Here is a 115,343-nt window from a genome sequence, read left to right on the forward strand (position 1 = left end):
GACGTTTACGTCAGGAACAATATCTCACCTGACATAAATGTCAGGCTACAACGACACACACCACCTCTGCAGCCCTTTATTTTACTGAACCTTTACAGTTAAAGGGCTGCTATTTAGCCTTCTGGGTGCCATAATACAAATGTCATATCCAAGGAGGCAAACTATGAAAAAATTGATACTAACAACAGCTCTACTCGCAAGCGGCTCGCTTATGTTTTCAGCAGCCAGCAAAGCTGATGATCTAAACTATGTTAGCGGCGGCTTCTCCGATTTCTACGATTCCGATTTTTACGTAGAAGGCTCCAAAACTATCGCCCCAAACTGGGTGGGTGAAGTACAGTTACAAGATATGGGTGACTACTCACTTCGTGCTGGTGCTAAATACTTCATGGACATGGGCGCAGGCAAGCAATTCAATACTTTCCTGAAAGCCGGTGTTAGCCACTATGACTTTGGCAACTACGACGACACCAGCGCTTATGCCGGTATCGGTACCATGACTAAGTTAAGCCAGCAGACCACAGCTATTGTGGATGCCGGTTATGACTGGGGCTTAGACGGCTTTGCATCAGTTGGCGCGCGCTTACGCTACGCCTTCACTGAGCAATTCTCTGCTGACGCCGGTTTCCGCGGAAACTTCAACAGCATCGACAACGAAGTGCATTTAGGCGTGACTTACCACTTCTAAAGGTTGGTACACGTATTCGGGTATCTCACCTGATGTGAACATCAGGCTACAAGGATTTCGTAGCCTGACATTTATGTCAGGTGGGGTCTTTATTCCCACTCGATGGTGGCAGGTGGTTTACCTGAAATATCGTAGGTGACACGGGAAATGCCGTTCACTTCATTGATAATCCGGTTTGATACCTTTTCTAGCAACTCATACGGCAAATGTGCCCAGCGCGCGGTCATGAAGTCGATAGTTTCTACGGCGCGTATGGCAATAACCCAGTCGTACTTACGCTGATCACCCATAACACCAACAGAACGTACCGGCAGGAATACCGCAAAGGCCTGACTGACTTTGTTGTACCAGTCCGCATTGTGCAGCTCTTCAATGAAAATCGCATCGGCACGGCGCAGTAAATCACAGTACTCTTTCTTAATTTCACCCAATACACGAACACCCAAACCAGGCCCCGGGAACGGATGACGGTACAGCATGTTGTAAGGCAAGCCTAACTCAAGCCCAATTTTACGCACTTCGTCTTTAAACAACTCGCGTAGTGGCTCAACCAAACCTAACTTCATGTCTTCCGGCAAACCGCCTACGTTGTGGTGCGATTTAATAACATGCGCTTTACCGGTTTTAGAACCCGCAGACTCAATTACGTCAGGGTAAATAGTGCCCTGCGCCAGCCAGTCTACTTCGGTCAGCTTACCGGCTTCTTCATCAAAAATTTCAATGAAGGTGTTACCAATAATTTTGCGCTTCTTCTCCGGGTCGTTCTCACCTTTCAACGCATCTAAAAAGCGGTCTTCTGCACGTATTGGCAAAATGTTCAGACCATAGTGGTCGCCGAACATTTCCATTACCTGCTCTGCTTCGTTCAGACGCAGCAAACCGTTGTCGACAAATACGCAGGTTAGTTGCTCGCCAATAGCGCGGTGCAGCAGCATAGCCGTTACCGACGAATCAACACCGCCAGACAAACCAAGAATAACCTTGTCACTACCTACCTGTTCACGGATACGCTCAATAGCGTCATCGATGATTTTTGCCGGTGTCCATTGCTTCTCACAGCCACAGATATCGCTGACAAAATGCTCCAGCATACGCATGCCCTGACGCGTATGAGTCACTTCCGGGTGGAACTGCACACCATAAAACTGGCGTTCTTCATCAGCCATGGCAGCATACGGGCAATAAGAGGTTTTCGCTACGGTGTGGAAGCCTTCCGGAATCATTTCCACTTTGTCACCGTGGCTCATCCAAACATCCAGTAATGGTGCACCAGACTCAGACACAGCGTCTTCAATAGCTTTAAACAGAGGGCTTTGCTCTACCAGTTCAATTTGCGCGTAACCGAATTCACGCTCCAGCGAGCATTGCACCGAGCCACCCAGCTGGTGTGCCATAGTCTGCATGCCATAGCAAATACCAAACACCGGAACACCGGCGTTAAATACGTATTCAGGCGCACGCGGTGAACCTTCTTCAGCTACGCTTTCCGGGCCACCGGATAAAATAATGCCTTTAGGCGCAAATTCACGGATGTCGGCTTCATCAACATCCCAGGCCCAAAGCTCACAATAAACGCCAATTTCGCGAATACGGCGGGCAATCAGTTGAGTGTACTGAGAACCAAAATCTAAAATCAATATTCGGTGGTCGTGGATATCTCTAGTCATTAGTCATCCTGTTAGTAGCCTGACATTGATGTCAGGCGCTATCTCGTTCCTGACGTAAACGTCAGGCTACGTCAATCAAATTATGAACTGCGGTAATTCGGTGCTTCTTTGGTAATGTGCACATCGTGTACGTGTGATTCGCCCATGCCGGCTGCAGTTACTTTTACAAACTGCGGCTTAGTGCGCATGTCATCAATTGTCGGACAACCGGTTAAGCCCATAGCTGAACGCAGGCCGCCCATTTGCTGATGAATAATCGCAGAAATTGGTCCTTTGTAAGCTATACGCCCTTCAATTCCCTCAGGTACCAGCTTATCGGCTTCATCGCTCTTCTGGAAGTAACGGTCAGACGAACCATTACGCTGGTTCATAGCACCCAGGCTACCCATACCACGGTATGATTTGTAATAACGTCCCTGGTAAAGCTCAACTTCACCCGGCGACTCTTCCGTACCGGCCAGCATGCTGCCCACCATCACACAATGCGCGCCGGCAGCCAGAGCTTTAGCAATATCGCCTGAGAAGCGAATACCGCCGTCAGCAATAATCGGAACACCCGAGCCTTTAATGGCATCTACGGCATCGCTAATAGCGCTAATCTGCGGCACACCACAACCCGTAACAATACGCGTAGTACAAATTGAGCCCGGACCAATACCAACTTTAACCGCATCAACGCCCGCTTCAACCAGCGCCTTAGCGCCAGCGGCCGTTGCTACGTTACCGGCAATAATTTGTAATTCCGGGTAGTCTTTACGAGTTTGCTTAACGCGGTCTAAAACGCCCTGAGAGTGCCCGTGCGAAGTATCAATAAGCAATACATCAACGCCCGCCTCAACCAGTAATTGAATACGTTCTTCTGTGCCCGCGCCAACACCGACAGCAGCACCAACACGCAATGAGCCCAGTTCATCTTTACAAGCGTTCGGTTTGTTTTCCGCTTTTTCAAAGTCTTTCAGGGTGATCATACCCTTCAACTTGTGCGCGTCATCCACAACCAGAATTTTTTCAATACGGTGTTTGTGCATAAGCTGAAGAATTTCTTCGCTTTTTGCCGTTTCGTGCACAGTGACCAGGCGATCATTGCCGGTCATTACGTGGCGAATTTCTTTGCTGTCGTCGTCTTCAAAACGCGTATCCCGACCGGTAACAATACCAACCAAGTCGCCATTACCTTCAACCACAGGAAAACCCTGAAAGCCATGCTCGGCAGTCAGCTTTTTAATTTCACCAATGGTGGTAGTAGGTCTTACGGTAACCGGGTCAGAGACCATGCCACTTTCGTATTTTTTAACTTTACGAACGTGCGCGGCTTGTTGCTCTGCGGTCATATTTTTGTGGATAAATCCGAGCCCGCCTTCCTGCGCCAGCGCAATTGCCAGTGCCGATTCAGTAACGGTATCCATCGCAGCTGAAACCAAAGGAATATTTAAAGAAATTCCACGCGTTAATTGCGTGCGTAAATCAGCGGTATGGGGGAGAACTTCGGAATGACCGGGAACGAGCAAAACGTCGTCAAAGGTCAAGGCTTCTTGGGCAATTCGCAGCATGTGCAACACTCCGTGACTGGATTCATGTTGCGGGTGGATTTTACCCGTTTAGTGCGTGGAATGCAAGTAGCCTGACTACGTTGATTTCGTAGCCTGACGTTTACGTCAGGAAAGATATCTCACCTGACATGAATGTCAGGCTACATACCACTGACTGATGAAAGTAATCGCTCAGAACCAGGAACCACCACACTATCAAAGTATTCTTTTTTCACCCCCATAGCTTCTGCTTCTTTTCTATAGGTATCATGATTATTCAGAAGGTTCTGAAGTGCCCGCCTTAAGCTGTTATTTACGGCATCAATTCCATAATGGGTGTGAGCTTCCGCGTACGCCTCGGGTGGTATCTCCCCCCAGTTTTCAAACATAACAATCAAATCAAATATGTCTTTATAAGGTTTCTGCATCCACCTATCAGCATTTGCCAGAAGCTTGGTGATAAAACATGAAGTACGGTCAATAAAAGGCACATTAAATAAATCTGCTTCATTCCCTTTTTCTAACGCATAGTTATCAAAAGCTACGAACTCAAGCTTAATTCTCACACCATCAACATCCAGAAAGGTGCGCACACCATATCTATCAAACGAAATATCGCGAGAATAAATAAAATCCTCTTTTACCAGCTCACCTAGCGTTCTATTAGTTACCTGTTCTCTTACCGCTCGAAATGATTTTTTGTCTCTACAAAGAAAATCGATATCAACAGACTCACGATACTCGCCAAGCTCAAGAGCAATGCGAGTGCCACCGCCAAAAAGAATTGAGTGTTCCGTTAAGTAATGGCTATTAAAATTAACCAGGCAACGCTGAATTAACTGGTGGTGTTTACGCTGGTAAGTGCTCATAAATTTTTACGCTGCACTTGGGAGAAAACCGCCTGCATCTTTTGCCAATTTATCAATTAGCTGACGCTCGCGCTTAAGCAATTGCCTTTCTTCGACAAAACGCCAGCGAGTTTCATAAATATCCAATGCTTCTTTAGGCGTTAAGTATTTCGTATTGGTATCCCACAGAAGCTTGTCGAGCTCTGGATAATAAGCACGATCAATCTTGTCCATCAAGCCTCCGCTTACTCTTAAATATTGATACTAGTTAGTCTAATTAAGTGATTAGTATTTGTCCACTAGGGTATCCAGCACACACCGCCTTTTAACTGGGGTTCAGGCTCGGGAATAAACTGACAAGTAGAATAGCCTGTTTGAGCATCTTTTTCGGCCTTCTTATTGTAGCGATGCACAGCATCCAGCAGTTCTCTCTCATCGGTAATGGTTTCACTACTGTACACCACATAACTCGCTGGCCCACCACATGCCTTTTTACCTATTGGCAGTACCTTACAGCTATCTATACTTTGCGCTTCCGGTTTACCAATAAGTTCTGTAATATCGGCCATAGTAACCGGAGTATCTGTTGCTGACTGAGCGGTGCTGCAACCCGCCAATAGCGCAGCTGTTGCAAAAGCTAAAAGTAGTTTCATGTGTTTCACCTATAGGTTCCTTTCAATCTGCTCAAGCCGCTCAGCTAACCAGACTTTAATAATAGATTGTCTTGTTACTCCAATGCGGGCAGCCTCTTCATCTAAAGAGTCTAGCATCCATTCAGGAAAATCCACATTCACTCGCTTTTGTTTGCGCATGGGTCTTTTCGCCTTTTCCAGCTCAAGCTCATCCATAACGTCTTCATCTGAATCAAACTTTTTGTCAAATTCACTCGCTTTCATAAAGCTTCACCTCACTATGCCTAGAGCGTCTGACAGAAATAATTCTGATTGCTCTTGTTCGATAAGTAATCACAGCTGACCAATGCTTTCCTTTGTACTTAGCTATAACTAAATAACGCTTTTCATCTTCAGTTTTAGCCGGAATTTCAATTAACTCCGGGTCATTCCAAAGAGATTGAGCAGAGTAAAAATCAATTCCATGCTTTTGCATGTTTGATAAACTCTTTGCTCCATCAAACTCGAAAACCAACATTAAATATATACCATTTATGAATAAAAATTAAACTTAAATGGTATTAAAACGTCATTACTAAATCACCCGACGAAAGCGTATTTAGTCATGAGATATTACATCAACGACAGAAACATAAAATCACCGATACCGATTAATTTATATTGAAAAACACTAAAAACGACATACAGTCACTTTATTCGGTGAATAAAAGGAGATGGTATGCCTTGTATCTACACAAGCGAAATCTTATAACAAAAACCTAACGTAACAAGCATTCAAAAAACACAATCTATCTGCTGGCAGCCCCCAAAATCATGCGCTAAAGTGAAGCTACATACACTTTTGTAAAAAGTGTTTTAGCAACAATAAGAGGTAGTACCATGCGTTTTAAACAGTCCCTTTTAGTCTTAGCAATATCCGGCGCGCTCACGGCGTGTGGCGGAAGCTCAAGCGACTCTACCAACGACAATACAAGCGGCGAAAACAACAACGGCGACACATCAACCACAACAACGACCGTTGTCAGCGAAGGTGTGATCACTGGCTTTGGCAGTGTGTATGTCAATGGCCAGCGATACGGCTCTGACAATGCCACTATCGCGGTCGGTAACTCGCCAGCAGCCGATGAAGCGCAACTAAGAGTGGGCATGGTAGTCACTGTCGCCGCTTCTGCATCCGATGACGGCAACGACCCGGAGGCAGAGCAAATCACTTATGAAGAAAGCCTGCAAGGCCCGGTTGCCTTCATTGACAGAGAAGCAGAGCAAATTGAGGTACTGGGTCAAACGGTTATTTATGATGAGTTAACTGAGTTTGAAGAAGCCGATATTAACACTTTAACCATTGGCGATTTTGTCGAAATAAGCGGCTACGTCAATGAAGACGGTGCGTTTTACGCTACCCTGGTTGAGCTGGAAAACGATGAAACGGAAATTAAGCTCAAAGGCAACGTTGCCAATTTAAACACAGACACTGAAACGTTTACGCTGGGTGAGTTAACCATTAACTATTCTGCAGCAGAATTTGACGATATGAACGCCGACGACCTTGCTGACGGACTGTTCGTGAAAGTCGAAGGCGAAGCTTACGATAATGAGTCCATGACCCTCACGGCAGATGAGGTCGAGAACAAAGAGCAGAATGGCCTCGACGAAGACACCGATGAAATCACCATTGCCGGTATCGTTAAAAACTATGACGCCGATGCCGGAACGTTCTCAGTAAATCAATACGACTTCGTCTTGGGTGAAAGCACTGAGTTTGAAGACGGCACTGCCGATACCTTAGCCAACGGTATTATCGTAAAAGTCGAAGCCGAGTTTGACGGTGAGCAGTTGGTTGCCGATGAGATAGAGTTCAAGGCCCGGAACGCGCGCAGTAAAGTCGAAGGTCAAGTAACAGACATTGACAGTGAAGCCATGACGTTTGTGCTTAATGGGACAACCTTTAGTATCACACCAGAGACCCAGTATGAGGATGAATCGGACTTAGACGAGCGCCGCTTCACATTTGAAAACATTGCTGCTAACGACTGGCTGAAGGTCGTCTCGCGTCAGAACCAAGAAGGCGATACGGTTGCACTGAAAGTAAAACGCATTGACGAAGATGACCGCGACGGCGAAGTGAAAGGCCGCGTGACGGATGTTACGACCGACGGTATGCGTGTCGCAAATGTCGCCGTACGTTTTGCCGACAACGTAGAATTTGAAGACGATGACGGCACAATTTCTATTGATGACTTTATTGCATTAGTCGAAAGCCGTAATGCGGTTATTGTGGAAGCCGAACGTGAATACGTTAACGGCTCGCTACTGGCCACTGAAGTTGAGATTGAAAACGTTAGCGGAGAGGATGACGATAGTGACGATGAACGTCCTGGCAATACAGGCAAAGCAGAATTTGAGGGCGCCGTAGAATCTATTGAAGGTGAGTTTGTTTTTGTGAACGGCAAAAAGCTTCGCTTTGCTGAAGACGCAGAGCTTGAATTCAACGATGGAAAAGTCGACGTCGCAACATTTATCGCAGCCCTTGAAGTCGGCACGGTTATTGAAATAGAAGGCCGCTGGGTTGAACAAAGCTACATCCTAGTAGAAGAAGCCGAAATCGAAAACGACAACGGCGAAGAATAATACCCTTCCAGTTACGCTTGGTTCAGTGGCTAAACCGCCACTGAACCAAGTTGCGCTTTAAACATTAAAAGCACTTTGCATGGTCAACTGCTCTGCTCGCCTTATTCCCCTTAAAATTATCCAAGATCCAAAAAAACCTCTGTGTTAACATTTAAATAATATATGCTTCATAAGTAATCTAGGTATTTAGTTAATTTCAGCGCATTCTGTAGGTTTCATGTCTAAATTGAGAAGAAACAGTTGTTATTTGATCGTCAATAACGACGGTCGCGTCATAGGTCAGTGCAACGGTAACCATGTTGATGGAACGCCGCCTGAACGCGTAACTGCTTACAGTAAACATACCCATGAAGCTGTTTCCTGGGATACTCTCATTCAAGACAAAAACGCTCCCGTTGAAGTTTATATAAACGCATTAGATAAACAGTTTGATGTAACCGCGACACCAATGACTATTGAAGGTATTCCATGCTGCCTGGTCGAATTTCTCAGTAATGACCCACACGGTTCTTGTTACTTATCATTGCCAAGCTCTCATCGACTCAATAGCATTATCGAAAGCACTGATGCTGGCACTTGGGAATGGAACGTACAAACTGATGAACTCATTATTAATGAGCGATGGGCGTCTATGGTCGGCTACACCATCGAGGAACTTAAACCAATCAGTACTAAAACCTGGCTCAGTATCCTCCATAAAGCTGACCATGAAAAGTTTCAGCGAGTTTTCCAGTCGCATGTTCTTGGCAAAACATCTTTTTACAGCGCAGATTTAAGACTAAAGCATAAACAAGGGCATGAGGTATGGATCAGGGATCACGGCAAAATTGTTACGCGCACTGAAGAAGGTGAGCCAGAGTGGTTCTCCGGAACGCATATTGATATTACAGAACTAAAACAGTTAGAGCGTGAACTTAAAAGCAGCCAAAAAACACTTCAAACTGCACAAGAAATAGCTCAGCTGGGCTATTGGTCTTTCACACTATCGGATAACTCATTGACCTGGTCACCCATTATTTTCAATATGCTTGGCCTCAGCCCTAAAACAACAGCAGCATCCCTGTCCTTGTTCAAAGAGCTGTTACACCCTGATGATGAGAATCTTTTTGAGGACAGCCGAGAGCGTTTATTTAATTCAAAAGTCTTCGATAAGACTCACCGTATCCGACACTCAGACGGACACTACTTATGGGTTCATATATATGCTCAATGGCAGCAAGATGGAGAGGTATTAGTTGGGACCATACATGACATTACCCAACAAAAAGAGCTGGAGCTAGAACTACTTAATCAATCACGTATTGACTCGTTAACGGGCCTAGCCAACCGGCGCTATTTTATTGAGCAAATTGAGCGCGCAATTACACGCTCAAAAAGAACATCAAGCCAGCTTTCTCTGCTGGTCATCGACGTTGACCTTTTCAAAAAGATAAATGACAGATTCGGTCACAGTACAGGCGACCGCGTCTTAGAGAAGTTGGCAAAAATTATGAGCGAAAGAGTTAGGAGCTCTGATCTTGTCGCCCGTATTGGTGGTGAAGAGTTTGCTGTCATGTTGCCAGATACCACTATTAATGACGCATTCAAACTCGCTGAAGAATTGAAAGAAGCCGTTAACTCTCAACCTATACAACTTAAAGACAATCAACTTTCTCTTTCTGTCACTATTGGAGTCAGCAGCCTATCTGACGAAAACTCAAACTGGTCCTCGCTCTATGGCGAAGCCGATAATGCCATGTATCAAGGCAAAAAAGACGGCCGAAACCGTGTTTTTATCACTAAGTAGTAGCGTTTTCCCAATAAAAGAGTGTTACTTTTAAATCGCGCAAACCCCGAGATCTGTCAGACGCTGGGTGCCATTGGGCTTTAGTGAAAAAGAGATATTCTCAGTTTTAGAATGGGATATATCGACGTACTATGATGAGTACGGAGAGGCCACCAATGGCGGGTATTACATTCTGCCTCGTTTCAACCACTACCAGCTGGCAGAGCGCCCTGAGTCTGAACCTTATGAGCCTCAGTCTGCAACAAAGTCTCAGTTAGAAAAGGTGGATGTCTCTAACACAGATAAATCAAGCAACTTGGGTTACACCATTGTGGATCCTCAGGCGGCAGCAACATCGACAAGCAAGCATTAATACTGCGTTGTGAATGACATAAATGTCAGGTCAGATCCGGCCCTGACGTTCACGTCAGGCTACCTCACCGGGCAATAAAATGCGGGTTCAAATAGTCTTCTTTTTGGTTATACAGCAGCGGGGCACCGGCAACGGTTGTAACTTCTCCGCCCGCTGCACCTAGTACCGCATGGGCTGCGGCGGTATCCCACTCACTTGTAGGTCCTAAGCGCGGATAAATGTCGGCTTTGCCTTCTGCTACCAGGCAAAATTTTAGCGAACTGCCTACTCCCAGCATCTCATACGGTTTGTCTAAAGCATCCAGCCAGTCGGTAGTTTCCTGCGACGGATGTGAACGCGAGCCTACTACGCGCAAGGTTTCCGACTTCCTCGAGGCAACGGAAATAACTTTGTCGTTTAAGAACGCTCCGCGGTCACGCTCGCCGGTGTACATAGCATTCAGAGCCGGAGCATACACCACTCCTAAAATGGGCACGCCCTTTTCTATCAAAGCAATGTTCACGGTAAACTCGTCGTTGCGCTTAATAAACTCTTTGGTGCCGTCAAGCGGGTCGACTAACCAATAGCGACACCAGTGCTTACGCTGCGCCCAGCTAATATTCGATGACTCTTCTGAAATAACCGGATACTGAATATCCAGAGCGCGCAAACCATCACAAATGATATTATGCGCGGCTAAGTCTGCTTTTGTCAGCGGGCTGTCGTCGGCTTTTTTCTGCACATCAAAGTCATCGCTTCGGTAAATGTCCATAATGGCAGCGCCAGCCTCGCGGGCTATTTCCTTTACTTCTTTAAGCATGAATCATTCCGTTAAGTCACGTCTGTAATGAAAATGGGTTGAGAAATTGAAGAGCTCAGAAATCATCATCAACGGCCTTTTGCGGTTTACGCGCTCTTTGCGGCAGCAGAGCAAGTTTCTCCTCGGTACGCTTAATGTTATTCGCTAATTTTGGAGAAGACAGTTCTGCATTGAATAGCGGCACACCGACAATACTGGCCACCTCGAATACGGCACCTATTTCACACTTAGGATCAGCCTTTTCAATACGCTGAAGCATACTTCTTGAAATACCTGCGCGCTCTGCAACTTCCTGAGTACTAAGCTTGCGCTCAATGCGCGCAGCACGAATAAGCCCAGACAGTAGAGTCAGGGCTTCTTTGGTGTATTGTGAGTAGGTACGTACTATAGATTTTGGCATGCAATTGATTTATATATAAACCATTAAACTGCTTAATGAGTTACTTATAAATCAATTTAGTTTGCAGCCGCGAGTTTGTCAAATGTTTTGCGGGCTTATCTCTTCGTAGCCTGATATTCATGTCAGTCTACATCGAAAACAAAAAAACCGCATTCAGGCAAAACCCGAATGCGGTTTTCACTTAATCATACTACAACTTAAAGTGTATGAGGCTTACGAAGGTTTTCCACAATCTCAACTTTAATGCTGTTAACACCGCTTACACTGCGTAACTCATCACGCAGTTTTAACATATTGGTGCCGTCAGGCGCTTTAAGCATAGCCAGGTTTAAACGTGAATAAACACGCTCAACCGTCAAACCAAATTGAGACGCTAAAGCATCAGCGTCAACATCACTAGCTAGAACAGTAATAATTCCTGATACATATGCCTTCTCACCAGTAATGCGGTTAATCATTTCAGTTCCGGCTAACAACACATTATCTTCATCTCCCGAAAGCTTTGCAGACTCAGGTAGCTTAGTGAAACTGTATTGCTGATAATCGCGCTTTGCATCCATTTGAGGTAATTGCTTTTTAGCCGGTTGTTGTTTTTTCATCGGCTCAGGAATTTCCTGTGCCGTGGCCGATACAGCAACTACGCCACTGACGGCCACCGCTAATAGTGCTTTTGTTAAATTCATATCACTTTGCTCCTATTAATGACCGAACGCACGAACGCTAACGGTTTCTAAAACTGAAGGTACTGAGTTGTTTGATACCGGTAGGCCACTAAGGTTCAAGTCTTCACCATTAGTATCAACGAAACGTACCGTCCATTCACCCGCGAGACTTTCACCATAAAAGGCATTTGCCAGAAATACAGTATCTTCAAGAATATATGGGCTACATTGGCCATTAGCACCAGCTAAAATTTCCTGACGACCCGACAGTAGCTGAGTAGTTGTACCCGCCGGAGAAGTTACTTCAATAGCTAAATCTGAACCTGCAGTACTGTAAAAAGAACAACCAGACCCATCAAAGTCTACGTTGCTAACCGTTAACGAGAACTGTAAGCCTTCTAGCGTCATGTCATCTTCGACAGTGAAACTATAACTGGCTCCATCAGCATCGTTATCAGGAATATCAATCGCTGTTTCTGGTGAGACATTCATCCAGTCAGTTTCAATTAGCTCAGCCATTGAACCGGCTTCCATTTCTTTTGCCATTGCGACAGCTGCACCTGCATTAACACGGCCAAAACCGTATTTCAGGTTAAACGGATAACCAGCCGAGTTTTCAATCCAGCCAGGGTCTGCAACAAACTCACCGCCGTTAACTTCAATAACAACAGCTTCGTCTTCTACGTCTACTTGGTCAGCAGTATTTGCCATAATATGGCGAATTTCTCGCGCGCTCAGCGCAGGGTTTGCAGAGCCAATTAAAGCAACTACACCCGTCGTGTTAGGAGCCGCAGACGAGGTTCCATTAAAGGTACTAGTAAAGTTACACGACGGATTCTCCTCGTGACCCGGGGCATTAAAGTTGCTGAACGCTTCAAAATACCCAGGAGCTCCCGCTTGAGCATCAATTGCATCCTGATACGGGAAGCTACTATACCCCTGTAAACAAGTTGACTGGTCAGTTGTGACCATAGCCGGAGCAAATTCACCATATTCACCCGCTGGCGCAGAAATAAACGTATTAGCTCCCGCAGTTGAATAACTTGTGTGGTTACCATCAGAATTCACAGCTGCAACAGTTGTGGTATAGAAGTTAGCATTTGAAGGATCCATATTACCATTTAAGCAAGTAAGACCCGTGCTGATAGCACCATTTACAGCACATAATCCCCAAACACCACCGTCAAAGGAGTTGCCAGCCGACTTCACGTTAATAGCGCCAAGGCCATTACGTAACGCAGTCGCTGCGTACTTTTCAAACACTTCGTCCGTTGGAGATGTGTAATAAACATAAGGAGCTGAGTAACCGTAGCTGCGGTTATAAGCTATGATAGGATCGCTTTCAGAAACGCCGCTGCCTGGCAAACCATGGATTAAAGCTGAGTTCAGCTCGTTCTGATCAACATTTCCACCCAGGTAGTTAGCTCCGAACACTTGAGCCTGCGGAGCTACGCCGCGTCCACCCAGGCCATTTCCAGCAACGGCTGCAATCAAGCCCGCAACAGAGGTACCGTGATCACCGGTGTTGCTCAACGTATTAGTAGGATCCATTTTATTAGTTGCATCAGGATCAAAGTTTAATGACATATTTGGCGCAATATTGTCACGCAAATCCGGGTGCTGAATTTCCAAACCAGAATCAGCTACACCAACAATCATTCCCTGACCAAAAGCACCTTGCGCATAAGCTTCAATAACGTTCATGTCTTCGCCGGGAACATAAATGCTTTCATCAAAAAATTGGGCTAGCGCATCTTCTTCTGTCCAACCAAAATTGTTTACTAAGAAGTCCAATGCCGCCTGTGTTTGAGTGTAAGTTTTCTGACCGGTGTTATTTAAATGCCACTGCTGGTAAGCCAGCGGATCACTTTTAATAGTCGAGCTTTCAACCGTCACCGTTTCAGTGGTGCTTAATTCGCCGTCACTAACCGTAATTTCAATTGTCGCGGTTTCAGCACGCAACGGAATATACGTGAACTCCCCTTCACCATTAATTTCCACATTGCCTGGCGCAGTTCCGTCTTCAGGAGCCACAACCGATGCAGAATAAGTAACATCACTACCGTTAGGATCGGTAGCAGTTACTTGACCTGTCATAGGTTCCCACTGAGTTCCTTCTGCAGCAACTTCGACTGCCGAAACCGTTGGTGCGTAATTATCATCGTCACTGCCACCGCAGGCTGCTAACCCCATGACAACAGCAGCTGATAATGCCGTTAGTTTAAATTGTTTTATTGGCATTTTTACCTCGTTATTGTTGTTCCCCTTAAAGGAACGACACTATAACGAGACTGTTGTAATTTTGTAAATAAAAAATGTAACAAACCTTTAACGGAAACTTAATTTCAAAACAACAATCAGGCTACATAATCAAATCACCGCATACGCTGAATGATGGCGTCGGTACTCTCGTCAAAGGACTCGTCGCTTTCGCCGTCCAGTACGCGCAGTACGTCCATGGCAATTTTCTTGCCCTTTTCCACGCCGGGCTGGTCAAAGCTGTTCAGGCCCCAAATAACGCCCTGGGTAAACACTTTGTGCTCATAGGCGGCTATTAAGGCGCCAAAGCTCTCGGGGGTCAGTTCGTCCATTATCAGCAGGTTAGACGGGTGCCTGCCCGGATAATGGTCACTGGGTGAACCGGCATTCTCGCTGCCGTCCCACATTAAACGCCGGTGCGCCAGACAGTTGGCTACAGCCAAACGCTGCTGCTCTGCAAGACCACTGCGGGTAGCTTCCGAAAAGCCCGGGGCTTCGCGTTTAAGCACGGTGACAAAGTCCGCAGTAAACTGATCATAACCCTGATGCAAATGCTGGAAAAACGCGTGCTGTCCGTTAGGTCCAAAACCGCCCCAAATAATAGGGCCAGTGGGGTAATCAATGGCCTCATTCTCGGCAGTGTACTGCTTACCATTGCTTTCCATATCCAGCTGTTGCAGGTAGTTAGGTAACATACGTAAGCGACCGTCGTAAGGCAAAATGGCTAAGTTATTAATGCCCAGTTGCTCGCGGTTATACACCCCATACAAAGCCAGTAATACCGGCAAATTTTCTTTCAACGGCGCGCCTAAAAAGTGTTCGTCCATGGTTTTTGCGCCTTCCAGCATGCGCTCAAAAGGTCTAATGCCAGTGGTTAACGCTATGCTCAAACCTAACGCCGACCACAACGAAAAACGCCCACCTACGCCTTCGCCAAAGGTAAACTGCTGAGCCGGTGGTATACCGTAATCCGTCATTCCCTGTACATTGGCCGACACGCCTATAACGTGGTTTGCCAGCCATTGCTCCTGAGTTAACTGAGGCTCTACCCATTTTCGTACTGTGTCCACATTAGCAAAAGTGTCTACCGTGCCAAACGACTTAGACGAAACAATAAATACGGTAGTTTCAGGATCAACAATAGGCAACACGGCATACAGCTGGCCGCCATCCATAGAGGACACAAAATGCACCTGCAAATCGTGCACTGCGGCGTCATCCGCAAATTCACGCAAGGCAAAAGCGCCCATCTGCGGCCCCAGGTCAGAGCCACCCACGCCAATGTTCACTACGTCGGTAATGGGTTTTCCGGTGCTGCCTAACCAACGGCCGGAACGCAGCTTTTGCACGGTATCCACAAAGCGGGTTTTGCGGTTACTTTGTTTTGCCACCGCGTGCACGGAACGGCTGAGTACATGAGTGACCGGGCGGTCTTCGCTTATATTGCGGTATTCGCCGCGGCACAGTTGCTGGCGGTGTTCATCGAAGTGTTCAGGTAGGCGTTTGCCGGCCGTTTCAAGCAGTTCGTCCACTGAAAGTTTTTGGTAGCTGGTATCTAAAGCTAAGTAAGGTCCGTTTTTAATCATTATTTCGTCCTTTTATACGTCAGGCAACATCGGTTTCGTCTTCACTACAGGTGCGGTGTTTATTCCAAATAACATCACAAATCTGGTTGTCAGCTGGTGCGTAGCCGGTTGGGGCGTCCAGCAATAATTGACGCAGCTCGTCTATCGCAAACCGCTGACAGGCGTCATCCAACAGTCCCAGCAGTTTCTCCATTTCGTCCCAACTTAGCGACTGCTCATTGGCACGCAATATACGCGAGTGGTCACTGGCTTCCACATTGTCGCCAATTAGCAGTTCTTCGTATAGCTTTTCACCCGGGCGCAAACCACTAAACTCTATGGCAATGTCACCATGCGGGTTCTTCTCGGTACGCTCTTCGAGGCCAGACAAGCGGATCATTTTACGAGCTAAATCGACAATTTTAACCGAGTCACCCATATCCAGCACAAACACCGAGCCGGAATGTCCCATGGTGCCAGCCTGTATCACGAGCTGCGCAGCCTCGGGTATGGTCATAAAAAAGCGGGTAATATCGGGGTGCGTTACGGTGACCGGCCCGCCGTGTTCAATTTGCTCTTTAAACAACGGCACCACGGAGCCCGACGAGCCCAATACATTACCAAAACGCACCATAGAAAAGCGCGTTTCGCGTTGGCGTTGTGCCAGCCCCTGCAATACTAATTCTGACAAGCGCTTGGTGGTACCCATGACATTAGTGGGCCGCACGGCTTTGTCAGTGGAAATTAACACAAACTGCTTAACACCGGCAGAAATAGCGGCTTCCGCTGTATGCCAGGTGCCAAACACATTGTTGCGCACGCCCTCAACCATATTGTATTCAACTAGAGGTACATGCTTATAAGCCGCGGCGTGGTATACGGTGTCCACAGCAAAAGCTCTCAACACAGTTTCAATACGATTCCGCCGCTGAACCGTACCTATAACCGGAATAATCTCAGCGCCAATGCCCTGCTGCTGACAAATTTGTGTTAACTCGCGCTCAATGGCGTATAAAGCAAATTCCGACAACTCATACAGCACCAACGCTTTAGGCCGCTGTTTCAGTATTTGGCGGCACAATTCAGATCCAATAGAGCCACCCGCCCCCGTTACCAACACGGTTTGCCCGGTAATATGCTTTTCCATTAACTGTGGCGCAGGAGTCACCGGGTCACGCCCTAACAAGTCTTCTACGCGCACGTCCTGTAGCTGGTCAATCGACAAGTCGCCATTCACCATATCGGCCATGCCGGGTACGGTTTGTACTTTTACCGGCAGGGCTTCCAAAGCATCCAGAATTTGACGGCGCCGCGAGCGCAGCGTGCTGGGCAAAGCCAACAAAATACGTTGAATATCCAGTTCTCTAGCCTTATCCTCAATATTGCCCGCAGCTAATACGGGCATGCCCAGTACCGAAGTCCCCTGCAACTTCTTGTCATCATCCACAAACAATACGGGATGAAACTCACTGCCGTTGATCAACGCCTGCGCTAACTGTCGACCCGCCGAACCCGCACCATAAATAATCACCCGCTCCTTTTCCCGGCTCATCGCCCGCTGATACCCCTCGCGTACCACCAGACGACTACCGCCAGTTAATAACAAGGTAATGAGCACGTAATTCACAACCGTCGATACCGGTAAAGCAATACCCATCAATAAGGCACCGATCATCAGCACCGCACCGCTGAATATAACCGTCAAAAAGACCAGGCTCAGTATTTTAAAACCAACATAACGAACTACGGCCCGATACAGCCCAAAGCGGATAAAGGCCAGTAAGGTAATGGCTAACACAATACCGCCGAGGATCACCCACTGCGACCAACGTAGCGGCATAACGGCATCAAAGTTCAATAAATAAGCAGTAACCATGGCAATGCTGATTGATACCACATCAACCACCAGACCAATGCCCCGCTTCACATTGCGGGGCAGCTGCATTAACAGTTTTAGCGCCTTCAAAAAATACTCCCTTCTTTTAAAAGCTCGAAAAAATTAAACCACATTAACGATTATAGAACGGCGACCGGTCATCCGTATAATCATACAAGCGAGTTCTTCGGTGCAACTGCTGTCCGCCATTACGCGACAGCGGTACCCAGCTAAAGCCAATGCGTTGCCGCGTGTGGCGTACGCTCATTAAGTCAAACGGAATGCTAATGAAAAAGCCCTTAGTAAAACTGCCCTCCCCATATTCTTCCGCCGAAACATTAGTAAAGGCCGCGTAAGCACCAGCAATAACGCCACTGTCAAAGCGTTTCTGCAACGTCACATTAACGCCTTTGTCACCCGCCAGGAATTGGCCCGCATCCAACTGCAATAAAGTATCTGACAACCACGGCATTTGATAATAAGCACTAACAAAGCCAGTCGTCACTTCATAATCTAAGAAGCCGGTACCACCTGTAAAGTTCCGCTGGCGTACTCGGTTAATATGCGCCCCAAAAGCCCATGGGCTGTCTATAGGCCGGTACAATATCTCAGCCCCGGCACCACCAAACATCCGCTCAAGGTACCCTGCGTACGCCATGGCGAACCAGTCCTGACCGAGCCGTTTATGGTAAGTCACCTGCGCAGAATCTAGCCACACGTCATTCTTAATATAGCGTCTTACCTGAGTACGCACTTCTGGCAACTCAGAAGGCCCACCACCTAAAAAGTTGAATTCATCGTAGTTGTTGGCCAGGTTAAAACCCGTTTCGGCAAACACTTCAATATTCTCTGTAAGCCAACGACTACCAAATGCAAACACACCCAGCTGATAGGTCTGGAAGTTTTCCGGGCTACCAAAGTCCTGCTGGAAAAAAGGCTTCAACCCGTAACGGTTAGCAAACTTGTAGTCAGGGTTCAGCTTCCAGTCATCGCTGTCTTTACCCGGTGTTTCGTCAGGGTAAATACGTGTAAATAACTCTTCGGTTCCATCAACGCTTTTACCCGGGTCTTCATTACGAATGCGGCGTTTAAATTCCTCGGCATTAACCTGAGTATTCACACTAGGGTCAAACAGTACCTGATCAACCATATTATAAGTTTTTACTGATTCAGGAAGCTCTGCCGCCATAATACGGGCAGCGCGGTCATAGGCTTCATCACTGTTACGAAAACGACGATGATAAGCATACATAGTTACTTCTTCATCTGTTGTTGCCGCAAAACGAGCGCCACCAAAAGCGCCCTGCTTAGTCATTTCGCCGCGCATAGCTGCCCAGTCAACGTCATCCAGATTGTTCGCTTTCGGTTTCTGAGGCGGGGTTTTAGGCGGCGTGGTTTTCACCTGGTTCAACTCGTTAAAGTTAGTACGCAGGCTAAAATTAAACATTAGCGTATCGCCACGCTCATAACTTAACTGTACATCGAAGTAATCGGTTACCTGATAGTTCGCTCCAAAGTTCCAGCGGCTGTCTACAACGATAGGCACGCCAGCCTGGTCACGGCTGTAATCGTTACCTTCGTACTCGGCCTTTAAGGTTAATGGCTCCCAGGGGGTTTGGTACTCTATACCACCAAACAAAGCCATAGATCCGGTAAACCACTGGTCATATTCCAGTTCACCGCCCTTTCCACTAAAACCTGTCTTTCTGGTACAGTATTCGTCCGACACTTCACAAAAAGGGTTAGACACATCATCGTATGTGCCTAAACGTCCAAACCCGACCCCTAAGCTAATATCGACTGGGCCAAAACGTTTGCTCCCTACAATATATTCGGCATCAAAAAGCCCGGTGCCGGCTAAATCTCTTAAGCCCACGCTCACTTCAGGTAACCAATAACTTTCCTGCCATAAGCGGGCTTTTACATCAAAGCCTTTGTCCGTCAATATTGAGTCGCCACTAAAGTCTGGCACATCACTATATAAACGGTTAGGAAAACGGGTATAAAACGCAGTGGTCTCAAGCCAGGGCAACAACTGCAAATTCACCGAGTAACGGCGATACTCTTCCATATCGGAGTAACTAATGGCTAATTCACCCTCTTTAGCCATACGAGCCGTAGGATTTTGCATTAAACCTACCGAGCCATAATTATTATAACTAGGCGACAAATCCTGACGCGACCAGTGCCGTTCTGGTGTAGGCTCTGAACTTACTTTGTATGAAGGCATATTAGTTGTGGAACGAACCGACTCATCCGCAACAAAGTGCTGCAACAAATCACGAATATCGGTATTCAGACTCTTAAATTTAGGCGGTAATTGGTTGGGTTCAAAACCTAACCACAAAATATTACCAGGTAACAGCTCTGTCGCATCCTGCTGAAAGTAACTCCAGTTGCTCTCCAGCTCACCTGCAACCGATACTTTTAGCGCCTGAGTTTTATTGTGCGCTGCAAGCAACGCCGAATTGTTCTCAATACTATGTATCCAGTTAGCCACGGTTTTACCCGAGTGAAACTTATATTGTCCGGGCTCTGCAAAAAGGCCATAGGCATAAATCACTTCGGGCCTGTCGGACACCACCAGTTGATACTGGCCTTCAGGCAGCAATGGGTTATTTGCCAAACGTTGCCGCGCCTGCTCTATGCTAACAGCACCGGTTAGTTGTTTACCTAACCGCCAACGTTTTATTTGGTTAGCAACTAAAGCAACGGCATCTGCTTTATCAGTTTCTCTGCGGCCGCGCCAATAATCTTCAAGTTCAGCCAAATTGCCAAGTACGGCACGTTTTTGTGCATCTATCTGGCTCTGATCATCCACTTTTATTAAGCGAGCTGTCGGCCAATAAATATTTTCTAACAAGCCCTGCTCTTGCATTGCAGACAACGCCTGCTGCAAACGAACCGGGCCTTCAAAGGTAATTTTTTGCGTTTTAGCGGTTACCGGCATAGCCACCATTACAAGCGCAGCCAGGGTAAAAGAAAGTAACACTGTTTTTTTCATGAACGGGCTCATTTCGCTACTTTATTAGAATAATCACGACCTATCCAGGTCACTTGAGTTAATGTCAACGTCACTTCACCAGGAAACAACTGCTGCTCGCTTTTCACCACATGCCCATCGCTTTCAACCCAAAAGCGGTTAATAAAGGTTTCTCCGGTTAATTTAAAGCGCCCTTTCTCTTCTATTAAAGTGACATCAACTTCACCAAAGGGCAGATCCAGAGTTTGCTCTTCCTGTACATAGAACTGTGAATTTACCGTGCGGCTTAAGGTTTGCTCTTCGAATTGGTAATCGTAGTCACGCTGCCAGCTCGTTTTGCATTTCGCTGGTTGGGTAATAATGCACTGCAATGGATCCTGGCTTAAATTGGAAGTGGCCAGTAAGTTCTGGCGTAAGTCCTGAGTTCTTATAACGCGGCCATTGCGTATTACCAGCGTTTCCTTTTCAGCGGTTACAAAATGTCTTTCACCGGGGTTATCAATAAAGCCCAGCACAATAAGTGTACGCGGAAATCCTTCCCATTGGGCGTACATAGCTGTATAGGGAAAGTCCTTTATTTCTTCAGGAGTGAGTTCGGCGTCTTGTTGCTCTTTAAAGGCGTACTCAACTGTTTCACGAACTTCGTCCGTAACTGCGGTGCAGCCAGAAACAATAACGGCCCAAAAAGTGAGTAAGCAATAGCGAATTAACATGAATGAATCTCTTATTCCAACAAAGTAAACAGCACCATATAACGAACAAAAAAATACCGCCCGAACGGCGGTATTTTATCACAAACTTTTATAAGCCAGGCAAGCGAAGCGCTTCACTAACCGACTCTATGCTATTAACACTTACTGTACTGGAACAGTAATTGTGTAAGTGTTAGTACCAGTACCAGTTACAGTTACAGTGGTCTCTGGGTTCTCGTCACAGTCCGGACCAGTACATCCGTCATCAATAATTGGACTAGAAGAGCTGTCAGAAACCGCGGCTACAGTTGCTGCTGCTGCAACACCTGCAAAAACCAATGCCTGAGTAGATAAACCACCAATACCGGCAGTTGAAGCAGAGGCGCCAGCTGTACCGGTTGATCCTTCTTCCTGTGCCATTGCCGGCGCGGCCGCTAAGCCTAACGCAGCAACAGTTGCTAATGCTAAAGTTTTCATAATATTCACCTCACTCCAGAGATATAGATACATGTATCGCTGTGACTGAAAACACTCCAGTTAACAGCAACTTTAATAGTATGCCGCACCGCATTAAATTGCAAACTAGATTTACAGTCGTTTTCACTTACAATCCATTAATCGCCGCGATTGCAATCGCCGAATTATAGATGATACCGGTAACCTGAGACCAAAGCTCAAGATCATCTGTATAGGTGGTATCCATTGGCACAATAATAGTATCGCCCGGGCCTAATTGCGAATTCCCGCTAAAGCTGAACCAACTGCTGCCGTCATTGTATGGCTCTATTGCACCGTTGGCTTTCACAATATAAATACGCTCTTCGTCGGCTTTTTCTTTGATACCACCACTTTGCTGAATATACTCGCCCACGGTAAGCTCCGGGTCAAAACGATATGAAGTTGCCATTTGCACTTCACCCATAATGCTAACCGAATCAGTGTTAGAGGGTACATGCAGCGTATCCCCGTCTTTTAACTGCACATCATTAGCACCATTGCTACTGAGTAACTTGGGCAAGTCCATAATCAGCCGGCCAACCGGCTTTGCCGATAACAAGTCAGACAAAAGCGTTCGCATTTCACTGTAAGACACACGGCTGTCACCGGTTCCTGTCATCATATTACCGGCTACTTCCTTTTGTAGTTCTTGAGCCAATATACGCTTGCGTTCTTCTTCCCGCTTTCGAAGTTCTTGACGAGTAAAAATGGCGCCGTCTATAAAGGCATGCTCGGTAAAGCCACCGGCACGCTCAATTAGCTGCGTTAACGTTTCACCACGCTTAATGGCGTAAGTACCGGGGAACCGGACTTCACCACGCAACGTCACCTCATAAGTATTTTGCCATTCAGGGATACTCAATATGTTCAGCCTGTCACGGCCCTGAATTGGTACATCAGTTTCACCATTCAGTACATCTTTCAACGCTACCGTTAAATACTCGGTTTGACCCGAGCCATCACCAAAGCTGAATCGAGTCACCTCGGCACGAGCCAGATACGCGGAATCTTTCACACCACCTCCGGCTTCTAAAAGCCGACTAACACTGGCATTCTCAACTAACGGATAGACGCCCGGATAATTCACTTCTCCGGCGACATAAACCAAAGGAGCACTTGCAGAAGTCGAACTTTGCTGCCGAAGACGAAGCATAATTGGCTCTAAAAGCTTCTCTCGGGAGTACGCCGCTAAATTCGCTTCTGATATCTTAGTGTCATCCCTATCGGGCTTACCAAAAAGAGCCGTGGCTTCTTTTACTTCACCGGTATCCGGTGTTTTTACATTAGCACTTTTCAGCTTTTGCTCTTCAATGGCCCTCTCCCGTTTGCTCATTGCAAAACGAGAAAGTTGCTGTGCTTCTTCTTGTTTCGTCTGATAGCGGCTAAAAATAACAATCTGATCGCGTTCATGCAGAACAAGATTTTCTTCTGCATCCCCACTTATCGCTTCAGCTACGTTAAATTGATAAAGGCTAATGTCCCTTTTCGGTCCGGTTTCTCGTACCACTAAACCGTAGTCTAAATCAGCCTGGTCGAGCAGTGCGTAGCGACTATCACGCAAAACATCGTTTATGCGTAAGCCTTCTTCCCACTCATAATAACCTGGTCGCGACACCGCCCCAACAAGCAATAAACTGTTATCAAGTGAATCCGATACTTGTCTTAAAGTCAGCACATCACCGCCTTTAAGGGGCTGACTCAATTGCTTATCAGAGGTTAAGTCAATCGATTTGATTAGACGTTTACCATTAGTAATTCGTTGTAACTGCGCAACAGACAAATACGCATCTTCCCCAGCTCCGCCAGAAAAACGCAAAGCATCATGTATTGTTTCGTCACCTTTTAACTCATATAAAGCTGGCCGCTTTACTTCTCCTTTCACCGTCACCATCTCGCCCCGGGGTGGAATGAAGACCACATCGCCGCTTTGTAACAAAGTATCGCCCGACGCATCGCCCTCTAGAAGTAGATTGTATAAATCAAATTCAGTAATCACTTCACCCGCTCGCATTAATCGAATAGATCGTAATGAAGCAATATCAGACACACCACCAGCAACATAAAGTGCTTGACTGATTGTCGATAATGAACTGACCGTATAGGAACCAGGCTTATACGCTTCGCCCGCTATGAACACCTGAATCGATCGCAAACTACCCATCGAGACGGCAACATTAATTCCAATCATGCGCTCTTTTACCTGACTCTGAATCAACTCCTTCATTAAACTGTAATTCAGTCCGTTTAATGTCAGTTCTCCAACACCAGGCAAAAATACTTTCCCTTCACGATCAATTGTTAGCTCATAGCTCCGACTTTCCTTACCAAAAAGCTGTACTTTTACGGTATCTCCCACTCCCATAATATAATTTGAAGGAACGGGTGCATACGAGGTAGGCGCAAAGGTTTGAGGCTCCCCGGCGAACAAATCATAACCAAAAGGCTTAGGTTCCTCTTTTCTTTTAGTCCTCTCCCGTGCCTGCTCCTCGTTACTTTCTGAACCGTTACTGTTTTGGCGCGGAGTGACTACCGGCTCTTGTTCACTTTGCTGTGACGAACTCGATGAACTATTAGTCGAACCATTCAACAGGCCAGGGTCAACACCATACTGACGTGCCAAAGCTTCTTGCTGGGCCCGGGGGAGCTTTTTAAATTGCTCTATTTGGCTCTGACTTGGCATAGACTGCGCGCTAGCCGAATTCATTACTCCAAAAGTTGAAGCAACCAATAGCAGCACCGCACAGTATAATGCCGAACCAGACAAGAAAGATTTCAACGAGACCAAAGTATTTCCCCTTTATGCGTTTTTTTAAACACTTCAATAATCGCAGCATTTTATAAGTTAACTAACAAAAAAGCTACGGTAGTCTTTTACAATAAGACGTTAAAGCTTGTCCTCCAGAGACGATAGAGTTACCGGTCGCAACTCTGTTACATATTGTGTTCCACAACTCTCTTAATATTCATTGCATTAACCGCTCAAAGGCACTCCCATCATTCCGTACAGCATCCACCACGTAAGGCGCATAGACATCATAAAGCATGCGAGTTGAACTGTGTCCTAACAGTCTGGAAACAAACAGCGGGTTTTCATGAGCCGCCAGATGCAATACTGCGGCTGTATGCCTAGTGACATAGGGCGTCCTTGGAGCAATGCCTATTTTTTCAAGTGTCGGGTACCATACTTTATTGGACACTTCATACATTGTTACTGGCTTACCTCCTTGGGAATTGAAAACAAAATTCCCTTTTGAGGCTCTACTATTCATTGTTCGTTTAAGAGCCGCGGCAACGGTTGGCGTCATTACAATGTCTCGGCGGGACTTTGGTGTTTTTACGTCAGTTAACCGGCCCCGCACATAATTGAACCGAATGTGAATCAACTGATGGTCAAAGTCGATATTTTCCAGCTGCAACCCATGGATTTCACAGCTTCGCATTCCTGTATGAAAACGAACCAAAAAATAGTCGTGCCAATTTTGGGGGACTGCGCTCAAAAACGACTTTACTTGTTGTTGGGTCATTGGCCGCGGATCGCTTGGCTCCTCTCTCAGCGGCTTAAGTTTTTTTAGCGGATACTCGAAGTCCCATTCTTCAGATGCCAGGTAGAGTAAACTGATCAGTGGGACAAGAATGATATTTATTCGTTTATTAGACAAACACCGGCCACCTTCATTATTAACACGCTCACACAACTTACTTCTAAACCGCTGTACCTGAGCTAACGTAATATCACTGACAATGGTGTTACCGAATTCCGGTAAAAGATAGCGGGATAACGTTGACTCCAAGCTTTCACAGTAACTGACTTTCCACTCGTGACGCTTTCGCTCGAACCACTGCTGCGCGTAATCAGAAAATAATGGCGCCACCTGATCGGGTTGTTTTGCGCGTCTCAGTCGTGCGTATTTTTCTAACTTCTTTGACTCAGGGAAGTGCTCTGCATAATCAAAAACTCCCAAGGCCAACTCCGCATTCATCTGTTTTACGTGCTTTTCCAGCTTTTTCTGATTCGCAGGCGTTGCGAGCAGTCGTGATGACTCTCTAAATCGCGTGCCAAAGCAGCAAATATCATATTCAAGAATATTGTCATGCCGTGTGCGCAAGTGAATCATAGCTAAGCTTCCTTCAACCTATTAACGAACACTGTATATTTATACAGCATTCTAAAGAAAGGTCAAATTTCGAACAAAGCCTTATCAAACCATTGGCCACGTAGATTGTTTATCGACGTCTGTCGAGGAGCTCCGTGATCAGAGCGAAGCGATGTCGCTGGGTCGTTCACTAGTTGAGCTCATTAAGAGTCACCGCTCAGTCGCGCATCTAACAACACTGTGTTTTTTGACTGCTTCGATGAAAACTCTATCGTGATCGCCTCTCTTTCTTTCTCGAAGGTCATTAACAGATCCTCGTCGGCAAATAATTCGGTTGCTCGAAACATCAACGCGCGACTGACTTGTATCGTTTCATGAGTAAATGCGGCAGCATCATCAACTTTCAATGCGACCCGGTGAGCTGCATAGCGAGATTTGTTTGCTAACGATACTTCCAGTACCGGCTCTCCAGTTAACCTCAAATTCAATGGGTACTTTTGAGAAGCAACATCAATTTCTTTTAAGGCATGAATTAACTTGTTCGCCATTACCACGATCTTACCGTCTTGCTTTAAAAGCCTCAGCGGTGTTAATTTCCTATCTGCCTCCCCCAAATCAATCCTAAACTCCATTGAGTCTGAATAGACGACAATCTGCGAGCGAGAGAAGCGGATACCACTATTTCTCTGACGAGCAACAATCGACAGCGCATGATTCAGAAGGCCAAGTTTATCCCGCTTCACCGTAAGCCGGAGTGGCTCTTTACTGACATTGCCGTGCGACTCAGCAGCAAATGCGCGTGCGAGCACTTGAAACTCTTTTCCTTTGATGAGCAACGCTATCCCTCGCGGAAACAAAGATATATTACCGACGACAGAATTTCCGCTGGTAGAATGGCGCGTTAATTTTAACGTTCGCTCGAACAACATAATGTCTTTGTGCTCAATCTGATAAGAGAACTGATATTCATCTCTCAGCCCGACTGCTTCCATCCGCTCGTTACGCTCAATCACCTGAGCCCTCATACGATAAACGACCTGCTCACTATGCATGGTTTCATCTTCAAAAAGCCCCCGTTGCATGAGCGTTTCTGACAAATGAGTTGCACCAGAGAGCACCAGCTGCTGATTTTCTAAGTCAACCTCGAGCTCTAGATACGGTAGCTTCTTTAGCTGTGCGCTAAAGCGCTGCATGGCTGCCAAATCGATTTTAAGTAATGCGCTCTTTGCTTCCTCTTTGTAAAGAATGGTGCGCTTAACTTCAGAGAAACCTTTTTTCAATCCGGGAGGCGTAGCGATAGCAAGACAATTCTGCAAAAGGTCGACTTCCATGACGGCCGAATGGTCGACGTCAACATTGTTTCTCGTTTTTTCAGAGAGCTTCATCATAAGCTCTATTGATTGCACTAAGTTATCGTTGTGTATCGTTAACTTCATTTCTTCGTCTCTTCATCAACTTGTCGAAACGCCGCATAGAGCTCTAAAGAGCATAAGAGGTTCGGTAGTTTATCCCATAGCGGCCAGCGTAAACGGTACGGTTTTATCCGCATTTCAACTCGTGACGCCTCCTTCTTTTGCTCTGTTTCTTTGATCCTGACTTGATAATCAACTCTTTCAATAAGTGATCTCCACGAGCCATCATCACAATTCAGCTCCATGATGCAATCCCCTAAGCCCAAGATTCTAAATGCACGAAGTATCTGCTCAGCATCGCGCTTATTGCTGACCGTCTCTTTTTTTAAACACCTTTTCAACGTGCTGATTGCATTTTGCTCAACCGACAGCCAACGCTGCGCTGTCATTCGCTCTTGAAAACGGATCCAGGTCGGGAAAGCTCTCGGCGATAATTGCTGTAAAAACTGTACATTGGGAAGCTCAGTTAACCCTTCGAAATAGCGTTGTACGTGCTTACTTATGGATAAATGACTTAAGGGGCGATACTGGTAATCATAAAGCGCATCAATGAAGTCACTGAACGTGATAACCGTATCAACAGTCTGAACTGACCGTTGTACCTGCGTCGTGAGTTTTCTCGCATCCGCTAACCCAAAAATCGCTGTTTTGAATAGCGCTTTTTCTTTGTTGTTACTCGTAAACACGCGTTTGATCGTCTCGAAGCGCGCGTTCGTCTGCGGCAACAGATTATGCAATACGCTTTTGTTAAGCGGTGAGGCGCGCATAGAGCTTAATTCAAATGTCACCAGGTCAAAAAAGTGGAGGTAGCTTGCTGCTGAGGTTGCTGGCGTCGCGTGACCTAACATCATCGCTAAAAAGTCAAGGATTGGAAAATAACTATTAAGCGCTCTCCCTTCCGCTGACAAAGCCTGCTTGATACGCTCTAACTGCTTAGAGGAGAAAAGTTCGTGCGGCTCTATGGCTTGAGTCCCATTCAGGCTCTTTTGTGCTAAAAAATATTCAGCAACGTTAGCCTGGATGGACGGAAACGCACCTTGCGCTAAAACAAGCAATAAATTATTCGCTGCGCAGTGACGTAGCGAATGAACAACCAGATCGGGGATCTGAGTTTGCTCACGCAAAAGCGCGATAAAATCGCGCTCATGGACTTGCACGGCGTTCGAATCAAACAGTCGCTCATGGGTTTTAGAGCGCGTCTCAATGTAATTCAAAAGCGACAGATACAACGAGTTTGGCAGTAACGCTAGAGGCAATTTACGTGGCGCATTGGTCGTTTTTCGACCGGCAAACTTTGTCACATAAAGCACATCGCTCTCGACATTGATATCATCAACGGCAAGCAGTAACGCTTCGTTGCGCCGTAAACCACAGTAATAACAAAGTTGCATCATTAAAACAGTTTGTTCACGCGCGCTTGAGCGCATCGCAAGAAACGCATGACAAGTCGAGTCAAATAGTTGCGCAGGAATGAAGTGTGCTCTGACACTCTCTATCGTTACGCCGGCGAGCTCAAGCTCATCAAAGTCATACAATCGAAGCTCTGATATTTCATGAACGTACTGCAAAAATCGCAGCACCGTGCTCTGCTTATCAGCACCTTCAAGATCAGAAATCGAATCACCTAAACGATGCGTGAGCTCATAGAGCGCATCAACGCTCGATTGCGCATCAGCTAACAAATCCTCATCGCTCAATGTTTCAACCAAAAACACGCTGAGTGTCGACAGGTAGCTTCGTATCGAGCTTGCTTTTAGTCGCTTTTTGCTCGCGCTGCCATGCAGGAGCAAATCAGCGCAAAAAAGTGCCAATAATTGCGCTAATATCGATGGCGCCTGCTCCGCATCTTCACCCAATGTGTTGAAAAGCAGTCGCTCTATCTCAGAGCGCGCCCTCTTGAGCGCTTTGGCGCTTCTGCCAGGTATGTACACTTGCTCTTCATACGTGGATAAAATGCGACGCAGTGCATCAATCAACTGCCTATCGACATTCCCGGCGCGGTGCTCCGGCGAAAATGCAAGTCTCAGCCCGGAATCAACACCAAATGTTTTTTTATCGGATGTGTCACCCGTCAATGCCGCAATCGCTGTCTTGCGTTGCCGCTTACGCTTGACATGATGCGTTTGAGCCCCGCGTTCACTCGGGCCAATTTGACCTGACAGCGCCAATATTAATGACTCGTCAGACAATACTGTTGTAACTGTCGATAGCGAGGTTGCAACAAGCGGTGTTGTCTGAAAGTTAAGTGCCAATAGCGCATTATCAACCGACAGCGCGGTAGAAGCCATCGCCGGCTCTGTCGCCCTTATCTTCTGCCACCACTGCTCAAATGCCTTGTTTAAAAATTGCTTTTTTGAAGCCTTAATCGACTGCGCTTGGCGTAGGTGCAACAAACTTTCTGCGTCTAACCATACCCGCTGACGTCGCGGCGCTTCTATGAGTACTGATGCTCTGTTTAAATCGCTGAAGCACAATAAATCGCTCTGCTTAGCCTCAAGCACCAACGCTAACGTCTTGCTATCGCTGATGTGCGAGCGTTTGGCAATGGATAAGGCGTGTAACAAATAGCGCTGGGGGTCGCTAAATTGATGAAACACTGATGAGACGATTGCGTCGTCAAGCTTTCGCTCGAGCAATGATTGGAGCAAAAAGACAGGGTTATGCTCATTAATGAGCGTTTCTCGTTGCTTTAAGGGTCGAAACTCAACAGGCTGAATTAACACCTGATGTTCGCTTTTAAAGTGATAAAGCGCACGCATACTCAGCCACAGCGCTTCAAGCAACTCGTGAGTATTGGCATATTGATAGACACTCAGTGCGCGGCGTTGTAGATAGTTTTCCGCAACTTGTTTACTTGCGTTAAGCGCGTCGCGGCAATGCTTATTTAATACCGCAAACACAACGTCGACTTCGTTGCGCACTAGCTTATGCGAGCTGCTTAGCGCACTGGCGATATTTGTTTGAGTAAAATCGTTCATAACGCACTTTCCAACCGATTTATTAGATCGAGAACGCTTGCGTCGTTTGCTGTTATGCGCTCATTGTCCGGTTGCATACGCGCCCTTTGCTGCGCGGCAATGTGGCGGATATCAAACAGACTGTAATTCGACAACAAACCGGCGCCAGAGCGCGAATGATTCATAAAGCCATTGAGCGAGGTTTGAGAAAAGTCATCGAGCGATGCATTAAGAAACGCGTTCGCCGCAACATGGCGAAACGCCTGCGCCGATAGCTCATCATCAATAAGCGTTTTAATTTGTGCATCAACGCGCGTTTTTGACAAATGCTGCCAGCGGCATGTGCCTGACTTGTCAACCGACAATAACATTACTAAAGCCGGTGGCCGCTGTATCGCCAGGCGAGCAGACAGCGCGTCGCACAATGTGCTGGTCGAACAAAGTAACTGACACAACGCATTGGTTAATACAATAAGGCGTCGCTCATCTTTATGATGAGCTCGCTTATCCCGAACGCTTAATAACCCACTGTTTTTGTCAAAATGGCGATGCGCCGGAAAAGGTTTTGATACGGGTCTTAGCGCAACACGGGTTGCTATACGCATATAACAATAAAGCGCAACATTATTGAATGCTTCGATAATCGCTTTATCATCGATTTGCTGTGCCAGTGTGTTAATTAACTGCTCGTATAAAAGTGTTAACGCGTCATCTTTTATCGAGCGATCGGAGCCTTGTCGTTCGTTATCGGCAAAGTCAGACAAACCTGAGTCAGATTTATTTTCGTGTGTATCCTTGCTATCAATACGTATACCTACGTTGTCGACAAAATTATCCCAAGCGCTTAACAGCGTTACCTCGAGCTCCTCGTTCGTCACGTTGATATAGTGACTTTGCACCGTACTCTGATTTTTTAAGAAGTTAAGAAACGTTTCGGGGGCTTGCTCTCGTGCAAACTGAAAAAATGTTGTTTCAAATGCGCGTCGGGTGACGCCTCTTTTTTTCAGTCCGGTCTCGTTAAGTACATGATTAATGAAACGGCGATAACCTTTTTCATCGACTAACAGTACGTTACTAAGCACCGCGTCGTTACGCTCGGTTGAGTTGCTTTTATTTCGCAGCACGATATTTAATAAGCTACCAAGAGGGTTTGGCAGCTTTACCTTTAAATTTTTACAGCTCTCTTCGTATAGATAATCATCAGCGGGGAGGCTCGTGTCAATGAGCGTGGCAGGCAATATCAGCTGCGCAAATATATGCTTTCGCGCTCTGTCGAAATCGTAACGCAGCACCTTCACGTCATGCGCATCAGCATGCTTTTTACTCGAGCTTCTCCCACTGACGTTTTGCAAATAAAACGCATCGACATCCGATAACGTCAACATTTTGAGCATGAGGCGCAAAAGAATACTTGCTAATTCCGCATCCACGTCTTCCAGTTCACCGGAAACAAAACTTTGACTGATGTATTCTAGCGCTGTGCGCAGCTCGCCAACGGTTGCGCTCGAAAACGAGAAAGGAAGTGCTAATTCATGCTTTCTCAGCGCATTGCTAATAGCCGACTGTTGAGCCTGATAAGACCGCTTTCGTTGTGATTGCGTGCGCTCAAGATGCGGCGTCACTTGAGTAAAGCGCCCGACTTCCTCACCCGCTTGGTTTGTCGTTTGCATTAACGCAATATCAGCCTCATCCATGCGGACCTCTGCGAAGGTATGCTTGTTCGTCGTATCGATGATGCTATTCTTACGAAGCGCGGCTAAATCGATCCGCCGCTGCTGTGGCGGCTGAAAATAGCGCGCTGCTTTGTTTAACGTTTTATTGTTATTTCTTAACGCAACTTGACGTAGGTCGCGGCGCAGTTCGGACAATGTACTATCGAGTGCAAATTGTGCCGTGATACCTCGCGCTTTTAACTCATCAACACGACAGCATTCAGACGAGTCGACTTTTAAAAACGCATTATAAAACTGCAAACATGCCGCGTAGTCGTTAAAGCCGCGCGCACTGCATAAATGCGCGAGTAAGATATAAAGAAGCTCTGAGCGTTGTGACTCAGCGTATTGCTCCGACGCATCAGGCAATAACGACATCGTCGAGAAAAACGGATGCTCCTGCAGCTGCGAGTGCAAGTCTTTGCGTCGGATGTTTTGCATAACAGCGCTCGTTCGTTTCTCTGCATCGAGTCGGCCAATAAATACGCGATAACGATTCATCTGGTATGCGCTTAAACTTAAATTGACGTCGATAAAATAGCGACAGAAGAGGCCTAGTTTTGCGGCGTGCTCGCCGATACTGTCGGCAGGGTAGTGAAAGTGCGCAATCATCTCCTCAAGCAGGCTATCGTCGACATTACTCATCATCAAACAACTCACTGCCAAAGATTTCGTTTGCCTCAAGTGCGTTTTTTAAACTTGCTCGCGGCGGCCTCGCCTGATTTTTCGATACCGTCAGTTTTCCGCCTTGGAATCGCATCTTTTTAATTGCTGTCGTTATCGCGTCAGTACTTACTCCAAATACATAAGACAAGCGATTAAGACGGAGTAAGGCCGCTACTTTAAATTGCTTAACTCCAAACTTCTGATGAGCATAAAGTTCGAATGCGTTTGTGACACTTAGATGTTGCGTGATCGTGCTATCAATCAGGACTGTGTGAAGTTCGTGCTCGTCATCAAAGTTAAGGAGCGCAAATGTCAGCTTTAAGTCCTGAAAGCGCCGACTGAGCTCGCGAAGTAACAAGGCCTCATCGAGCGCAATATATCTCGTATCTAACTTCGCAACTCGCACGCAATACAGTGACTTACAAATGCGCTCTAATAAGTCACGCTCAACAATTTCGTCAATAAAGCGACTAACGCGAGCGACGGCTTCTAAATTAAATTTTCGTGCGTCAAATGTTATCTCACTCAACTTCAAGCGTTTTTGTCTCATAGCAACCGTTTTTTTAACTGCATTTGAAACGAGCTTATCGCTTTTTTGAGCTTTTTGAAGTCCGTAGGTCTGGCTAAATTAGCCGACCTAGTACCGGCTTTCAAAAACGGTATCGTGCAGCGTATATAACAAAATATTTTTTATAAAAACCGATGGTAAGCGCTCACTTTTAACACCTCCCCCTAATTTTATAAGGGTTATTTAAAATTATTGCTTTTTTAAATGATTACTTAGACTGACTCTCCGAAAGTAACATTTTGTTACAAACTTCTTCGAAAAAAGTTTTTCTACGCTCAAATACCGTCAGGATTTGTCCATAGAACGCCATTGATCTGTAAGAAAGTAACTCCAACCACACAACCGGCCAAAATAATTGCCTCTGAGAGGGTTAAAGGCTTCGGGCATCACTGTCTACGAAGCCCTCCGAAGACTGAGAGCCCCTATCTGGCCTGATGGGCTTTTCTTTCGTACCTTTGGTCAGAAGCTTACCCGTAAGTGCGTTAACGTATGAATCACGTCTGGGAGTTATTCTCTGACGCACCGAGTCGATTGATACCCCAGATACCGATACCAAAAAAGATTATTAATCCAACAATTAGCATCAACAGTAGCCATAATTGTCCAGTTGTCATAGCACGTAACCCTTTTAAAAATAGTCTCTCGATGAGAAGATTTTCTGAAGATTTAACTCTAATCATAACGCCTTAATCAGGATTTTTGCTAAAAATTTAAAGACGCATCATACTAGTCAATATCAGCATCGCTGATGACTATTCGCTATTAATGAGGTAATTAAAAAAAATAACGCTCGATAATCCGTTGCCTAGAAAAGGGGCGCAGGGAATGAATGAGACAACGGCAGAAAAATTAAAGCCTTCACACAAAGAGTCGGAGCTTTTGCTTGGGCTCAATGAATATACCAGTCAGGCGCAAGAGCTAGCCGAGCCAATTCTTTAAACAGAAGGAGTGTCGAATGAACCGTCAGACCCCAAATAGTGAACAAAAAACGAAAGACGATAAGCCGGGACATGTCAACAAGTACAGCCTTGACGAGTTATTATCAAAAAGCCCGGCTGGCAGTTTCAAACTCAACTCTAAAGATAAGCAGTGGTTAAGTGGCCCGATTGTTGATGACAATAACGTAAGCTGAGATAAATAGTTCTGCTGATAATGAGTAGAAGTGGTATCGAGTGTGTTTGCTGTTTAGTCGCAGCACTGAGTAAAACGACTTAACCGACTGCATCAAGAACGCGTGTCTTAATCCTTGCTTTTCCGACTTCCCGGAAAAACGAAAAGTGTTAGTGCAACCGCGACTACCAAGACAAATGGTGCGGCACCGACAAAAATCGCTTCGAGCGTATTCATTTTTGCTTCCTCAAGCACAACAACCGATTTAAGTAGTTTAGCGCAAGATTTCCGAATGTGTAAAAGCTTTTTGCCTTGGTCATGAACACTCCTTATCGGCATATTAGCCTCGTTTTAGATGTGTCCGTAAAATCTGGGTAGAACCCGAGCAGACCGATTAGTTAATTATGCGGTAAGACACTGATTTGGTATTCAGTAAACATCATTGGATAACACGACATTTATGCGATAGTATTAGAAGGTATTACCTTTTAATACTTAGGTAGGTTAAAAATGGCAACATCCGTAAAACTGAATGATGATATGAAAAAACGCGTACAGCATTTGGCAGATGTTCGTCATCGTTCAGCACATTGGATCATGCGTCAGGCGATCCAGGATTATGTTGAACGAGAAGAAAAACGAGAAGCTTTTAAGCAAGACGCACTTCGTGCCTGGGAAGATTATCAGCGTAATGGCTTGCATTTGACGCAAACGGAAACCGATGAATGGTTGTCCATACTTGAATCGGGTGACGATGCCGAACTGCCAACGTGTCACACGTGATCTGGTCTCCGGCCGCCTTAGCAGACGTTCAACGTCTACATGATTTTTTGCGAGATAACGATCCGATAGTGGCTCGCGAGGCCGTCAAAAGCATTCGTAAGAACGCCCATATTTTGGCTTACCAACCTGAGATTGGCCGTCCGCTGGATGATATGCCTATTGAATTTAGAGAGTGGCTCATTGATTTTGGCCAGAGCGGTTATGTCGCACTGTACCGTTACGATGGTATTAAAACGATTATTCTTGCAGTTCGACATCAGAAAGAAGTTGGTTATTCGTAAGTCTCCAGCGGTTTTTGATTCCGGCTCATTTGTCGGTTCACACCAAGCGAAAGCCTGAAAGTTTGGGTTGTTGACACCATTGCTCAGAGAACTTAAATGAAGCCGCTAATTGAAAAGTAAAATCCCTATCGTTCAATTTTAATGCGTAATGCTGGCCGCATTCTGAACAAACTCCTGTGGATTTTTCAAACTGACGGTATATTTAGCAGTTCCATTAACCTGTTTGAGTATCCAGGTAACGACGGATTTCATACAAACCAAGCAAATTTCCCGAAAGCATGATCGCTTTCGGAGAGTTTTCTCTAAAAGCCCGGTTTGGCTTGTTCAACCATTCCAGTCTATGTTCGTCTTGATGCAATAAAATACGTAATGCTTTGTGAATGCCGAGGATAAGCGATACACGAGTACGCCGATCAGTGGTCAGTTTATTACGCATACTGCCATTTTTCATCCGACGAAACGTTGCGACTGGAATGTCGCCCAAGATCAGCGCTTTCTCTGCGTCGGTAAAGCCCCATAACTTCAATATACGGACAGCAATATTAAAAGCCACCTGATCGTCTTCAACTTTTTTTCCCTCATGAGCCGCCCGAAACAGAGTCGGGTCAAACGTTAGTGCTTGAGCATTTGTAGATAACTCTGTCATAAATTGCGCCTGTGTATCCGGAGCTTTTGGATAATTAATATCGGTAAATAACTTCTGCTCACACATAGCTAAGCGTATCAGCATTCGCTCTCTAGCCCTAATGCGAGCATATATGAACGTACGAGAAACGAAAACCCGCTAGCATTGTTTTCCCCTTCAGTGGGAGCATTCACAGTTAACCTTCTCCCCGCGCTGAAGCGCGGGGATTCCACAGAGGTATTATAGTCCTTAGACCCGGGCAGCTAATTCACTACCTTTTCTCCTACAAGACGATCCAGCCTGACCACGTGGATGTTCCTGGCCGCGTTCGTATCCCAACACTCATGCGTGAAACCACACGCATCGCAGGTGCATCCGCTTACTCCAATCCCGTCCATATCTTCGGACTGCTGTTATAGATAGTTCTAGAGCTCGAACCGATTTTTTTGGGGAGGGAATTTTTCGTGCTCAGCTTTAGCATCAACGACAACATTGAAGTACCTGTGATCCCTTGCATCTCCATTGAACGCGGCACTTCAGAATGTATACTGTGATAAATCGTAACTGTCCCAGACGTTGAAATACAGACCATTGTGGAACACAAAGTCCATTCTTCCATTTTACCTGCCTGATATTAATCAGTACCCAGCCGAGCGAGCGTCGCACGTCACCTGAAAATTTAACCGAGCCAACACCAAAATCTCCCATAGCTGGGCCACTTTGACCACGAAGCCGACTTAAGTGGCCCAGTTTTGGGATAAATTACACTGACCAAAGCCGCTCCAAGACCCAACCTCCCATAGCTGGGCCACTTTGACAACGAAACCGGCTTAAGTGGCCCTGCTTTGGGATAAATTACACCGACCAAAGCCGATCCAATGCCAAAACCTCCCATAGCTGGGCCACTTTGACAACGAAACCGGCTTAAGTGGCCCAGTTTTGGGATAAATTAGACCTATCAAATCCGATCAAATGCCAAAACCTCCCATAGCTGGGCCGCTTTGACCACGAAGCCGACTTAAGTGGCCCAGTTTTGGGATAAATTAGACCTATCAAAGCCGATCCAATGCCCAAAACCCCATAACTTCGACAAAATGAGAAAAGAACTGGCGTAGTCTGTGATACTTGGAAAGTCCAAATCACTAACTTATCGAGTATCGGTAAGGTAGTCCATAACCCCCCTCTTTCTCAACGCTAGTAGCAACCGTTCAAGAATGTAAAAACCGTTGCATTTCTCGCTCAAAGTTACCAGAAGCCATATAGGATAGTAGTTGCCGAAGCTCGCTTTGTATGCGTGAGCTCCAGTGTTCCAAACGGTGTCTTGAATGTTCCACTTCTGCCCGTCATCATTAACGTGGCATAATCAAACATCTGCTGACTAATCACACCGTATTTGCTGAGAACAGGCTCTAAACTTAAGTAATTAATACTCGACAGCTATTTGTAAATTTATGCCATCCTCTCTATCGTGACCGCATAGTCCTCAACAACTTTTAGTTGCTGTTCTGCCAGGCTTTTAAAGTGGCGACTAATAACACGGCTTCCCATCACACGGGACCAAAAGTCATGTGCCGCTGCATAGGCGGTTTCCCAACAAATCTGTGGGACATTCGGGTGAAAACGTATGTTAAACGGCTCCGATGGTAAATCACCTGCACTGGTCGGAGCGTAATGCATTGGCAGCATGTCATAAACCGGAGCTAACTCATAAGGTCGCCCACCCAAATTAAGTGCGGAAACGTTACCTAAATGCATGTCGGAATTTGCGATAAGTTGCCCAAAAGCCCAGGCAACCTTGCATCGCGTCACCGCTTCTTCGGTGATAACACCTTGCTGATTCAAAGCGTCTGCAATTTCAGGCCAATGCCCATTAGCCTGCCCCACAAACTCTAAATCCAAACTCGCAAAGGATATCACGCCAACTCGCCCCCCTTGTGGAGTTCGGTCAAACCGCTGAGAAGCAAGCAACGTTCTTCCATCAATATTGAAAGTGCGATTATGAGCAGCAACATCGGAAATTACGGCATTAAGCGCTGCAGCTGATAGTGCTTCTGAGTTAAGTAAATCAGCCCACCGATTCGCGACTGAATCAACCTCAGTTTGCATCACCCTTCCAGAGAATTTAACGATACATTCTCCCTCATCAAGGGTTGCAATGAATTTAGGCTGTTCACCTTTAGCCGATGAATCAAAATGCTCACCGCGGGCTATGGCATCAGCCTTGATGCCTGCTTGCTCATCGTTAATCGCAGTTTCCTGTGGAGTCTCTAACCATCGGGAGTATGCCACATCGCCCACTAAGAGATTACCAACATGGTCTTGCGGAAACTTCGCCAGAACCGCAAGTGTCGTATCTTCCGACCATTTATTAGGATCAGAATCCAGCCGCTCGCCTTGACTCCTAAGCTGTTTAGCAAAGGAGCGTCCCAGAAATCCTTGCGGTCTCATATCGGACAACCACCATGGCAAAGACTCATAGAACTTCCACTCTGACAAAACCTTGCTGTTATCGTTATCCGAACGAAAATATTCCACCAAATAACTATCATCCGGATATACGATATGTAGCAGCGCTATTTTCTCCGCCTTTCCATTATCATTAACACGATAAATTGGCAGTACAGATTGTCCCGGAAGCATAGGCAAGGTGCGTCGCAGTAGCCAGCGAGTAGCACGGCCTTCGCCTGCTTTTATCACCACTTGTGAACCCAACCGACTCAGCCGCCGCGTAACCGTTGTTGCATCAACCCGCAAACCACGAGCAAGCTCAGCCGCCGACATCGGTCCAGACTTCAATGATAAAATTATGTTATCGGCAACCTCAGTCATGGATTAAATAGCTCTCGTTATTACTAAAAAACAGTAAAAAAATCGAATTCCGCATAGATAATGCAGGCATAAAAATAACTATAAGACACTGTTATTCACTAATTATTTAATAAAAACTACAAGTTTTCGCAGGCTTTTATGCATTGATTTATAATGTTCGTTTAATTGTTATAGCAGATGCCAGTAGATTTGTCAGTAGGCATTTGGATTGTCTTCTTTGAAATTAGCTAAGTTAAATTGAATCACCTCTCTCTTCGAGCCATCACAAGCGAATACAACTATCTTTTTATGATTATAAATTAATCGAAAAAAACATTTCTTAGTAGTTTATTCACGATGCTTTTCCTTAAAAAACAACAGCTTGACGAAGAAAAGCAATATCGATAGACTCAATCGTGAGCTCAAAAGCTGATTAAATTTTCAGCAAAATAGAGCTCAACCCCAGTTACAAAAATGAAAAAAGGACTCACAAAATGTTCATTGCAGTGCATAAAACATGGCAAATTAACGATGCGTTCACGACTGCGTTCGATGATAAAGATCTCATGCGCTTTAACTTTGTCGAACTCACCGTTAACGCAGAAAGGTTTATTGTTGAACTAACCTTTCAGGAAAAAGATACGGATTCTGATGACGAGTACACAGTTACAAATGTAAGCGTCGCATAAACCACACAACCGGCCAAGATAATTGTCGCTGAGATGATTTCGGTGCCACCCGATCACGCGTTTCGGTTTAATCCGGTCACCGATTTCGGTCTATCCGAACAGCCTGTGGTGGGTCAGTTTTATTGACCGTTTTTGTCGGCGTTGATGTTCCAGGCCAGCAGCGAGTCGAGGTCATCATCGTTATTGAGCAACGCCAGTTGCTCGAACAACATCATGAGATAGTCGACCGGCATCAGGCCGTTGGCCTTGGCGGTTTCGACCATGCTGTACAAGATGGCGCTGGCCTGAGCGCCGCCGCGTGAGTTTGAGAACAGCCAGGCTTTACGGCCGATAACGAAAGGTTTTATTGCGCGCTCGGCACGGTTGTTATCGATATTAACGTGGCCGTCATGCAGGTAAACCTGCAGCTTGTCCCATTGTTTGAGCGTGTAATGGATGGCTTTGCCCAGCAGTGACTGCGGGTTGACCTGCAGCGCCGACTTATCCAGCCAGGTTTTTAGCTTGTCCATAACAGGCTGTGCTAAGGCGTCACGTTTTTCCTGCTTTTGCGCCGGGCCGTCGTCTTTGATTTTCTGCTCAATGCCGTACAGCTTCTGGATAAAGCTCAGCGCCTGGTCGGCTTTACCGCTTTTGCCTTTGCCCTGTACGGTTTTGGCCTCAATGAACTTACGACGGGCATGCGCCCAGCAGCCGGCCAGCTGTGAACGGGTTTGCTCATAGCCCTGATAGCCATCCACCTGCAGTGGACCGCAATAGTCGGCTAAAAACGCAGCGGGATGGGCGCCACCGCGCCCGTCCTGATAATCATAAAGCACGATGTTCGGTGATTTATCCGGCCTCGGTTTATCGGTGCCACAGCCGTAAACCCACATGTAGCATTTGGATTTATCCACATCGAGCACGTTTAAGGTCGTCTCGTCAGCCCAGAGTGCGGGTTGTTTCAACAGGATGTCGCGCATGCGCTGATAAAGCGGCCGCAGTTTCTCGCTGATGGTCAACATCCAGCGACTCATGGTTTGACGGCTCAGCTCAATACCGTATTGTTTAAACATCGCTTCCTGACGATACAGCGGTAACCCGAACTGGAACTTGGCGCTGATGATTTGTGCCAGCAAGCTCGGCGTTGCGATGCTCTTGGGCAGTATGCTCGGTTTAACCGGTGCGATTTTGACAGCGGTTTGGGTGCCGTGCTTTTCGCACGCGCGGCAGCTGTATTTCGGACGTACATGACGCAGCACTTTAATGCTTGCCGGAATAAACTCCAGCTCTTCGCTGGTTTCCTCGCCCATGCGGTGCAAGTCATGACTACAGCAGTCGCAGACTTTGTCTTCGTCTGCGATATCGTGCAGCACCTCTTCGCGCGGCAATGATTCATCAATGCGCGGACGGCGAGGTTTCTGACGAGTGTAAGTAATGGTCTGGCTTTGGTCTTCGGCGACTTCGTCAGTCGTCGCTTCAAGAGCGTCTTCCAGCTCATTAAACAACTCGCCCTGACCGGGCAGTCCTTCGCTGCTGGCACCGAAGCGTTTTTGCAACGACAGTTGCCATTGCTCCATCATATAACGGATTTTCTGTTGCCAACGTTGCTCTTCCAGAGCCATTTCTGTCTGGAGTTTTTCGCGTTCCGATTGCAACTCGAGAACCATTTTTTGCAGGCTCTCAACATCATCCGGGAGTTGTTTAATATCGCTCGTTTTCATGGGGGTTATTATACCCCAAAAGCGCTGGTGAAGCCTCTGTTTTAGCGGATTTACTTAGACCAATTCGTGATCGCAAAACGGTTTTTATGCAGGATCCTTATAAGCCGTTTTCGATCAGGTTGTGGCACTAAAATGCAATGGCTGATGGCCTTTCATCAGCGTGATATCCAGGCCCTCGAGCAGCCACTGCCATTGCTGTGCGCTTAAATTAAGGACATCGCTTTTTACCTTGCGCGGCCATTTAAACTTATTCTTTTCCAGGCGTTTATACCAAAGACAAAAACCGGTTTTGTCCCAGTAAAGCGCCCGGACTTTATCGCGCTGACGGTTGCAGAACACAAAAACAGCGCCGCTGAACGGCGAGCGGTCCATCTCGGCTTCGACAATGGCGCTGAGGCCATTGATGCTCTTGCGAAAGTCGACCGGCTGCTTATACAAATAAATCGCCGGCGGCTCGACGAACATCTTCATACGCTGAGGGCTTTGACCAGCTCGGCCACCCAGCGGGGCGATACCGACATCGGTAATACTAACTGCGCATCGCCGACGCGAACCTGCATGGCCGCCGCGGATGCCGGCGACGACTCAGTCGCCACCCTTGCAAAACCGGTACTCTCGGTTTCTTGCTGCAACTGACGGCGGCGCTGACTAAAGTAGTCCGGATTAATACCCCGAGCTTCACAAAACGCCTTGCGGCTTAGACCGCTTTTCTCAAACTCATTAATTAGCGCCTGCCACTGCGCTTTAGAGCGGTATGCTCGACTCATAAATCACCTCGTTGATTAGAACGTGGCGATAAATTAGGCTATCTGCAACGTGGTGGCTAGGCGTGGTTTATGTGACGTTTACTTACAAATCAGTACTTAGCTGCTACCTGGCGGGAAGCCGTTGAACTTACTAAAGTGGAAGGTGTTTTAAAAAATAGGATATCGATCATCATTCCGCGTTTCGCAAATCGTAAAGAATGTGATAAATACGCGATTCAGGATATTGACGAGATTTTTCGTGTAGAAAACACCGAAGAAAACGGTGACTTCGGTATTCTATTTCGACTTGCTGACCAGAGCGAATATTTTACTCATATTTCCTCAGACGATAAAAAATATACAATTAAAGACTGCGTGTATAGCAATAAAGAGTCGTAACTGACGCTAAAACACCAAGTTCAGTACGGATCTTCGAAACGTCAAAAGCCAGGTGTCAGCTTAGTTTGTTGTTAATGACCATTGACAAGTTTGTAATCCCCTCAAAAAACGCATCATTTATAATGCTGACATTACTAAGTGGTGAGTTATACTGCCTATAACTGTATTAACTTACCACTTAAGTATGAAGCAAGCACCAAGAGAGACGGTGACTTCGGTATTCTATTTCGAACAACCGAAAAAACTGAATTCCTGAACTTGAAATTTACCCCAAAAATTGTGATCACTTTGGTGTGATGGGAATAACTCTCCCAAACTTACCCCACTAATTGTGCAGAAAAAGCCTTTTTTAACGATTTTTCACTGAGCTGATCACAAAATTTGGGGTAAAACAAAGCTTTCAAGCTTAGAGTCGTACAATTATTCATCACCCATCTCAATTTGTGGGGAATCGGGGAGCTTCTTTATGGGGCATTTATTAGTTTTGCACAATTTCTGGGGTAAACGCCATTCTCTCATCCGCTGATCATTTATTCAGCGGCATTTATGTGATCCGCATGTTGGTACATAGCGGTTATCATCATTACCTGCGGGCTTTTTGTCATCTTTTATCCCAAAAATTGTGATCACTTTGGTGAGATAGAGCTAACTTTCCCAAAGTTACCCCAAGAATTGTGCAGAAAAAGCCTTTTTTAACGTTTTTTCAATGAGCTGTTCACAAAATTTGGGGTAAAACAGAGCTTTCACGCTTAGAGTCGTACAATTATTCATCACCAATCACAATTTGTGGGGAATTGGGGGGCTTCTTTATAGGGCATTTATTAGTTTTGCACAATTTCTGGGGTAAACGCCATTCTCTCTCAGCCACTGATCGCTTATTCAGCGGCATTTATGTACCCGCATGTTGACGCATAGCAGTGATCGCGAGTACCTGCAGGCTTTTTGTCATCATTTACCCCAAAAATTGAGCAAAAAAGCATTAAAGTTTGTTTTAGTAACCCAGCCAACCCGATGCTACAGCTTGCTACGGCAAAGGAGCGAACCTGCTCTTTAAGGTCAATTAGCTCCTTGATGCGTCCAGATAACGACGGATCTCATACAGACCAACGAGCGAGCCTGAGAGCATGACATCTTTCGGTGAGTTCTCCCCAAAAGCTCGGTTGCAATTTTTGATCCATTCCTGTTTATACGCGTCCTGCAAGAATAAAATTCGCAACGCCTCATGAATACCGAGGATCAATGAAACACGCGTGCGACGGTCTGTTGTCAGCTTGGATCGCATCCTGCCACTTTTCATCCGACGAAAGGTTGCGATGGGAATATCCCCCAACACAACGGCTTTCTCTGCGTCCGAAAATTCCCAAAAGTCCAGTATACGAACGGCAATGTTGAAAGCCACTTGGTCTTTTTCCACGGTTTTCCCTTCGTGGTTTTCCCGAAACTGCGCAGGATCAAACGTTAATGCTTGTGCGTGCATGACTCAACGCCTCTATCAAATGACAGTTAGAGTTTAACGCTATCAAATGATACTGCAAGTGCTCGTTATTTATTTTTCGATTTCGATACCGCCATGGTTAGCACTCTTTTTTGTGTAGTCCAATGTAGTTGATTGCTAAAGGATAAACCGGAGCCGCGCATGGTTGTGTCCTTAAAATCTGGATAAAGCCCTACGCCTGCCTTTAGGTCTACAAATTATTACTTAAAAAGTAACTTTATGTAGACCTATGACTAAGTCTGATAAGCTATTAAACGCATTGGCGAAAGCGGTTAGTGTCGGCGGTGGCGTTCACAGTGCAAATGAGCTTGCTTTTATGTTGGGCGTGCCTTGTGACCCTGCTTTTAGAAAGTTCCTCGCTGATAGCGTAAAGAAGGGCTTGCTAAGACGCGTCGTAAAAGGCTTTTATGAAAATACGATCACACCGCCAGAGCCAGAAACAGCCATTTGGTGTTCGGGCGATATCGCGCAAATAACTGCGAACGGTGTTTCGTGCTATGCCGAGTTGGCGGCTGATAGCCCGGATACTGTGACCCTGTTGGTGTAACACATGAATATCCGCTAGTGACTCCTGATTTAACATTGCATCTCAACCGCCGTTCTTTTTTCAGACCAGGCGGTCATTGTGCCTCAGGTGGGTCAATTTTAAATTGCCGTTAGTGGGTCAGTTTTACATTGCCGGTGACAATCATTCCCGTAGCGTTTGATTTTAGATGAGGCAACCGAGCTTGCTAGGTTTGACTTTTAGTGAGTCAATGCGTCTGAACTATTAATTTAACGAGTTAAAAAGTCCGCACGCATAGTAAATAAATGTTATTTTTATTTATCGCACCTATTAACAGGTGCTATTATTGAAACCTGTTTTTGGCTAGGTGATCGCTATGCAAGTGAAATTCTCCGAGGATGTCATTCCTATATCAGACCTGAAGATTAATCCAGGAAAGGTAGTTGGTCGAGCAAAGGATACGCATCGTCCAATCCTGCTTACTAGTCGTGGCCGCGGCATGGCTGTTGTCCAGGGGCTTGAAGATTACGAGAAAACCGCAGAAGAATTGCGATTTGTAAAGGCGGTGGCCCTGGGGCTTATGGATGTTCGTGAGGGCAATACTGTATCGCTGGAGGACGCCAAGGCAACGCTGGGCATCAAGTAGATGGAGTTAGGCATCGCGCAGTCAGCCCTAGAGGACTTGCAGACTATTCAGGAGTTTTACAGAGAGCAGGATGTGCCGCATATCGGTGATGAATTCGTCGCTGCTATCCTAGAGCATTGTGGAATGCTTCAAATCCACCCTGATGCTGGCCGAGTTGTTCCTGAATTCAATCTGGAGAATATTCGTGAGTTGATCCACGCGCCTTTTCTTCTTGTCTACCTTAGGCAAGCAACAGAAGTTGTGCTCATTCGAGTCTGGCGTAGTGAGAGACAACTTGAATTAACGGAGACTGAAACTTGACCTCCTCACCGTCGTGAACGACGGTTATCCCCAAGAGCTATTACAGTTCATGGCGATTTACAGCCTAAAATCTTCATGCAGTTTCGACCAATGATGTCTCAGTACTTGCTTGTGCTCTCGATGCATCGGCAACTCAGTTAATAATTTAGGCCAAACAGTCCGGGCTTTCTCTAAAGTATCCGTGAGGTGTACTTTGACAGCTTGCCACGGAAAGCCAACACGATTAGCCCAAATTTCGAACGATGCCATGCTCACGTCATACCAATTTTTGTTTTTGGCCATATTTAACGCGAATTCCTTCTCGCCTTTGACGTAAGGTATTGTTGAAACTATATCATAGGCAGGAGATAACATGGGCCGCTGAGGGTTGGAATATATCACCGACCAGTTCTTAAGGTGTGCATCACCATTGGCAAGTAATATATTCACAAGTATGCGCCTAGCCAGTTGCTGGACGTCTTTTAAGGCTTGATGGCTGTAGGAATAGAGCGCATCCGCAATCTGTTCATAGTTGTACTTTTCATATTTTGCATAGGAGTATACTTGGAATATTTGAGCGAAATCTTCAGTGTGCACTCGTTTCCCATTGTCCCTATCAAATCGCTTGATTGCGTATGCGTATTGTTCGTTCGGCAATTGAATATTCGGTAGATTATCCAGATTAGATAATTCAACCAATTTTATCTCTGGAATATCAACGCCTGCAGCCTCTGCAAGACGCATAGCCGAGAACTCATTAAAAGGCACAAACTGATGCACAGTGGATGGTGTTTTAATGATCCAGCTGTCATCATTGGCATCAGTGCCGATATTGAATCTGCCATCTTTGTTGCGAACTGAAGAGAATTTCATTTGTACGCCGGCAAGGGAAAACTTGTTTTGTTGGGTGGCGACATCAATTTGTATAGCTTCAACTTGTTCACGATGATCAAGCGCCCAAACTGGGAGCTGACCTGCAATTATCGGAGATGCAATAAGACTTCCCGGCAAACTCCGGCCCATATGCGCCATTAGCGGGAATTCATTGTCCTCATGCACTTTAAGCGACTGTGCCATCCAGTGTCTTAATGCCCCTTCGGGCAGAAGATTGGATAATACCGGCGGCAAACGTTGCGAACTGATAACTGGTTTACCAAGAGCCTGTTCATTCACCAATTGGGACATCGTAAATGTGTTGCGTTTCTTTGCAGGCAACGCCACATAATCAGGCGAAAAGACTAAAATGTTCTTACCGCCCGAATAATGAGATATGACACCAATTTCTTGGTTATTAATACTGAGACTGAGGCCTTCGACGTGCTCTATGCGTTTCGTCTTCATCTTACCTAGTCCTCGAGATGCTTGTGTCTGCTAGCCCAAATACTCTCTGTCTCTGAGTTTGCTGGAGTTGTACTTTTACCATCAACATCTGACGGATCTACAACCGCGAGTTCCAAATCTAAGCCAGCAAGAATGCGCAATAGCGTTGAGACTTTTAAATCCTGCCCAGACTCCACCCGTTGATACTGTTGCTGCGACATTCCTATAAGCATGCGCATGTCTTTTTGTGACAACTTTCTTTTCTTGCGCTCTCTAACTAATCGTTCGCTCAGTTCATTTAATGTCTTCATAACACAATCCAAAAATTGTTTTCATTATTTAATACAACTTATACGCTGTATAGAAACAAAAAACAATCATTTTGTTGTTATTTAGATTTAACACAACTCTGGTGATGTATTTAGCAGCAATTACGGTGGCCGGTCCGGCCAAGATAATTGTCGCTAAGATGATTTCGGTTTAATCCGATCACCGCTTTCGGTCTACCCGAACAATTCTTGGCGGGTCAATTTTGTCACTGTGACTACTCACCGCACTGCCGCGACCCATGTATTAATACGAAAGGACCGATTTGTAGATAAGCGGAACGATGCTCTCTTTGGATTTCCCAGACTTTACTAGACACTTTTAACTCTTTAAAAACCCGGTAGCCTTATACGCTCGCTTTGCGGCGTTAGTCGTCCTCGTTGTCCGGTTCGTCTCCGTATAAGGCCTCGAGCTTTTTTGACAGCACCAACAGGGCGCTCGTTTCAGCTAACGCTTTAGTCTTTGCGACGAACCTCGGCCTTAAGCTTTTTAATTTCTTTGGTCGTTTTTTTGCGCTCCTGCTTGACCTGCCGCTCACTGTCAGCAGTGCGACCAAAGCCCTGCAGGCAATCCGTACGCCACTGTTTGACCTGCTCGGTAAATAAGCCTTTTTCACGACAATACGCCGACAGCTCAGCTTCAGATAAGCCGGCGGTTTCGATAACGATGGCCAACTTGTCTTCAGCGGACCATTGGTCAGCCTGTTTTTGATGTCCGGGCCGACGCCGAAATCAATGTGCGGATGATACCGAAATGCTTGTCCGGCTTAGGCCGAAATCACTGCCCGGATGACCCCGAAATGCGCACTTTACTACCCCTTGTAATAATCACTAGTGAGTTCATCAGTCTATATTTGAAATTGCTTGAGAGAAAATTGCTTCAAGCAGAGACAGATCACAATTAACGCCCGCAACATTTGCATCTATCCAGTGGTCCTGCGATATATTAGGCCAAGACAGGTCGTAGCCCAATACGAATAGCATTTCCTCAAAAAAGAGCCGCTGGACTCGACCATTTCCTTCTCTAAAAGGATGAAGCAAATTAATCTCACAGAATAAGTCAGCAACACCAATTATTAACTCTTTTTCTGTTTGCAAGTGTTCGAGTGAAGGAACTTTTTCAAGTAGTTTGTTCGACTCTGGTTCAATACGTGGCCATGTGCAGAATCGCGTCGTACCTTTTGAAATATCAACATCTCTCAATTCGCCCGCCCATTCGTAAACGTCTTGAAATAGGTGATGGTGTAGCTGCTTAAGGTGAGGTAACGTGAAATCGGAGAGTGTTAGGTGTGGCGCAATATAATCCTTGGCGCGAGCGGCACTGAATGAGGCTTCAGCTTCTTCTAGCTCGCTTGGCTCTCGAATATCAAGAAGGTTCTTGAGAACATCTGAGTTGGGGTAACAATATCTGTCTTGAGCTACCCCGTACTTATCTCGCATACTTTTGCTTTAATTCAGCAACAGTCAGATGCCTATTCGCTTCTTTAAGTTTCAACCCTTCGTAGCTTAGGCTTGTCTCGAAGTTTTTCATATTCGGCGTGAACCGAGCCTTACGAGTTTTGCTCGTCTTTAAAATAGCATTTGTCATGGATTGTACCCTCCTAACACTATAAATCTTACCATACCAGACAAAAAATAGCCATGTGGACTCGCGTGAACGATCGCTTATTGCCTACGAGCTCCATGGGCATTGAGATGTATAATCTGGTTATAACGCTTTATAATGATGACACTCTTTCACGAGGTGGCTCGGACGGAGATCAACGTCCGACTCTACGCACATTTACTCTTGAAAACCCTTGTTTTCAAGAGTTAAAACCAAACCAGCCTAAAAAGCCACAAGATAGATTCGCCCCCCTGCTTCTCGATGAGCGTGAGCCGTTATTTTTGAGCTTGCGTTACAAAAGACATTATGATTAATTGCGTATCCAAAGTTCAATAAAAAGGATATTTTCATGCAAGGGACTGGAAGCCAACGAGAAAAGGCAATCGAACTTTCCTCCCCTAGCGCTATTTACGACGCTATTAGTCAACAACTGACAAAAGTGATCGATTCAACTTCAGCTGATTCCAGCGCTCCTGAGCTTAAAGAAGTAAGCCAAAAGACACGCTCACAGCTTCAAGAACTTCAGCAATCACTTCAAAACCAGCTCTCTGAGTTACAAAGTAATGCCGAATGGGATACATTTACCATCGCTTTTTATGGAGAAACCGGCGCAGGAAAATCAACTCTCATCGAAACGTTGAGGATTTTATTAGATGAGCCGACAAAAAAAGCGACTCAAAAGGTGTTTAAAGCCTCTTACAGTGGCTATGTGGATGCGCAATCCGCCCTCACTCATTTACAGCAAAGTATTGAAGAGAGCACCCTCAAAATGAATGAGCTAGAGGAGCAGCTCAAGGCAATTGACGATAACCATGAAAAGAGCCGACGTGAGTTAGAAGCAGAGTATCAGGAAATTGAGGCGTCTCTCCAGTCAGAGCTTGAAAAGCTCGGCACATCACTCGAGTCTAAAGAGCAGGTAGTTCGCGAACTGTCACAAAAAGAGCAACAGCTCACATCAGCCATTCACAATAAGAGGCAACAAACGTCACTTTGGCAAAAGCTTATACTTTTATTCAAAAAGCTACCTGAAGAAGTGGAGCTGATGTCGCTTCAAAATAAACTGACCGAGACAACTCAACAAGTCGACGCGACCCGTCAACAGTTTAACGCGCAGCAATCAAAGAATGAGCACATTCAACAGGAGCGCGCTAAGAAACTTGACGGTTTACAACGTAAAACAAGAGACGCTAAAAGTGAGTTACTTAGCCAAAAAGCGGCTATAGAAGCTCAACAACGAGCTTTTTTCGATGAAGAGCAGCAACTCGAAGCGTCTCTTGAAGAAAAACACGCCGAATTGGTCAATTCCGCTGACGGGGAGATCATCGGAAATGGACAACCTGACTTTACAAAGCAAACGCAACGCTATGACTTCACCGTCAATGGACAACCTTTCGCGTTATTGGATGTGCCTGGTATCGAGGGTAAAGAAGGACAAGTGGTTCATGAAATAGAAAAAGCGGTGCAAACCGCGCATGCCGTATTTTACGTCACCAATAAGCCAGCTCCTCCTCAAACAGGGGACAATGAACGAAAAGGCACACTTGAAAAGATCAAACTGCACTTAGGAGCGCAAACAGAAGTCTGGACAATCTTTAACAAGAAAGTCACGAACCCGAAATACACACTCAAGAACCGACCACTTTTGTCAGATGATGAGAAAGCCAGTCTCCTTACACTTGAAGACACCATGCGTGAGCACTTGGGCTCTCATTTCCAAAGCGCAATCTCACTATCTGCATTACCTGCGTTTCTTGCATCGACAGATTGCCTGGAGCCCAACTCTGAAAATGAGAAGCGCCGAGAAAAGTGTCTACAAGCGTTTTCTGAAAGTGAGCTTATTGACGCATCAAAAATTCATGCCTTTATCGATAAATTAAAGCTTGAGCTTCTGCCTAACAGCCAAGCGAAAATTCAGCAGTCCAATTTCTACAAAGCTAAATTAGCGGTAGATAACACGACTGATGCACTGGATGTATTATCAGATACGTTCAGCACGCTTACCGATGAACTTAACAGCACTCAAAACAGCTCCCAACATCAATTAAAAACAAGCTTCTCTGCGTTGCAAAAACGTCTTCATTCACGCGGTGAATCAATGCTACAGCGGTTTTCACGACGTGCTCGCCAGTCGACCTATGAAGCCATCGAGAAAGACATTAGTAATGACGCTTTTAAGCAGGCATTAAAAACAGCAATAAAAACGGAACAAGATGTTTTAAATCAAAAGCTCCCCGACGCAATGGAGCATGAAATAAAGCGCTTCCAAGAGGATGTCGCTGATATTCTTAAGCGATTTGAAGAGCAGACACAGGAGCTGAGCAATATTTCAGAGCAGCTTAGCTCGTCAAAACTGGACGAGAAACTGAACCTAAAAATTAAAATAGATAACGGTATCAATGTGACCGGTTTAGTTGCTTCAGTTATTGGTGGTCTTGTATCAGCCCCTTTCACCGGAGGGGCTGGCCTTTACTTCGTTATTGCTTCTGCCGCCGGAGTCGTCGTATCGGTCGCTAAAGCCGTAGCCAGCTTTTTCAGCAGTAGCTACAAGATGTCTCAGCAAAGGAAATCTACTGACGAAAACTTACATAAAGTCATGGACCAACTTAAGCAGAGCCTGACGGAAAACTTAGATAACGCCATTCCTGAAATGAAAAGCATAGTGGAAGATCTCGACAAAGCCCTGGAAAACCCAACAAAACAGGCAAAGAGACGTCATCAGATGATTCAGCAAGCCAGTGTCAGACTAAAAACATTGTCTAACCAAGTTAACGCATTAGGAGTTATGTAATGGAAAGTACTCTCAACAGTTTTAAAGAGCAGCAATCAAAAACGCTGAGCTTGCTTGCAAGGCTTGAGACTTTTTTAAGAGAAGGCGGTGATGTTGGTATTGATATTGACCCAGCACTTATCGACAAAGTAAACCAGGCCTCAAAAAATTTGAATGACGAAAAACTCAAGGTTGCCCTAGTCGGAGGTTTTTCAGAAGGGAAAACGTCAATTGCAGCTGCCTGGATGGAAAAACTCGATAAATCCAGTATGAAAATCAGTCATCAAGAGTCATCGAATGAAGTCAAAGTCTATGACATCGGTGAAGAATTTGTACTGGTTGATACCCCGGGATTGTTTGGGTTCAAAGAGCAAGAGAACTCAGATACTCAGCAAATAGAGAAGTACAAAGACATCACTAAAAAACACGTGAGTGACGCTCACTTAGTCTTGTATGTAATGAACTCCACGAACCCGATAAAAGATAGCCATAAAGACGACTTGCATTGGTTATTTCAATCACTCGATATTTTACCGAGAACGGTGTTTGTATTGAGTCAGTTTGACGAAGTTGCCGATATTGAAGACGAAGAGGACTATCAAAATAACCTTCACATCAAGCAGGAAAACGTTACCACTCGATTACAGGACATATTGTCTTTAACAGAAGCAGAGGCGAGTCAACTATCAATCGTGGCGGTTGCCGCAAACCCATTTGATCTCGGTGTTGAACATTGGTTACAGAACAGCGGCGAGTTTAAAAAGCTCTCTCACATCGAATTACTTCAGCAAGCAACCAATGAAAAAATTAAAAACAATGGCGGTTATGAGTCATTAGCTCTTGATATGCAAACCAGCGTTGTCCGTGATGTTTTGCATAAACAACTGCCTGAAGCAATTGAAGCAGACCAAACCATTTCAGAAGAAGTTGAGAAGTTACAGCAGTTACACAGTCGTCTACGCGGCCAGTTAACAGATACTAACGATGAAATTGAGCAAACACGGATCAACCTACGCGAGTTTATCAGCAACTACTTTTCTGATCTTATTTTGCAAGCTCAAGGTTGTAGCTTAGAAACGATCAATGAGTTTATTCAGCGTGAATTTGGTGACGAAGGCATTATCATCGAAACGAACTTACGCAATGAATTCAGTCGTCAAATGGGGCCTATTAATCTCCAATTAGAAAAGATGCAGAGCAGCTTTGATAATGAACTCAGTCATTTCGATAAAACCTTACGCTCGATGGGAAAGTCAGGTATTAACCAAGCCGCTAAAAGCAATATAATAAATAATAAAACAATTTTAGCGGCACGTGATGGTGTGGTCAGCGTTGCCAAAACGCTTGGGGTCGACATCGCTAAATATCTAAAATTTAAGCCCTATGGAGCGGATAAGCTGGCGAAAGGCGCTAACGGTGCTTTAGCATTGTTAGGTTTAGCAATTGAAGCATGGGACTCATACGACAGGTACCAGCGTGAAGAAAAGTTTAATAATTCTATCGGGGAGTTAGTTGAAGGGTTTGAGAAGCAACGGAGAGAACTACTTGAGCTTATCAATTCGGATGACTTTAAAGCGCAGTTCTTTGGAAATTATCAGGCACTGATAATTCAAATTGAAGAGCTTAGTGTTCAATTAGAAAAAACACGTGAGCAGCAACAGCGATTCCATGACTGGCGAGCAGAAGCCGAATCGATTGCTAGTCAACTGCCTACGCAAAACGCTAACGAACAGTTAAATGCCTAGTATGAAAATAAACGTCAATAACCAACGCTTCTCGGTGAGTCGCTACTAGAGAGACTAATTTGCGGGGAAAAGTCATTTAAAGCAAGGTGATAAGCACGCTGATCATTTAGTGAGCTAGGATCAGTAGCTGCCTTGCATTAATTTCTGCGGTAAAATATTTGACTGATAAAGGGTCTAGAAATGAATTGCAAGAGCCGGAACGTTTCAGAAGTTTCTCAACGAGAGAGACAGGGTTTAACCACTTGTAAGGCGTTCCTTCTTGGCTGCCGAAGTATAAGTTATAGCCGTCGATGTATACTCGCGTACGCAATACTGTCATCCCTGAAATGAAAAAACCGACCTAAGGCCGGTTTTCCCGCCCATATCCAGGGATCTGTATGTCGACGCGCGTGGATAATGGGTAAGTTGTTTTCCTATTCTAATGTTTACAAACGGATTTCACCAGAAAAGGAGTAAAACCAAAACTTGAACTCACTAGCCCATCTCTTAAACCCGAAACTCATCCGGCAGCGGTACGGCTTTTCGTGCTTTCATGTCAAACAGCACTGAGGTCGCCACGTTCTCCGCCGCAACCTCACCGGTGTCACTTAAGTACATGATTTGGCGATAGCGAATCGACTTATTGCCCAGCTTCTCCACCTCGCAATCAATATGCACCAAAGTGCCTACAGGCACCTCGGCGACATAATCAATTTCATGACGCACATCTGCCCAGCCAAGGTGTTGCTTGCGCGCCTCTGCAGCGTTATGTCCAAGGTGGCGCATAAAATGTTGCATGGCATCATCGAACATCCCGACATAGTGCCGGGTGTTCAAATGGCCCATTTCATCGCACAACCAAGGATGCACAACCCCTTGAAAGCTCGTAATAGCCTCGTTATTTGGCATTACCGTCACCCTCTATCATCGCTTTAATGCGCTGCCAGGCATCTAGAGTTGCCTGCTCATCGTAAATACTCCCGGCTTCAACGTTCGCCGGGTTCGGTTCAGCGTGGTCAAACGTGTGTGTCGCGCCCGGGTACACCACGTACTCAAAGTCCCCGGCATCTTTCGGGTGTGAATAGTTCACGCATTCCGCTTCGTCAATATATCTATCGTCGCTGCCAAGAAACATTTGCGAGTCGATATCAACCGACCATTGTCCACGGCAGGTGCCGTAAAACATAAAGGCGCCATCAATCACTGCTTCGTAATCCGTCTCCGGCCAGCTGGCCAGGCTTAGCGGCGCTTTTTCGTCAGACAGTTGGCGCAAAAACGTCCATATGGTTCCCGCACCATGCGAAAACCCGGCCAAATAGACATTATCCTCATCAAATTCATCACGCTCTGACAAAGATTCTATCGTTGCAACAATATCGCCGGAGCGCTCCCAAGGCGTCATCTTTTGGAAGTTACAAGCATCGTTCCAGTCAATGTCGCGACCGCTGTAACTATCAACAGAAATTACCGCCACACCCAAGCCATTAAAACGTTCAGCCCAATCTTCTTCATGGCTTGTCGTTGAGCCACTGCACCCATGCAGGAACACAAGGGTTGGGTAAGGTGCTGCGGTTTCATCATCCGGCAAGTACACGTTTTCGTGCGGCAATAGCTCCGCCTGTAGCTGCGACAATGGCTTAGGTGAGACCGTTTGCTCGGCATGTTGTTGCGCTTTGGCGATCCAGTCTTCCTGAATACCATTATCAACCGCGTCTTCCAAACTAGCCCGGTTATCGCCCACATCGGATGCGCAGCCACTCATGATCAACACAGCGCTCAGCGATAGTACAGCGCCTATGGTTTTATTTATCATTCTTCGCTCCTTCTTCGTTATTCGCTTCTTTGACCGATACCACCAGCTCTGGTTTAGCGAGTCGTTGGCCAAAGTCGTCGTTTAATTGCTTCAGTAATGATTTGAACAGCACTAACAGCACCGGAATAAGCGGCAATGCCAACATAACGGTCGATGCTTTTACCGTGTCTAAAGCGTCAATCACCAACAGTCCCACCGCAAGAGCGGCTAAAATAGCGGCCCAGGCAACGCGGTTCCACCGGGCAGGCTCTTCTTCCCCCGCAAGGTTCTTCGTACTGATACTGGCAAGCACATACGCCGATGAGTCCAGTGTTGTCGCTAAGAACACAAAGCTCAGCAAGGTAAACACCGTAATCACCAGAGTACTAAACGGTAGCGTTTCTAATATTGCGACCACCGTCGTCGGTATACCCGACGTGCCCAATATGGACGAAACATCCAATGCGCCGGTCAACTGAAGGTGCTGCGCATACGCACCACATACTGCAAGGAAGGTCATGCAGCCTAAGCTGCCCCAGCTGAGTGTGCCAAGCACCAGACTTTTTATCGTGCGACCTTTAGAAATTCGGCCAATAAATAAACCCATTAGCGGGGCATACGCTATCCACCATGCCCAATAAAACAGCGTCCAGTTATCCGGAAAGCTATCGCCAGTTATTGGAGCCAGCCAAAAGCTAATTTGAGCAAAACTATCAAGCAGCAGCCCTAAACTGTTCACGGTTAACGACAAAATGAACACCGTTGGCCCGGCAAATAACACAAACAGCACCACGATGATCGCCAGCACAATGTTAATGTCGCTCAGCCAGCGGATCCCCTGCTTTAATCCCCGATACGCACTACCGCCAAACAACAACGCCCAAAAGCCGATAACGCCTAAGCGCATCCCAATAGAGTCTTCTACGTCGAACAGATGGCTCACCAACTCGGAGACAAGCGGTACACCCAAGCCCAACGATGTCCCTGCCCCACCCAGTAAACCGAGCAGGATCAAAGTATCGGTTACAGCCCCTAAAACGCCGTCACTTTGTTTGTTAAAAATGGGACGACACGCTTCAGAAATTCGTAAAAAGGGACGATTACGCACATACAAACGGTAAGCAACCGCGACTGCCGGGATCGCATAAAGCGTCCAGGGCACAAAGCTCCAGTGAAACAGCGTATACATGTGGCCCCAGTTATAAGCTGAGGTGGAATGCGGCTCGATGCCCAGTGGCGGTGTCGACAAATAATAAATTGGCTCAACAAAAGACCAACTCATTAAACCTATGCCGATACCGGCGGAAAACATCATCGCTGCCCAGCTAACCTCCGAATACTCCTTCTCAACATGCTCTCTGGCTAGCTTCACTTGCCCGTAGCGGCCAAAGGCCAGCCACAGTGCAAAAACAAAGGAACCGAAACCGAATAACATCAGCAGCCAACCAAAGTTCTCGGTAATAGCCGACATTGCTTGGTTCGCCCATGCTTGAGATTGCGCCGGTGCAAGGATCAACGCAGCTGCTACAGCAGCTGCTATGATAAACGCCGGAGTAAAAACGGCGACGTCCAGTTTTGACTGTTTCATTAGAACGATTTAGCGACGCTAATTCCGAACGTACGAGGCTCTCCTTGAATAGCGAAGCCAACTCCTGTCAGTGAAAAAGAATGAACAATATACTCTTTATCCGTTAAGTTTTTGCCATAGATAGAGAATTCCCATCCATCCCTCGTTTCCCAAGTAACATTGGAGTTCACTAATGCGTAGCTGTCCGTTTTCGCCGTCTCTTCATTACTGACACTGAAAAACATCTCATCTTGGTAAGTCACATCGGTCCGCCAGTCCAGATTCTGCCCATTATCCAGCAACCACTGATAATTAAAGCCGACTGAACCACTGTGCTCAGGTGTACGAGCCAACGCATTGCCGATAACACTTGGGTCACTCTCAAAAGAGGTGAATTCCGAATCCGTAAACGCATAAGTGGCAAACATGCGCAGCCCATCGGTCAAGAATGCATTCGCGTCGAGCTCGATCCCTTTAATTTCAGCGTCTCCCGTTGCAGTACGAACTTCGCCCGTTTCAATGTCGGTAGTAAAGTTCTGCAAATCCGTATAATCAAGAAAGTAGGCAGCACCGTTCAATGACAGCGCCCTATCGAAAAAGCGAGCTTTAAAGCCAAGCTCATAGTTTTTTGCCTTTTCTTGATCAAACGGCACACTCGCGGCTTGCTCGGTCGCGGCAATGCCGTTATAACCTCCGGCTTTATAACCTTCCGACAGGGTCAAGTAGAGCATGTCACCCTGATCGGTGAAGTAGTTCACTGTCAGTTTCGGGGTAAAGCTGTTCCAGCTTTTTTCCTCAGCAACTTCGTAATTCTCCTGCAAGAAACCTAATAAATCCGGCGCGCCGCTTGCGGTGACCGAGAAGTCTTTCTTATCGTAGGTATAACGACCACCAACGGTTAACCCCCAATGATCGTTCAGGCGATAACTTCCCTCACCAAAAATCGCGTAACTGTCAGTCTCGTTCGCCGCATCCCAGGCACCACGCGAACTCGTATTGTTTACCCCTTGTAACTCGTACATCTTAGTTGAGTCCCAAGCTTCGAGGCGCTCAATGTCTTCATTAAACAAATACACACCCGCTGTCCATTCAAAAGGACCATTAGTCAGGTTCTGTAAGCGGAACTCTTGCGTGATCTGCTCTGACGTTTCGCTGGCATCGTTCATTAACGACGTTCCCGAGTCACGCAAATAGCGCCCGGTTAAATCATCAAAAAAGTAGTAGTCCTGCTTACGGTAGGCAGTAATTGAAGTAAATAAGTAGTCATCGAGATCAACGCTTAAATTTGCCGACAGACCATAAATTTCTCGATCCGTTGAACCATCTTTGTACAGGTCGACTTTATCCACCTCACCTTGCGTCGGATAAGGCGAGCCATAAACCTCGTCATAATGAGTAGCCGACCGTGCCCCAGGCCCATTTAAAGTATCTTTCGCATAATCCGCAATCACCATCAGATCAGCAGATTGGGACAAGTTGAAATCAAGTTTTCCCCGGAAAGACTTGTTGTCCTGATCGCGTAATTCAGAGCCGGTATACACATTATCGACCCAGCCGTCACGTTGACGAATTGAGCCGGCAAAGCGACCGTTAACATCATCAGCAACTGGGCCACTGACCATACCTTGCAGCTCCATCAGGTTATAACTGCCAAGAGTGCCTTTTACTTTTCCTTCAAAAAAATCGGTTGGATCTTTGGTTATAACGCTAATTGCACCGCCGGCAACATTACGCCCATATAAAGAGCCCTGGGGGCCTCTTAAAACCTCCACCCGCTGAATATCAAACATATCCGAGCGAAATCCACCAGCACGGCCTGCATAGACATCGTCGATAAATACCCCGACCGAGGCATCATCACCAACTGAGCTTGAGTTTGTCCCCACACCGCGAATGTATGGCTGAGGTGTCACCGGGTTATAGGTTGAAATCGAAAAGCCCGGAGTCATTCCCGCAACATCTTCAATATCCAGCACATTGGCACGCTCGATAGTCATTGAGCCAATAGCGGTTACCGCCATCGGCACCTCGTTTAAGCTTTTTGACCGGCGGTTCGAGGTCACCGTAATAGTTTCGTATTGTTCGTCCTCAGCTTCTTTTTTGTCTTGATTGTCTTGTGCAAACGACGTCGTTGGAATCATTAGCGTACTAATGGTTAGCGCAACGGCTGATAATTTAAATTCTGATAACGTTTTCATCCTGATCCTTATTTTTTCTTACCTGATATTCCCAGATTGAGTGCCTTGAACGGCAAGAAGTATTTCGTATGTGTTAAGTATGCTATAACTCAGGTAAGATTAAACTTTAGGTTATACGACACTTTATTTAGGTTTTTCTCTTATGGATTCTAATCAGTGTGAATACAATTTCAGCGATAATTTTCTGCCTCCTAAGTTTGGTGACAGCGACACCATCCACATTGCATTCATTTTAGTAGATCAGTTTTCGTTGTTTGCGCTGGCCTGTATTTCAGAGCCTTTGCGGGTTGCAAATCGGCTCGCTGACAAAAAGCTTTTTCAATTTTCATTTATTACAGATACCGGTAAACCGGCAGCAGCCAGTAATGGCATGACAATAGACGTCGACTATCGCATTGACACCTGCCCTACTGACTACCAAACCTTTATTGTCGTATCTGGCTTTGATCCTTACGAGCATGCGTCCAGCCATTTATACGCAGAGTTACGCCGACTAGCCGCCAATGGCTATAGTTTGGGAGGGGTTGATACCGGCTCTCAACTACTCATAAAAGCCGGTGTCATGGGCGGTCAACGCGCCACCATGCACTGGGAAGCTGCCAGTAGTTTTAAAGAAGGACACCCCACGGTGCAAGTCGTTCCAGAGCGGTTTCTCATTGCCGAAAATCGCATATCGTCATCGGGCGGATTAAGCAGTCTGGACATGATGCTCAACATTATTTGGGCCAGCCACAGCTACGAGCTCGCTGCCGATGTTGCCGAGCAGTTTATGTACCATCGCATTTTAGGTGCGAACGACTCTCAGCGCATGAAGCTACGCAACCGCTTAATGACCACCAACCGAAAACTCATCAAGGCCGTATCCCTTATGGAAGAGAACCTCACCACTAACCTCTCAATCAGAGACATTGCTGAGCAATCGCTAGTCTCACAGCGAGAGTTAGAGCGGCTTTTTGTCAAAGAACTGAGTACCACACCGAAAAAGTATTATCGTAAGCTACGCCTTGAGCACGCCAGGCAGCTACTCCATCAAACAGAGCTGTCGGTATTGGAGGTCTCTCTTGCCTGTGGTTTTTCCTCGGCCGCTTATTTAAGCGCTATTTACAAACAAGAGTTTGGTATTCAGCCCAGTAAAGACAGAGGGCTGTTGCAGGCACCTTAAAAAACGACATTCTGTCGAAAAATCATAAGCTGCTCTCGTATTCCCAATAGTTCAGCATCACAAAACCGCTAGCATAGTAGAAAATTTCTCTGCTTGAGGTGAACTTATGAACAACAACGTGATTGTAACATGCGCCATAACCGGCGCAGGCGACACCACAGAAAAGAACCCCGCCGTACCCGTAACGCCGAAAGAAATTGCCGAGTCGACTATTGCCGCCGCAAAAGCCGGCGCGTCCGTTGCACACATTCATGTACGTGACCCAGAAACGGGTAAGCCCAGCCGCGACGTTGCATTATATCGTGAAGTGGTTGATCGCGTTCGCAGCAGTAACACCGACATTGTCTTGAACCTGACGGCCGGTATGGGCGGCGATTTATTCTTAGGTCCGGACAGCGACCCAACACAATTCACAGCCGACACGGATCTTGTCGGTGCTGAAGAGCGCTTGGTTCATATTGAAGAATTAAAGCCGGAGATTTGCACACTCGATTGCGGCTCACTGAACTTTGGTGATGAAAACCTGGTGTATGTTTCAAGCCCTGAAATGTTACGTAAAGGCGCTAAGCGCGTTCAGGAGCTTGGTGTGAAGCCTGAACTTGAAATTTTCGACACCGGTAATCTGGCCTTTGCGAAGCAAATGCAAAAAGAAGGGTTATTGGACTCACCGGCATTGTTTCAGCTGTGTTTGGGCATTCCGTGGGGCGCACCGGCGGATACCACCACCATGAAAGCCATGGTCGATAGTCTGCCAGAAGATTCGGTATGGGCGGGCTTTGGTATTGGTCGTCATCAATTCCCCATGGCCGCTCAGGCGGCACTGTTAGGTGGTAATATCCGCATAGGTTTGGAAGACAACCTGTATTTGCGTAAAGGAGAGCTCGCGAGCAATGAACAACTGGTCGCTAAGGCGGTGCAGCTACTGGATAATTTAGGAGCTGAGCCAATGACGCCGCAGCAGACGCGAGAGAAACTTAACTTGATAAAGGTGGGCTAAATGACGTTACCAACTGCAGCCATTATTGGAACAGGTGTCATTGGTGCCGGCTGGGCCGCGCGTTATCTTGCCAATGGGTATCGCGTCAAAGCCTGGGACCCAGGTGAAAATGCCCGCGAAAAGCTTGAGCTAAGCATAAAGAATGCCTGGCCCTCGCTTGAAAAGCTTGGGTTAAAAGATGGAGCCCGCATCGATAATCTTGAGTTTTATGACTCGCTCAAAGAGGCCTGTGACGAGGCGGACATTATTCAGGAAAGTGCGCCGGAAGTGGTTGAGTTAAAATGCTCGCTCTTAGCGCAAATTGGCGAATGCGCACCAACTGACGCGATTATTGGCTCATCGACGTCAGGCTTTAAGCCCAGTCTATTGCAGGAAAACGTCCCCCTGCCAGAGCGCGTGATTGTCACCCATCCGTTTAATCCGGTGTATTTATTGCCGCTGGTGGAAGTGGTCGGTGGTAAGCAAACCGCAGCTGAAACGATTCAGAAGGCGCAGGCCATCTACAAAGGTTTAGGTATGCACCCGCTTCATGTCCGCAAGGAAATTGACGGACATTTGTCGGACAGATTATTAGAGGCTTTGTGGCGGGAGAACCTGCATTTAGTGAATGACGGTATTGCCACAACAGGCGAGTTGGATGATGCCATTACTTACGGCCCCGGCTTACGCTGGGCGTTGATGGGCACCAATTTGACCTATCATCTGGCCGGTGGGGATACGGGTATGCGTCACATGCTCAAGCAATTTGGTCCGGCGTTAAAGCTTCCATGGACCAAGCTGGAAGCACCTGATCTCACTAATACCTTAATTGACCGAATGGTTGAGGGAACCCAGGAGCAGGCGGCGAACCGAAGCGTAAAAGAGCTGGAGCAGTTAAGAGACAACTGCCTTGTATCAATTATGGAAGCGCTTGCGCAGTATGAAGTGGGAGCTGGGAAAGTCTTGTCGGATTTTCGGAAAACGCTTTAAAAGCGGTTAGAGGTGTCCCGGTAGTTAACACGGAAGCACTCCATTAATCCCGATATCAATTGCGCTGCAGGCTTGCAGCGCAGCTGTTTACCCTAATCTCTATTCAGTCGTTTCCGAATAGATCTCGCGTATAGACTTTACCAGCCACATCCTGAAGCTCTGGTGCCATACGATTCGAGACAATTACATCGGCTTTAGTGGCCTTATTTAAGCAGCTTTAGCACGGTATGAAAACCGATAAACCCTGCTATTCCGGTTTGCCAGTATTTTCATACGTAATTATTCGACCGTGACCGATTTTGCGAGGTTACGAGGCTGATCCACGTCGGTCCCTTTCACCAAAGCAACATAGTAAGACAGTAACTGGAGCGGTACGGTATAAACAATGGGGGCAATAATTTCATCGCAATGACACACGTTTAATACCTTTAACGTGTCATCACCTTTAAACTCCGCATTTTTATCCGCAAATACGTACATCAAGCCTCCACGTGCACGTACTTCTTCCACGTTAGACTTCAATTTTTCTAACAACTCATTATTCGGTGCAACCACAATCACCGGCATGTCATCGTCAATTAATGCCAGCGGGCCATGCTTCAGCTCACCCGATGCATAAGCTTCAGCGTGGATATACGAAATCTCTTTCAGCTTAAGCGCACCTTCCATTGCAATTGGGAACTGATTACCACGGCCTAAGAAAATACTGTGTTCTTTATTCACAAATTCATGGGCCAAATTTTCAAGCTCATCGGCGAGTAAAACCGCCTCTTCAAGTTTTGCAGGGAGTGCCTGTAAAGCTCTCACAATGGAGCTTTGTTGCTGCTCTGACATACTCTGGTATTTGCCTAAGACCACCGTTAGCATTAGTAAACTGGTTAATTGCGTGGTAAAGGCTTTTGTCGATGCAACGCCTATTTCTGTACCAGCTCGTGTCATAAATGCCAAGTCCGATTCGCGAACCAAGGAAGATGTTTCAACATTACAAATGGTCAAGCTGCCTTTATAGCCAAGCTTTTTCGATAACCGCAAAGCCGCAAGTGTGTCCGCTGTTTCACCACTTTGTGAAATAGTGACAAGCAGTGTGTTAGGCTTCACATGAGATTGTCGATACCGAAATTCTGACGCAATTTCTACACTACAGGAAACATTCGCTAACGACTCCAGCCAATAGCTTGCTACCATGCCAGCGTGGTAGCTGGTACCGCAGGCAATAATTTTCACATGCTCAATATTTTTTAAAAGTTCACTTGCGTCTTTACCGAAAGCATCATCCAGCACCGTTTCATTAGAGATACGGCCTTCCATAGTGTTGCGTACAGCAATGGGTTGTTCATAAATTTCTTTCAGCATAAAGTGACGATACTGACCTTTACCTCCAGCATCGTAGGTACTATCTGACTCAACAACGTCACGCTCCACTGGTTGATTGCTTTGGTCAAAAATACTGATATCGGTTCGATTTATGTCAGCAACATCACCTTCTTCTAAATAGATAAATTTACGCGTAACTGGAAGCAACGCTAGCTGGTCAGATGCTACAAAGTTCTCTCCAATACCGACACCTATCACCAGCGGACTCCCTGAACGAGCGACCACTAGACGCTCTGGATTTCGCGTATCCATAACAACCGCACCGTAAGCCCCTTCCAGTTGGCGTACAGTTGCTTTTACTGCATGGAGTAAGTCATTGTGTGTTTTACGTTCATGGTGAATTAAATGAGCGATGACTTCGGTATCGGTCTGGCTATTGAATACGTAACCCAGAGCTTGTAATTGCTCGCGCAGCGCTTCATGATTTTCAATGATACCGTTGTGAACAACGGCTATTTCATTATCTGACAGGTGAGGATGGGCATTCGCCTCAGTGACACCACCATGTGTGGCCCAACGAGTATGAGCAATGCCTGCAATGCCATCTAGCGGGGTATCTTCAATGGCATTCGCCAGCTCCTGAACCTTGCCGGTACGCCGGGTGCTTTGCAGTTTTTGGTTTTTATCAATAATTGCAAGGCCCGCTGAATCATAACCACGATATTCCAGCCGTTTTAAGCCTTCCAGTAAAATGTCACTTACACGACGTTCTGAAGTCGCTCCTACAATACCACACATAATTTAACTTCTTTTTTATTTGTTATAAGTTCAAAAGTGAGCTGTCAAAATGTATTAATCATTCCCAAACAAATCACGTGTATAAACCTTATCAGCAACATCCTGAAGCTCTGGTGCCATACGGTTCGAGACAATTACGTCCGCTTCCGCTTTGAATCCCTCAAAGTCATTCACGACACGCGAGTTATAAAAGTGTTCTTCCTCAAGCACCGGCTCATAAACAATAACTTCAATGCCTTTGGCCTTAATGCGTTTCATCACGCCTTGTATGGCCGAGGCACGGAAGTTATCAGAGCCCTGTTTCATCACTAATCGATAAATACCCACCACTTTTGGCTTACGAGCAATAATACTGTCCGCAATAAAGTCCTTTCGGGTACGGTTTGCGTCGACCACAGCACGCATTATGTTCTGCGGCACGTCTTCGTAGTTGGCTAATAGCTGTTTGGTGTCTTTTGGTAAACAATAGCCACCATAACCAAAACTGGGATTATTGTAGTGGTCGCCAATACGAGGGTCTAAACTAACACCTTCAATAATTTGTCGAGTATCCAAACCATGCACTTCTGAATACGTATCTAACTCGTTAAAATAAGCCACCCGCATAGCCAGGTAAGTGTTCGCAAACAACTTAATGGCTTCGGCTTCCGTGCTGTCAGTAAACAGGGTTGAAACGTCTTTTTTAATAGCTCCCTGCTTTAAAAGGTCCGCAAAAGTCTCGGCGCGCTCAGAGCGCTCCCCTACAATAATACGCGAGGGGTAAAGGTTGTCGTAAAGAGCTTTCCCCTCGCGCAAGAACTCCGGCGAGAAAATAATGTTGTCAGTACCCATTTTCTCTTTCAGCATTTGGGTGTAACCGACTGGAATTGTCGACTTAATGACCATTACGGCATCCGGGTTTATTTGCTTCACCTGGGCTATAACCGCTTCTACACTATTGGTATTAAAGTAGTTAGTTTCGGAATCATAATCGGTGGGTGTGGCTATAACCACATATTCAGCATCACTGTAAGCCTCTTCAGGGCTTAGGGTTGCTCTTAAACTAAGCTTCTTTTCCGCAAGAAATTCAGATATTTCGTTGTCTTCAATGGGTGATTTCTTGCTGTTAATAAGGTCGACTTTCTCATCTATAATATCAACCGCATAAACTTCATTATGCTGAGCCAAAAGTACAGCATTTGATAAACCAACGTACCCAGTGCCTGCTACTGCTATTTTCATAAAATACCCAGTTGTTCGTTCTTATTATAAAAATTTAGACATTATAAAACTGCTTGTACCACTCAACCGTAAGCTTCATCCCCTCTGTCACCGGTGTTGACGGCCTATACCCCATATCGTTTTCTAACTCAGACACATCGGCATAAGTGGCTACAACATCCCCTGGCTGAATGGGCTGAAAGTCTTTTGGTATTTCAACGCCTGCCGCATTTTCAACAGCCTCTATAAAGGTCATCAGCTCAATAGGTTGGCTATTACCTATATTATAAATTTTATAAGGTGCCAAGGAGCTGGACGGGTCTGGCTGTTTAGCGTCCCATTCGCTGGTGACTTTGCACGGATTTTCAATAACGCGCACCACACCTTCAACAATGTCATCAATATAGGTGAAATCTCGCTTCATTTTACCGTTATTAAATACCTTAATGGTCTCGCCATTTAACGCGGCTTTGGTGAAAATAAAGGGCGCCATGTCGGGCCTGCCCCAGGGCCCATAAACAGTAAAAAACCGTAAACCGGTGCATTGTATGCCATACAAGTGCGCGTAAGTATGCGCCATAAGTTCGTTCGACTTTTTGGTGGCCGCATACAAACTGACCGGATGGTTTACACTATGCGAAGTTGAAAACGGCATTGTCTCATTTAAGCCATACACCGACGAGCTGGACGCGTAACTTAGGTTTTTAACGCCGTTGTGGCGGCAAGCCTCAAGCACATTCATAAAGCCAACAATGTTGGAGTCTATATAAGCATTGGGGTTTTCCAGTGAATACCGCACCCCCGCCTGAGCAGCCAGGTTACATACGGCGTCAAACTGCTCTTGTTCAAACAGGGCGTCTAATGTGGGCTTGTCTTCAAGTTTTAACTGCACAAAAGAATAGTCAGGGTATAAATCGGACTGAACCGTTACGCCGTATTCAATGCTACTTTGCTTTATACCGCTTTCTTGTAGGCGGCCATATTTTAGATTTACGTCGTAGTAGTCGGTAATGCTGTCCAGCCCCACCACTTGATGGCCCTGTTTAAGCAGCCTCACCACCGTGTAAAAACCGATAAAACCCGCTGTTCCGGTGACCAAAACTTTCATAAGCTACATTCCAAAATGGTCGTACCTAAGAAACTGTGAAATTGTTATACCGACTTAAAGTATCATTTAGCAACAAAGAAAGGGTTAAGATATTCTGCCTTTTGATTGTATAATAACGGCTCGCCGTCAACAGTCATGATTGAACCGCCCGCAGCATTTAACACAGCGTGAGCGGCGCCAGTGTCCCACTCGCAGGTTGGTCCTAAACGCGGATAGATATCGGCTTTGCCTTCAGCAACCAGACAAATCTTCAATGAACTCCCCATTGCGACCATTTCATATGGTTTTCCTAGCTGCTCGAGCCAGTCGGTGGTTTCTTGCGACGCGTGAGAGCGAGAGCCGACAATACGCAGGATATCCGGTTCATTCTGTTCCACGCTAATGGTCTCACCATTCAAGCTTGCGCCTTTGTTACGTGCTCCAACATACATGGCGTTCAACACGGGGGCATATACCACACCTAAAATCGGTTCACCGTTTTCAATCAAAGCGATATTCACAGTGAACTCACCGTTTCGCTTGATAAACTCTTTGGTGCCATCCAGCGGATCAACCAGCCAGTAGCGGCACCAGTGCTTGCGCTGCTCCCAGCTAATATCCGACGACTCTTCTGAAATAATTGGGTATTGAGTCTCCAGCTCTCGTAAGCCATCGCAAATCACGTTATGTGCAGACAAATCAGCCTTAGTCAGTGGGCTGTCGTCGCCTTTTCTCTGTACATCAAAGTCGTCACTTTCGTAGATTGCCATAATGGCATTTCCCGCATCACGCGCGATTTTCATTACATCTTCAAGCATGGACTATCCCTTTTCCTTTTAAATACTGCACCACTTGCTCGGCAGCTTCTTCAATACTCATTTCATCGGTTTTCAAATGCACTTCCGGTTGCTCTGGCGCCTCATAAGGCGAAGAAATACCGGTAAAGTGTGAAATATCGCCCACACGTGCTTTTTTATAAAGCCCTTTCGGGTCACGCTGCTCGCAGACTTCCAACGGCGTATCAACAAACACTTCAATAAAGCGTTCACCCGCTAATTCGCGCGCTTTTACCCGGTCTGCAATAAACGGCGAAATGAATGCTGTGCCAACAATCAGCCCGGCGTCTAAAAACAAGCGGCTGACTTCGGTAATTCGGCGGATGTTTTCAACACGGTCAGTATCATTAAAGCCCAAATCTTTATTAAGGCCATGCCGAACGTTATCGCCATCAAGTAAGTAGGTGTGGCAGCCGAGTTCAAATAGCTTACGATCAACGGCATTGGCAATGGTAGATTTACCTGAGCCACTTAGCCCCGTATACCACAGCAAAACCGGTTGGTGTTTTTTCTGCGCCACACGATCATCATGTAACACGGCGGCATCATGCCAAACAATATTATCAGTCATAGTTTAAGGTCTTAAAACGGAAACACGAGAGGAATGAGCCATAAGCTCATTGCGATATAAGTAATAGCAACCGGCAGGCCGGCAAGAATAAAATGTTTCAAACGGTAATGAGTGGCGTTAAACACCATCAAATTAGTCTGATAACCATAGGGAGTCATAAAGCTGGCTGAGGCTGCGAAAGCGACGCCCATTATCATCGGAAAAGGGTCAACGCCCATACCTAGCGACAGCGAATAAGCCACCGGAAACATCAAAGCTGCCGCCGCGTTATTGGTCACCAGTTCGGTCAACAGGTAGGTAATTAAGAACACACCGGCAAAGGTCAGAAAAACGCCCTGCCCGGCTAAGGTTATTGAGGCAAAGTCACTCACCGCTGAAGAAAGCCCGGTCGACTGCATGGCGGTTGCCAGACACAATGCACTAGTGACTATCAGCCATATCTCCACCGGAAAGCGGCGTTTTATCTCATTTAACCGCAGGCAGCCCGTTGCTAATAATACTGCCAATAAAAACAACACGCCCATAAACAACGAAGCACCGCTGACTACTGTGGCGGCTATCATGCCGACAAAACCCCAAAGCGTGAGCTTTTCGCGCCAGCCGCTCAGCATATTCTCGGGTTTTACCCCACTCAGCAGGTAAAAGTTTTTCGTTAAGTTGGTGCGGGCAGAAAAATCCGGCCCGGTCGCCAGCAACAAAATATCACCGGCACGTAAGCGCACATAGCCTAAACGTCCGCTAATGCGTTCCCCCTCACGGCGCACAGCAACAACGGCCGCATCAAAGCGTGCCCGAAACCCGGTATCCCGCAATGTTTGACCGGATAGAACCGATTCCGACTTGATCACCACTTCGGTCAGCTGGTGAGTTTCCAGCCCTTTTTGCTCGGCAAACAACTCCAGTCCCGGAAACTGCTTCAGTACCTTCACCTTGCTGACATCGCCGGTAAAAATCAGTTTATCGCCAGCCTGAAGCACGTCGTAACGCGCGACCGGCCTCAGGGTTTGATCGTCACGGTGCAGCTCCGCCAGAAACAGCTCTTCCAGATGACGTAAACCGGCGCCTTCTACGGTTTTTCCGACTAAAGGGGAGTCAGCTGCCAGCTCGGCTTCAACAAAATAGTCAGCACCGGCTGAGGTTTCCTCTTTGATATTGGGCAAAAACCAACTGACAACGTAAAGCACCAATAATCCGGCACCCAGTACACCCGCACCAACCAGAGTAAAATCAAAAAAAGCAAAGCCGCTGTGGCCGGTTTCGGTGAATAAGCTGTTGACGATCAGATTAGTAGACGTACCAATTAAGGTGAGCGTACCGCCCATAATAGCAGCGTAGGAAAGGGGAATAAGCAGTTTAGACGCTGCGACAAAACGGTTTCGCCGTACCGAATTCAACAAAGCCGCAACCACTGCAGTATTATTTAATAACGAGGAAGCTAATGCACTAAAGCCCATCACTCGCCAGGTGGTACCGGCAACCGACGGGCTAAATAAGTAACGCGACAGGGTTCGCAGTAAGCTGGTTTTTTCTAATGCGTAGGAAATGAGTACCAGCATAACCAAGGTGGCTAAGCCCGGGTTAGCAGCGTTATCCAGCAGCGCATCTTGACCAACCCAACCTGTTGCCAAACAAACTAACATGGCCCCGGCAAAAATCATTGCAGAGCGTTCCTGATAGCGGATCAATAACGCTACCATTAACAGCATTAGCAAAATGAGACCTAGGCCGGCTAACGTCATTGAAGCTCCATGCATGTAGCCTGACACTTGTGTCAGGTGAGATATAGGACCTGACGTAAAACGTCAGGTTACTTCAACAAATCCTTCGCTTCCCAGTGTGGGAAGTGTTTGCGAACTAATGCATTCAGTTCTATCTCAAACTCACTGTATTCGTGTTTCTGAGTTTCGCCTTCAGCAGAATCCGATAACGCCTGTTCAATCATGCCCGCACCAACGGTCATATTCGTCATACGGTCAATGACAATAAAAGCACCGGTTTTCGGGTTGCTTTGGTAGTCATCAAACATCACTTTTTCAGTAACGCGAACGTCCACTTCGCCAATTTCGTTGAGCTCCAGCTTCCCGGCTTTGTGCTCAGCAAAGGTATTCACATCTATGCGATGCTGCACTTCCTCGAATTCACCCGTAGTCAGCTTGCTGTTGAACTTTAGATAATACTCGCGGTGCGTTTGCAGTGCATCTTCATTCATCCACACCAACTTAGCGCGGAATCGACTGGATACGTTTGGCAGCGAGTCTTTCTTCACAATCATATCGCCGCGGCTGATATCAATTTCGTCGTTCAGCGTCAGCGTCACCGCTGCAGGCGCTAAGGCTTTTTCATGTTCACCTTCAAAAGTCACAATCGACTTAATGGTAGAGATTTTTCCTGAAGGCAGAACCCGAATAGTATCGCCAACCGCAATGTCACCCGAGGTAATGGTACCGGCAAAGCCACGGAAGTCTGAATTCGGACGGTTCACATACTGTACCGGAAAGCGGAATTCAGCACTGTCGGCTTCGCGCTCAATGGACATACTTTCCAGATATTCCATTAACGGTGAGCCTCGGAACCAGCTCAACTTTTCGCTTGGGTTCACAACGTTGTCGCCTCGCAGCGCCGAAATTGGCACAAAACGAATATCTGGTATATCCAGCGAACCGGCCATTTCCAGGTAGTCGGCCTGAATTTGCTTGTAGGTGTCCTGCGAATAGTCCACCAAATCCATTTTGTTAACGGCAACAACTACGTGTTTTATGCCCAGCAATGAGCAAATAAAGCTATGGCGGCGCGTTTGGGTCTGCACACCTTTGCTGGCATCCACTAAAATCACTGCAACATCGCAGGTTGACGCGCCAGTTGCCATATTACGCGTATACTGCTCGTGGCCGGGGGTATCGGCAATAATAAACTTACGCTTATCCGTAGAGAAGTAACGGTAGGCTACGTCAATGGTAATGCCCTGCTCACGCTCAGACTGTAAACCGTCAACCAGCAGTGCCAGGTCAACTTCGTCTCCCTGAGTACCGGACTTTTTCGAATCTTCGGTAATGGCTGCTAACTGATCTTCAAAAATCATTTTACTGTCGTGTAGCAAACGACCAATTAAGGTACTTTTGCCGTCATCGACGCTACCGCAGGTAATAAAGCGGAGCAGCTCTTTATTCTCGTGCTGCTTCAGGTACGCTAAAATATCTTGTTCAATTAAAGGAGACGCATGGCTCATTAGAAGTAGCCCTCCATTTTTTTCTTTTCCATAGATCCGGCACTGTCACGGTCAATCACGCGGCCCTGACGCTCAGAGGTCGTAGTTAGCAGCATTTCCTGAATAATTTCCGGCAAGGTGCCCGCATCAGACTCAATCGCACCGGTTAGCGGGTAACAACCTAACGTACGGAAGCGCACCATCTTCATTTCGGGCGTTTCGCCTTCCTCTAGTGGCATGCGGTCGTCGTCGACCATAATTAAAGTGCCGTCACGTTCAACCACCGGGCGCTCTTTCGCAAAATACAGAGACGGGATATCAATGTTTTCTAGATAGATGTATTGCCAGATATCCAGCTCGGTCCAGTTAGACAGCGGGAATACCCGAATGCTTTCGCCTTTGCTCACTTTACCGTTAAAAATATTCCACAGCTCGGGGCGCTGGTTTTTCGGGTCCCAGCGGTGGTTTTTATCACGGAAGGAGTACACACGCTCTTTCGCACGGGACTTTTCTTCGTCACGACGGGCGCCACCAAAAGCGGCGTCGAACTGGTATTTGTTCAACGCCTGTTTTAATGCCTGAGTTTTCATTACATCGGTATGCAAGGCACTGCCGTGGGAGAAAGGGCCAATGCCTTTTTCAACGCCTTCAGCGTTAATATGCTCCAGCAACTCAAAGCCGTGCTTTTTCGCCATACTGTCACGAAACTCAATCATTTCGCGAAACTTCCATGTAGTGTTCACATGCATTAACGGAAACGGAATTTTCCCCGGTGCAAAGGCCTTACGAGCCAGATGCAATAATACCGATGAGTCTTTACCCACCGAATACAGCATTACCGGGTTATCAAATTCCGCGGCGACTTCACGGAAAATATGGATGGATTCATATTCTAACGCTTTTAAGTGCGTTAACTTCTCTTCGCTGATCATTGGTTTCCCATCTTGTCTAAGCGTAAATTATTAATCATTGCCGAATAGGTCGCGAGTATACACTTTCTCGGTAACATCTTGAAGTTCGGGAGCCATGCGGTTCGAGACAATCACATCTGCTTCAGCTTTAAACGTCTCAAAGTCATTAACCACACGCGAATTATAGAATTGGTCGTCTTCTAGCACCGGTTCATAAACAATCACTTCAATGCCTTTCGCTTTTATGCGTTTCATAACGCCCTGAATTGCCGAAGCACGGAAATTGTCGGAACCTTGCTTCATCACTAAGCGATAAATACCCACGACCTTTGGTCTACGAGCAATAATGCTGTCCGCAATAAAGTCTTTACGGGTACGGTTGGCATCGACCACCGCACGCATCATGTTTTGAGGTACGTCTTGGTAGTTGGCTAATAACTGCTTGGTGTCTTTGGGTAAGCAATAACCACCGTAACCGAAGCTCGGGTTATTGTAATGGTCACCAATACGCGGGTCCAAACCGACCCCCTCTATAATTTGACGTGTATCTAACCCGTGCATCTCAGCGTAGGTGTCTAATTCATTAAAGTAAGCAACCCGCATCGCTAAATAGGTATTAGCAAACAACTTAATGGCTTCGGCTTCAGTACTGTCAGTAAAAAGAGTGGGAACGTCTTTTTTAATCGCGCCTTCTTTTAAAAGTTCTGCAAACACCTCAGCTCGCTTCGAGCGTTCTCCAACAATAATCCGAGATGGATACAGATTGTCATAAAGCGCCTTCCCTTCGCGCAAAAACTCCGGCGAGAAAATGACGTTATCGGTCCCCATTTTCTCTTTCAGCATTTGGGTATACCCCACAGGTATCGTCGACTTTATGACCATAACAGCATCAGGGTTAATTTGGTTAACCTGAGCAATAACTGCTTCTACGCTGCTGGTGTTAAAATAGTTGGTTTCCGGGTCGTAGTCGGTAGGTGTAGCAATGACTACATAGTCAGCGTTAGCGTAAGCTTCTTCGGGACTCAAAGTCGCTTTTAAGTGCAACTTACGATCACGCAGAAACTCAGTAATTTCATTATCTTCTATGGGCGATTGGTCCGAATTAATTAAGTCAACTTTATCTTTTACTATATCGACTGCTACAACCTCGTTTTGCTGTGCAAGCAATACTGCATTCGATAAACCTACATACCCTGTTCCGGCAACTGCTATCTTCATAACAACAACGTCCTATGTATTATTTTTGTGCCTGCAAAAGTACATCTTTGATAACAGTACAAACCTTTTCTATTTCACTAGCCGTTAACGTCGGATGCACCAGAAACATTAAGCTAGTCTCACCTAGCTCTTTAGCAACAGGGAGTCGCTGCTCAGGTCGATAGCCCGTTCCATCGAACGCTTTTTCTAAATACACTTCAGAGCACGAGCCTTGCATGCACGGAACACCCCGCTCAACTATCTCATTGACTATACGGTCTCGTGTCCAACCGTCTGCCAAGTTTTCAGATTGAACAAAGCAGTAATGCTTATAGCAAGCATGCTCCATGTATTCAGGTACGGCCGGTGTCCGAACACAGTTAAACTCACTACATGCCTCTTTAATGGTTGCCGCATTCTTTTGACGCTTTTCTGTCCATTCAGGCATACGTGTCAGTTGTATACGACCGATAGCAGCCTGCACTTCTGTCATACGCCAATTCGTCCCAAAGCTTTCATGTAACCAACGAAACCCAGGTGGGTGCTCACGCTCGTAAACTGCTTCATAACTTTTACCATGGTCTTTATATGACCACATTTTGCGCCAAAGAACTTCGTCATTTGTCGTAACCATACCGCCTTCGCCGCCGGTGGTCATAATTTTATCTTGACAAAACGACCACGCCCCGACATGTCCAATACTGCCGACTGACCAGCCTTTATATTTCGCGCCATGCGCTTGGGCACAATCTTCGATCACATAAAAATCATGCAACTGCGCTAATTCCATTATCGGATCCATATCCGCGGGTCGCCCTGCTAAGTGCACAACAATAACCGCTTTAGTTCTTTTTGTAATAGCCCCTTTTATGGTTGAAGCTTCAATATTTTGACTATCGCGATCAATATCGACAAATACTGGCGTTGCTCCTGCTGTCACTACAGACGACACAGATGCTAAAAAGGTACGAGGTGTAACTATAACTTCATCACCTTTCCCTACTCCCAGCGCAATCAGCGCTAAATCTAATGCTTGCGTCCCATTACCTAGTGCAACAGCGTATTTAGAGTCCGCAAAGTCTGCAAACTCTTTTTCAAAGTTTCGTCCTTCCCGACCTGTCCAATAATTAATTTTATTAGAAAGTATGACTTGTGAAGCGGCATCAGCTTCTTCTTTAGTAAAAGAAGGCCAGGGGGAAAATGGTGTGTTTAACATACTGTGCTCTTATTATTTAAAAACGGTTTGCCAGATATAACCAATGTCTTTCTTTAGAGACCAATTTTTCATATACTCTAGGTTTATTCGGACTTTATCTGGGAAAATCACTTCTCTATTGTACTTTTCAGGATCACTTTGAGCAGCTAGCAGCTCTTCCTCATCTCTGTATTTCAACGTAGCCGGGCCGGTAATACCAGGGCGAAGTTTCAGAACCTCACGTTCTTCACCTGTAAGCCTATCTGCAAAACCGGGGACGTCGGGACGGGGTCCAACGAAGCTCATTTGTCCAATTAATACATTCCACAACTGTGGCAACTCATCAATCTTCGTACGACGAAAAAAAACACCAAGCTTTGTAATTCTCGGGTCACCTCGCAAGGTCACAGTCGTCCCGGAAAGTGTCGTTGGTCGCATTGTCTTTATCTTGATTACTTTGAACTTCTCCCCGTTTTTGCCAACACGAGTTTGAATAAAAAAACCATTAGACTTAGTGTCTATAGATGCAGCTACCCATGCTAAAAAAATCAACCACCAAGTAAAAAGTAAACCAATAAGTGAGACTATAAAGTCAAAAACTCTCTTTTTCATTTAAAGCCTTGTAATTTAATGTGAGCGAGTAATCTCTCGAAGCTTTCCATACTTACTCTCGAGTTTATCAAGTTCCTTTTTTATTTTTATCGCGTCATAATCAGCATTCAAGTCTGCTTTTTTGTAGCTAAATTTATCAGGTAATGGAAATTTTTTACTTATACTTAACCCATGTTTTTCACACGCTTCAACAACTCTAGCTATTTCCTTACAAGGGTTCTCGCAAAGCGCCTCATAAGAAATTGACAACATTTTATTACTACATTCGGCATCATCAAGTCTTTTGTTTAACCAGTACACTTGTGAGGCTACAGCAAAATGCTCAGACTCTTTTTCAGCTCCTTCGCATTCCTTTGGTTTTACAGAGAACCAACTGGATTCGCCTTGCCGTAAAGACTTTAAAATTGAAAGAGCGTTAGCAACAGGTTCTCGGTGCAAACGAATAAAAACAGAACCAGGAAATGCATTGTCTACTCTGTCTGGGACTAAAGAATGTCCTAAATATGCAGTAATAAAAGGAGCCTTTCTATTCCCAAAGAAAGTCACCACTTTTCTTAAGTACTTCGCGCGCTTATTCATTTTTTTTAAAGAAGGAGTAGACTTAAGATCTTCAGATAAGTCGCACCCCAGCCACCAACTCCAAAAAACCATACCTTCCGCTGGACCGTCTATTCCCGAAACAAAGCCATGTTGAGACGTGAAGTCAGACTTATGATGTGAAGCTCGTTTAGACGATAAGTAGCCCCCAAGAATAGGAAGTTGATACAAAAGGTTCCAAATATTAGACAAATAATTAACAGATAATCCGTGGCATATAGACTGATAAGTAAGGGTTGAGCCACTTCTTGGGAGAGCAAAAATAAAAATAGCAGGAGTCGTATCTTTATTCATATTTGCAAACAATAAGAATGGCCATTCGAAAACCCGTAAAAGCCTTAGTGGCAACTTCTGTATCAGCCTAGCAATTCGAACGGCTCGAGACTGTCGTTTATCCATCAAACATTAACCCTTTGACATTGCCTACTAATTTCTTCTTGTTTGAGAAGAATCGAAGCTTTTTGGAATGCCTTATAAGGAACTTTGCCTATTATATATCTGAATGGATAACTACAGCTAATTAATACCTTTAGCCAGGGAGCGTATATAACATTCAAAGTTGAGTAAGCTTTTCTGAAGCCAAATTTGGATTCTAAAAAATCGTGAATTTGAGTATCATGACTTAGACTTCTCGCGCCATCAGATACATAGTCAAAACCTCTACTTTCTAAGTAGTACCTGTTCATTTCAAAAAATAGAGCATAAGAAGAATATCTCTTCAAAGAGTTAGGTTCAAACCAAATCGTATTGTAAAAGCATGCTCCCGATTCAACGAAGTTTTCACTAAAAGATACGAGTTTATCATTTGCCAAATCTCTAACTTCCCAGAATTCAGTCTCTGCGGGAAGAGCCTTTACAGCCTCGAGAAACTCATTATAACTAAACTTCCTCTCATGCGTTGAGTATCTACTAAAAGCACTTTCGTAAACTTGATACCCTTCTAACAAGATAATTTCCCGTGATACCGGTTGGCACTTAAACCGCTTTAGCCCCCTTCTCACTTTGCTTCTAGTGTTACTGCTCAAGCTTTCTAAGTCTGTACCTCCAGACTTAACCACATGCCACCAAGGCGTTTCACTATTCTCATCAAAACTCGTTTCCCATCGAGCAAAAGATACTCTCTTATCTCTTAATAAAAGCTTTACTTTACTTACTTCTAGGCATTTAGCTTTAAAAGGAGGAGATAACGGGAAAGCACCATTTTGACTAATCCGAAATTTAACTCCATCCAATAAGACTGTCGAGTAACCAATCAATATTGACTCCGTACCATAAAATGATTCCAGTTTAAAATATCCGTATTAATTAATTGACGGTTCTATTACTTCTTTAAGCTTGAGCGCAAACCGATTTTTACTAAACCCATCAGGTTTTACTGGACTCGAAACACTTGATATAAATCCATTCTCTATTTGAAAAAACGTATCGACTAAATCTTTTACTACAGGATTAACCTGAATTCCAAATCCACTCTCTTCAACCCACTTAGAGACAGACGTTTTATTCCCGCAAATAGCCATGACTCTGCAGCCAGAAGCAGCATATGATGAAGACTTGCTAGGGAATGCGAAACGAGTCACTTCATCAAGGATTGGTAGTATCGCCCATTGATGCTCAGCTACTAAGTTATTCGCTGAAGAAGGTTTCAGATAGCCATGATAAGTAACTCTTTCGTACTCCTTACTTAAACTTTCGATCTCGGGCGAATACACGCCTTTACCAATAAAGGTAAAATTGAGCTTTCCGCCATTATTTAAGTATGCCTTTATTGCGTTTAAAAGCACTGGAATTTGTTGAACGCGACCTGCATTTCCACAAAATACAAAGTTTTTACTTTTCTTTATTCCCTTAATATCTCTCGGTAAATCAAAAGCCGGATTATCAATTATATTAATTGGCCTACCTGTATTTGAGGTTTTCTTTAAATATTCCACCATCTCATCTGAAAGGGTGATGATGCGACTTGCATTTCTTAACGTAATATTGTCTAACCAGCGAAGTAAATAAAAAGAGAGTTTATTCATCGGGTTAACAAGATCAGTAATTTCAGGATGAACATCCTGAACATGATATGTGAAGCTCGCACGAAACGTTTTAGCGTATAAGCAAACCAATAGCGGTATTAAAATCGGCGGATTGGTCGAAACATAAACATGTCTAGGTCTCCCTCGAATCAACGAAAAAAAGACAAACGGAGCAAAAAGTAATGTGTCCAAAACTCTCCTACTTACGCTACTAGAAGAGTTTGAGTAACTTTTTGAGTAAAAAAAACTAACGTTATTTCCTCTTTTAGCTTTCTCCAACTCTCTCTCTATATCAGCGTTAGACTGTGTTATAACACACACTTTTTTCTTGCTACCTGAAAAAAACTCAGCAAGCTTCAGCTTAGCCTCTCCAAGCATTTCATTTTCAGGCCAAAAAGAACGGTTAATAATCGCTAGATCATACTTTTTTTTAAACATTACCAATCGTACCGACTAAAAGAATCCATGTTTTTCCAGTGCGGCGTTAATTTCGCAGTGCCAGTAATTAAACGCACGACTCGCTCTGACGTGTTTCTAATTTTATATTCCTCAGGAATTTCACGTTCTGCTCCAGAAAAGACATCACGAGAGCAGGTAACTATGCGAACTCCGTCAACTAGCATTTGCTTATCCAAGCCTGTTAATGCTATAGCGCCTGTGTCAAGCGCTTCAGGGCGTTCAATGGAACGGCGTAACGTCACTGCTGGAAAATTCAGAATAGAAGATTCTTCGCTTATGGTCCCGCTATCAGAAATAGCGCAAAAAGCATCCATTTGCAGTTTGTTGTAATCAAAAAAGCCAAAAGGTTTCAAGAACTGGATACCTTCTAAGTCCTCAGTTAATCCGAGCTTTTCTAGCCTATTTCGCGTTCTAGGATGCGTAGAGACAACGACGGGGTAGCCATAGGTTTCATATAAAGAGCTTAAGCACTCAAAGACTTTCTTGAGGTTTTCTTTACTGTCAACGTTCTCTTCTCTATGAACGCTAACAATAAAGTATCTATTCTTCTCAAGCTTTAGGGTATCCAAAATATTAGACTTCTGAATTGAAGGTAATACGTGCTCTAAAACCTCTCGCATCGGCGAACCGGTAAGGTAAATAAAGCGATGGGAGAGCCCTTCACTTAGAAGATGCCTTCTTGCGTGCTCTGTATAAACCAGGTTGAAGTCGGCCAAATGATCAACCAGTTTACGATTAATCTCTTCTGGTACGTTAGCGTCAAAGCTTCGGTTACCCGCTTCCATATGGTACGTAGGTACCTTCATTCGTTTCGCCATCATAGTGGCTACAGCACTATTGGTATCGCCTAAAACCAAGACCGCATCAGGCTTCTCCTCAAGAATAACCTGTTCCGTCTTTATTAAAATTTCACCAAGACTTTTACCTAAAGAGGAGGTATCAACATTTAGAAAATGATCGGGCTGACGTACACCAAGCTCTTCAAAAAAGACATCGTTCAATTCATAGTCGTAGTTTTGACCCGTATGAACAACTTTATGATCCACTACTTGGTCTAGCGCTGCCATAACGCGAGACAGACGTATTATTTCTGGGCGTGTACCCAGAATAGTCATTACTTTTAATTTTTTCATGAAAGCTCTACCGGTGCGTAGTAAGTGTCAGGATTATCACGATCAAATATCTCATTCGCCCAGAGCATCACAACCATTTCGTCATCGCCGACGTTGGTAATGTCATGACTCCAGCCGGGAGCGGTTTCAACTATTTCGGGCCTATCGCCACTTGTAAAAAGTTCGTGGTATTCGTTAGTTACCATATGACGAAAGCCAAAGTGTGCCTTCCCCTTTATAACCAGGAATTTTTCATTTTTTGTGTGGTGATAGTGCCCACCTCTGGTCACTCCCGGATGAGCTGTAAAGAACGAGAATTGTCCAGAGTCTTTCGTTTTTAGCATTTCGACAAAAACACCGCGCTCATCACCGTGTTTAGCCACTTCGTATGAAAAGCGTTCTTTGGGTAAATAGCTAACATAAGTTGAATACAGCTTGCGGGTAAAACCGTCACCGACTTTCTCTGTAACTAAGGTATCACGACTCTTTTTGAAGAGATTTAAAAGGTCAGCTATACCTCCCACCGTTTCTTCATAAATAGGCAGCACTTGACTAGGCTCACCTACGGTTTCAACTTTTTTCTCGTCTAAAACCAAGCTACGTGCAGCTTTAGCGAACTCATTCACTACGTCATCAATGTAAACAAGCTTTACGTTGGCATTAGCGTCATTGACTTGTATGGGCAGGTCACGAGCTATATTGTGACAAAAGGTTGCTACCATAGAGTTATAGTTTGGTTTACACCATTTCCCGAAAACGTTGGCTAATCTATAAACTTTTGTAGGAACACCATTAGCCTCTGCATAACCCATGACTAACTCTTCGGCTTGTCGCTTACTTTTACCATAAGCATTGTCACGCTCAACCTGAATAGACGAACTATAGATGACAGGCAAGGGTTTAGGTTGAGCGCTTAACGCATTTAGTAACTGTTCCGTAAAGTCAGTATTCCCCTCGAAGAATTCACTTTCTTTTTCAGGTCGGTTTACACCAGCTAAATGCAGAACGCAGTCAACGTCTTTTAATAAATCTTTAAGTTCCGACACTTTATGATCTTTCGTGAACTTAACGTACTCTATATCTTCTATTTCATCGATATGAGCAGTCAGGTTCTTACCGACAAAGCCGTTGGCGCCAGTAATCAATACCTTCATAGCTAACCTTCTGGATTAATATATTCGCCGTTTGCAAACGCACGCATGAAAGGAAGTTTATTCAACAGCTGTTTCATTCCCTCAACATCTAACCGTTCCGTATTATGGGAGTTATAGTCTTCAACCTGCTCTATTCTATTATCGCCCTGGTCAACATACTTAGAATAGTTGAGGTCACGAAGATCCGGCGGTACACGGTAGTAGTCACCCATATCCTCTGCGCAAACCATCTCTTCTCTTGATAAAAGAGCCTCGAAAAGCTTTTCACCATGACGCGTACCCAAAACTTCAATTTTATGCTCATGTTTACGAACAAAGGACAAAACCGCTTTCGCTAAAGTTTCAATAGTCGCAGCTGGAGCCTTCTGAACGAAAATATCACCGTTAGTACCGTGTTCGAATGCGTATAAGACAAGATCAACAGCATCGTCTAAGGTCATCATGAAACGCGTCATATTAGGGTCTGTTATCGTAATCGGCTTCCCGCCTCTAATTTGATCAACAAAAAGAGGAATTACTGAGCCACGTGAGGCCATAACGTTTCCATAGCGAGTTCCGCAAATAACGGTCTTGTTCTCATCTACGTTACGCGATTTAGCGACCATGACTTTTTCCATCATGGCTTTTGAAATACCCATTGCGTTAATAGGGTAAACAGCTTTATCGGTACTTAAACAGACAACTCGCTTTACTTCATTTTGAATGGCTGCTTCAAGAACATTTTCAGTGCCTATAACATTTGTCTTTACCGCTTCCATTGGGTGAAATTCACAGGACGGCACCTGCTTTAGAGCCGCCGCATGATAGATGAAGTCAACACCTCGACTGGCATTTAAAACACTTTGGTAATCCCGAACATCACCTATGTAAAACTTCAACTTTGGATGGTTGTAAGCCTTACGCATATCATCTTGTTTTTTCTCGTCTCGGCTGAAAATTCGTATTTCAGCGATATCAGTATCAAGAAACCTGCGCAAAACCGCATTACCAAAAGACCCTGTTCCGCCCGTTATGAGGAGGGTTTTATTTTGAAACATTAAAAATTCACCTATAAATAACTTTGAAACCCTGAACTAACATATACGGTTAAGCTACCTCATAGCTTAACCACTGAATCAGTTCGTCGACATCCGTTACCTGTTTAATACGGTCATCCCAAAGTGATGGAAATTGTTCATGAAACGACTTGCTATCGTCCGAATCGAAAAGTAGAGCGCAGGACAAACTGCCCGAGTATAGAGCTTCTAGCAATACTGTAGACTTCCTAGCCAAAATCACATTACCTGATATAGCTTGACTAAAGTCGTCAATAATATTTTCAGGAGGCAAACCTAGCTCGATGTAATCATCTTTTGAGTCTAACGGATGCAACTTTAGATACACGTCTATTCCGTTTTCAAGTAAAAGAGATAGTATCATGAGGTTAATGTCCTTTCCTCTAGATTCAGGGAAAAACACAACCCTTGTCTCTACGTTTTCCTTTTCAACCTGACGCCCCAGAAGTTTTTGTACAATCTCTGGAGAATAAATGAAGGTTTGATCGAAGTTTTTATAAATATCTTCATAATACTTTTTTGTAGCCTGTGAATAGCAGTAGAATGTGTCTCCAACCACTCCTCGCGGCAATTGAATTGCATACTCTAAACCATGCGGGTAACAAACCAGTTTAATACCTTTTTCCTTGCAGATGGTTTGTTCTGATAACGCGAAGCGATCTTCCTTGTTACCGGTTACTACTACACTAGGGTTATAAAGATTAAGAAGTTCCGAAAAGTACGAAGTAAAATTCACCTTGTGAGCAAACCGGGGAATGTATAACTTTATCGCGCTAAAAGCGTCGCGTAATGGCAAGTAATTTGACACCTCGCTACTAAGCTTGGGGAAGTCCTTGAAAAAAATAGAAAAAGATCTAAGAAAGGCTATCAACCGATGCTTAAGCGGTAAATTATAAATATTATTTTGCTCTACCTTGCTGAAGGGCTTCTCAGAGAAAAAAGTTACAGCCTCCTTTGTCAGGAAGCGTAATTTATTGGAAGTAGCAAACGTTCTAGCAACGCAGATTTTCGTTTCACATTTAGCGTGTTTATCCACTTTTCTAGGAAATATAAAAAGAATAAAAGAATAAATAGCAGTTACAGTCAATAAAGCTGGGAATGCTACTAACCACCATAACAGTAGGCTTAATGCTTTTGACGTCCCCTTATACTGCCGTCCAGAGCGTGCACCATAATATAAAGTAAGTTCATTTATGTAGTCACTCAGCTGTTCTTCCTTTGGCACTTTCAACTACTCTCGCTCTAGGCTCATTAAAGATTCCATATTTCTAGTAGCACAAATGCCATTTTCAGCTACCCATGATTCCCAGCCCTTTACTTCACTCCAGCCACTTAAAAAGACAAAGTCTAAACCGACAAATTTAGCTGCCTTAAAGTCATACTTGCTATCACCAATAAAAAGAGCAGGTGTAAGAATGTTGCCGTTTTCTAATTCTCTAGTCAAAATATCTTCCTTGGTATCCGGACTACCAAAGATGCCAGCATCAAACCAATCACTGAGACCTCGCATCTGGAAGATCTCCCTTAACTCCGCCTGATCCCCTCCCGACACAATTAGCCAACGGGTATGGGGTGTTTTATTGCGGAGCCTTTCCAAGGCCGGTGCAATAGCGCAATTTTGCAACCCCACCTGAACGTTAGCTGCATAATCCGTTAGTAGTTCTTTAAGGGCAGTTTCAGAGGGCTTTTTGACAATGTAATCTAAAAAGTAGGAAAATTTCTTGTAACGTGACACTCCACCGTTCTTTACATGATACTCAACCAGTTCATCTGCTGCTCTCTCTCCATATGAAAGAGCTGCTCTATAAAATGACTCGGTTTTTACCTTGTTCGAGTCGAGAACAACGCCGTCGCAATCAAATACCAGTGTCGAATAGCTTGTTATATTAAGTTCCATTACTGTGGATTATTCCTAAGAGCATTCTCAACTTTTGCAACATCACTCGGTATATCTACAGCTAAACTACCCGGTTTTGTTTCTATCATCTTAACTTTTTTACCAAGCTCTAAGAAACGCAGTATTTCAATATCTTCGCTTTTCTCCAGCTCGCTTTTTCGACCAAACTCCCTGAAAGCACGCAAGTCTTCTTTGGTAAAGGCATAAATACAAACTTGCTTTTTATATTTTACTGGAGCATTTTTAGGGTCTTTAAAGCCCGGTAAAGCTGCGCGCGACATATACACTAACTCATTTTTCTCATTCATTATTACTTTTGGGATGTTCACACTGTGAGGATCTTCATTTTCCGATAGCCAGCTAAACCCATTAATAATGGCGCTAATATCATTAATTTTGGCATCCCTTACCTTTAATATATCCTCCGGATCAACTAACGGCTCGTCACCTTGCACGTTTAGAAAAATGTCTGCGTCAATTTGCATAGCAGCTTCGGCTAAACGGTCCGTTCCCGTTAACGCTTCATTGGAAGTCATTACAGCCTGAAAACCAAACTCTTTTACTACATCAGCTATTCTTTCATCTTCTGTCGCAACATAAACGTTCTCTCGGCCAACTGCCTTTTCAGAGAGTTCAGCTACCCATACAATCATAGATTTACCTAAAAGCTTAACAAGAGGCTTACCTGGGTATCGACTCGAGCTAAAACGAGCAGGAATTAGAACAACACTTCGCATACAAATATTACCTTTTATAACGCGTAAACAGATTCGCTATGCATTCCATACCGTGTTGGAGTAATTGCAGTTAATGGAATCGATTTTTCACTATTTTGGTATAGCTCTAGTAGCCCATTCATTTCTTGACTTCTTGGGTCATCGGCACCATAACCGTCAAACCCGGCCATTAAAATATTTTTAGCCTCGCCACTTGTTGCAACAGCTAGTGCATAAGCAATAACTAGCGAGTTCGGTAAGGTGCAATGCGTTTCTTCAAATTCGAACTTACCTTCTTCAACATTTAATCCAAAATCAAATATCTTTTTACCCGACAGGGATTTTTGAACCTCAGTAGGAAGTGCCGAACAAGGAGTAATTAGTGGCTGCGGCAACTGGGTATGCCGCTTGCAGTCCGCTAATAACCTTACTGGATGACAAGCCAAACGGAAATCTATCATTTCAGCCTTAACAGCGGTCTGCGTATTTAGTGCCAAAACTAAAGGTTTTTCTTTTGTTATATAACTTTCAAGCGCTACTTTATGCTCCGAAACTCCCGGGCCACTGCCAAGAAGAAGAACCGCTCGATCTTTGAACGTATCAGAAGGAGACCATGCCCCGTCGTGCTTATCGAAATAAAACTGACGTGCTACACCCAGCGCTGTCGGATCAAACTTTTTACCACCAACAGTCCGCAAATGCTCTATTACAGCCAATATGTCTTCTTCCCCATACCTGGGGTCAGATAGCATTTCCTGAACATAAGTTGGATGAATACCGTACTTTCCAGAAAGATAATAATAAGGGTTAGAGCCCCAACCATATTCGTTTTTCAGTGGCTGGAAATATCGACGAATAATAGAAATAAGAGGAATAAGGTTAACTTGACTATTTCTTCTTTCTGCCGCCTCAATTACCAATTCTTCAGTTCGAGAGTTACCAGGGCCTCGTCCCATTCCGGTTACTGTTGAATCTAACCAAGTAACTCCTTCATTAAAAGCCGCCATCGTGTTTTGAAGAGCCAACCCCATATTATCGTGAGTATGAATACCTAAGGCTCCCTTCCAATATTTTCTTAACAACCTAATTATTTTTGTACAATGCTTAGGAGTCATACTTCCCATAGAGTCCGCAAAATACAGTACATCTAGGTCATACTTGGCTGCAGCCATCGCAAGAGCTGATACTTCATCTTCGGTTCTATCAGCTACCTGCATTAAATTAAAGCCAACTTTATAACCTTTCGACTTCAACCAGGTGGAAGCAGGTAAAGCTTTCTCAAACTCATGCACATGGCAGGCTATGCGAACCATATCCACTGGGCTTTTCGGCATTGAACGAGGAAACAGCTTTTGTAAACATTCATCTAACGATAGTTCACCGACTAGCTCTGAGGCATTCACCATAACAACTACTTCTAAATTGTCAGGAATAGATAAACTATCCAAATACTCATCCGTAGTGTAAGCCGAAGCCCCTTTGAACGTCGTATTTTTTAGGGAACGTAAGCCGAGTTCGACTAAATCGATACCGCTTGCCGACATTGCGTCCAGATATTCCGAGACGACATCCGTAGGAAAGTTCCAGCTATTATAGTAACCGCCATCTCTAAGCGTACAATCTAATAACTTCACACTCTATTTCCTTTTTAATCTATGAGAAATCAACAGGCTTTCAAAAAACACCTTATTATTAGCATGGATTGTTAGAGCCACATTGGAGAACATTAGAAACATACTCAATCAACCCTAAAAAATAATAAGAGCTTGTAACAAAAAAGCCTATATTTAAACCTTGTTTAGTCTTGACACAATAAAACAAAAAAACGAAGTACGCTATAATATTAACTCTCATTCCGCCAACTAAGAAAACCATAAAAAACAACAAAGAAAAAAGAACTATAACCGTAGCGTAATCGCGTCTTGAATAAAAAAGAGTTAATACAAAAAAACAAAAATCCTTAGGTACTCGCTCACACCAAAACTGCTATGGTAGGCATTTATCTTAGAAAGTAAGTGTGAGTTAAAAGCCACGAAAACAACTAGCGCCAGGAAGAACGCTACTAAGCTTACTCCCATAGTCTTTTTGGAGATCTTAAGTTTAAAGAACACATTAAGATATTCTCTCGAGTACATTTTTAAAACAACTAAAGCAATTATTATCGAAATTTGTAGGTGTGTAATAACAGAAGAAAAGTAGCTGAACCAGGCTCTCTTTGTCTTCGCGTTTAGCTGAAAGAAAAAAGCAATTAATAAAAAGAAAACAGAAAATTTTAATCGCTCAGCTGACAAGAAAAGGGTCCATGAATAATAACCAAGCAAAACGACTACAAATGAAACAATTGGATGAGCTCCAACTCTATTTAAAGCATAAGCTCCTAAATAGGCCGTTCCTGCATTGATAATTGACATAAAAATATCTTTTTGAATATAGTCGCTGGCTAACCATATAACAAAAAAATGACCTAACTCCATTGAGTGGATATGGCTTCTGTAAAGAAGAAGCGCATCTATAATGCCTTTGTTTTTAACCACCTCGTACGCTTCTCTATAAACCAATTGATCTTCATATAGATAATAAGGTGAGAGGTACATTGAAAACAGAAAAACCAATCCTGCTATCAGGATAAATAATAATCTTTCCTTTTTTAATTTGATCACTACTTCTTCAGCCTATAAAATAATCGCAATAAACTAAATTAAATTCCACGAAAAAGCCGAGAAGTAAAAAATCTAATAAAACGCTTTAGCTTCTCAAAAAATACAATCCTCCTTAAAAACTCCTCGACTATAACTCGAAATGGCACTGCGTTTAAGTTTTTTCTTAAGAACTTACTATAGTAAAACTCACTCATTTGGAAATCACCGACTCTACTGTAATAGAGAGACATCCAGAAAAAAGTATTGGCTAAAGACTTCATTCTCTCCTTAGAGTTTGCTCTAGACCAAACACCACCTTTGTGAACTCTATAAATAGAAGGTTTAATATCATTATGAAACCGACTACATCCATATTGTCCAATCAAAGATATAAAAAATAAATCACCATTTTTTACTCTTTTTCTTTCCCAGATATTCTCATTTAATATATTCCTATAAAGCCAGCTTGCTGTTGGCAATGATGCCTCTCCACGCATTAATTCTTCACCGGAGAAGTTTCTCTTCATTTTAGAAGGTAAATATATATTGCTTTTTAGCTTTCCTTCCTCAGACAATATTACAGCATCGTGTCCACTTATAACGTATTCCCTATTATTCTCTAAGAAAGTGACCTGCTTATTTAATTTAGAAGCATCTGTCCAGTAATCATCCCCTTCGCACATAGCAATATAAGTTCCTAGCGCGCGCCTAGCGTTATATGGCATCAACCTAAAGCCTTTAGAATATTGATTCTCCGACTGATAAATTGGCTTTATCAACTTGGGGTATAGAGCTTCATACTTTCTTATAATATCCGCAGTTCCATCGGTCGAAGCATCGTCATGAACTAATATTTCAATCGGAAAATCTGTTTCCTGCCTTAAAAATCCAATTAAAGCATCCTCTATATAAGAAGCGTGGTTATATGTAATACAATTAATAGAGACTAAAGGTTTGTCGACATCCCCTTTCCATGACGAAATAATTTCATCTTCACTTCTCAATTGAGATGCGGGGATCTGTTTTATATTCTTTTCATTAAGGTTTTTAGTCATATATTTACTACTTTTAATATTTTCTATATCACTTTCAATTACTTCTAAAAGCTTTAAATTTAGTGCTAAGAAAGATGATAGCTTCTGCTTTTAAAACAAAGGTAATAATTAGGAAAGCTGTTAGGATAGAGCAAAATCCTATTACAAAATCGATTAGGACTGTAAAGCTAGTAACCTGTAATAAAAGCGCTGTAAATATAGAGGCTAGTAATCCTGAAAGTATAGGTTTCCCAGCATCAGACAGCTGGAAGGCTAATGAATACCCAATTAGCTTAGAAGAGAAGTACGTATTTGGGACAAGAGCTAATATACTCCCAATAACTTGGCTAGCGGCAATTGCTAATACCCCATAAGGTATAGCTAGAAATAGAAGTGTTAAGTTTACCGCTTTCTTTATCAACCCAAGTTTAAAAACCAAATCTGACCGGCCTTTGACATTCAGTAAATTAATGTTTAAAGCATGCATTGGATATAAAATTCCAACAATACATAATAATTGTACGTACGGAACAGCCTCTTGCCATTTATCACTGAACAACAATCCAAATAATGGTTCAGCTAACCCTCCAAGTAATGCCATAACAGGAGCTATTAAGAACATCATAAGTTGCATTATTTGCCGGTATTTATACCTCAACTTTTCGTTATCGTCCTGAAGAGTCGATAATGCGGGAAATGTAGCTTGTTGTACCGCCCCGCTAAGCTGCTGAGAAATTAGGTTACTAATCTTCTTTGCGAAAAAGTATAAGCCGGTAACCTCGGCACTAAAAAAACGACCAATGACTAATACATAGGAGTTCTGAAATGCGACTTCAAACATGCCTTCAGCTAAAAGATTTTTCCCAAAGCCAAATAATCTTTGAAAAGACTCGAAGCTAAATATCAGAGATGGTCGCCAGGAGCTTGCAAACCAGAATAACGCAGATGCAATAAGAGACTGGCTTAGCATCATTATTACTAAGCTCCAAACACCTAGTCCGTAGTAAGCAGATACTATGGCTAACACCCCAGAAGCTATAGAGGCCGTAGTATTTGCTTTCATTTGCGCTTTGAAGTTCATTGCGCGATTAAGTACTGCCAGCTGAACCACTTTAGTTGCATTAATAAAGACAACTAACCCCATAACTTGTACTAGAGTGGTCAATTCAGGTTGCTTATAAAAGCTAGCCACGTAGGGAGCGCTAAAAAATAAAATAGAGTACGCTATAAAACTTAACCCAAGGTTGGTAAAGAACACTGTACTCAGGTCTTTTTCAGAAACTGACTTGCTTCTTATTAATGCCTGCCCTAAACCCGATTGTACGAATGCATTTGCCAACTCGAATACGACAGTCGCCATGGCGACTAAACCAAACGCCTCCGGAGCTAAAAACTTAGCTAGAAGAAGTATAAATAGGGTTGTCGCACCTCTAGAAAAAAATAAATTGGCTAAGTTCCATAGAACGCCAATGCCAATTTTCTGGTTCATTTTTTTCATCAAAAGCTTATTTTTCTCAAAAGTTCTTCACTTTGACTATGAAATTTAATATTTTTGGGAAGTTCTGTTCTCAAATTATAATGAAAGCTGCACGTTTTTTTCATTAAAGAACTTTTCATAAACTCGTTCAGCATTATCCTGAGAATATTCTTCAAGTCGCCAATTATTGGTGTTAGAGAAGCGCGCCTCACCGGAATACTCAGGCACTTGCTCGGAGTTCACTCCTCCTTGCTCAATGAGTCGGCGAATAATCTCATTATAATAATATTCTGGTCGTTTACAGAAATCTTCATACTGAACCACTAATTTATTGCTATCAGGCAACTCAGCAATGCCGAGCTCTACAGAGTGGTTAATAGCAGCAATCTGACCCGCAACAGACTCTAACGGATCTAAATCTTTAAGATGAGGATATTCCTTTATCTTAAAAGAGTACCAAGTGTTGATGTCACCGTATTGGCGTTTTCTCGCTTCTAGCGCTGATTGGATATTGAAGATAGGATCTCTACGAACCCAGATAAACAAAGGTTTTTCGAACTGCGCCGAAAGCTCTGGGATATTTTGGTTCATTATCATCCCTTTCATCGCGAACGGCTTTTCAAAAATATTAGCTAATGCGTTTAACTCTTCACGGAATCCTGCCAAGTTGCCTTTTTCTCTTAATTCATCCGCCGGCATGTAGTCCGATTCGTTGAATGGTAGGAAACGGCGCCAGAAGTACCAGAATTCATTTGGTGCTAATGCGCCTGTAGTTTTACCATTTTCAGAACTGAAGTTTATATCAGAGCTAAAGTCCAGAATTTCATTGCGAAAATTATAGCGTGCATCAGTCAGCAGTTGCTGAATTTTTGCCCCAACAAGAGGGGCTCCAAAAAAACGGGAAAGCATATTCGTTGGATAAGCAGTAAGACCTGTATTCGCAAGCCATTGCATAAACAATGTACTACCCGAGCGATGTGGTCCCATCAAAAATATTTTTGAGAATCGCTCATCCGAGTCTTTCAAATAGCCTTCATTGGCACCGGCAAGGTTACTATTCAGGTCTTTTAGTAATTCTTCAAGAGCTGAAACTCGTTTATATTTGTTCATTCGGAATTCAGGTGCTGCCATATTAAACCCTTTTACTTTATTGCGAGCAGGTTGACGAGCTTTCTCATATCATCTTCTGTATAACGCTGATCACAAGGTAGGAATAGACCGTTTGTAACCAAATTCCATTCGAAAGAGTTTACCTTTACCCGCCTCAACACTTCAGGCCAATAAGTTGGAATAAATACCCTCTGACGAATCAATTCATCTTTACTAGCTGTTTTTACCTTCGGGAGAAATGGATAGCAAACTGGAGCTACATTTTCGTTAATAATCAAATCTAGATGATTATATTCGCTCAAGTGTTCGTGAAGATATTTCGCATTTTCGGAGCGCGCGGCTTTGGCTCTTCCGTAGTCTAGAGAATGAAGAAGACGCTCCGTTAAGCGAGACATTCCTTGAACAGGCAACTCAGAGATTACTTTCTCTGACTTTAAATATTCTTCATATGCCGCTTCTGGGCTATTTATAAGCCGACTAATAAGATGACTCATTCTAGACTCTGATGAGCAATCTCTTTCAACTGGTTGCTGGATACGCGAGTCTTGCGTATATATCAAGCCTCCATCCGGGAGACCAAAAAATTTTCTCGGAGAATAAATAGAAGCTAGAGATTCAAAAGGTTTAGAGAAGAAAGATTGTGAACAATCAACAACTGTTTTTGTATGACCGAACCTACTTATGCTGCGCTTTACAGCTTCACTACAAAGACCAAAGTAATCTACTATAAGTATGTACTCATCTTCTTCAGGCTCTATCTCACAATCTACATCAAAGTTTGCATCAACCCTATAAAACTCAATAGCAACACCTATAGCAGTAGCTGCTTCTAATACTGCGTCGCAGGTATATGTTGGCAACCAAACTTTTTTTGCTCCGACTGAGCTCAATATGAGCTTTATCGCAGAACGAGCCGAATTCGTTTTAATTACTTCTCTATTGAAGTTCGTCTCAGAGAACGGCAATTCAAGCGCTTGGTATCCTCCAATAGCCTGATCTTGAAAAAAATTCATCACAATAAACTTAGTTTTGAGTTTATACCCTGACTCGACACTTAATTGAGCTCATAGCGTTTCATGTACTCTATTACTTGATCTCGGGAGCAGTTCATTAACACATCAATAATCGACAGATTCGGAACAAATTGACTCCCACACTGCGGGTACTCGACTGCCATGGGGTCAACGAACTTCAGATCGAGCCCAGACTCGGCAAAATCGTCTTTCTCGTATAGCTTTCTACCACCAGGCGCATTCACATAGCAGTCCGCTTCAAATTGATGGCATAAGGTAATTAAACGGTCGCGAGCGGCAGCTGAGCGATCATATTCAAGCTCACTGGTTTTTTTAAACTGTTTTTCTATGCCCAAATAAGAAAAAATATCTTTAAAGCTTTTTTGACATACAGAAGCAATCGAACGTTCGTCAAATTCGAGAGCTCTCTGGATTATAGGAAATACAGCTTTAAAGTAAGGAGCCTTAGAGTAACTTTGTTCTATTGTTTTAAGTGCCTTTTTCACATCTTTGGAAAATTCTAAGTCGGCTATCAATTTATTCGAAGATGCTCCTGGTACTGGAATTGTAAACCGTGTAGCTCCATTTGGTGATAAAATATTATTTCTATTTATATACCCTTGTTTTATATAAGCAACGTCATCGTAAATCAAAAAAAGGTCGACGGCGTGAATCAACTGAAAATAGCCAATATAGGGGAAGAGATATGGCTGCATAACCGCCAGCTTCATTACTTCAGTTCTCCCTTAATCACATTAATAATATTATGTTGCTCAACTTCGGAAAGTTTATTGTAAATTGGTAAACACAATATCCGGCTCGCAATGTCTTTAGATATTGGTTCCGGTTTCCCCGCTCCTAAATATTCCACTGCATCTAGAGAGGGGTAAAAATACCGCCTCGCCAATACACCATTTTCTTTCAGGTTTTCCGCTATTTTCACGGCTCGTTCTTCACTTTCAAATACAACGGGGAAATAAGCATAGTTATAATCTTGTTCTTCTGGCTTAACTTGTAATTGCAACGACTGGCTCAATTCTCGCTCATAAAGATGCCACACAGTAGCACGAGCTTTAAGGTTCTCTTCTATTTCATCCAGAACACATAACCCCATAGCAGCCTGAAACTCATTCATTTTTGCATTAATTCCAAGCTCTTCAATAGCATCGGGCCCCGTAATGCCAAAGCTCATCATTTTTTTTGCTGTTTCTAAGTCTTCTTTTCTCTTAAAGACAATAGCGCCTCCCTCAATGGAGTGAAACAGCTTTGTCGCATGAAAGCTTAGAGTTGCCGCATCTCCATGCCGCAATAAACTTTCACCTTTGTAGTTCACTCCAAAAGCATGCGCAGCGTCGTAAATAACTTTGAAGTTATGCTTTTTGGCTATTTCATCTATTGCTTCTACTTCACACGCATTACCGAACACATGCACTGGCACAATAGCTTTGGTCTCCGGCGTTATAGCTTTTTCGATGTTTTTAGGGTCTAAACACCAGGTACCTGGGTCTATGTCTGCAAACACTGGCTCCACGCCTTCCCACTTTAAAGAACTTGCTGTCGCGACAAAACTAAAAGGGGTGGTGATAGCTTCAGGTTTTTCTTCACGGTTAGTTGTGCTAACACCAAGCGCGCGGTAAGCAATTTGCAGTGCAAGCGTCCCGTTTGAAACTAACAGTAGATTTTCAACGCCAAGGTATTCTTCTAAGCGTTTGGTCAACTCTTGTACCAAAGGACCGTTATTCGTCAGCCACTCACGTTCATAAATACCGTCAATATATTTGTCGAGCTTTTCACGGCTAGGCAGGTAAGGTTTTGTGACAGGTATCATACTGAAGACTTCTTAGGCTGCAGACTAAGTAAATATTCGCCATAGCCATTTTTTCGCAAATCTTGACCGGCCTGCTGTACTTGCTCCCAGCTCAGCCAATTTTGTAGGTAGCCTATTTCTTCCAGGCAGGCAATTTTGTACCCCTGACGCTTTTCAATGGTTTCGACAAACTGCGCGGCTTCCAACAGACTTTCGTGGGTGCCAGTATCAAGCCAGGCAAAGCCTCGCCCTAAAAGTTCTACATTTAAGTCGCCACGCTCTAGGTAAGCCTGGTTTATGCTGGTAATTTCCAGCTCACCTCGGTCAGAGGGTTTAACTTGTTTCGCTATCTCAACAACGTCATTGTCATAGAAGTACAGTCCAGTCACCGCGTAATTCGATTTAGGCTCCGCTGGCTTCTCTTCAATTGAAATAGCTCGCTTATTTTCGTCAAACTCCACAACACCAAAACGCTCTGGGTCTTTAACCTGGTAGCCAAACACTGTTGCGCCTGATGTTTGGCTTACAGCATGTTGCAGCTTAGGGCTGAAACCTTGTCCATAAAAAATGTTGTCACCCAACACCAAACACACGCTGTCATCACCAATAAACTCTTCACCAAGAATAAACGCTTGTGCTAAACCATCAGGACTTGGCTGTTCTTTATAGGAGAGTTCTATACCAAACTGTGCACCATCGCCTAACAGCTTTTCAAAATTTGGTAAGTCTTCTGGCGTGGAGATAATGAGTATTTCACGAATCCCCGCGAGCATTAATACCGACAACGGGTAGTAAATCATCGGCTTGTCGTAAATAGGCAATAACTGCTTCGACACGCCTTTTGTTATTGGGTATAGGCGTGTTCCAGAACCGCCTGCTAATACTATTCCTTTCATTCCACTTCTCCTGACTGTGCACTTCCTAGCCGCTCTCGCTGATAGCTACCGTCCTGCACACGCTGGCACCTTTTTTGGTTATCCAGGTACCACTGAACTGTTTTTCGTATACCTGACTCGAACGTTTCTTCTGGTACCCAGCCTAAGTCATTCTTGATTTTAGTAGAATCAATCGCGTAGCGCATGTCATGACCGGGGCGGTCTTCAACGTACGTTATTAGGTCTTTATACGAGCTGTTAATGGGTACTAACTCGTCGAGTATGTCGCAAATGGTGGTGACCACTTCAATGTTTTGCTTTTCGTTATGTCCACCAATGTTGTAAGTTTCGCCCACTTTGCCTTCGGTTGCCACGGTCATTAGTGCTCGAGCGTGGTCTTCGACGTATAACCAATCGCGTATCTGGTTTCCTTTGCCGTAAACGGGTAGCGGCTTACCGTCTAATGCATTTAATATCATTAATGGAATGAGTTTTTCCGGGAAGTGATATGGCCCGTAATTGTTCGAGCAGTTAGTAATAACCGTTGGCAATCCGTAAGTACGATGCCAGGCTCTAACTAAATGATCACTGCTGGCTTTTGAAGCACTGTACGGCGAGCTCGGTTTGTACGCGGTGGTTTCAGTGAATAACGGTAGTTCACCGTTATGAGTATCCGGGTGTGGTAAGTCGCCGTAAACTTCGTCGGTCGATATATGATGAAACTTAAAGGTAGCCTTTTCACTCTCTGGTAAGTTTTGCCAGTAGGCTCTTGCTTGCTCTAACAGCGTATAAGTACCAATAATGTTGGTTTGCATGAATTCGCCAGGACCGTCGATGGAGCGGTCCACGTGAGACTCTGCAGCTAAGTGCATGACAACGTCAGGCTGATGCTCTTCGAATACACGTTTGACTTCGTTTGCGTCGCAAATATCAACTTGCTCAAAAGCATACCGATCACTGTCACTGACTGATGCCAGGCTTTCGAGGTTGCCTGCGTAGGTTAACTTGTCGACATTAACAACGCTGTGAGCAGTATCATCGATGATATGTCGGATCACAGCTGAGCCGATAAATCCGGCTCCACCGGTTACAAGAATTTTCATAGATTATTAGCTTTTCTATTCTTAAAAGTTGGAATTCTAGCGAAAAAAAGCCGAAAATTTTCGGCATTAAAACTCAGGATTTTTTCTTAGAAAGACAAGTTTTGTTGTGTTTGAGACTGAAAAATGGCACTTAAATCTTACTTAATTTATTGATTAATAAGATTAAATTTGCAAATTTAGCAATAGGTCCCACTATTGCAAAATTGCATCCCTTCATTTTTTATTTTTCGTCTTCTTTTCTGAATATGTTTCTGACTAACACAAAGCCAACACTTAAAAAGCCACCTAAGAAGGTACCAATAATGCATATTAGCGCACGCGATGGTTTCGCTTTTTGCTCTGGCACCACGGCAGGGTCTAAAGTTTGGAAAATGTATTCAGGGCGAACATTCGCCAGCATAATGGTTTGTGTTTGCTTTTCGATAAGCTGGTAAAACACTTGCTGCATGTCACTTAACGATGTGCTTTGCAGTTCTTTGTCTAAATATTCAAGGCTTCGCTGGGCTTCCTGAATGTCACGCTCACGCATGTGGTTGTTTATTTCTTCAATAAGCCAAACTACCCACTGTTCAGCTACTTCGGGTGACTGATGGTTTACTGCTATTGTTACGAGACCGGTTGTGTCGTCCTTGCTAACTTCCAGTACACTCTCTCTGAAAACTTTTACGTACTCCCAGCTAGACGGTTCCGGCTGTTTAGGTGGCTCGACTTCTCTGACCCATTCTTTGGTGTCCGGGTTATACAGCTCGTTGTTAAAGACAACACCGCTGCCTCGGTTCCATTCCTCTACCGCCATAAGCTCTGGCAAAATGTCGTACTTTTCGACAAAGCCTTTTATGAAGGCGCGAGACTTTAAAATTTCGAGGGCGATTGTGGTTTTGTCGGTATTACCACCACCGAGATTAACGCCAGCTAAGCTTGCCAGACCACCCAATTGCCCCGCCATTTGCGAGAGTCCGCCACCACTAGCTTCTTCCGTCGGCGCCAAGGTTGCCTCTGACTTATAAATATTCGGCAGGCTTAGCGAGTAAATAACCGAGCCCACGGCGAACACAAAAGTAATGGCAATAATCCACCATTTGCCCTGCCAGATAATGCCAAACAGCTCGCGCAGGTCAATTTCGTCGTCTTGGTAATCCGAATGCCGTTGAGGGTCGTAGTTATGAGTATCGTTTGTCATTATTGGGCCTTCAGGCACGCTACCGCCCATGGGTTGCGGTTCCCATAGGCCGATGGTGCAGATAATTTTGATCAAGCGAGTATGATACCGCACGTAGCCCTTTTCCTACAAAGGCTTTATTGTTAGTAATTGGTGATATTTTAAGCGGTTAGTTCCTTAACTTACATCTTAAATTCCGGTGACCCACCACTTTGCTCGCGTAATAGCTGGTCGCCCATTCGGATCACGGTATCGGTAAGATAGTCGATAAAAACGTCCTGCTCGATACTATTAGCGACCGTTGATGAGTGTAGAAAGCGCTGCATTTCCTGCTGAAAATCACCTGAAGCCATATAAGATGGTAGCTCTTTTAGCCGCCCGGAAAGCGCTTCAAAACCGGTAGTTTGATGATAGTCCTGAAACTTGGTTCGAACTAACTCCGCATCTACCTGTACATTACGCTGATTTAGCCAGGCAATATCCCAAACATCTCGTGCTTTAATCGAACGGCGCAGGGCTAGAGCAACAAACTTGTCAGCAGCAATTTCTTCGAGTGTTTCACAGTTGAGAAGAATGCTTACGTAGGCATCGGGAACACTAGGATAGGTTTTTACAAGCGGCCTTAGAACTTGCGTATGGGCAATAACTGTTGCAACTTCCAATTTCACTTTCTGCCATGGCAGGCTTTTCTTATCAGGCTCGGTTTCAATAGATATTTTCCAACGGCCTACCTGAATAGCTTCTCTATCCGATAGTTTATCGTAATTGGGTTCAGTCACATTGACTCTTAGGTTGTGCCTTTGCGACAGGTCTTCATGTAGGCAGTCACGAAGATGGGCTAGCTGATCAAAGTTAAAATCTGCGCCACCCACAAAACCCAAATCTTCCGATAACCTATTCGATCCATACATCATTCGCAGACAGGTACCACCTTGAAAGGTAAGTTGTTTAAGAAAACCGTGCTTTGCCATTGAAGCTAGCACTTCATAATGGAGCAGCTCTTTTTCAACTGTTGTCGTAAGACCCGCTAACTCCGGCGAATCAGCACAAATTTTTTGCGCAAGAGATTTAATGTTCATAGTTATCACTTCCTTGTCTTGTAATCGCTTCACTTAAAGCATCCTGGTCAACCAATTCGAGATTTCGTCCGACGTTTTTCAAATCTAAGTACGCTCTCTTTATTGTCGCTTCTCTCAATGGATAATCATCTAACGGGTGCGTCTCATTAGTGATTTCCATTGGGTCACGCTTAGTGTGTGTAAGCTCAAGCGTCCCAAGTGGAGTTTTAAATGTCCCACTCCGCCCCGTTGTCATTACAGTGGCATAATCAAACATCTGCTGACTAATAACGCTATATTTGCTGAGTACAGATTCCAAACTGAGGTAATTAAGGCTTGATGGCCGCACCAAATGCGGTAAGTGCAAAATACTCGTCGAGTGGTAATAGTGGCTTTCAGGAAAAGCCCATACTCCCCGACAAACCTTTTGAAGGACGCCTTTTTTTACCAGGTAATTTAGACGGACTTTTAGTGCATCGTCTGAATATTCTGGCATTAACATCTTAAATTGTGGCATAGATACAAGCGCATGATGTGTATATTTTTGCAACGCATGTAACTTACCTTTCAACTGATGTGTGCTCATAGGTATGCATTAGGTTAATAAATTTAATAACCTAATGTATACCAATTAACCAATAAGGTCTACAGTTAGTTATTAAAAAAGATAACCTACTGTAAACTTAAAGACCTCGGTTATTTGGAATGATCCAATATCACCCTTTTGTCCGATAGCGATTTTCCGCCGTTTTTTGTAGTCTGGCTGTTTTAACAAGACGGAACCAACACATGGACGTAATACACCACGGCGCGTTTGAAGGCGTTACGGGCTCTTGCCACGAACTGTTGTTAGACAGTGACCACTCACTTTTAATTGACTGCGGGCTGTTTCAGGGGGCGGAAACTTCAGGCTCGGGAGCGGATTCGAACACGCAGGAAATTGACTTCGATATTAGCAAGGTGCAGGCGTTGGTGGTGACCCACTGCCACATTGACCACGTAGGCCGCATTCCCTGGTTGTTAATTGCCGGCTTTACCGGCCCTATTTACTGCACTAAAGCTACCGCGCATTTGTTGCCGCTAGTTATTGAAGACGCGTTAAAAGTGGGTTTAACCCGCAACGCCGATATTATTGATTCAGTAGTGACTCGCCTGCAGCGCCAGCTACAACCGGTGGAGTATGATGATTGGTTAGAACTGCCCGCCGACTTCGCTACTGAGCGCGCTAAGCTGCGCTTTCGTCAGGCGGGCCATATTCTGGGGTCGTCTTATGTGGAAATTGAGAATGTGAGCACTCACTACCGTGTAGTGTTCTCAGGTGACTTGGGTTGTAAAAACACGCCGTTGTTGCCCGACCCAACTCCTCTGGAACGCGCCGACTTTCTGTTGCTGGAAAGTACTTACGGTGACAAGAACCATGAGTCGCGCCTTGACCGCGAGCAACGCCTGAAGTCGGTGGTTGAGCGTTGTGTAGAGAACAAAGGAACTATTTTAATTCCGGCGTTTAGCATTGGCCGTACGCAAGAACTTTTATACGAGTTGGAAGACATTATTCATAAAGCACGGGCTAAGGAAGCGGAGACTGGTGTCGCAGACCCCGTATGGCACAAAATGACGGTTATTTTAGATTCCCCACTGGCCGCGCAGTATACTAAGCAGTACCGAGCCATGAAGGCGTTGTGGGACGAAGAGGCGTTGGCTCGCGTAGATGAAGACCGACACCCGTTAAACTTCGACCGTATGATGACGGTAGACGACCACAGTGACCATGAACGTGTGGTGAACTATTTAAAAAGCAGCGGTGACCCCTGCATTGTCATTGCTGCCAGCGGTATGTGTACCGGCGGGCGTATGCTGAATTACTTAAAAGCCTTACTGCCCGACCCACGCACCGATGTGTTGTTTGTAGGCTACCAGGCCGCCGGAACCCCGGGGCGCGATATACAAACCTACGGTCCGCGCGGTGGTTATGTCGACTTAGACCACGAGCGAGTCTGGATTAAAGCGGGTATTTATACTTTAGGTGGTTATTCCGCTCACGCCGACCAACAAGAGCTTTTAGACTTTATAGACGCCACCGAAGAGCCGGTGCAACGCATACGCTTAATTCACGGAGAGCCCGACGCCCGGGCTGCGTTGGCCGCGAAAATTCGCGAGCGATATGGCGTGGTTGTTGATTGAAACATCGTACCTGACGTAAATAACGTCAGGCTACGGGTGCATGTAGCCTGATGAGATGGTCCCCTCCCTCTTACGGCATCGCAATGTGCCAATATAGAGGTTCAAGCTTCTATAGAAACAGAGTGGAGAGGACCAATGGCTATTGTAAACAGAATTGCCCTGGATTTGGCAAAGGATTTTATTCAGGTTTTGGCGCTGGATGAAAATGAGCAGGAAGTTTTTAATAAAAAACTGCGCAGCAATAAAGTGTTAGCGAAGCTGGCGACGCTGAGCCGTACGGATGACTGTGAAGTAGCGGTTGAGTCCTGCGGCATGAGTCATTACTGGCGCCGCGAATGTGAAAAACTGGGTTATAAAACGGTGGCGCTGCCACCACGCTTCGTCAAAGCGTATTTGCAGGGTGAGAAGAACGATGCGAATGACGCCCGGGCGATAGCCGAGGCGGCATCACGGCCTAATCGTCAGACGGTCAGGCTGAAAAGCATTGAGCAGCAGGATTTAGCGCTGATGGTGAATCAGCGGGAAGGCTTCGTGCAGACGAGAACGCAGTTCTCGAACCGGCTAAGAGGTCAGTTGGCTGAGTACGGCATTATTTTACCCAAGCGGGTGAGTACCATACTGCAGAGAGTGCCGGAGATACTGGAAGACGACAGCAATGCGCTGACGCTTCAGTCCCGGGACTTAATCAACCGCCTGTATCAAATGCTTCGCACGGTGGACGAAGAGGTTAAAGCACTGGATAAGCGCTTAGCGGCACAGGCTGATAACAACGAAGACAGCCGCAGGCTGATGACGATACCGGGCATCGGCCCGATAACAGCAACATCGTTGTTGGCTCTGATAGGCGATGTGAATGAATTTAAGCGCGGCCGTAACCTGTCGGAATATCTGGGGCTGGTACCACGGCAAAACAGCAGCGGCGGCAAAGACCGTTTAGGTGGTATTACCAAAAAAGGCAATACCAAGCTCAGGACACTGCTGGTGCACGGAGCGCGCTCTGCGCTGCGGGTAGCGCAACAACGTGATGACCGACTGAGCCTCTGGGCACAGGATATTGCCAAACGCCGGGGCAACAATGTTGCCGCAGTGGCACTGGCCAATAAGCACGCCCGGATAATCTGGGCGATGTTAAAGAATCAAGAAGATTACCGAATGACTGCTGCTTAACAGCAACAGCGTTCAGTAAAAGAGCAAAGCGAAGGTTCATTCCTTCCGGGAGTTGCAAACGTAAGCAGGATGGTAAAATAGGGTAAACCGACGGCAACTGAGACTGGATAGCCTCAGTACACTCAGTACGTTAGCCTGATAAGCCAGTTGCCGTGCGGAGTTCATCCAGGCCAGGTGCGCAAAGCGCACCATAAACAGGCCGTATATATGCGAGCGCCCCGACATTTACCACGAGTTGCCGTTGCAAAACGGGAGGGGACCATATATGACGTTTACGTCAGGAGCGACGCCAGAAACTGGGTAAACGGCTTTATATCTTGTTTAACGCTGGCCGCTTCCAGTGCCTGCATATATTCGTTGCGCCTCTCTACGGGAACCACCGTCCACGGGTAGCCACCTGACGCCATCATTAAATTCATAATAAAGCGACCCATTCTGCCGTTACCGTCGAAATAAGGGTGAATATAGACAAAAATAAAGTGACCTAAAACGGCCCGAACGGCAGCGTTGTCTTCTTCTATTAGCAAATCAAAAAGCGTTGGCATCATGTCACGTATAGCTTCGCGGCTTGGTGGTGTGTACTTCGACTGACGAATATAGACAGGGCCTGTCCGGTAGCCGGCCAGATCCGCCTGTTTAATAATACCGGCCGCCACACTCGGACTAAATAAAGCCAAATACCAATCGCTATGCACTTGTTCTAATAACTCACCCGGGTTCTTGCCTTCTAATACTTCCCTAACGGCTTTTTTCACTTCCTGAAACGCGTTCCAGTAACCTTTTGCAGCCATAGCATCCAAGTGCTTTTTGCTTTCATCTGAACCGTCAGCTTGCCAGTTTCCTGAGCGGACAAGCTCAATCAGTTCCCTTGTAACCCGATAACCCTCAATAGATAGTGAATGGTAAGCGTCAGTCACGTATTTTTCCTCTAACTCGGCCATATAGGTGTCAATATCGAGGGGGTGCTTTGGTTGTTCAGGAAAGTGCTTTATTACGCTTTCACGCATTTGTGCCCACATAAGCCTTAATCTATTAGCGTAAGGTGACAAGTCACGGCGACCGAAATTGACCAAAGCTTTTTCTTCAAAAGGGTCTTCTTCCTGCACTTTTAGGTCTGCAGCTTGCATACCTTTTAAAATATTATCGGCAATGACATCCCGACCAATATTTCTAAAAGCCCCGACGAGTCGGCCGCCAATCACACTATGGCTTCCAGCCAACAAAACAGATAACACGTCTGAGGCATCGGTCACCATTGATAAGGCGGTTCGCATTTGAATGGGTGTATTCAAAAACTGATTAGCCGAACAATTCACTAACGCAGCAGGCAAACTGTAAACATTTAAGCCGTTCAAACTCTCAATTTGTTCAGCGTTAGGCATATTCAGTCTGACATCAAAAATAGACGTGTCATGTAAGAAAGAAGTTGGCTTGTTATTTCCCTTGGGAGACCGCACGAGCAACTGCTGAGGCACCGTTTTATCACCAATATGAAAGTTAATTGACTGCTCTGGTGATAAGCACCAAGCGTTGCCGAACCGCTCTGACAAATAGGCACTACAGAAGTCCCAAAACGATGTATACCAAGAGGTGCTGTCACCAGGTTTTTCATCGGGCATAGCTGGTATGTACCAGCCTCGCATAACTTCCTTAATAAACCCGTGCTTTAACAATCGTTCACGATGTGTTCGACTAAGATGCTTTGATTGTATAGCGACAACGCCTGACTCCTGAAGCTGCTTTAACTGCTCAAGAGAGCTTGCCAGTTTTTGTGATACATCGTTCATGTGAGTTCCTAATATGGCTCAAAAACTGTATTAAATTTCGAGTTTAACGCTTTATGTTTTATAGGTTTTAATGTTTTACCATTTACAGGTTTAGAAGTATATCTATTCATAGGTTTTAACGCTAAGTAATCCATCAACGTTAATCGAGAGCGCAGGCATCCTGCATGTAGACTGACGTTTAGAATATCGACTTCTACTTTGTCCTTGTTTCTAAAATGATAGAACTTCAGATCCTCATCATACCAACCAGCATGTTTTCTAAGCTCCTGATAGATGAAAGTTTCCAGTAATTGTTCAAGTAACTCATTATCCTTCCAAAGCTCGTCCGATTGAAAATAGAAGTTCGTCTAATTGAAAGTAAGACATCGGCTAATTATAGATTCATGTGTGCAATATCACCCATTTATCCCATAGCGCTTTTCCGCTAGTTTTTGTAACCTTGTTGCTTTAAACAAGACGGAACCAACACATGGACGTAATACACCACGGCGCGTTTGAAGGGGTTACAGGCTCTTGCCACGAACGGTTTAAACTTCGTTTTCGTCAGGCCGGGCATATTGTGGGGTGTCAAGCCGCCGGTACGCCGTGGCGGGATATTCAGCCCACGCGGACCAGCAAGAACTGCTGGACTTTATTGACGCTACCGAAGCACCGGTTAAGCGCATACGGTTAATTCATGGCGAAGCCGATGCGCGACAGGCGTTGGCGGCTAAGATTAAAGCTCGTTACGGATTGGGCGTAGCCCGACATTTATGTCAGGAGCGGCATCTCACCTGACATAAATGTCAGCTACGAAGAGGTCAGGTAATCTGGGCGATAAACTCTCCGATGCACCGGTAGCGGATATTACGCAATAGTTGCAATTCACCGGCTTTTTGCTCATAAACAGGCACTGCTTCTATCTGCGCAATAAGTTCATCTGCTTGCTGTTGAATTTGAACGCAAAGTTTGTCAATTTCACGCTCTGCAACACGCTTACTTAACCTAAGCTCTTGCGCGAAAACTAACACGTTCTCCCGGGTGACTTGCCCAAAGTTCCTCGCATTTCCCAATGACTGAGACAACTCCTCATTAATATGCTCACCGGCAGCTACGTAAACAGCTGTCGATAAAAGGTCATAATGTGGCATAAGTTGGCAGTCGTTCAAACTGTATGAAAATGTCAGGTTTTTTAAATGAGCATCACCGTTACCAACAAGGAAATTAAACAGCACCCAGCGAAACAAACGGATTGCCGTTTGCGCGGGAGCTCGCGTCATTGCAATTAGACGATTAAGCGCAGTGACGTTACTTGCCCGGTATTTAGCCGATGCAGAGATATCCAAAATTTGACAACCATCCAGAACATGAAGCCGCTTAATGTTTGGTAGTTGCCCAGTACGATCAAAGCGTTCAACAATGTAGACCGGTTCCGGGATGTAATCGATAGCAACACGTGGAACCGTTAACTGGCACTTTTCGGCTAATGTCATTACGAAGTGTTCATTGCGCACAGTAAACCAGTATGAGCCCGGTTCAGAGTGTTCAGGTTTTAAAATATGCGTTGATGGCACCTGCCCGCTTGGCTCAAAACGCTCTTTTCCTTTTATTACCAACAACATTTTATGCTGTGCGCCAGCAAGCGACATGCGCTTACGTTCTTTATTATTGAGCTGTGTTTTCGGCAATTTTTGAATTCGTTGGCTTAGTTCTTTGTCCGACAAGGGAAAGAGTTCACCCGGTGGCAGTTTCTCATCGGGTTTTAGCAAGGTAATAGCACCTGCTGATTCAGACCCTATAGCCTCTAAAAGCGCAAATGCGTCCTCTTTATCCAGTTGATAGTCTTTTGCCAAAACCTCGCGGGCTTTCTCTTCCGGCAACAGGTTGTCAAAAAACCACTGTACTGGACGTTGTGTTCCGGTATCTATGTGCTCTTTTTTGTTTAGGCTTAGCGAAGGCGTTAAAGCGAATCGTTTGGGATCTTTTAGCCAACTTTGCGTGTATTCGAAAACCCAAAGCCCGTTGTGTTCTTTTAATTGACCAACATGCTTGTCATTAATATAAACATTGAGTTCGCGTTCTTCGACAAGTGAACTACTCATGATTGAGGAGTCCGGTTAATTCAGTGAGCTTGTCGCCCGAAGCGCTGTCGGGAATGTCTAAGTAGACTTTTATGCCAAGTGCATTTAGTACATTTAGGGCCTTTTCCAGTTGCACTGTTGGCTTGCCGTTTTCGAATTGACTCACAAAATTAATGCCACAGCCTGCAAAAGCGCCAGCTGTGGTCTGGTCCAAGTCTTGTTGCTGCCGCACGACTTTTGCAATACGCCCAATAGTTTTTGTGTCTTTTGCTTCTAGCAGCATAGGTGCTCCTGCTTTGAGCCGTACCTGATGCAATAGCATCAGGTGAGATGTTAAATTCATCAGATTGAATGAATATAGATCTAAATATGCAGAAAATCAACACTATTCACTCGAAAGAGTGAAAAAAACTAACTTCTCGTTTTTTAAATCAGGAATTCATTAGATTGAGTGAATATCGTAATGATATAATTCAGCATCTTCATACAGCGCAGCATGCTTTGTCTGGTTCTTTTCCTGTACCAGCTTGTGTAGCCTTGTTACTTGGTTCATCGAAATCTTAGTTTCACTTTAAATTGCCAAATATCGCAAAATGCGATATTTTATCAGCATAGGATGCATTTTGAGAATTATCACAAAGAAGCGAGTAAAAAATGCCATGCTTCAATACCCTCAGTGGCAAGCAGGGTTAGATTTATGGTGTCATATTTTTAGTCAAAACTCTCTTAATGCGCATTCTTACAACCAAATTAAAGATATTTGGCGCCGAGCATCCGGTTGGAATACAGACCGAATAGCCGGAAAGCGGCTGAAGAATGAGAACGGTGGCTATGGCACCATATTTGATTTATATATTTTTGATGTCCACGGAAGCAGCTGCCGAATACTTGCAAAACTAGGACACAATACACTCTTTGTAAGAGATATTTTGTCACACTCCGAGTACGATAAGTGGTGTAAGCACAATGTTCACCAGGGCAAATTAAAAAGGTAATGACTATGAACGCTCAACAGGACGAAATGGTCGCACTAGGGCAAGTAGCTTCTGCAATAAGTGCTACAGCAACGGAGTTTGCTGGAACTGCCGTTGAACTTTTTCATTACACTTATACACCCATTCAGTCTGAAAAAGAGCTTATTGATAGAGCCGCTGTTATGGACTACTTAATGGATTTGGCTCAGCACGAAAACGATATTGTGCTAGTGTTTGCTAACGCAATTTCTGATCGCATCGAAGAATTTGAAAATCAAATGGAAATGCCTACTGTTCCAGTTGCCGAGAAGCTAAAAATGCTAATGGAAACCCGCTCAGTAAAACAGAAAGACTTGAAGAATATAGCGCCTCAAAGCGTAATAAGCGAGCTATTAAACGGCAAGCGCACTGTCAACCTAAACCAAGCAAAAGGCTTTGCCAGATATTTTAACCTTCCTGTTAGCTACTTTGTTGAATAGATACCGCACCTGACGTAATTACGTCAGGAGTACGACTACAACCGTTCGGCAAGATCAGCGGGCGCAATGTAACGCATAGCTTTTCCTTTGCTGGCTTTACCCACCAATAGCAAGTCTCGCTTGGAGAGGTCGTTTAAATAGGTCCGTGCGGTATTCTCATTACATCCAAGGTTGTTTGCCACGGTTTTCACGGTGAATACCCGCCCCGGGTTCTTCACCGCTTCTTTTAGTATGTCCAGTTGCCCCCTTTTTAGAGCTTTGGCAACAGAGCTTTTTTCAACCCAATTCATGAACTCGAATATTTCTTTTTCTTTGCGCTCTATGTAGTCGCGTAGCGCATCAACGGCCTTCACCACAATATCGACCTGATGATATAGAAAGTACGTTAGGTCATTATCGTCAGTTTCGGTGTATAAAAACGCCCGATCATAGTCGGTACGTTTTTCCTGAATCAGTTTACTAATGGACACATACTCGAACAGCCAATAGCCCGACTTCAGCATAAACCAATAAAACAAAGCTCTTGCAGTACGTCCGTTGCCATCGCCAAACGGGTGAATATAGGCCACCATAAAGTGCAGAATAATAGCTTTGACTAAAGGATGAATGAAGTTATCCGAGTTAAGTTGTCCGTGCTCTTCATTGGCAAACTGACACAGCTTTTCCATGCGTTCCTGTAGGCTACTCGCTTTCGGCGGCACATGCGCTACGTCGTTATATTGGTCGCGTATATCAATATCGTCGCTCGTTCTGAACTCACCCGGAACCGCGTCATTATCGATAGCATTATGGGTCGCTATCTCATGTAACTCCAAAATAAGAGGAATGTTTAACTCATCACTCTTCAGACTGACCGCCCGCTTCATTAAACGGTAGTTATTGGCGATCATTTGTTCGGATTTGTTCTGTGGCTGACGCTCCGATTCAAGCATCTCTTTCGCAACTTTGCGCGTTGTCGACGCTCCTTCCAGTTGCGAAGACGTAATAGCCTCTTCCATCAATAAACTTTGGACTAAATAGGCATTCTTTTCCTGCTTTCCGAAGAAAGGATGATCGGAAACGCTTTGCGAACCTCCGGTCAGCTTATCAATATAATGGAGTTTTGCCTGTAAAGAGTCGGGGATACAGACTTTAAAACAAGGTCCATCATTAGTCAGGCACAACTCCGATAAATTCCGACTCACATTAGTTCTGGCAACTTTGGTTGCTAACCATGCGAGCTCTGCGTTATCGCCCTTGTTGACCCGCCACTTGAATTTGTCCCACGGTAAGTACTCACCTTTCGAGTTGGTGACACTATAAGTTTTCATTGCTTTAAAAACCGCCTCAGGTGGAAATTCTGAAAATAGTTTTTCCATAGAAGGTGGTACTCGAACCCTTGCCATTACTGTTATCCAAAGCGAACAATTGAATTTAAATATAGTAAAAAAACAAAGAAAACACAAATTTTAAAATTTACGTTTTAATATACTCCATAGATAAGTCGGCATTAGTGATAGGATCGACATGTCAGGCTACCACTCAACAACAACGGGTTGTTCGAGGTAGGGGTTGTGGTGTGCGCGCAGGCTTTCTTTGGCTGCTTCTTCGGAGTTTAGTCCGTGGTCGATGCTGCCGTCGTTGTAGCGCAGGGCGAAGGGCTGGTTAAACGGCCGCGAGCGCACGCAGTCATAAAAGGCTTTCAGGGTATGACAGGTTGTCGCTGTCATTTTGCTGTTACTGGTGTTGTCACTGGACATAGTTCACCTCGCGCGTTCAGTCGATGCAGATTGATCCACTGTTGTTCAAAAAGTTCGTTAAAAGCGGCAGCCTTTGCCAGCGCCCGCTGAATGGTGGCTTCATCGGCTTCGACGATAACCTGCAGCCGCATAGGCCGGTGCACAAAGTCGCTACCGTTATGTACTGACTGCCAGGCCAGCCCCTGGCGCAAGTCACCACCGTTGCCTTCAAAAACACCAATGTCGTTGGCTACTCGGTTATGCAGCAACTTATTGCCGCTACCCAGTTGTTTGGGTTCGGTTACTGAGCAGTAGTACTGCCAGTTTATCCAGTTAGCGACCAGCCCCGGAGCGCTCATGAGCTGAGCCAGCAGTTCACCATTTGGGTCATTTTTACTGTTGTAGTCGTGCAGAAAGTTACTGCCGATGGTATCAGCCGAGGTTAGCCGATCAGCCTGTCCGAAAAATAAGACGTTGTTGTCAGCCAGCCCCCATTCCGGGCGTAGTTCAGCCCAATGGCCGGAACGTGTTTTACGGTCTTTTTCTGACTCGCCGCAGGCCTGGGTTAGCTTTTCTGTTGCTGCGCGGAACACTTGTTTGACGCTGTCCGGAACAGTATTGGACAGCCAGATAACCTTATCGGTTACGGTTTCATGCATAGCGGAATGGAACTGAGTAGCGTCGGGAATAGCAACGCCCTGCTCGCGCAATTGTTCACGAATATCCTGGTTGTTAAGCAGCCGCACTAATACCCGGGCACTTAACGCACCGGTTTGACCACCGCAGGCGCCGCAGTTAAGTCCTGCTCGTTGAGCATTGTTGCTGTGATGCGAGCCATGCCCGACCAGCACAATATGCCTCGCGAAGCGAGTAAACTGCATTCCCGCCAGAGCCTGCTGGCAAATACTCACCAACGATTCCATTGACGCCTCGCCGTTATGCTCACAAATGCTGCCGTCAGCAATGTACGCATTATTAGCTGTAGCCAGTTGTCCGGGCACTCCGGTGAGTAAGGACTTCAGTTTACTTAAGCCCAGTGCTTCAACGCCGCTGAACATGGAGACCGGCGCATTGAACATATTGCTTAATAAGGAACCAACCGATTGCTTACGCGCTGGTGCTTTAATGTAGTACGCCGGTTGCAGTAACCCCGGTACATGAGGAACATTGCGACCTTTACGCTGAATGGCCAGCGGCACCCCAAAGAACCCGGCAAAGCCTTTGCTTTGTACTAAGCTGCCCAGGCTTTTCCCAGCCTGTTCCAGCGCACGACGATAACGCTCTGAGCGCACATCAATACAGAACACCGCCTGCACGTCCGGCGCGTTACTCTCTTCTACTGTGTCGGGTTTAAACTGCAAAGTGTTTAGCTGCGAGCGTTCGTAAACCGCCTGCCATTGCCACAATAAGCTGTTGTGCTGCTCAATATGAGCCACCTGCCCTTCACAATTTTCAACTTGCGCGCTTAAAGCCTGCTGCAGCTGCTGATAAACCTTAGTATTGGTGCGCTCGGCCAGCTGCCACAGAATGTATTCCCAGGCCAGACGAATGCACAGCAGTTCGAATACCCACTGGCTGTCCTGACGAGCGTCCTGATAGGAAAATGCCGCGGCCCAACCCCATAAGTCACTGATAAGCGCCTGGCTGTAACAGCGTAGAGCGTAATCTGACGCGTCACTTAAAAAGTTGTCATGGCACACTTGAATAAGCTTGTGTGGGTCATCCGGCAATTGTGCGAACAACTCGGTGAGTTCAGCCTCGTCCATTAAGGTTTCAATGCCGCGATCGGCACGCGAAATAGTCAGCCAATGCTGATACAACGAGCTGTCTTTACCGGCCTGCTGAAAGCGGGTTGGAAACTGCATGAATAAGCCACAGGTTTGGCTAATTTGCAGCACCACCTCGTCGTTCCAGCGCATTTTGCGGCGGCGCCGCGTGTATTTGTCCACCAACTGGCTGAGGTTACGCCACTGCGGCAGTTGCGCTTTTAGCAGGGACCGCTGCTCCAGCTCGTTTACCATTTTGTTGGTGACCAGCGCTGCGTCTATTCGGTTTTGCTGCCATTGTTGCCAGTAAAAGTCCGGGCTCATGAGCAAACGTGTACCGGCGCTGTAACGCCAGTGCGCGGCAACCCCGGCCACCGGCTGCTGGCGGTAATGCCAGAAGGGGTTAACCGCTATCCACTGAGACAACGGCCATTGTGGCGCAATGGCTTTACTCACCTGCCCGGCAATAGTCGCTAAACGATTCGCTGCGCTCATGAGTGTTTCTCCTGCTGAATGCGACCCTGCCGCTGGTAATAGTGAATGGGGTGACTGGGCCAGAGCCACAGCACCAGCCGCGTTAACCATTCGTCTAGATACAACCCGGCGTTTAAGGTAATGAACCAGCGCTGGCTAAGCCGGTGCGACGGCGTGTGATGCACCAGCCAGTAGGTAAAGGCGAAGGCGTTAAACATAAGGGTTACAGCAGGCTCCAGCCAGACGTTACTGAATGGTGGCTGCGGCTCAATAATCTGATGCGCCAACGCACCCAGCAAAAGGTAAACTACGACAGTTAACGCCGACACCGCAATTCGCAGAAGCTTCTGATGCAGGTTCATCCATAAGGTAGTTAGCGCCATGGCGAGTAACGCCGACGGAAGCCATTTAGGGTTACCGAGAAACCACCAGCAGGCAGCGGCAATAATGCCCTGAAACACCATAAAGACAACGCCAATACGCCACAACGACCGGGCCTGAGGCTGCTTTATTATTGCGACCTCGCTTACCGACAAAAACGCATGGGCTTTATAAACCGAGTGCGCCACCAGGTGCAGTAGGGCTAAGTCGTAATAACCTAAGCCAATTTCCAGCAGCATAAGCCCCATTTGCGCGCTGGTAGACCAGGCTAAGCGCACTTTTATGCTAATGCGGGTGGCCATAATAAGAGCGGCAAAGCAGCACGACGCTGCCGACACCAGACACAGCAGCCACACGGCCGGCGCGCTGTTACTCCATAGCGGTACGGTTGCCAGCAGTAAAAAGCCGCCAAGGTTAATAATACCGGCATGCAACAAAGCTGAGACCGGGGTCGGTGCTTCAACCACCTGGATAAGCCAGCCATGCAAGGGTAGCTGGGCGCATTTAATGAGAGCCGCCATAATCAGGCACAACGCGGCAATGTGCTGAGAAAGGTGCGTGGGGGCAGTGCCGAACTGCTGCAAAACCGTGTCCAGCTGCAGACTGCCGGTGGTTAAGTACATAATAATAAACGCCGTGCCCAAAAAGGTTTCGGAGCAGCGTGCCAGAATGAATTTTTTGTGCGCAGCCAGTACGGCGCGGTCGCGTTCGGGGTAGAACATAAGCAGGCTGTGCAACTGCAGGCTTATTGCCATCCAGGCGGCGAAAAAGACAATAAGGTTATTGCTGACAATAAGAATGAAGACCGCTATAAGGCAGCCAACCAGCTTGGTGACGAATGAGCGGCGGCGCGGATCCAGCCGGAAATTTCTGAAGGCGTAACGCGTAACGACCCATGCTAATACTGCAACCAGCACCAGTAAAACCGGTCGTATGCCCGATAGTGTCAACCATTCCGCCATGAATGCGCCTCGTGTGTCTTGTTTGGAGCAATTATGGGTGCTGGCTTGATGTTAAGTAAAATAGATATAAACTATAAATTCATTCGTTTTAAGTGAACGGTTGGTGAGCCCGATGAATTATAAGCACCTTTATTACTTTTGGCACGTGGCAGAAAACGGGCATTTAACCCAAACCGCGCAGAAGCTTCATGTGTCGCAGTCGGCGTTGTCGGCGCAAATAAAACAATTGGAAGAGTGGCTGGGTACGCCATTGTTTGAGCGCACAGGTCGTAAGTTAGTGCTGACTCAGGCCGGGTACATTGCGCGCCAGTATGCCGACCGAATTTTTCACGAAGGTGAGAACCTGGTTAACCAGCTAAAGCAAGGTATGGACGGCAGTGATTTGGTTGTGCGCATTGGTCATGCCTCGACCATGTCGCGTAACTTTGTGGAAGCTTTTATTCACGAGCTGGTGCATCAGCAGGACGTTCAGTACCGGCTGCATTCAATGACGCCGGACCAGTTATTTAATGAGCTGGCGGATCATCAAATTGATATTGCGCTGGCCAATACCAGTGTGCGCGGCAGCGACAAGCAACTGTGGCAGAGCCGCTTACTGGCGCGGCAGCCGGTGTCTGTTATTGGGCCTCCGGGTCGTGACATTGAGCAATTAACCGATGTGGCTTTGACCAATAATAACTGGGTGTTGCCGCCGGAAAATATGCCGTTGCGTGCGGCTTTCGATATGCTCAGTGCGGAGTACAACTGGCAACCGCGAGTGCTGGCCGAGGCCGACGATATGGCAATGTTGCGCCTGTTAGCCAGGGATACCGGCGCGCTGGCAGTTATTCCGGACGTTGTGGTGCGGGACGAGCTGACCAGCGGGCAGTTGAAGCGCTATTTAACCCTGCCTAATGTATTCGAGCATTTTTACGCCATAACCCTGAAGCGCCCATTCGAACACCCCATGGTCGCCAAGCTGCTGCAGCGGTTTGTTTAATGTTACGTGAACTACACCCACCGAATGGGCTGACGCCCGTGTTGCTGTAAATAATCGTTGGTTTTGCGGAAATGGTTGGCGTCGAAGAACCCGCGATGTGCTGACAGCGGCGATGGATGCGGCGCGGTCAGTATGCAATGTTTGTTGCCGTCAATAAGCGGTATTTTCTTCTGCGCGTGCGAGCCCCAGAGCAAAAACACCACATGATCGGTTGCGTCCGACACCTTGCTGATAACGGTATCGGTAAAAGTTTCCCAGCCCCAACTGGCGTGACTGTGCGCATTACCCTGCTCTACCGTAAGTACGGTATTCAGCAACAACACACCCTGCTCGGCCCAGCTGGTTAAATCACCATGCTGCGGTAAGACAGTATCGGGGTAGTCTATGGCTATGGCTTTAAACATGTTGCGCAGCGACGGCGGAAACTTAACGCCTTCGGGTACTGAAAAGCTCAAACCATGCGCCTGACCGGGCCCGTGATATGGGTCCTGTCCCAGAATAACCACTTTAATATTTTCCGGGTCGGTGAGCTTAAGCGCATTGAACACGTCTTCTTTGGGCGGATACACTACGGTTTCCTGCCGCGCCTGCTCTACCCGCTGCCACAGCTGCTGAAAATAAGGCTTCTGCTTTTCTTCGGCTAAAAGAGTGCTCCAGGGCATGGTCTTATTCCTTTGTTTTGTGTCAGGCTACAATTAATTACGTTTCATAACCATTAGGGTTTTGGCGTTGCCACCGCCACGCGTCTCTCACCATATCTTCCAGGCTGTGTTGTGCCGTCCAGTTTAGTTCTTGCTGAATTTTCGCGGTATCTGCCCAGAATGCCGCTAAGTCACCCTGTCTTCTCGTTTCAAAGGTAAAAGGTACTGACACATTATTCGCCTTCTCGAAGGCCTTAACCATGTTCAGCACCGACACTGGCTGACCGGTTCCTAAATTGTAGGTATGTACTCCCGAGTGCTGCGCACATTTCTCAGCAGCCACCTGGTGGCCTCTAGCTAAATCGACTACATGAAGATAATCACGCTCGCAGGTACCATCCTCGGTCGGGTAGTCGTTTCCAAAAATGGATAACTTGTCTCTTCGCCCTATGGCTACCTGTGTGATAAAAGGCAACAAATTATTAGGAATACCTTTTGGGTCTTCACCAATGAGTCCACTGGGGTGCGCGCCAATAGGATTAAAATAGCGAAGTAAGCTGACCGACCAGTCCGGGTCTGCATGAGCTAAGTCGGTGAGTATACGCTCCACTATGGCTTTGCTCTCCCCATAAGGGTTGGACGTACTGCCTCGCGTCATAGATTCAACATAAGGCACAGGCGCTTCAGCGCCATAAACCGTTGCTGATGAACTAAAAATGATGCTTTTCACTCCAGACTTATGCATCGCCGAACATAAAGACAAAGTTCCGTTTACATTCGTATCGTAGTACTCCAGAGGCATGTTCACGCTCTCGGCTACGGCTTTTAGTCCGGCAAAATGGATAACGCTATCGATGTCGTGAGTTGCTAAAATTTCCGCTACTTTAACGGTATCGCGCACATCGCCCTGAATAAAGGTCAGCGGCTTGCCCGTAATTTCCTGCACTCGCCTCAGACTCTGCTCAGAGCTGTTAACTAAGTTATCCAGCACAACCACCTGGTGCCCTGCAGTGAGTAATTCAGCCACGGTATGAGAACCAATATAACCCGCGCCTCCGGTGACTAAAATTTGTGACATAACAGTCCAGACTTGATAAACATTGCCTTCCATTTTAGCTAATTCTTTACAGGATAACGACCCAATTCTGCTACAATTGCCACAGATAAAACACTAAAGGCTTTGTATGAAAGTAATGCATTTTGTCACCGGAGGCTTCTCCGGTGGCGCAACCCAAGTCGCTCTATCTTTGGTAAAAGCTGGCCAGGAGCAGAGTGATATTGAGAACGTATTGATTCTACGTCGCAAGGCGCATATGCCAAAAGCTCGCGTTGAGCAGTTGAAGCAAGACGGACTGAAAATCGAAACCGTAAACAGCTGGACGCATATCACAACAATTTTTGCACTTGTACATTTATGCCGTAAGCACAAACCAGATATTTTTGTCGCCCATGGATTCAGTGAGCACTTATGGGGGCGAGTTGCTGCTGTGCTTGCACGTGTGCCTAGAATTGTTCATGTTGAGCACAATACACGGGAGCGTTATAACCGCTTTCGTCTGGCTCTTTCCTCATTTTTAAACCGCTATACCGATGCCATTGTGGGGTGTTCTGAAGGTGTTAAACAAGTTTTACTGGAGCGAGGTTATTTGCCTCAAAAATGTTATGCAATAAGCAACGGTATTCAGTTAGCCCCGTTTGAAAAGACTCCCGCGGCGTGGGAAGTCCGGAAACGTCAAATTGTCATGGTATCGCGCATTGCAAAACAGAAAGATCATGCCACCCTGATTAGAGCAATGTCCAAGCTAAAAGAACGTGGCATTGACGTGCCATTGAAGATAATTGGTAAAGGAAAAAACAAAAATCTTTTGCCATTGAAACGCTTAGTTAGTCAGTGTGGACTATCGGACAATATTGAATTTATGGGGTACCGCTCCGATGTACCTGAGCTGTTAATGCAAAGTCAGATTTTCGTGCAATGCACTCATTATGAAGGTATGCCTTTAACTTTAATAGAAGCCATGGCGGCAGGTTGTGCCGTGATTGGCAGCGAAGTTCCGGGCGTAAAAGAAGTGATAGAACCTGAGCGTACCGGATTGCTCCACGGCCATGAAAATGATGAAGAACTGGCTAACGCTATTGAGCTCATACTAAGCAAGCCGGATTTAGCCAAAGATATGTCGGCCAATGCTCGCAATGTCGCTTTTGAGAAATTCAGTACCGAGATCATGCATGACAATTACCATCAATTATTCAGAGATTTAACTCATAATGAAGTTTAATATTTTTCTAATTAACCTTGACCGCTCAACTGAAAGGTTACAGCGAGCTTCTGATCAAATTGAAAAGACTGGGTTCACGTTTGAACGTGTCCCTGCGGTGGATGGCGCAACCCTTACCGATGAAAAAATAGCCGAGGTGTTCGACGCAGAAACGGCAAAGCGGCGGTTTCAGTACGATTTAACTGCTGGCGAAATTGGTTGTTATTTGAGTCATATAAAATGCTGGGAAAAAATAATCGATGACAATTTAGACTATGCCGTTATTCTGGAAGACGACTTGCTATTAGACCGCCAGTTTGCGTCAGTTATTTCAACTATCCCTCAACTTAAAAGCGACTGGCATTATTTAAAACTGTCTTGCCCTTTTAAACCGAGACCCTATAAAGCCACTGAGACCGTAATGGGCGATGATAACTTAGATGTGTCATTAGTTAACTACAAAAAGAGCCCGACAGGAACCGTCGCTCAGGTCGTAAGTCGCGAAGGCGCGAAGCGTTTGCTGGCTAAAAAGCC

Annotated in this window: 100 protein-coding genes and 3 pseudogenes (1 of these 103 running past the window's edge); 23 read left to right on the forward strand and 80 right to left on the reverse strand. The window is 45.3% G+C overall.

The window, feature by feature from the left end; genetic code table 11:
- The first annotated feature begins 163 nt into the window (after positions 1–163).
- Complete coding sequence (locus RJ32_RS00990) at positions 164–688, forward strand: hypothetical protein (RefSeq protein ID WP_034818364.1); 525 nt, start codon at positions 164–166, stop codon at positions 686–688.
- 89 nt (positions 689–777) lie between these two features.
- Here the strand turns inward: RJ32_RS00990 and guaA are convergent, their stop codons facing one another.
- The 7 genes from guaA to RJ32_RS01025 all read right to left on the reverse strand — a co-directional run bounded on the left by guaA (position 778) and on the right by RJ32_RS01025 (position 5,881).
- The gene (guaA, locus tag RJ32_RS00995; protein WP_034818366.1) at positions 778–2,355 is read right to left on the reverse strand and encodes a glutamine-hydrolyzing GMP synthase; all 1,578 of its coding nucleotides are present in this window, start codon (positions 2,353–2,355) and stop codon (positions 778–780) included.
- 80 nt (positions 2,356–2,435) lie between these two features.
- On the reverse strand, positions 2,436–3,905 hold the full coding sequence (gene guaB, locus RJ32_RS01000) for an IMP dehydrogenase (RefSeq protein WP_034818368.1): 1,470 nt from the start codon (positions 3,903–3,905) through the stop codon (positions 2,436–2,438).
- 140 nt (positions 3,906–4,045) lie between these two features.
- Positions 4,046–4,753, reverse strand: coding sequence for a nucleotidyl transferase AbiEii/AbiGii toxin family protein (locus RJ32_RS01005; RefSeq protein WP_034818370.1), 708 nt, complete (start codon positions 4,751–4,753; stop codon positions 4,046–4,048).
- A gap of 6 nt (positions 4,754–4,759) precedes the next feature.
- Positions 4,760–4,966 carry a hypothetical protein gene (locus RJ32_RS01010; RefSeq protein ID WP_011233833.1) on the reverse strand — a complete coding sequence of 69 codons (207 nt, stop codon included), beginning with the start codon at positions 4,964–4,966 and terminating at the stop codon, positions 4,760–4,762.
- Positions 4,967–5,031: 65 nt separating this feature from the next.
- On the reverse strand, positions 5,032–5,385 hold the full coding sequence (locus RJ32_RS01015) for a hypothetical protein (RefSeq protein WP_034818510.1): 354 nt from the start codon (positions 5,383–5,385) through the stop codon (positions 5,032–5,034).
- 9 nt (positions 5,386–5,394) lie between these two features.
- Positions 5,395–5,628 (reverse strand): type II toxin-antitoxin system BrnA family antitoxin, encoded by a 234-nt coding sequence (brnA, locus tag RJ32_RS01020; protein WP_034818371.1) that lies wholly within the window; start codon positions 5,626–5,628, stop codon positions 5,395–5,397.
- Positions 5,615–5,881 carry a BrnT family toxin gene (locus RJ32_RS01025; RefSeq protein ID WP_034818372.1) on the reverse strand — a complete coding sequence of 89 codons (267 nt, stop codon included), beginning with the start codon at positions 5,879–5,881 and terminating at the stop codon, positions 5,615–5,617. The genes brnA and RJ32_RS01025 overlap by 14 nt, the downstream gene beginning before the upstream one ends.
- A gap of 362 nt (positions 5,882–6,243) precedes the next feature.
- Here RJ32_RS01025 and RJ32_RS01030 point away from each other — a divergent pair, with 362 nt between their 5' ends.
- The 3 genes from RJ32_RS01030 to RJ32_RS01040 all read left to right on the forward strand — a co-directional run bounded on the left by RJ32_RS01030 (position 6,244) and on the right by RJ32_RS01040 (position 10,130).
- Positions 6,244–7,992, forward strand: a complete 1,749-nt coding sequence (locus RJ32_RS01030; RefSeq protein WP_034818373.1) for a DUF5666 domain-containing protein — start codon at positions 6,244–6,246, stop codon at positions 7,990–7,992.
- 217 nt (positions 7,993–8,209) lie between these two features.
- Positions 8,210–9,778, forward strand: a complete 1,569-nt coding sequence (locus RJ32_RS01035) for a sensor domain-containing diguanylate cyclase (protein ID WP_082815421.1) — start codon at positions 8,210–8,212, stop codon at positions 9,776–9,778.
- 67 nt (positions 9,779–9,845) lie between these two features.
- A complete protein-coding gene (locus tag RJ32_RS01040; protein ID WP_145914798.1) occupies positions 9,846–10,130 on the forward strand; it encodes a hypothetical protein in 285 nt (94 codons plus the stop codon).
- A 64-nt stretch (positions 10,131–10,194) separates the two neighbouring features.
- On the opposite strand, the gene cysQ (RJ32_RS01045) is transcribed toward RJ32_RS01040, so the two are convergent.
- From cysQ (RJ32_RS01045) to RJ32_RS01115, 15 genes are all read right to left on the reverse strand, one after another.
- Positions 10,195–10,929, reverse strand: a complete 735-nt coding sequence (gene cysQ, locus RJ32_RS01045) for a 3'(2'),5'-bisphosphate nucleotidase CysQ (RefSeq protein WP_034818376.1) — start codon at positions 10,927–10,929, stop codon at positions 10,195–10,197.
- A gap of 55 nt (positions 10,930–10,984) precedes the next feature.
- Positions 10,985–11,329: a helix-turn-helix transcriptional regulator gene (locus RJ32_RS01050; protein WP_034818377.1), complete on the reverse strand. Its 345-nt coding sequence runs from the start codon at positions 11,327–11,329 to the stop codon at positions 10,985–10,987.
- Between the two features lie 197 nt (positions 11,330–11,526).
- Entirely contained in the window at positions 11,527–12,012 is a 486-nt protein-coding gene (locus RJ32_RS01055) for a hypothetical protein (RefSeq protein WP_034818378.1), read from the reverse strand.
- 15 nt (positions 12,013–12,027) lie between these two features.
- Positions 12,028–14,232, reverse strand: coding sequence for a S8 family serine peptidase (locus tag RJ32_RS01060; protein WP_034818379.1), 2,205 nt, complete (start codon positions 14,230–14,232; stop codon positions 12,028–12,030).
- A gap of 134 nt (positions 14,233–14,366) precedes the next feature.
- Positions 14,367–15,836, reverse strand: a complete 1,470-nt coding sequence (gene pgi / locus RJ32_RS01065; RefSeq protein WP_034818380.1) for a glucose-6-phosphate isomerase — start codon at positions 15,834–15,836, stop codon at positions 14,367–14,369.
- Between the two features lie 19 nt (positions 15,837–15,855).
- Entirely contained in the window at positions 15,856–17,760 is a 1,905-nt protein-coding gene (locus RJ32_RS01070; protein WP_034818382.1) for a nucleoside-diphosphate sugar epimerase/dehydratase, read from the reverse strand.
- 64 nt (positions 17,761–17,824) lie between these two features.
- Positions 17,825–20,695 carry a YjbH domain-containing protein gene (locus RJ32_RS01075; RefSeq protein WP_034818514.1) on the reverse strand — a complete coding sequence of 957 codons (2,871 nt, stop codon included), beginning with the start codon at positions 20,693–20,695 and terminating at the stop codon, positions 17,825–17,827.
- Between the two features lie 8 nt (positions 20,696–20,703).
- Positions 20,704–21,387 (reverse strand): YjbF family lipoprotein, encoded by a 684-nt coding sequence (locus RJ32_RS01080; RefSeq protein ID WP_051018702.1) that lies wholly within the window; start codon positions 21,385–21,387, stop codon positions 20,704–20,706.
- Between the two features lie 141 nt (positions 21,388–21,528).
- Positions 21,529–21,843 (reverse strand): hypothetical protein, encoded by a 315-nt coding sequence (locus RJ32_RS01085; RefSeq protein ID WP_034818384.1) that lies wholly within the window; start codon positions 21,841–21,843, stop codon positions 21,529–21,531.
- A 127-nt stretch (positions 21,844–21,970) separates the two neighbouring features.
- Positions 21,971–24,568 carry an SLBB domain-containing protein gene (locus RJ32_RS01090; RefSeq protein ID WP_235598889.1) on the reverse strand — a complete coding sequence of 866 codons (2,598 nt, stop codon included), beginning with the start codon at positions 24,566–24,568 and terminating at the stop codon, positions 21,971–21,973.
- Between the two features lie 259 nt (positions 24,569–24,827).
- Positions 24,828–25,979, reverse strand: coding sequence for a site-specific integrase (locus RJ32_RS01095; RefSeq protein ID WP_034818386.1), 1,152 nt, complete (start codon positions 25,977–25,979; stop codon positions 24,828–24,830).
- A gap of 182 nt (positions 25,980–26,161) precedes the next feature.
- Positions 26,162–27,346, reverse strand: a complete 1,185-nt coding sequence (locus RJ32_RS01100; RefSeq protein ID WP_145914799.1) for a hypothetical protein — start codon at positions 27,344–27,346, stop codon at positions 26,162–26,164.
- A 44-nt stretch (positions 27,347–27,390) separates the two neighbouring features.
- A complete protein-coding gene (locus RJ32_RS01105; RefSeq protein WP_034818388.1) occupies positions 27,391–30,348 on the reverse strand; it encodes a tyrosine-type recombinase/integrase in 2,958 nt (985 codons plus the stop codon).
- Complete coding sequence (locus tag RJ32_RS01110) at positions 30,345–32,687, reverse strand: hypothetical protein (protein ID WP_145914800.1); 2,343 nt, start codon at positions 32,685–32,687, stop codon at positions 30,345–30,347. Before RJ32_RS01110 ends, RJ32_RS01105 begins: the two co-directional genes overlap by 4 nt.
- A complete protein-coding gene (locus tag RJ32_RS01115) occupies positions 32,677–33,255 on the reverse strand; it encodes a hypothetical protein (RefSeq protein ID WP_034818390.1) in 579 nt (192 codons plus the stop codon). The genes RJ32_RS01110 and RJ32_RS01115 overlap by 11 nt, the downstream gene beginning before the upstream one ends.
- Before the next feature lie 973 nt (positions 33,256–34,228).
- Here RJ32_RS01115 and RJ32_RS14855 point away from each other — a divergent pair.
- From RJ32_RS14855 to RJ32_RS01135, 3 genes are all read left to right on the forward strand, one after another.
- Positions 34,229–34,405 (forward strand): hypothetical protein, encoded by a 177-nt coding sequence (locus RJ32_RS14855; protein ID WP_158511968.1) that lies wholly within the window; start codon positions 34,229–34,231, stop codon positions 34,403–34,405.
- A 488-nt stretch (positions 34,406–34,893) separates the two neighbouring features.
- Positions 34,894–35,166: a CopG family ribbon-helix-helix protein gene (locus RJ32_RS01130; RefSeq protein ID WP_034818393.1), complete on the forward strand. Its 273-nt coding sequence runs from the start codon at positions 34,894–34,896 to the stop codon at positions 35,164–35,166.
- Entirely contained in the window at positions 35,163–35,447 is a 285-nt protein-coding gene (locus RJ32_RS01135; RefSeq protein WP_235598890.1) for a type II toxin-antitoxin system RelE/ParE family toxin, read from the forward strand. Before RJ32_RS01130 ends, RJ32_RS01135 begins: the two co-directional genes overlap by 4 nt.
- Before the next feature lie 214 nt (positions 35,448–35,661).
- Here RJ32_RS01135 and RJ32_RS01140 read toward each other — a convergent pair whose 3' ends face one another.
- The gene (locus RJ32_RS01140; RefSeq protein ID WP_082815422.1) at positions 35,662–36,177 is read right to left on the reverse strand and encodes an MbcA/ParS/Xre antitoxin family protein; all 516 of its coding nucleotides are present in this window, start codon (positions 36,175–36,177) and stop codon (positions 35,662–35,664) included.
- A 1,344-nt stretch (positions 36,178–37,521) separates the two neighbouring features.
- On the reverse strand, positions 37,522–38,901 hold the full coding sequence (yjjJ, locus tag RJ32_RS01145) for a type II toxin-antitoxin system HipA family toxin YjjJ (RefSeq protein ID WP_034818395.1): 1,380 nt from the start codon (positions 38,899–38,901) through the stop codon (positions 37,522–37,524).
- A 473-nt stretch (positions 38,902–39,374) separates the two neighbouring features.
- On the opposite strand from yjjJ, the gene RJ32_RS01150 reads away from it, so the two are divergent.
- On the forward strand, positions 39,375–39,569 hold the full coding sequence (locus RJ32_RS01150) for a hypothetical protein (protein ID WP_034818396.1): 195 nt from the start codon (positions 39,375–39,377) through the stop codon (positions 39,567–39,569).
- A gap of 119 nt (positions 39,570–39,688) precedes the next feature.
- Here RJ32_RS01150 and RJ32_RS01155 read toward each other — a convergent pair whose 3' ends face one another.
- The 5 genes and pseudogenes from RJ32_RS01155 to RJ32_RS14675 all read right to left on the reverse strand — a co-directional run.
- On the reverse strand, positions 39,689–41,269 hold the full coding sequence (locus tag RJ32_RS01155; RefSeq protein WP_034818398.1) for an IS66 family transposase: 1,581 nt from the start codon (positions 41,267–41,269) through the stop codon (positions 39,689–39,691).
- 114 nt (positions 41,270–41,383) lie between these two features.
- Positions 41,384–41,740, reverse strand: coding sequence for an IS66 family insertion sequence element accessory protein TnpB (gene tnpB / locus RJ32_RS01160; RefSeq protein WP_034818399.1), 357 nt, complete (start codon positions 41,738–41,740; stop codon positions 41,384–41,386).
- Positions 41,737–42,036, reverse strand: coding sequence for a hypothetical protein (locus tag RJ32_RS01165; RefSeq protein ID WP_034818400.1), 300 nt, complete (start codon positions 42,034–42,036; stop codon positions 41,737–41,739). The genes tnpB and RJ32_RS01165 overlap by 4 nt, the downstream gene beginning before the upstream one ends.
- Before the next feature lie 1,438 nt (positions 42,037–43,474).
- Entirely contained in the window at positions 43,475–43,891 is a 417-nt protein-coding gene (locus RJ32_RS01175; protein ID WP_051018703.1) for an antitoxin Xre/MbcA/ParS toxin-binding domain-containing protein, read from the reverse strand.
- A 484-nt stretch (positions 43,892–44,375) separates the two neighbouring features.
- Positions 44,376–44,492: pseudogene (locus RJ32_RS14675) on the reverse strand (helix-turn-helix domain-containing protein); the annotation flags it as partial.
- Positions 44,493–44,790: 298 nt separating this feature from the next.
- Between RJ32_RS14675 and RJ32_RS01185 the strand changes: the two are divergent.
- Complete coding sequence (locus RJ32_RS01185) at positions 44,791–45,060, forward strand: type II toxin-antitoxin system Phd/YefM family antitoxin (RefSeq protein ID WP_034818402.1); 270 nt, start codon at positions 44,791–44,793, stop codon at positions 45,058–45,060.
- Positions 45,061–45,360 carry a type II toxin-antitoxin system RelE/ParE family toxin gene (locus RJ32_RS01190; protein WP_034818403.1) on the forward strand — a complete coding sequence of 100 codons (300 nt, stop codon included), beginning with the start codon at positions 45,061–45,063 and terminating at the stop codon, positions 45,358–45,360. It begins immediately after the preceding gene.
- Positions 45,361–45,417: 57 nt separating this feature from the next.
- On the opposite strand, the gene RJ32_RS01195 is transcribed toward RJ32_RS01190, so the two are convergent.
- From RJ32_RS01195 to RJ32_RS01210, 4 genes and pseudogenes are all read right to left on the reverse strand, one after another.
- Positions 45,418–46,680, reverse strand: a complete 1,263-nt coding sequence (locus RJ32_RS01195) for a type II toxin-antitoxin system HipA family toxin (protein ID WP_034818405.1) — start codon at positions 46,678–46,680, stop codon at positions 45,418–45,420.
- A gap of 5 nt (positions 46,681–46,685) precedes the next feature.
- A complete protein-coding gene (locus tag RJ32_RS01200) occupies positions 46,686–46,970 on the reverse strand; it encodes a helix-turn-helix domain-containing protein (protein ID WP_051018704.1) in 285 nt (94 codons plus the stop codon).
- Positions 46,971–47,441: 471 nt separating this feature from the next.
- Positions 47,442–47,672: pseudogene (locus RJ32_RS01205) on the reverse strand (IS3 family transposase); the annotation flags it as partial.
- 156 nt (positions 47,673–47,828) lie between these two features.
- Positions 47,829–48,425 (reverse strand): putative adenosine monophosphate-protein transferase Fic, encoded by a 597-nt coding sequence (locus RJ32_RS01210; protein WP_034818406.1) that lies wholly within the window; start codon positions 48,423–48,425, stop codon positions 47,829–47,831.
- Between the two features lie 213 nt (positions 48,426–48,638).
- Between RJ32_RS01210 and RJ32_RS14680 the strand changes: the two genes are divergently transcribed.
- The 3 genes from RJ32_RS14680 to RJ32_RS01220 are packed head-to-tail and all read left to right on the forward strand — an operon-like array spanning position 48,639 to position 53,103.
- Positions 48,639–48,905 (forward strand): hypothetical protein, encoded by a 267-nt coding sequence (locus tag RJ32_RS14680; RefSeq protein WP_145914801.1) that lies wholly within the window; start codon positions 48,639–48,641, stop codon positions 48,903–48,905.
- A gap of 35 nt (positions 48,906–48,940) precedes the next feature.
- Complete coding sequence (locus RJ32_RS01215) at positions 48,941–51,379, forward strand: hypothetical protein (protein ID WP_051018706.1); 2,439 nt, start codon at positions 48,941–48,943, stop codon at positions 51,377–51,379.
- On the forward strand, positions 51,379–53,103 hold the full coding sequence (locus RJ32_RS01220) for a LeoA/HP0731 family dynamin-like GTPase (RefSeq protein WP_034818407.1): 1,725 nt from the start codon (positions 51,379–51,381) through the stop codon (positions 53,101–53,103). The genes RJ32_RS01215 and RJ32_RS01220 overlap by 1 nt, the downstream gene beginning before the upstream one ends.
- 486 nt (positions 53,104–53,589) lie before the next feature.
- Here the strand turns inward: RJ32_RS01220 and RJ32_RS01225 are convergent, their stop codons facing one another.
- The 4 genes from RJ32_RS01225 to RJ32_RS01240 are packed head-to-tail and all read right to left on the reverse strand — an operon-like array spanning position 53,590 to position 58,639.
- Positions 53,590–53,991 carry a thioesterase family protein gene (locus tag RJ32_RS01225; RefSeq protein ID WP_034818408.1) on the reverse strand — a complete coding sequence of 134 codons (402 nt, stop codon included), beginning with the start codon at positions 53,989–53,991 and terminating at the stop codon, positions 53,590–53,592.
- Positions 53,981–54,895, reverse strand: coding sequence for a dienelactone hydrolase family protein (locus RJ32_RS01230; protein ID WP_034818409.1), 915 nt, complete (start codon positions 54,893–54,895; stop codon positions 53,981–53,983). The genes RJ32_RS01225 and RJ32_RS01230 overlap by 11 nt, the downstream gene beginning before the upstream one ends.
- Positions 54,885–56,462: a BCCT family transporter gene (locus RJ32_RS01235; protein WP_034818410.1), complete on the reverse strand. Its 1,578-nt coding sequence runs from the start codon at positions 56,460–56,462 to the stop codon at positions 54,885–54,887. Before RJ32_RS01235 ends, RJ32_RS01230 begins: the two co-directional genes overlap by 11 nt.
- The gene (locus RJ32_RS01240; protein WP_034818411.1) at positions 56,462–58,639 is read right to left on the reverse strand and encodes a TonB-dependent receptor; all 2,178 of its coding nucleotides are present in this window, start codon (positions 58,637–58,639) and stop codon (positions 56,462–56,464) included. Before RJ32_RS01240 ends, RJ32_RS01235 begins: the two co-directional genes overlap by 1 nt.
- A gap of 142 nt (positions 58,640–58,781) precedes the next feature.
- Here RJ32_RS01240 and RJ32_RS01245 point away from each other — a divergent pair, with 142 nt between their 5' ends.
- The 3 genes from RJ32_RS01245 to RJ32_RS01255 all read left to right on the forward strand — a co-directional run bounded on the left by RJ32_RS01245 (position 58,782) and on the right by RJ32_RS01255 (position 61,767).
- Positions 58,782–59,801 carry a GlxA family transcriptional regulator gene (locus RJ32_RS01245; protein WP_063219821.1) on the forward strand — a complete coding sequence of 340 codons (1,020 nt, stop codon included), beginning with the start codon at positions 58,782–58,784 and terminating at the stop codon, positions 59,799–59,801.
- A gap of 106 nt (positions 59,802–59,907) precedes the next feature.
- On the forward strand, positions 59,908–60,798 hold the full coding sequence (locus RJ32_RS01250; protein WP_034818412.1) for a 3-keto-5-aminohexanoate cleavage protein: 891 nt from the start codon (positions 59,908–59,910) through the stop codon (positions 60,796–60,798).
- Complete coding sequence (locus RJ32_RS01255) at positions 60,799–61,767, forward strand: L-carnitine dehydrogenase (protein WP_034818413.1); 969 nt, start codon at positions 60,799–60,801, stop codon at positions 61,765–61,767.
- Positions 61,768–62,046: 279 nt separating this feature from the next.
- Here RJ32_RS01255 and glmS read toward each other — a convergent pair whose 3' ends face one another.
- From glmS to abiEi, 33 genes are all read right to left on the reverse strand, one after another.
- Entirely contained in the window at positions 62,047–63,879 is a 1,833-nt protein-coding gene (gene glmS / locus RJ32_RS01260) for a glutamine--fructose-6-phosphate transaminase (isomerizing) (protein ID WP_034818414.1), read from the reverse strand.
- Between the two features lie 54 nt (positions 63,880–63,933).
- Entirely contained in the window at positions 63,934–65,100 is a 1,167-nt protein-coding gene (locus tag RJ32_RS01265; protein WP_034818415.1) for a nucleotide sugar dehydrogenase, read from the reverse strand.
- Positions 65,101–65,134: 34 nt separating this feature from the next.
- Positions 65,135–66,187: an NAD-dependent epimerase gene (locus RJ32_RS01270; RefSeq protein WP_034818416.1), complete on the reverse strand. Its 1,053-nt coding sequence runs from the start codon at positions 66,185–66,187 to the stop codon at positions 65,135–65,137.
- Between the two features lie 62 nt (positions 66,188–66,249).
- Positions 66,250–66,984 (reverse strand): 3'(2'),5'-bisphosphate nucleotidase CysQ, encoded by a 735-nt coding sequence (gene cysQ, locus RJ32_RS01275; RefSeq protein WP_034818417.1) that lies wholly within the window; start codon positions 66,982–66,984, stop codon positions 66,250–66,252.
- On the reverse strand, positions 66,977–67,573 hold the full coding sequence (gene cysC / locus RJ32_RS01280; protein WP_034818418.1) for an adenylyl-sulfate kinase: 597 nt from the start codon (positions 67,571–67,573) through the stop codon (positions 66,977–66,979). Before cysC ends, cysQ (RJ32_RS01275) begins: the two co-directional genes overlap by 8 nt.
- A gap of 11 nt (positions 67,574–67,584) precedes the next feature.
- On the reverse strand, positions 67,585–69,312 hold the full coding sequence (locus tag RJ32_RS01285; protein WP_034818419.1) for an SLC13 family permease: 1,728 nt from the start codon (positions 69,310–69,312) through the stop codon (positions 67,585–67,587).
- A 68-nt stretch (positions 69,313–69,380) separates the two neighbouring features.
- Entirely contained in the window at positions 69,381–70,799 is a 1,419-nt protein-coding gene (gene cysN / locus RJ32_RS01290) for a sulfate adenylyltransferase subunit CysN (protein WP_034818420.1), read from the reverse strand.
- Entirely contained in the window at positions 70,799–71,710 is a 912-nt protein-coding gene (gene cysD / locus RJ32_RS01295; protein WP_034818421.1) for a sulfate adenylyltransferase subunit CysD, read from the reverse strand. The genes cysN and cysD overlap by 1 nt, the downstream gene beginning before the upstream one ends.
- Before the next feature lie 30 nt (positions 71,711–71,740).
- A complete protein-coding gene (locus RJ32_RS01300; RefSeq protein WP_034818422.1) occupies positions 71,741–72,907 on the reverse strand; it encodes a nucleotide sugar dehydrogenase in 1,167 nt (388 codons plus the stop codon).
- Between the two features lie 19 nt (positions 72,908–72,926).
- A complete protein-coding gene (locus RJ32_RS01305; RefSeq protein ID WP_034818423.1) occupies positions 72,927–74,102 on the reverse strand; it encodes a DegT/DnrJ/EryC1/StrS aminotransferase family protein in 1,176 nt (391 codons plus the stop codon).
- A 12-nt stretch (positions 74,103–74,114) separates the two neighbouring features.
- On the reverse strand, positions 74,115–74,693 hold the full coding sequence (locus RJ32_RS01310; RefSeq protein WP_082815423.1) for a sugar transferase: 579 nt from the start codon (positions 74,691–74,693) through the stop codon (positions 74,115–74,117).
- Between the two features lie 15 nt (positions 74,694–74,708).
- Positions 74,709–75,689, reverse strand: coding sequence for a sulfotransferase (locus tag RJ32_RS01315; protein ID WP_034818424.1), 981 nt, complete (start codon positions 75,687–75,689; stop codon positions 74,709–74,711).
- The gene (locus RJ32_RS01320; protein ID WP_034818425.1) at positions 75,689–76,546 is read right to left on the reverse strand and encodes a hypothetical protein; all 858 of its coding nucleotides are present in this window, start codon (positions 76,544–76,546) and stop codon (positions 75,689–75,691) included. The genes RJ32_RS01315 and RJ32_RS01320 overlap by 1 nt, the downstream gene beginning before the upstream one ends.
- A gap of 45 nt (positions 76,547–76,591) precedes the next feature.
- On the reverse strand, positions 76,592–77,752 hold the full coding sequence (locus tag RJ32_RS01325; protein WP_034818426.1) for a glycosyltransferase: 1,161 nt from the start codon (positions 77,750–77,752) through the stop codon (positions 76,592–76,594).
- Positions 77,752–78,906: a non-hydrolyzing UDP-N-acetylglucosamine 2-epimerase gene (wecB, locus tag RJ32_RS01330; RefSeq protein ID WP_034818427.1), complete on the reverse strand. Its 1,155-nt coding sequence runs from the start codon at positions 78,904–78,906 to the stop codon at positions 77,752–77,754. Before wecB ends, RJ32_RS01325 begins: the two co-directional genes overlap by 1 nt.
- Positions 78,903–80,039: an NAD-dependent epimerase/dehydratase family protein gene (locus RJ32_RS01335; protein WP_034818428.1), complete on the reverse strand. Its 1,137-nt coding sequence runs from the start codon at positions 80,037–80,039 to the stop codon at positions 78,903–78,905. Before RJ32_RS01335 ends, wecB begins: the two co-directional genes overlap by 4 nt.
- A 2-nt stretch (positions 80,040–80,041) precedes the next feature.
- On the reverse strand, positions 80,042–81,076 hold the full coding sequence (locus RJ32_RS01340; RefSeq protein ID WP_034818429.1) for a polysaccharide biosynthesis protein: 1,035 nt from the start codon (positions 81,074–81,076) through the stop codon (positions 80,042–80,044).
- A 49-nt stretch (positions 81,077–81,125) separates the two neighbouring features.
- Complete coding sequence (locus tag RJ32_RS01345) at positions 81,126–82,319, reverse strand: hypothetical protein (RefSeq protein ID WP_145914802.1); 1,194 nt, start codon at positions 82,317–82,319, stop codon at positions 81,126–81,128.
- Between the two features lie 6 nt (positions 82,320–82,325).
- Complete coding sequence (locus RJ32_RS01350; protein ID WP_034818431.1) at positions 82,326–82,991, reverse strand: HAD family hydrolase; 666 nt, start codon at positions 82,989–82,991, stop codon at positions 82,326–82,328.
- Positions 82,991–83,728, reverse strand: a complete 738-nt coding sequence (locus RJ32_RS01355; protein ID WP_034818432.1) for a 3-deoxy-manno-octulosonate cytidylyltransferase — start codon at positions 83,726–83,728, stop codon at positions 82,991–82,993. The genes RJ32_RS01350 and RJ32_RS01355 overlap by 1 nt, the downstream gene beginning before the upstream one ends.
- Before the next feature lie 14 nt (positions 83,729–83,742).
- Positions 83,743–85,341: an aldolase catalytic domain-containing protein gene (locus RJ32_RS01360; RefSeq protein WP_034818433.1), complete on the reverse strand. Its 1,599-nt coding sequence runs from the start codon at positions 85,339–85,341 to the stop codon at positions 83,743–83,745.
- 303 nt (positions 85,342–85,644) lie between these two features.
- Positions 85,645–86,367: a hypothetical protein gene (locus RJ32_RS01365; protein ID WP_034818434.1), complete on the reverse strand. Its 723-nt coding sequence runs from the start codon at positions 86,365–86,367 to the stop codon at positions 85,645–85,647.
- Positions 86,368–86,405: 38 nt separating this feature from the next.
- Positions 86,406–87,401 (reverse strand): glycosyltransferase family 2 protein, encoded by a 996-nt coding sequence (locus RJ32_RS01370; protein ID WP_145914803.1) that lies wholly within the window; start codon positions 87,399–87,401, stop codon positions 86,406–86,408.
- A 34-nt stretch (positions 87,402–87,435) separates the two neighbouring features.
- The gene (locus RJ32_RS01375; protein ID WP_158511969.1) at positions 87,436–88,869 is read right to left on the reverse strand and encodes a lipopolysaccharide biosynthesis protein; all 1,434 of its coding nucleotides are present in this window, start codon (positions 88,867–88,869) and stop codon (positions 87,436–87,438) included.
- Positions 88,870–88,953: 84 nt separating this feature from the next.
- On the reverse strand, positions 88,954–89,988 hold the full coding sequence (locus RJ32_RS01380) for a sulfotransferase (RefSeq protein ID WP_034818437.1): 1,035 nt from the start codon (positions 89,986–89,988) through the stop codon (positions 88,954–88,956).
- 11 nt (positions 89,989–89,999) lie between these two features.
- Positions 90,000–90,980 carry a hypothetical protein gene (locus tag RJ32_RS01385; protein ID WP_034818438.1) on the reverse strand — a complete coding sequence of 327 codons (981 nt, stop codon included), beginning with the start codon at positions 90,978–90,980 and terminating at the stop codon, positions 90,000–90,002.
- Positions 90,981–91,021: 41 nt separating this feature from the next.
- Complete coding sequence (locus RJ32_RS01390) at positions 91,022–91,711, reverse strand: WbqC family protein (RefSeq protein ID WP_034818439.1); 690 nt, start codon at positions 91,709–91,711, stop codon at positions 91,022–91,024.
- A complete protein-coding gene (locus RJ32_RS01395; RefSeq protein ID WP_034818440.1) occupies positions 91,711–92,808 on the reverse strand; it encodes a DegT/DnrJ/EryC1/StrS aminotransferase family protein in 1,098 nt (365 codons plus the stop codon). The genes RJ32_RS01390 and RJ32_RS01395 overlap by 1 nt, the downstream gene beginning before the upstream one ends.
- The gene (gene rfbA, locus RJ32_RS01400) at positions 92,805–93,683 is read right to left on the reverse strand and encodes a glucose-1-phosphate thymidylyltransferase RfbA (protein WP_034818441.1); all 879 of its coding nucleotides are present in this window, start codon (positions 93,681–93,683) and stop codon (positions 92,805–92,807) included. Before rfbA ends, RJ32_RS01395 begins: the two co-directional genes overlap by 4 nt.
- Positions 93,680–94,765 carry a dTDP-glucose 4,6-dehydratase gene (gene rfbB, locus RJ32_RS01405; protein ID WP_034818442.1) on the reverse strand — a complete coding sequence of 362 codons (1,086 nt, stop codon included), beginning with the start codon at positions 94,763–94,765 and terminating at the stop codon, positions 93,680–93,682. Before rfbB ends, rfbA begins: the two co-directional genes overlap by 4 nt.
- Before the next feature lie 220 nt (positions 94,766–94,985).
- Entirely contained in the window at positions 94,986–95,945 is a 960-nt protein-coding gene (locus RJ32_RS01410; RefSeq protein WP_034818537.1) for a Wzz/FepE/Etk N-terminal domain-containing protein, read from the reverse strand.
- A gap of 161 nt (positions 95,946–96,106) precedes the next feature.
- Positions 96,107–97,003, reverse strand: a complete 897-nt coding sequence (locus RJ32_RS01415) for a nucleotidyl transferase AbiEii/AbiGii toxin family protein (protein ID WP_034818443.1) — start codon at positions 97,001–97,003, stop codon at positions 96,107–96,109.
- Complete coding sequence (abiEi, locus tag RJ32_RS01420; RefSeq protein ID WP_051018707.1) at positions 96,993–97,568, reverse strand: type IV toxin-antitoxin system AbiEi family antitoxin; 576 nt, start codon at positions 97,566–97,568, stop codon at positions 96,993–96,995. The genes RJ32_RS01415 and abiEi overlap by 11 nt, the downstream gene beginning before the upstream one ends.
- Before the next feature lie 203 nt (positions 97,569–97,771).
- On the opposite strand from abiEi, the gene RJ32_RS01425 reads away from it, so the two are divergent.
- Complete coding sequence (locus RJ32_RS01425) at positions 97,772–99,163, forward strand: MBL fold metallo-hydrolase RNA specificity domain-containing protein (RefSeq protein WP_034818444.1); 1,392 nt, start codon at positions 97,772–97,774, stop codon at positions 99,161–99,163.
- Positions 99,164–99,298: 135 nt separating this feature from the next.
- A complete protein-coding gene (locus tag RJ32_RS01430) occupies positions 99,299–100,330 on the forward strand; it encodes an IS110 family transposase (RefSeq protein WP_034818445.1) in 1,032 nt (343 codons plus the stop codon).
- Positions 100,331–100,602: 272 nt separating this feature from the next.
- On the opposite strand, the gene RJ32_RS01435 is transcribed toward RJ32_RS01430, so the two are convergent.
- Positions 100,603–102,117, reverse strand: coding sequence for a Fic family protein (locus tag RJ32_RS01435; RefSeq protein ID WP_034818446.1), 1,515 nt, complete (start codon positions 102,115–102,117; stop codon positions 100,603–100,605).
- Positions 102,118–102,125: 8 nt separating this feature from the next.
- A pseudogene (locus RJ32_RS14450) lies at positions 102,126–102,437 on the reverse strand (DUF4143 domain-containing protein); the annotation flags it as partial.
- Between the two features lie 244 nt (positions 102,438–102,681).
- Between RJ32_RS14450 and RJ32_RS01440 the strand changes: the two are divergent.
- Positions 102,682–102,894 (forward strand): MBL fold metallo-hydrolase RNA specificity domain-containing protein, encoded by a 213-nt coding sequence (locus RJ32_RS01440; RefSeq protein ID WP_082815425.1) that lies wholly within the window; start codon positions 102,682–102,684, stop codon positions 102,892–102,894.
- Positions 102,895–102,917: 23 nt separating this feature from the next.
- On the opposite strand, the gene RJ32_RS01445 is transcribed toward RJ32_RS01440, so the two are convergent.
- Both RJ32_RS01445 and RJ32_RS01450 read right to left on the reverse strand, forming a co-directional pair.
- A complete protein-coding gene (locus RJ32_RS01445; RefSeq protein ID WP_034818448.1) occupies positions 102,918–104,198 on the reverse strand; it encodes a HipA domain-containing protein in 1,281 nt (426 codons plus the stop codon).
- Entirely contained in the window at positions 104,191–104,460 is a 270-nt protein-coding gene (locus tag RJ32_RS01450) for a transcriptional regulator (RefSeq protein ID WP_034818449.1), read from the reverse strand. The genes RJ32_RS01445 and RJ32_RS01450 overlap by 8 nt, the downstream gene beginning before the upstream one ends.
- Positions 104,461–105,177: 717 nt before the next feature.
- Here RJ32_RS01450 and RJ32_RS01460 point away from each other — a divergent pair.
- On the forward strand, positions 105,178–105,630 hold the full coding sequence (locus RJ32_RS01460; protein ID WP_034818451.1) for a type II toxin-antitoxin system HigA family antitoxin: 453 nt from the start codon (positions 105,178–105,180) through the stop codon (positions 105,628–105,630).
- 35 nt (positions 105,631–105,665) lie between these two features.
- Here RJ32_RS01460 and RJ32_RS01465 read toward each other — a convergent pair whose 3' ends face one another.
- From RJ32_RS01465 to RJ32_RS01480, 4 genes are all read right to left on the reverse strand, one after another.
- On the reverse strand, positions 105,666–106,940 hold the full coding sequence (locus RJ32_RS01465) for a Fic family protein (protein WP_235598892.1): 1,275 nt from the start codon (positions 106,938–106,940) through the stop codon (positions 105,666–105,668).
- A 204-nt stretch (positions 106,941–107,144) separates the two neighbouring features.
- Positions 107,145–107,369 carry a hypothetical protein gene (locus tag RJ32_RS01470; RefSeq protein ID WP_235598893.1) on the reverse strand — a complete coding sequence of 75 codons (225 nt, stop codon included), beginning with the start codon at positions 107,367–107,369 and terminating at the stop codon, positions 107,145–107,147.
- Entirely contained in the window at positions 107,336–109,609 is a 2,274-nt protein-coding gene (locus RJ32_RS01475; RefSeq protein WP_034818454.1) for a putative inorganic carbon transporter subunit DabA, read from the reverse strand. Before RJ32_RS01475 ends, RJ32_RS01470 begins: the two co-directional genes overlap by 34 nt.
- The gene (locus RJ32_RS01480; RefSeq protein ID WP_034818455.1) at positions 109,606–110,931 is read right to left on the reverse strand and encodes an NADH-quinone oxidoreductase subunit L; all 1,326 of its coding nucleotides are present in this window, start codon (positions 110,929–110,931) and stop codon (positions 109,606–109,608) included. Before RJ32_RS01480 ends, RJ32_RS01475 begins: the two co-directional genes overlap by 4 nt.
- Before the next feature lie 112 nt (positions 110,932–111,043).
- Here RJ32_RS01480 and RJ32_RS01485 point away from each other — a divergent pair, with 112 nt between their 5' ends.
- On the forward strand, positions 111,044–111,910 hold the full coding sequence (locus tag RJ32_RS01485; protein ID WP_034818456.1) for a LysR family transcriptional regulator: 867 nt from the start codon (positions 111,044–111,046) through the stop codon (positions 111,908–111,910).
- A gap of 11 nt (positions 111,911–111,921) precedes the next feature.
- Here the strand turns inward: RJ32_RS01485 and ung are convergent, their stop codons facing one another.
- Both ung and galE read right to left on the reverse strand, forming a co-directional pair.
- Positions 111,922–112,572 carry a uracil-DNA glycosylase gene (gene ung / locus RJ32_RS01490; RefSeq protein WP_011233781.1) on the reverse strand — a complete coding sequence of 217 codons (651 nt, stop codon included), beginning with the start codon at positions 112,570–112,572 and terminating at the stop codon, positions 111,922–111,924.
- Between the two features lie 37 nt (positions 112,573–112,609).
- On the reverse strand, positions 112,610–113,662 hold the full coding sequence (galE, locus tag RJ32_RS01495) for a UDP-glucose 4-epimerase GalE (protein ID WP_235598894.1): 1,053 nt from the start codon (positions 113,660–113,662) through the stop codon (positions 112,610–112,612).
- Between the two features lie 73 nt (positions 113,663–113,735).
- On the opposite strand from galE, the gene RJ32_RS01500 reads away from it, so the two are divergent.
- Both RJ32_RS01500 and RJ32_RS01505 read left to right on the forward strand, forming a co-directional pair.
- Complete coding sequence (locus RJ32_RS01500; protein WP_034818457.1) at positions 113,736–114,830, forward strand: glycosyltransferase; 1,095 nt, start codon at positions 113,736–113,738, stop codon at positions 114,828–114,830.
- Positions 114,820–115,343 carry the 5' portion of a glycosyltransferase family 25 protein gene (locus RJ32_RS01505; RefSeq protein WP_034818458.1) on the forward strand. It continues 196 nt past the right edge of the window, so 524 of the gene's 720 nt are visible here — the first part of the coding sequence; it begins with the start codon at positions 114,820–114,822; its stop codon lies off the right edge, out of view. Before RJ32_RS01500 ends, RJ32_RS01505 begins: the two co-directional genes overlap by 11 nt.

It is taken from the genome of Idiomarina sp. 28-8 (assembly GCF_000320945.2).
Lineage (GTDB): Bacteria > Pseudomonadota > Gammaproteobacteria > Enterobacterales > Alteromonadaceae > Idiomarina > Idiomarina loihiensis.

Coding starts and splice junctions, on each gene's coding strand:
- RJ32_RS00990 (WP_034818364.1), top strand. CDS start 164: ATGAAAAAATTGATACTAACAACAGCTCTACTCGCAAGCGGCTCGCTT.
- guaA (WP_034818366.1), bottom strand. CDS start 2,355: ATGACTAGAGATATCCACGACCACCGAATATTGATTTTAGATTTTGGT.
- guaB (WP_034818368.1), bottom strand. CDS start 3,905: ATGCTGCGAATTGCCCAAGAAGCCTTGACCTTTGACGACGTTTTGCTC.
- RJ32_RS01005 (WP_034818370.1), bottom strand. CDS start 4,753: ATGAGCACTTACCAGCGTAAACACCACCAGTTAATTCAGCGTTGCCTG.
- RJ32_RS01010 (WP_011233833.1), bottom strand. CDS start 4,966: ATGGACAAGATTGATCGTGCTTATTATCCAGAGCTCGACAAGCTTCTG.
- RJ32_RS01015 (WP_034818510.1), bottom strand. CDS start 5,385: ATGAAACTACTTTTAGCTTTTGCAACAGCTGCGCTATTGGCGGGTTGC.
- brnA (WP_034818371.1), bottom strand. CDS start 5,628: ATGAAAGCGAGTGAATTTGACAAAAAGTTTGATTCAGATGAAGACGTT.
- RJ32_RS01025 (WP_034818372.1), bottom strand. CDS start 5,881: ATGTTGGTTTTCGAGTTTGATGGAGCAAAGAGTTTATCAAACATGCAA.
- RJ32_RS01030 (WP_034818373.1), top strand. CDS start 6,244: ATGCGTTTTAAACAGTCCCTTTTAGTCTTAGCAATATCCGGCGCGCTC.
- RJ32_RS01035 (WP_082815421.1), top strand. CDS start 8,210: ATGTCTAAATTGAGAAGAAACAGTTGTTATTTGATCGTCAATAACGAC.
- cysQ (WP_034818376.1), bottom strand. CDS start 10,929: ATGCTTAAAGAAGTAAAGGAAATAGCCCGCGAGGCTGGCGCTGCCATT.
- RJ32_RS01050 (WP_034818377.1), bottom strand. CDS start 11,329: ATGCCAAAATCTATAGTACGTACCTACTCACAATACACCAAAGAAGCC.
- RJ32_RS01055 (WP_034818378.1), bottom strand. CDS start 12,012: ATGAATTTAACAAAAGCACTATTAGCGGTGGCCGTCAGTGGCGTAGTT.
- RJ32_RS01060 (WP_034818379.1), bottom strand. CDS start 14,232: ATGCCAATAAAACAATTTAAACTAACGGCATTATCAGCTGCTGTTGTC.
- pgi (WP_034818380.1), bottom strand. CDS start 15,836: ATGATTAAAAACGGACCTTACTTAGCTTTAGATACCAGCTACCAAAAA.
- RJ32_RS01070 (WP_034818382.1), bottom strand. CDS start 17,760: ATGCAGCTGCCCCGCAATGTGAAGCGGGGCATTGGTCTGGTGGTTGAT.
- RJ32_RS01075 (WP_034818514.1), bottom strand. CDS start 20,695: ATGAAAAAAACAGTGTTACTTTCTTTTACCCTGGCTGCGCTTGTAATG.
- RJ32_RS01080 (WP_051018702.1), bottom strand. CDS start 21,387: ATGTTAATTCGCTATTGCTTACTCACTTTTTGGGCCGTTATTGTTTCT.
- RJ32_RS01085 (WP_034818384.1), bottom strand. CDS start 21,843: ATGAAAACTTTAGCATTAGCAACTGTTGCTGCGTTAGGCTTAGCGGCC.
- RJ32_RS01090 (WP_235598889.1), bottom strand. CDS start 24,568: ATGAATTCGGCTAGCGCGCAGTCTATGCCAAGTCAGAGCCAAATAGAG.
- RJ32_RS01095 (WP_034818386.1), bottom strand. CDS start 25,979: ATGATTCACTTGCGCACACGGCATGACAATATTCTTGAATATGATATT.
- RJ32_RS01100 (WP_145914799.1), bottom strand. CDS start 27,346: ATGATGAAGCTCTCTGAAAAAACGAGAAACAATGTTGACGTCGACCAT.
- RJ32_RS01105 (WP_034818388.1), bottom strand. CDS start 30,348: ATGAACGATTTTACTCAAACAAATATCGCCAGTGCGCTAAGCAGCTCG.
- RJ32_RS01110 (WP_145914800.1), bottom strand. CDS start 32,687: ATGATGAGTAATGTCGACGATAGCCTGCTTGAGGAGATGATTGCGCAC.
- RJ32_RS01115 (WP_034818390.1), bottom strand. CDS start 33,255: ATGAGACAAAAACGCTTGAAGTTGAGTGAGATAACATTTGACGCACGA.
- RJ32_RS14855 (WP_158511968.1), top strand. CDS start 34,229: ATGAACCGTCAGACCCCAAATAGTGAACAAAAAACGAAAGACGATAAG.
- RJ32_RS01130 (WP_034818393.1), top strand. CDS start 34,894: ATGGCAACATCCGTAAAACTGAATGATGATATGAAAAAACGCGTACAG.
- RJ32_RS01140 (WP_082815422.1), bottom strand. CDS start 36,177: ATGCTGATACGCTTAGCTATGTGTGAGCAGAAGTTATTTACCGATATT.
- yjjJ (WP_034818395.1), bottom strand. CDS start 38,901: ATGACTGAGGTTGCCGATAACATAATTTTATCATTGAAGTCTGGACCG.
- RJ32_RS01150 (WP_034818396.1), top strand. CDS start 39,375: ATGTTCATTGCAGTGCATAAAACATGGCAAATTAACGATGCGTTCACG.
- RJ32_RS01155 (WP_034818398.1), bottom strand. CDS start 41,269: ATGAAAACGAGCGATATTAAACAACTCCCGGATGATGTTGAGAGCCTG.
- tnpB (WP_034818399.1), bottom strand. CDS start 41,740: ATGAAGATGTTCGTCGAGCCGCCGGCGATTTATTTGTATAAGCAGCCG.
- RJ32_RS01165 (WP_034818400.1), bottom strand. CDS start 42,036: ATGAGTCGAGCATACCGCTCTAAAGCGCAGTGGCAGGCGCTAATTAAT.
- RJ32_RS01175 (WP_051018703.1), bottom strand. CDS start 43,891: ATGCACGCACAAGCATTAACGTTTGATCCTGCGCAGTTTCGGGAAAAC.
- RJ32_RS01185 (WP_034818402.1), top strand. CDS start 44,791: ATGCAAGTGAAATTCTCCGAGGATGTCATTCCTATATCAGACCTGAAG.
- RJ32_RS01190 (WP_034818403.1), top strand. CDS start 45,061: ATGGAGTTAGGCATCGCGCAGTCAGCCCTAGAGGACTTGCAGACTATT.
- RJ32_RS01195 (WP_034818405.1), bottom strand. CDS start 46,680: ATGAAGACGAAACGCATAGAGCACGTCGAAGGCCTCAGTCTCAGTATT.
- RJ32_RS01200 (WP_051018704.1), bottom strand. CDS start 46,970: ATGAAGACATTAAATGAACTGAGCGAACGATTAGTTAGAGAGCGCAAG.
- RJ32_RS01210 (WP_034818406.1), bottom strand. CDS start 48,425: ATGCGAGATAAGTACGGGGTAGCTCAAGACAGATATTGTTACCCCAAC.
- RJ32_RS01215 (WP_051018706.1), top strand. CDS start 48,941: ATGCAAGGGACTGGAAGCCAACGAGAAAAGGCAATCGAACTTTCCTCC.
- RJ32_RS01220 (WP_034818407.1), top strand. CDS start 51,379: ATGGAAAGTACTCTCAACAGTTTTAAAGAGCAGCAATCAAAAACGCTG.
- RJ32_RS01225 (WP_034818408.1), bottom strand. CDS start 53,991: ATGCCAAATAACGAGGCTATTACGAGCTTTCAAGGGGTTGTGCATCCT.
- RJ32_RS01230 (WP_034818409.1), bottom strand. CDS start 54,895: ATGATAAATAAAACCATAGGCGCTGTACTATCGCTGAGCGCTGTGTTG.
- RJ32_RS01235 (WP_034818410.1), bottom strand. CDS start 56,462: ATGAAACAGTCAAAACTGGACGTCGCCGTTTTTACTCCGGCGTTTATC.
- RJ32_RS01240 (WP_034818411.1), bottom strand. CDS start 58,639: ATGAAAACGTTATCAGAATTTAAATTATCAGCCGTTGCGCTAACCATT.
- RJ32_RS01245 (WP_063219821.1), top strand. CDS start 58,782: ATGGATTCTAATCAGTGTGAATACAATTTCAGCGATAATTTTCTGCCT.
- RJ32_RS01250 (WP_034818412.1), top strand. CDS start 59,908: ATGAACAACAACGTGATTGTAACATGCGCCATAACCGGCGCAGGCGAC.
- RJ32_RS01255 (WP_034818413.1), top strand. CDS start 60,799: ATGACGTTACCAACTGCAGCCATTATTGGAACAGGTGTCATTGGTGCC.
- glmS (WP_034818414.1), bottom strand. CDS start 63,879: ATGTGTGGTATTGTAGGAGCGACTTCAGAACGTCGTGTAAGTGACATT.
- RJ32_RS01265 (WP_034818415.1), bottom strand. CDS start 65,100: ATGAAAATAGCAGTAGCAGGCACTGGGTACGTTGGTTTATCAAATGCT.
- RJ32_RS01270 (WP_034818416.1), bottom strand. CDS start 66,187: ATGAAAGTTTTGGTCACCGGAACAGCGGGTTTTATCGGTTTTTACACG.
- cysQ (WP_034818417.1), bottom strand. CDS start 66,984: ATGCTTGAAGATGTAATGAAAATCGCGCGTGATGCGGGAAATGCCATT.
- cysC (WP_034818418.1), bottom strand. CDS start 67,573: ATGACTGATAATATTGTTTGGCATGATGCCGCCGTGTTACATGATGAT.
- RJ32_RS01285 (WP_034818419.1), bottom strand. CDS start 69,312: ATGACGTTAGCCGGCCTAGGTCTCATTTTGCTAATGCTGTTAATGGTA.
- cysN (WP_034818420.1), bottom strand. CDS start 70,799: ATGAGCCATGCGTCTCCTTTAATTGAACAAGATATTTTAGCGTACCTG.
- cysD (WP_034818421.1), bottom strand. CDS start 71,710: ATGATCAGCGAAGAGAAGTTAACGCACTTAAAAGCGTTAGAATATGAA.
- RJ32_RS01300 (WP_034818422.1), bottom strand. CDS start 72,907: ATGAAGATAGCAGTTGCCGGAACAGGGTATGTAGGTTTATCGAATGCA.
- RJ32_RS01305 (WP_034818423.1), bottom strand. CDS start 74,102: ATGTTAAACACACCATTTTCCCCCTGGCCTTCTTTTACTAAAGAAGAA.
- RJ32_RS01310 (WP_082815423.1), bottom strand. CDS start 74,693: ATGAAAAAGAGAGTTTTTGACTTTATAGTCTCACTTATTGGTTTACTT.
- RJ32_RS01315 (WP_034818424.1), bottom strand. CDS start 75,689: ATGGATAAACGACAGTCTCGAGCCGTTCGAATTGCTAGGCTGATACAG.
- RJ32_RS01325 (WP_034818426.1), bottom strand. CDS start 77,752: ATGTTTAAAAAAAAGTATGATCTAGCGATTATTAACCGTTCTTTTTGG.
- wecB (WP_034818427.1), bottom strand. CDS start 78,906: ATGAAAAAATTAAAAGTAATGACTATTCTGGGTACACGCCCAGAAATA.
- RJ32_RS01335 (WP_034818428.1), bottom strand. CDS start 80,039: ATGAAGGTATTGATTACTGGCGCCAACGGCTTTGTCGGTAAGAACCTG.
- RJ32_RS01340 (WP_034818429.1), bottom strand. CDS start 81,076: ATGTTTCAAAATAAAACCCTCCTCATAACGGGCGGAACAGGGTCTTTT.
- RJ32_RS01350 (WP_034818431.1), bottom strand. CDS start 82,991: ATGGAACTTAATATAACAAGCTATTCGACACTGGTATTTGATTGCGAC.
- RJ32_RS01355 (WP_034818432.1), bottom strand. CDS start 83,728: ATGCGAAGTGTTGTTCTAATTCCTGCTCGTTTTAGCTCGAGTCGATAC.
- RJ32_RS01370 (WP_145914803.1), bottom strand. CDS start 87,401: ATGACTAAAAACCTTAATGAAAAGAATATAAAACAGATCCCCGCATCT.
- RJ32_RS01375 (WP_158511969.1), bottom strand. CDS start 88,869: ATGAACCAGAAAATTGGCATTGGCGTTCTATGGAACTTAGCCAATTTA.
- RJ32_RS01380 (WP_034818437.1), bottom strand. CDS start 89,988: ATGGCAGCACCTGAATTCCGAATGAACAAATATAAACGAGTTTCAGCT.
- RJ32_RS01385 (WP_034818438.1), bottom strand. CDS start 90,980: ATGAATTTTTTTCAAGATCAGGCTATTGGAGGATACCAAGCGCTTGAA.
- RJ32_RS01390 (WP_034818439.1), bottom strand. CDS start 91,711: ATGAAGCTGGCGGTTATGCAGCCATATCTCTTCCCCTATATTGGCTAT.
- RJ32_RS01395 (WP_034818440.1), bottom strand. CDS start 92,808: ATGATACCTGTCACAAAACCTTACCTGCCTAGCCGTGAAAAGCTCGAC.
- rfbA (WP_034818441.1), bottom strand. CDS start 93,683: ATGAAAGGAATAGTATTAGCAGGCGGTTCTGGAACACGCCTATACCCA.
- rfbB (WP_034818442.1), bottom strand. CDS start 94,765: ATGAAAATTCTTGTAACCGGTGGAGCCGGATTTATCGGCTCAGCTGTG.
- RJ32_RS01410 (WP_034818537.1), bottom strand. CDS start 95,945: ATGACAAACGATACTCATAACTACGACCCTCAACGGCATTCGGATTAC.
- RJ32_RS01415 (WP_034818443.1), bottom strand. CDS start 97,003: ATGAACATTAAATCTCTTGCGCAAAAAATTTGTGCTGATTCGCCGGAG.
- abiEi (WP_051018707.1), bottom strand. CDS start 97,568: ATGAGCACACATCAGTTGAAAGGTAAGTTACATGCGTTGCAAAAATAT.
- RJ32_RS01425 (WP_034818444.1), top strand. CDS start 97,772: ATGGACGTAATACACCACGGCGCGTTTGAAGGCGTTACGGGCTCTTGC.
- RJ32_RS01430 (WP_034818445.1), top strand. CDS start 99,299: ATGGCTATTGTAAACAGAATTGCCCTGGATTTGGCAAAGGATTTTATT.
- RJ32_RS01435 (WP_034818446.1), bottom strand. CDS start 102,117: ATGAACGATGTATCACAAAAACTGGCAAGCTCTCTTGAGCAGTTAAAG.
- RJ32_RS01445 (WP_034818448.1), bottom strand. CDS start 104,198: ATGAGTAGTTCACTTGTCGAAGAACGCGAACTCAATGTTTATATTAAT.
- RJ32_RS01450 (WP_034818449.1), bottom strand. CDS start 104,460: ATGCTGCTAGAAGCAAAAGACACAAAAACTATTGGGCGTATTGCAAAA.
- RJ32_RS01460 (WP_034818451.1), top strand. CDS start 105,178: ATGAACGCTCAACAGGACGAAATGGTCGCACTAGGGCAAGTAGCTTCT.
- RJ32_RS01465 (WP_235598892.1), bottom strand. CDS start 106,940: ATGAAAACTTATAGTGTCACCAACTCGAAAGGTGAGTACTTACCGTGG.
- RJ32_RS01470 (WP_235598893.1), bottom strand. CDS start 107,369: ATGTCCAGTGACAACACCAGTAACAGCAAAATGACAGCGACAACCTGT.
- RJ32_RS01475 (WP_034818454.1), bottom strand. CDS start 109,609: ATGAGCGCAGCGAATCGTTTAGCGACTATTGCCGGGCAGGTGAGTAAA.
- RJ32_RS01480 (WP_034818455.1), bottom strand. CDS start 110,931: ATGGCGGAATGGTTGACACTATCGGGCATACGACCGGTTTTACTGGTG.
- RJ32_RS01485 (WP_034818456.1), top strand. CDS start 111,044: ATGAATTATAAGCACCTTTATTACTTTTGGCACGTGGCAGAAAACGGG.
- ung (WP_011233781.1), bottom strand. CDS start 112,572: ATGCCCTGGAGCACTCTTTTAGCCGAAGAAAAGCAGAAGCCTTATTTT.
- galE (WP_235598894.1), bottom strand. CDS start 113,662: ATGGAAGGCAATGTTTATCAAGTCTGGACTGTTATGTCACAAATTTTA.
- RJ32_RS01500 (WP_034818457.1), top strand. CDS start 113,736: ATGAAAGTAATGCATTTTGTCACCGGAGGCTTCTCCGGTGGCGCAACC.